Origin of the sequence: Cryobacterium sp. MP_M3 (assembly GCF_015752155.1) — a bacterium.
Taxonomy (GTDB): Bacteria; Actinomycetota; Actinomycetes; order Actinomycetales; family Microbacteriaceae; genus Cryobacterium.
Genome location: NZ_JADOVI010000005.1, coordinates 1 through 113,335 on the forward strand (window position 1 = coordinate 1; position 113,335 = coordinate 113,335).

Sequence of the window (113,335 nt, forward strand, 5' to 3'; positions counted from 1 at the left end):
GGCCCTGCTTGGTTCGGCCCTGCTTGGTTCGGCCCTGCTTGGTTCGGCCCTGCTTGGTTCGGCCCTGCTTGGTTCGGCCCTGCTTGGTTCGGCCCTGCTTGGTTCGGCCCGGCTTGATTCCGGTTCCTCATCGCCCGGAGGGACGGGCAGGTCGATCGTGAAGGTGGCCCCGCGCCCCGGCGCGGACGCGACCGAGACCGTTCCGCCGTGGGCTTCGGCGCGGACGCGACCGAGACCGTTCCGCCGTGGGCTTCGGCGATGGCCCGCACGATCGCGAGTCCGAGGCCCGAGCCGGTCGAGCCTCGGCCGGTCGCCCCACGCCGGAACCGCTCGAAGATGTGCTCCTGCGCGTCGGCGCTGATCCCGGGCCCGTCGTCTCGCACCCAGAACCGCAGTCGCGGGTTGCCGGTCGAGTCCCGACCGGTGGCGCTCCCGATCTCGATCGTCCCGTTCGCGCTGCCGTGGCAGACGGCGTTCGCGGCGAGCTGCAGGAGAGCCTGGGTGAGTCTGCCGGCGTCGACCGGGACCACGATGTCCGCCGTCTCGGTCGTCACCCACCGGTGGCGGGACAGCGCGGCCGCCTTCGTGCGCACGAGCTCGGTGAGCACCGCGATGTCGACCGGCGCGCGGGTGACGCCGAGCTGTCGCTGGACCTCCGCGAGGGCCGAGATGTCGCGCACGAGACCGTTCATCCGGTCGAGCTCGTCGATCGCGAGGGCGCGGGTCGCGGCCACATCGGCCGGATCGTCCTCGTCCATCAGTTCGAGGTGCCCGCGAACGATCGTGATCGGGGTCTTGAGCTCGTGTCCGACGTCGTCGAGCAGCCGTCGCTGGCCGGTCAGGGCGCCGTCGAGACGATCGAGCATGTCGTTGACGGTGCGGGTGAGTTCAGAGACGTCGTCCCGGCCGACCACGGGGATGCGCTCGCTCACGTCCGAGGCGGTGATCCGCGCTGCGGCCTCCCGCAGCGCCCGGATGGGCCTCAGCAGACGGCCGGAGACCAGCCAGCCGACCAGACCCAGCACAACCAGGGCGGCGAGGGTGACCCTGAGAGACGTGAGGAGAGCATCCGTCACCGGCCGGAGCGCGGCGTCGAGGTCGAACGCGGCGACGAAGACGCCGGCAGCCGGGTCACCGGTGACGTTGACGGGTGCGGCCACGTAGCGCACCATGCGACCAGCGGTGTTGACGTTGCCGAGCACGACCTTCCCGGTGGCGGTCTCACCGACGACGCGGGCGACGAACGCCCGGTTCTCCTCCAGACGGAAGTCGACGTCGCCGCCGGGTGCGAGGGCTGCGGCGCCATCGACGATGGCCAGGGTGGCCTCATTCGTTCCGGGCCGGATTTGCTGGACGACAGCCTCGAGCACGGCGTTCAGGGTCGTGGCCTTCGAGTCCGTGGCGATGAAGCGTGCGTCGTTGACCGCTCCGACCAAAGCGGTGTCGATGCTGTCGAGAGTACTGTCGCGCTGCACGAAATAGGCGGTCGTGCCGGCGGCGACCATGCCGGCTGCGGCGACCAGCAGGATCGAGGCGAGGATGCGCACTCGCACCGAGACCGCCGGGAACCACGGGGTGCGGCGCGGGGACCGTTCGGCGGGCATGCCTCATTATGGGCGCGGCCCGCTGGTCCCGGATACCCGCCGCGCTTCGACCGACGCATTCCGCATCGAGCAGAAGACGGTGAGTCAGAACGGCGGGTCGTCGGGGAAGTCTGCCGCAGTGGATGTCGGAGGCCCGGCTGTAGGAGGCCCGGCTGTAGGCGGCCCGGTGGGGAGCACTGTCGGCAGTATGGTGGCGGGTTCGGTGATGAACTCCCGCCCGGTCGGGGAAGTCCAGGTGAGGATGCCGCCGGGTTTCTGGGCGACGGTCCACCGGGTCTGGGTCTTCAACGCATGGTTGGGTTTACACAAATGGGCGAGGTTGTCGTGCGCGGTCTCGCCGAGCAGACTCCAGTCATGGGAGTGGTCGATCTCCGCACTCCTCGCCGCCCTGTTGCACCCTGGAAAGCGGCAGGTCTCATCGCGCAGGCGGAGGAACCGGCGCATGGCCTTGGGCGTTTTGTACCGGTCCCTCCCGACGGAGAGGATCACCCCGGTCTCCGGGTGGGTGAGCAGCCGGGTGAAGCTCGGCGCCCTCGACGCCAGATCCCGCGCCGTGTCCGGATCGATCGGCCCATACCCTTCGAGATAGCCGGGTTCCTCACTGTGGCCGAGGAGTGTCAGCACCGGGACGGTCACCTGCACGGTGGCCTTGACCCCGGTGCCGACACCGGTCGGGGTGACCCCGTGGATCAACAGGTCACTGAGCACATCGGTGCGGATCTGCGTCAACGTGCGTTCCTCGCCCGGCCCTTGCAGGCTGGCGGCGAGGTCGGTGGCCCGGTGGAAGATCGCCTGCACCAGCTCCGCCCCCGTCGTCAGGTACAGGGTGGCCATTCCGTCGTACTCGGGGGTCACCCCGCTGGTGCGGTCCGTGATCGACCTCCCCCGGCGGGCTGTGATCGTCTCCGGGTGCAGGCGTTCCCGCAGCAGCCGGGCCTTGTGCTTGAGCTTGGCCACGGTGAGGTGCTCGGCCGAGGGCAGCAAGGCTTGTTCGAACGCGGCCAGCCCCTCGACGGGGATCGACCAGGACTGGCCCACGATCGTCTGCGCATGCCGGTAACTGATCCGCCCCTCCGCCAACGCCGCCCGGGTGGCGGGGAGGTCCTTCACCAACGCCTGGCTCTCGGCGAGCAGGGTCTCCGCGGTGCGCTCCGGGATCCGGAGTGTGGCGGCCAGTTCGCTGGAGAGCTCCCGCTGCGCGATCTCCTCCCGGCTCCACCGGGACTGCAGGCTCAACGGAATCGACGCGGCCTGCGCCTCGCTGAACCGGCGAGCCCGGTCGACAGCCTCGGCCCGCGCGGCGAAGCACCGGGCGATCGCCTTGTCGGCTGCCGCGACCGCGTCGAAGAGCAGTCCGAGCTCGTGTTGGGTGGTGCTCACCGGGGTGGCCATACGAGCACACTACGACCAGCCACCGACATTCACAGGGGCACAACCGGGCCTCACGAATGGGTGTGGATAAGCTGATCAAACCCGTTTTGTGAGGACAAGTCGGGGGCGATTTCGACAAGCTCAATCACCGGCGGACAAGCTCAATCACCGGCGGCGGTCGAGCCTGCCGAGACCCGGCGCCCTGGTGTCGACAGACCGATCAGGATGCCCTGCGGTAGCCGAGCGCGCGGCTCACGCCCTGCGCCGCCACCCGCACCGCCTGCTCCTGTTCGGGGCCCTGCCCCGGCGAGGTGTGCGTCACAATCGACACGGCCGCGACGACCTGGCCGGTGCGGTCCCGGATCGGCGCCGCCAGCGAGCTCGATCCAGCCGTCATCTCCTCCGACATCCGCACGATCCCCTCGCTGCGGATGCCGGCCAACCGGCGCCGCAGCTCTTCCGGCGCCGTCATCGTCTGCGGCAGGAACCGCTGCAACGGTTCGGCGAGGTAGTCCTGGATGACCGTGGCCGGCGCGTTCGCGAGGAGCACGAGACCGACCCCCGTGGCGTGCAGCGGGAGCCGGCCGCCCACGCGGGAGATCACCCGGACGGCCTGGTGCCCGGACAGTTTCTCCAGGTAGAGCGCGTCGCGGCCGTCGAGGATTGCGAGGTGCACATGCTCGCGGGTTGTCTCGTACAGGTCTTCGAGGTAGGGCAGGGCGATCGTGCGGAGGTTTCGCGCCGTCGGCGTCTGCACTCCAACCTCCCAGAGCCGCATGCCGAGCGAGTAACGGCCGTCTTCCTGGCGGGCGAGCCCACCCCAGGTCACCCATTCTGCGACGAGCCGATGCGCGGTCGAGAGAGGGATGCCCGAACGCTGGGCGATCGCGGTGAGGCTGAGCGCCGTCGCGGGCGGGGAGGTGAAGGCATCCAGGATCGCGAACAGCCGGGCGGCAACCGACCGGTCATCGACCGGGGACACTGACGCGCCCTCGGTCGCCTTGGCCCGCGCCGGCTTCCCTGACATCAGCACCACGCTACCCTCCCTCGGCCATTCCCCGCCGCAGGATTCCGGCCCCGTTCAGGAGGTTCCCATCCCGGCTTCCCTAAAATCGACCGGTGACTGAAACTTCCAGCCAGCCTCCTTTCCGCGAACAATCCCAGTGGGTCAGGAGCGTCGGGCTGATGATCTTCTTCAGCCGCTGGCTCCAGGCCCCCCTCTACATCGGCCTCATCGTCGCGCAGGTGATCTACGTCGTCGTCTTCATGGTCGAACTCGGCCACCTCGGCGAGGAGGTCCTGCACGGGTTCACCCACCCAGGGCCCGACGGCATCGTCATCGAGGAAGCCAAGATCATGCTCGGCGTGCTCGGGCTCATCGACGTGGTCATGATCGCGAACCTCCTGATCATGGTCATCATCGGCGGCTACGAGACCTTCGTCTCCAAGATCCGCATCGATGGCCACCCCGATCAGCCCGAGTGGCTCTCCCACGTCAACGCCAACGTGCTCAAGGTCAAGCTCGCCATGGCCATCGTCGGGATCTCCTCGATCCACCTGCTGAAGACCTTCATCGAGGTCGGCGACCTCGCCGCCCGAGGCTCCACGTCCACCGAGGGCCAGGAGAGCATCACCGGCGACGTCTACACCTGGGACGGAGTGCTCTGGCAGGTCGTCATCCACATGGTCTTCATCGTCTCGGCGATCGCCCTGGCTTGGATCGACCGGATCTCCCAGGCGGCCGGTCACGCCGCGCCTCCCGCGGCATCCGTCCCGCCGCTCGAACCCCAGCCACTCGTGAGCGTCCTCCCCGCACCGCGGCCGACCGGCACCGGCACCGCCGCGATCGAGGCCGGCCCTGTGGGGCATCTCCTCCAGCTGGGCCGGCTTCGCGATGCCGGGGTCGTCTCGGCGGCAGAGTTCGAGCTGAAGAAGACGGAGCTCCTCGCCCGGATCTGACCCGGACGACAGCCGGCCCGACGGGAACCCTCAACGCGCGGTTGACGGTTCCCGTTGGCGTCTGTCCGTGGTGTGACGTACACTCCAAGAATCGAACACGTGTTCGAAATGAAGGAGCCCGCATGCCACAGATCATCGATGCCCAGGTCGACGTCGAGCTGTCGGCCGACGGCGACCCGCAAGCGTTCATCTGGAACCGGTTCGAGCACACCATCATCGGCCAGCCGCAGGCGGTTTTCACCCGAACCCGCTGGTGGGAGAACGACGGCGTGCCCCTGCGCATCGATACCGAGCTGTGGCGGGTGGACGCGTCACGCGGGGACGAGGAACAGCACCGCTACGATCTGCGACGCGATGTCGACGGATCGTGGGTGCTCGCCCTCGACTGGGGATGAGCTTCCCGCACCTGCACGTCGCCAGCGCGTACTCCACCCACTACGGGGTCACGATGCCGGAGGCGCTGGCCGAGCAGACGAAGGCACAAGACGGCACCTTCCTTGCGGTGACCGACCGTGACGGCCTGTACGGCGCGGTCAAACACGTGCGTGCCTGCGTGGACGCCGGCGTGCGGCCCGGACTCGGCGCCGACCTCGCGGTACACGACGACGACGACCATCTCTCCCTCGGGCGGGTGGTCGTGCTCGCACACGGCAACACGAACGGGCGCGGGTACGCGGCGCTCTGCCGTGCCGTATCCGCCGCGCACCGCACCGTCTCCCAGGGGTTCGGATCGCTGCCCAGCATCGCCCGGTCCGAACTCGCCGGGCTGGCCGGCCTCCGCTCGCTCACCGTGCTGCTCGGCCCGGCCTCCGACGTGGGCACCGCCACCGGGCACCGGGACAATGAGGATGCCCGCGCCCGCCTCACCGCGTGGCTGCGCGCCATGCCGGCCGACTCCGTGTCACTCGAGGTCGTCTGCCACCTCTCGGAGCCGGGCACCCCGGGCAGCGTGACACCGGCCACCCGGATGCTCGCCCTCGCCGAGCATGCGGGGGTGCCGGCCGTGCTCACCAATGCTGTGCGCTACGGCACCCCCGAGGAGGCCGTCACCGCCGATCTCGCCGACGCAGCGCGAACTCTCACCCCGCTCGCCGAACTGGAGCAGCCGCAGACGAACGGGCAGGCGTGGCTGAAACCGGTGCGGGCGATGCGGCAGGTCGCGCGAATGGTCGTCGACGCGGGACTGCACGACGCCGGCGCCCTCGACCTTCTCTTCCGCGACACCGAGCGACTGGCCGACCGGTGTGCCCTCGACCCGGAGGCCGACATCGGTCTCGGCCGGCCTCGGATGCCGGAGGCGAGGATCATCGGGGTCAGCGGCGACCCGGTCGCCGAACTCTGGAAGCGGGCACGGGCCGGCATCGACGATCTCTACCCGAGGCCGGAGGCCGGGGCGCGCCGCGGAGCCGCCTCGGCGGAGGACGCTCACGCCCGGCTCGCGCATGAGATGAAGACGGTCGAGCACCTCGGCTTCGCGGGCTATTTCCTCACGGTGGCCCGCGTGGCGGACATCATCAGGGAGATGGGCATCCGCATCCAGGCGCGCGGCTCAGGGGTCGGCTCGGTGCTCAACTATGCGCTCCGAACGTCGTCGGTGGAGCCGCTCTCCAACGGCCTGCTCTGGGAACGCTTCCTCTCCCCCGAACGGCAGACCCTGCCCGACATCGACATCGACGTCGAATCGGCGCGCCGCCACGACATCTACCGCAAGCTGTTCGACGCCTTCGGCGGCGACCGGGTCTCGCTGATGTCGATGACGAACGCCTATCGCGGCCGCGGCGCCGTGCGCGACGCGGGCCTGGCCCTCGGGATGAACCACGAGCAGGTCGCGTCGATCGCGAAACAGATGTGGCGCTTCAACGCCAGGGATTTCCGGCGTGCACTGGAAGAGAAACCCGAGCTCGAGCCGCTCGCCGCCGAAGTGCGCGAGTCCCAGCAACTCGACCAGCTGGTCGACCTGACCGCGAAGCTGGACCGGCTCCCCCGGCACATCTCCGTGCACCCCTGTGGGGTGATCCTCTCCGACGCGACCCTGCTCGACCGCACCCCGGTGCAGGCATCCGGAATGGGGCTGCCGATGTCCCAGTTCGACAAACACGACATGGACCCGATGGGCCTGATCAAGCTGGATATCCTCGGCGTGCGGATGCAGTCGGCCATGGCACACGCCGTCGAGGAACACCACCGGCTCTCCGGCGAGAGCCTCGACCTGGACCGGATCCCGCTCGACGACCCGGCCACCTTCGAACTGATCCGGTCGACCCGCACGCTCGGCATCTTCCAGATCGAGTCGCCCGGCCAGATGGAACTGGTCGGCAAGCTGCAGCCCGAGGTCTTCAACGACCTGACGGTCGAGATCTCCCTGTTCAGGCCCGGCCCGATGCAGAACAACATGCCCCTGAAATATCTCCAGGCCCGGCACGGTGAGGTCATGCCCGACTACCTCCACCCGCGACTGGAACCGATCCTCCGGGAGACGAAGGGGGTCGTCATCTTCCACGAGCAGGTGATGCGACTCTTCGACGAGCTCACCGGTTGCGGTCTCGGCCGGGCGGATGTCTTCCGCCGCCACCTGGGCAAACCCGATCAGCTCCCCCGGATCGAAGAGTACGTGCGGGAAATGGCGGGTGAGCGCGGATTCCCGCCCGCGGTCATCGACCAGGTCTGGACGGTGTTGGCCGGATTCGGCAGCTTCGGGTTCGCCAAGGCGCACGGCGCCGCGTTCGCGCTGCCGACCTACCAGTCGGCCTGGCTGAAGACCCACCATCCCGCCGTGTTCCTGGCCGGACTGCTCACCCATGCTCCCGGCATGTGGCCCAAGGACCTCATCGTGGCCGAGGCCCGGCTGCTCGGCGTGCCGGTCCTCGGTCTCGATGTGCAGCGGAGCACGCTCGACTACCGGGTCGAGGAGCTCGGCGACGAGCGCCGCGGGATCCGTCTGGCCCTGCCCGAGCTCGCCGGCGGCACCGCGGCCGAACGGGCCCGAATCGTGCGCCACCAGCCGTTCTCCTCGCTGCAGGATTTCCGCGATCGGGTGCGGCCGCGGCGAAAGACCTTCGAGGCGCTCGCCCGGGTCGGGGCGCTCGACAGTTTCATCGGGTATGACCGTGCCCGCCGGCACGAGCTCCTCGCCCATGTGCAGTCCCTCCGCGGCACCGCCGTCACCATCAACGACGACCAGCTGGCGTTCGAAGTCGAGTTGCCGGTGCAGGGTTTCGAGGGTGCCCGCTTCGACGCGGTGACCTCCCTGGAACTGCGCGGGCGCAGCCAGACCGACCTGGAGCTGCGGGACCTCCACCTCGCGGTGTCCGGGCACCAGATGACGCGGTTCTACCCGCTCTTCGCCGAGCTGGGAGTCACCCCGGCCTCCGAGCTCGCCGACCTGCCGGGCGGCACCGAGGTGCTCATCGCCGGGGTGCGCCGCGCCACGAACACCCCACCGATGCGCAACGGCCGACGGGTCGTCTTCGTCAGCCTCGACGACGGCACCGGGCCGGTGTCCAATGTCGTATTCTTCCATGACGCGCAGGAACGGATCGGCGGCCCGGTCTTCCAGACCCGCCATATCCTCGTGCGGGGTCGCACCCGCCGGTCGGGGGCGAAAGGGGTGTCCATCACCGGGGAGAACCTGTGGGATCTCACCGACGTCGCCCGAAAAGTCGACCAGCGGCGGAAGGCCGAGGCCGCGGCACGGCACACGGACCGAACCATGGAACTCGCGGCCGAACTGGCCGCCATCCCGGTCGACAACGTGCACCACCTGTGGCCGCTTCGCGCCTAGTCCGGCCGCGGATTCCGGTGGATGCCGCACCCACCCCGTTCTCGGTCGCGCGGCCTACACTGGCGGCCATGACCGACCAACAGCCCTATCAAGTTCTGCGGGAATACGACGACTTCGAACTCCGCCACTATCCCGATTACGTGCTCGTGCAGGTGGAGGTCACCGGCGGTTTCTCCGGCGCGGGCAACGCCGCTTTCGGTCCCCTCTTCCGCTACATCAGCGGCAAGAACCAGTCGGCCACCCGCATCGCGATGACTGCCCCGGTGCTCCAGGAGACCACGGCCGACGACGCGCACACCGTCAGTTTCGTTCTTCCCGAGGGGATGCCGGTCTCGGCGGTTCCCGTGCCGCAGGATGCCAGGGTGACCACCAGGGTGGTGCCGGCGCACAGGGCCGCGGCGCGCCGGTTCGGCGGCGGGTGGAGCGAGGCCCGTTTCAGGGAGAACGGCGACACCCTCCTGGCGGCCGTGCGGCGGGCTGATCTTGAGCCGGTCGGTGGCGTCTACTTCGCCCGGTTCGACCCACCCTGGAAACCCGGATTCCTCAAGCACAACGAGGCCCTCGTCCCCGTGGCATGACGAAAGCCCCGGTCCTGGCCATTTCGCCAGTTCCGGGGCTTCCGCTGTCATTCTTCCGGAGGGAGGGCTGCCTAGCCCTTGACCTGGCTGGAGGTTTCAACCTTCAGCCACGGGCCGGCCGGCACGCTGGCCCGGTCGACGAAACGCCAGCTGACATGGTCGTTGTCACCGTCGAGATCGGCGAAGCCGAGGCATCCGTTCAGCGCGGGTGACACGTCGGCGCCGGCACCCTGGCTGCTGTCGCCACTGAACTGGGTGTTGGCCGGACGTGCGTCGTTGCTACCGAAGACGTAGTTGGCGTCGTGGTAGAGCGAACCGCTCGAGGGTCCGGCGTCTTGGACCTGGCCGTAGCAGGTCTTGCCGTTGGGCCCGGTGAGCTGCACCCAGTGGTTCTTCATGTAGGAGTAGTTCGAGTCGGCACAGTGGTTCGTCCCGGTGGCGGCGTTATCCGCTGCGGCCCACGGGATCGTCTGGCAACGCTGCTTGAACGCGGTGGCGTCGTTGACGTCATCGAAGGGCAGGTCAAGGTAGAACGGGTTCTCCTTGGGGGTCATGCCGCTGGGGAAGAAGCCGTTCGCAGCCGTGCGAGCCTCGGTGCCGCAACCGCCGCCCGTTGTGACGCCGTCGCAGCCGCCGAAGCTGGCGAACCAGTTGCCGTCGTAGGTCGAGATCATCTGGCTGCCGTCGGGGAGGGACGCGTCGAAGATCTCGCCTACCCAGAACGAGGTCGAGACGATATTGGTGTGCAGCGGCGAGGTGCCCGTCGCCGCGGGAGCGGGGGCCGGCGCTGGGGCGGGAGCCGGCGCTGGGGCCGGTGCCGGAGCGGGCGCCGGTGCGGGTACGGGCGCCGGAGCCGGTACGGGCACGGGCGTCGACTTGTGGCCGTTCCCACGCCGGGATGTGGTGCCGGCAACGTTGCCGGTCGCGGAGGCCGCGCTCACCGAGGGCGACGAGGAGGAGCCTGAACCGTGGCGGTTGTGCTCACCGGCCCACGCCGCCGTCGATCCGACGGCGATACAGACGGCTGCCGTCGCGGCTGCGACGACTCCGATGGCTTTGCGGCGCTTCTGACGCTTGCGCGCCGAGACAAAATCGGCGCGCTGATTGAACTGCTTCATGGATCTTAAACCTTTCGTGTGACCGTAACGCGCCGATCACAAATCCATCCACAGAACCTACGACACGCATTTTGCAATGGGTTGACTGTAACCCATTTGGGGGGCAAACTCTAACCTGATCAAAAATCAGCATCGATCGGTGAGCTGCACCCGAGAGCGCCGCCGGCGCGCCGATGGCACGCCACAGAGCGAGGTGAAGGTAAGGAACCCTCAGCTCGGCGGCTACCCTAACACGGGCACCTGAGCAGGCAGGCTAGCGGGGCCCGGTGCCCACCTTGATCACGGCGTTCGGTGAGGCCTCATCGAACGCGTCACCGCCGTATTTCGCGTTGGCGACCGACATGACGGCCGGCCACATTCGGTGGCGCGCCGTCGCGGCCTGGCCGCTGTCGAAGTACACCAGCCGCTGGTTGGTCTCCCCCGTGAGGCTGACCACGGCGACGACGGTGGCGACCTTGGTGCTGGCGCCGCTCATCCAGGTGTCCTTGTTCCCGTCCGTCGTTCCGGTCTTGCCGATCATCGGCACCCGCGGTGAGGTGTCACGGTAGGACTGCTGAGCCGTGCCGTTCGTCATCACCCGCCGCATCGCGTAGGCCATCCCCGCGGTCACCGCCGGGTCGACCGCCTGCGTGCACTGTGATTTCGGTGCGGGCAGTTCCGTCCCGTCCGCGGCGACGATGCGGTCGATCACGACCGGGGTGCAGGCAACGCCCTTGTTGGCGATTCCGGCGAACGCCACTGCCATGCTCAACGGGGCGATCTCATTCGTCCCGATCACCGACGCCGCGTTCTGCAGCAGCGGATCACCGTCGGCGCGATGCATTCCGAAGGCCTCGGCGGTCTGACGGATGCCGCACAGGTCGAGTTTCTTCGCCATCCCGATGTAGCCGGTGTTGATCGAGCCGATCGTGGCCTCGAGTGCGCTGTAGTTGGCGCCGCTTTCGTTCGCGTCGTTCTTGGGGTTCCATTTGTCGCGGTCGTAATTCTGCGGGCCGAGACAGCTGTCTTTGAAGGTGCCCCAGTTCGCCTTCCGCCGCGAGTCGACCCGTTCGTTGAGGGAATGCCCTTCCCGCAGCCATTCCGCCAGGGTGAACACCTTGTAGGTCGAGCCCGGCTGGAATCCGCTCGATCCGCCGTCGACGTAGTCGGTGTTGTAATTGATCCCGGTGAAGTTGGCTCCCGTGGCCTGCACCGCCGGGTCCTGGCTGTAGTCCTTGTTCTGAGCCATCGCCAGCACCCGCCCGGTGCCCACCTGCACGCTCGAGATGACGCTTCCCACATCCCAGCCCGGGTAGGTCATCGGCACGTTTGCGCGGATGGCATTCTCGGCGGCAGCCTGCAGGTCGAGGTCGATGGTGGTGTACACGTTGTAGCCGCCGCGCCGGAAGTTGACGAGCCGGGTCGCCTCGTCGACGCCGAAGCTCGGATCGTTGCGCAGCACGTGGGTCACGTAGTCGCAGAAGAAGGCGCTTCCGCCCGCGGTCTGGCAGCCGGTGCTCGGCTCGGCGATCGACGGTTCGACGGGGGCGACGATGGCGGCCTCGAACTCGGCCCTGGTGATCTTGCGGTAGGTGAGCATGTCCCGCAGGATGTAGTCACGGCGGGTCCGGTTGGCCTGGTAGCCGTTGGCTGCCCCGTTGGTCTCACTCTGCGGGTCGTCCAGCTGGAACTTCACGGGATTGTTGACAATGGCCACGAGGCTGGCCGCCTGCGGCAGGGTCAGGTTCGCCGCCGTGGTGTGGAAGTAGTAGTTGGCCGCGGCCTCGATGCCGTAGACGGTGCCTCCGAACCCGGCGATGTTCAGGTACTGGCGGAGGATGTCGTTCTTGGAGTATTTCTTCTCGATCCCGATCGCCAGCCGCATCTCCTTGAGCTTGCGGTCGGGACTGGTCTCGGTGGCGGCGAGGTAGCACGTGTGCTGCGCGGCCATGTCGGAGAGCACCTCGCACTTCTGCACGAGCACGTTCTTCACGTACTGCTGGGTGATCGACGATCCTCCCTGAGTCGCCCCGCCGGCGAATGTGCTCACGGCCGCCCGGATGGTGCCCTGGAGGTCGACGCCGCCGTGCTCGTAGAACCGGGGGTCCTCGCTGGCGATCGCGGCATCCTTCACGTAGGGGCTGATCGCGTCCAGCCCGACCTCGATGCGATTCTGGTCGTAGAAGGACGCCAGCAGGTACGGTGTGCCATCGTTCTGCACCGCGTAGATGTTGCTCTTCTGGGACAGCGGTTCGATCGAGAGGAACTCCGGCAGGTTCTCGAAGACGTTGATGGTGTCGGTGGCGGCGATGCTCGACAGCGCGACCACCGGGGTGACCGCGACGGCCACCAGCAACCCCCCCGCCGAGCTCATCGCGAGAATCCCGAGCAACCCGCCGAACACGCCGGACACGGTCCGCCGCTCGGCGAATCCCGAGTTGCGCATCATGTCACCCCCGACCGGTCCCGTTCGATCCATTCACCATAGAACCCCACGCGGCCCTTCCTGAGGAGGGGCTTGCCGCGACGCGCCGAATATGGCATACCCGGGTGGCGCTACCGGGCCCGCATCCGGTTGCCCCGCGGATTGTGCTCGAGCTCGGCCAGCCCGAGCGCCTCCATCAGGGGCGGCACGTACATCCCGAACCGGCCGCGGAGACCCTTTTTCAGGCCGTACCAGCCTCCGACCGGGTTCGTTTCGGAACGCGCCCACGCCTCCACCGTGCCCTCGGCGGCAGGCTTCTGCTCGTCGGCGCTGCCGAGGGCGACCCAGTCCCCTGCGGCCCGCAGCATCGCCTGGAGGTCCTCCAGGCACCGCAGCCGATACGCCAGCGTGGTCGTTCCGACGACGCAGACCAGGCTCGGCGGGTCCGCGCTCTCGTCCCGATGCATCCGATACTCGGACGTGCCCGGCGGGGTGCGCAGCAGCCAGGGATCATCCCTGGTTCCGCTGCCGACGATGGCTTCGGTCATGGTGCCTCCCGTTTCGTGCCGGGCACCATTATCGCGCACCCGTGTCCGGTCCGCCAGAGCCGGTCACGGCAAGAAAGAAGGGGCCCGCCAGCGGATGCTGACGGACCCCTTCTTTCGCGCCGGATGGTCCCCGGCACGGGTTGGAACGACCGGTTAGACCGCGGCCGCCGGCTTCGGTACGGCCGGGACTGCGGCGCGGATGGCCCAGCCGAACAGGGCCAGGAGGATGCCGACGCCCATCGCGAAGACCGAGACGCCGAAGGCGACGATCGACGTGAACAGCGATGCACGCAGAAGCGAGGCGGTCATAACGGTGGGGCGGGTGGGGTCGTCCTGGGCGAGCTCGGCGTAGGTCTTGCCGCCGCTGGCCTTCATGGCGTGGTGGTTGATGATCGTCGCCTGGGCGTAGGCAGCCAGGGGGTTGTCGACGGTCGCACCGGCGAGGAAGGAGGCGTCCTCGGCGACGGTGATCTTCTCTTCGCTCAGTTGGCTGCTGACCGTGCCCCAGACGAGGCCGCCGACGAGGAGCATGACGATCCCGCCGATGATGCCGAGGAGCCCGATCAGCCTGACCAGGCCTGCTTTGCCGGATGTCAGGGTGACGGAAGACGATTCCGGGAGTATTGCGGTGCTCATCTGCTGGCCTTTCGTCGCGCCACGCGGTCGTGACACTGTCGTGACTCCAGCCTGACACTTTGTAAGCGTTTACACAGGCGATTCACACCAAGTACCCCACGACTGGGGGTATGGAAAGAGCGCGGCATCCGTGCTATGCCACGCTCTGTCCGCGAATTACTGTGGAACCGGTCTCAGAAGACGGTGAGTCCCCGCGCCCGGAACTGGTCCCGCACACGTTCCTGCAGTTCATTGTCGGGCGGGTGCACTCCGTGCAGCGGGTAGGGCAGGTTGAGCCTGTCCCACTTGTCCTCGCCCATCTGGTGGAACGGCAGCACCTCGACCCGTTCGACGTTCGGCCACCGCGCCACGATCTCGGCGACGGCGTCGACGTTGTCGACGGCGTCCGTGAGTCCCGGCACGAGCACGAAACGCACCCAGACCGGGATCTTCCGCTCGGCAAGACGGTCACCGAACGCGACAGTCGGAGCGAGCTCACGACCGGTCACTTCCTTGTACGTCTCCGGGAGACCCGACTTGACGTCGAGCAGCACCAGGTCGAGGTTGTCCAGCAGCGTGTCGGACGCGCTCTTGCCCAGGAACCCGGAGGTGTCCAGGGTGGTGTGCACGCCCAGCTTGTGGCATTCCTCGAAGATGCGCGCCACGAACGCGGGCTGCATGAGCGGCTCACCACCGGAGATGGTCAGCCCACCCCCGGTGGCGTCGAAGACGCCCTTGTAACGCTTGACCCGCGTCACGAGGTCATCGAGCGTCGTCAGCAACCCGTCGCGCATCTTCCAGGTGTCGGGGTTGTGGCAGTACTGGCAACGCAGCAGGCACCCAGAGAGGAAGAGCGTCATGCGCGTGCCTGGACCGTCGACGGCGGTGACCAGTTCCCACGAGTGGACACTGGCCACCGAGCCGTTGTGGATCGCCTCCATCTCGAGATGATGGAGTTCAGCCAGTTCGGCTTGTTCACTGCTGACGGATGAACCGTCCACCAGGTCGATGGCGGCGCCGGCGCTGGGCAGGCCGAGGTTTACTGCGGGCATTGTCTCGTCCTACTCAGCGTCGCCGCTTGTTGTTATCGGTGAATATTAGTGCGAGTGGAACGTGCGGCTGATGACATCCATCTGCTGCTCGCGGGTGAGGCGCACGAAGTTGACCGCGTAGCCGGAGACGCGAATCGTCAGCTGCGGGTAGTTCTCCGGGTGCAGCATGGCGTCTTCAAGGGTGTCCTTGTTCAGCACGTTGACGTTGATGTGGTACCCGGTCGCCGACGTGAACGCGTCGATGAGGCCGACCAGACTGGTGATCTGCTCTTCCTTGGTGTGGCCGAGGCCACTGGGAACCACGGTGTTGGTCAGCGAGATGCCGTCCTGCGCTTCGCTGTACGGGAGCTTGGCGACGCTGAGTGCCGATGCGAGCATCCCGTGGGTGTCGCGGCCGTTCATCGGGTTGGCACCCGGTGCGAACGGCTCACCCTTGCGGCGGCCATCCGGCGTGTTGCCGGTCGCCTTGCCGTAGACCACGTTGGAGGTGATCGTCAGGATCGACTGGGTGTGGATCGCGCCCCGGTAGGTGGGGTGCTTGCGGATCATTGTCATGAACCGCTCCATCACGTCGACGGCCATGGAGTCGACGCGGTCGTCGTCGTTACCGAACTGGGGGAACTCGCCCTCGATCGTGTAGTCGACGACGAGACCGGTCTCGTCACGAACCGGGCGCACCTTGGCGTACTTGATGGCCGACAGGGAGTCGGCGACCACGCTCAGGCCGGCGATGCCGCAGGCCATCGTGCGGATGATCTCCTTGTCGTGCAGCGCCATTTCGAGACGCTCATACGCGTACTTGTCGTGCATGTAGTGGATGCAGTTCAAGGCGGTGACGTAGGTCTCGGCGAGCCACTCGAGGGTCTCGAGGTAGGCCGGGAACACGGTGTCATAGGAGAGGATCTCCTCGGTGTTCGGTGCGGTTGCCGGGGCGACCTGCTTGCCGGAGACCTCGTCCTTGCCGCCGTTGATCGAGTACAGGAGCGCCTTGACGGCGTTGACCCTGGCCCCGAAGAACTGCATCTGCTTGCCGACGCGCATGGGCGAGACACAGCAGGCGATCGCGGCGTCGTCACCCATCTCGGCGCGGATGATCTCATCCGACTCGAACTGGATCGCCGAGGTGTCGATCGAGACCTGGGCGCAGAAGCGCTTGAAGCCCTCGGGGAGAGCGTCGCTCCACAGCACGGTGAGGTTCGGCTCCGGGGCGGCGCCGATGTTGTACAGCGTCTGGAGGAAGCGGAAGGTCGTCTTGGTGACCAGCGCGCGGCCGTCCTCGCCGATGCCGGCGAGGGACTCGGTGACCCAGGTCGGGTCGCCGGCGAAGATCTCGTCGTATTCGGGGGTGCGCAGGAAGCGCACGATGCGGAGCTTGATGACGAGGTCGTCGATGAGCTCCTGGGCGCCGGACTCGGTCAGGAGGCCGGCGGCGATGTCGCGTTCCATGTACGTGTCGAGGAACGCCGCGTTACGGCCGAACGACATTGCCGCGCCGTTCTGCTCCTTCACCGCGCCGAGGTAGGCGAAGTAGAGCCACTGCACGGCTTCCTGGGCCGTGACGGCGGGCTTGGAGATGTCGGAGCCGTAGCTGGCCGCCATCTGGACGAGTTCCTTGAGCGCACGGATCTGCTCGGAGTTCTCCTCGCGGGCGCGGATGATGTCCTCGGTCGAGGGCTCCATATCGAGCTCGGCGCGGTCGTTCTTCTTGCCGGCGATGAGCGCATCGACACCGTAGAGGGCAACGCGACGGTAGTCGCCGATGATCCGGCCACGGCCGTAGGCGTCTGGAAGCCCCGTGATCAGGTGGCTGTTGCGCGCACGGCGAACCCCGGGAGGGTAGACGTCGAACACGGCCGTGTTGTGGGTCTTGCGGTAGTCGGTGAAGATCTTCTCGAGCTCGGGAGACACGGGGTAGCCGTAGGTCTCGAGCGAGGTCGCAACCATTCGCCAGCCGCCGAACGGCATGATCGCGCGCTTGAGCGGGGCATCCGTCTGCAGGCCGACGATGACCTCGTTGGGCTGGTCGATGTAGCCGGGCTTGTGGGCTGTAATGGATGACGGGGTGGTCGCGTCAACGTCGTAGACGCCCTTGCGTCGTTCCTCGGGGAACATGGCGGACAGCTTGGCCCAGACCCCGGTCGTGCGAGCCGTCGGGCCCGCCAGGAAGGTGGCGTCGCCGAGGTAGGGCGTGTAATTGCGCTGGATGAAATCGCGAAGATCGATCGAATCCTGCCAGGGGCCGGACACGAAGTCCGGACGCTCGGCCTGCGTCGCGTCTTTGTCGCTGCGAACACCTTCTGTGATGGTCATGTAGATTGCACTCCTCGTGGGATCGAGTCTCCCCCGCCGCAGAAGTGTGTCTCCCACAGTCGGGCCTGGAGAGCAGGAACACGAGGATTGCGGCTAATGCGACGATGCATCGTGACTTGCCCTCTTCTGCCAACACTACTCCGGTCGGCGGGGCCATAACACGAATCGGGCCCGCCGTTTCGCGCCCGCGCCCTTAAGGGGAGGCGGCCCGTTCGCGGCCCGATTCACCGGGGCATCCGGATGCCCGGAAAAGCGATTTCGCCGCGGATCCAAAGGCCTGTCCAGAGGCCAGAATGACCGTTGAGCGCCTCAGCCGGAAGAATTTTCACAGTTTTTTTCCGGGGTTGAGCAGCGAGTCGGGGTCGAAGGCGGCCTTCACCCGGCGCTGAAGGTCGCGGAGGATGGGTCCGAGTTCGTCGTCGAGGTGGGCCTGCTTGAGCATTCCGATGCCATGCTCGCCCGACGCGGAGCCGCCGAGGGAGATCGCGAGCCGGATCACCCGGGCGAAGGCCTCGTGCGCTGCCTCGACCTCGGCCGGGTTCGCCGCGTCGAAGCCGATCATCGGGTGGAGGTTTCCGTCGCCGAGGTGCCCGCCGGTGCCGATGGGGATCGACAGTTCGCGGGAGATCTCGGCGAGCCCGGTCAGCAGGGCCTGCAGCTGGGACCGCGGCACGGTGATGTCCTCGTTGAGGCTGGACCCGCGCGCGGCCTGCAGTGCCGGCTGCAGCAGCCGGCGCGCCGTCATCAGCTGGTCCAGCTGCGCGGGATCGTGGGCGACGAGCACCTCGATGGCACCCTCGCCGCGGAGGATGGCGGCGTACTCCTCGACGTCGTCGTGGGCCTGGCCGGCCTGGTCCGACTGCACGAGCAGCAGTGCGGCAGCATCGGCCGGAAGCTTCGACTCCGGGTCGAAGGCGTTGATCGCGGTGATCGACGGGCCGTCGAGGTACTCGAGGATGCTGGGGCGCCGGTTGGACGCGACGATCAGCGCGGCCGCCGCGAGGGCGGCCTCCGTTCCGGCGAACGTCGCCGAGACCCCGGACGCGGGGGCCGGGGCAGGCAGCAGCCCGACCGTGATCTCGGTGATGATGCCGAGCGTGCCCTCCGAGCCGACGAGGAGCGCGGTCAGGTCGTAGCCGGCGACGCCCTTGATGGTGCGCTGGCCCGTGCGCACGACGGAGCCGTCGGCGAGCACGACGGTGAGCTGGCGCACGAAGTTCCCCGTGACGCCGTACTTGACGCAGAGCATCCCGCCGGCGTTGGTGGCGACGTTGCCGCCGACGGTCGAGCCCTTCCACGAGCCGGGATCCGGCGGGTAGAACAGTCCGACCGCGGCGGCGGCCCTGGCCAGGGCGTAGGTGCGCACGCCGGCCTGCACGGTGGCGGTCTGGTCTTCGGCGTCCACGGAAACGATCTTGTTCAGGCGGGTAGTGCTCAGCACGATGGAACCCTCGATCGCGTTTGCGCCCCCAGCCAGGCCGGTGCGCGCACCCTGCGGCACGATCGGGATGCGGTGGGCGGCGGCAAAGGCGACGACGGCGGCGACCTGCTCGGTGTTCACCGGCAGGGCGACCGCGAACGGGACACCGGCCGCGGTGCTGTCGGACTGGTCCCGGAGGTAGGCCCCGGTCTTCTCACCGGTGATCAGCTGGCCGGCTGGCAGAACCTCGGCCAGTGCTTCGAGGAGGGTGGGCTTGGGTGCTGTCGTGGTCACGGATGCCTCTGCGGTAGGAGTGTGTGCGGCCGGAGGTGGCGGCAGGCGATCACATCTGGTGAGGCGAGCGGGAACGCGCGGGCGAAGGGCTCGGACTCTGCGGAGGGCATGTCTCGGATGGCTGCGAGGGCAAGTCTATAAGAGAGTTTTTGTCGGGGTTCGGCTCGATGCCGGCATCAGGTCGGCACCCAATCTCCTCCGGGATTGTATTTATTGATGCATTTATGGTTAGGCTTGAGACATGAGTGCGCCCCGATCCCCCCGAAACGGCACCGCCGGTCCGTCCGCGGTGGAGCGGGTCTACGCCCATGTGGCCGAGGCGATCATCACCGGCGCGGTCGGCGCAAGTTCGCTGCTCACGGAAGGCGACGTCGCCGAGACCCTCGGCATCAGCCGCACCCCCGTGCGGGAAGCCTTCCTCGCCCTCGAGGCACACGGACTCCTCACTCTCTTCCCCAAGAAGGGCGCGGTCGTCACGGCCCTCGATGACGCCGAAACCGCCGAGCTGCTCCAGGTGCGCATCATGTTCGAGACGACCGCGGTGTCGCTGCACAGCGCCCGCCCGGGCGCCGACCGCGCCGTGGACGACGACCTGGCCGCCCTGATCCGGGAACAGGAAGAGGCCGCCCGGGCCGGTGACCTGCTCGCCTTCGCCCGCGCCGACCACCGCTTCCACGCCCGGGTCGTCGACGAGTCCCACAACCGTGTCATGGACGACTTCTACACCCAGCTCGGGCCGCGGCTCAAGCGGCTCCTGCACCGCGTGGCGACCCGCGACCCGGGCAGTCTCGAGCGCTTCATCACCGAGCACCGGGCCCTCGCCGGCTACCTCAGCGCCGGCGACGCCCCCGGTTACGAGGCCGCCCTCCGCCGTCATGTGCGGCACGGCTTCCCGGCGCCGCTCGAGTCCTGATCCCGGTGCCTGCGCGCCCGACTTTCGATCCAGAAAGATTCATGAACTTCCGCCGTACCGTCCCCGCCTGGCAACTCGCCGCACCCGCCCTCTTCGTGATGGCCTGGGGTGGCAATCACTTCACCCCGCTGCTGCACATGTACGAGTCGCTCGGCCACTATTCGGCCTTGATGGCCGATCTCTTCCTCGGCTTCTACGTCGTCGGGCTCATCCCCGGACTGCTGGTGGCCGGCGCCCTCTCCGACCGGTACGGACGCAAGCCCCTGTCCGTCGCCGGCGTCGCCATAGGCATCGCAGCCAGCATCCTGCTCGGTGCCGGCTTCTCCAGTGAGATCATGCTTTCCGTCGGCCGGTTCCTGGCCGGCCTGAGCGTGGGCGTGGCGATGTCGGTCGGGACCGCCTGGCTCAAGGAGCTCTCCAGCGCGCCGTTCGACCGCCAGGCCGACCGCACGGCCGGCGCCCGGCGTCCCGCCCTCACCCTGACGGTCGGGTTCGGCCTCGGCGCCGGAGTCGCCGGTGCCCTCGCCCAGTGGGGCCCGATGCCCACCCTCTCCCCTTACCTGGTCCACATCCTGCTCAGCCTGCTCGTGCTGCCCCGGCTACTCCGCGCCCCGGAGACGGTGCCGCGGTTCCGGTCGCACCGGCCGTTCTGGCAGGACCTCGCGGTGCCGCTGGCCGGCCACCGCCGGTTCCTGCGAGTCATCGCACCCTCGGCCCCCTGGGTCTTCGGCGCCGCGGCGATCGCCTACGCGATCATGCCCAAGCTCGTCGAGGACCAGCTGGGATCGCTCAATCTGGCGTTCGCGACCCTGCTCACCGTCGTGACTCTCGGCACCGGGGCGCTCGTGCAGCCCCTCGTCGCCCGGATCAACCAGGTCACCAGGGGGCGCGCCCTCGTGGTGGGGATGAGCGTCATGCTGCTCGGCCTGCTGCTCTCGATCGCCACCGCCATCGTGCTCTCGCCCGTGCTCGCGCTGATCACGGCGATCACCCTCGGCGCGTCCTACGGCATCTGCGTGGTGGCCGGTCTGGTCGAGATCCAGCGGATCTCGACCCCGGCCGACCTCGCCGGCATCACCGGGGTCTACTACAGCCTCACCTACGTCGGCTTCCTGTTGCCGGTGCTGTTCGCCTGGCTGAACTCGGTGGCCAGTTACGCCGTGCTGATGAGCGTGCTCGCCGCAGTCTGCGCCGGCTGCCTCGCGGCGGTGGCGTACGGCATCCGGCGAGTCTGATCGACCGATCGCACGACCCGACGAATGCCGCCGCTGGCGTACGCTGGCGACATGACTGAGTACGGTCGCGGCACCCCTCTCCCGGATTACCTCAACCGATGGGTCGCAACACAGCGCTGGTTCGCGAGCAAGGGGCACGTCCCGGTTCTCCGCAGCATCGCCCGGTGGTCCCTGCCCGCGGCCGAGCCGGGCGTGAACATCAGTACGCACCTCGTCATCGATGCGACACTCGGGGAGGATTCGCTCTACCAGCTGCCGCTCACGGAACGCACCGATCCGCTGCCGAACGGGGAGCGCGCCCTGGTCGCCAGGGTGGACGGACCCGACGGGAAAGCCCGATTCCTCTATGACGCACCGTATGACCCCGCGTACGCGACCGCGATCCTGCGGATCATCCTGGGCAAGGGTTCCTCACTCGGTTCGGAGGACGCGGGCGGCAGCGCGCGGGGAGAACTGCTGCTCGAGGCGATGGACGCTCCTCTCTATACAGTGGCGGCCAGCCGCGTGCTGACCGGGGAGCAGTCGAACACCTCGATCATCTTCGACACCCGGGGCGCGGACGGCACGCCGGCCCGCCCCGTCATCTGCAAGGTCTTCCGCGCCCTTCACCATGGCCAGAACCCGGACATCTCCGTGCAGGCGGCCCTGGCCAGGGCCGGCTCCCGGTTCGTGCCCGAACCGATCGGCTACGTCGAAGGCGAGTGGGACGACCCCGACCGAAAGGACGGACGGGCCAGGGGCCACCTAGCCTTCGCCCAGGAGTTCCTGCCCGGCGTCGAGGACGCCTGGCGTGCCGCGCTGGCTTCAGCCTCGGCCGAGGAGGACTTCACCCGGGAGGCCCACGACCTCGGCGTGGCGACGGCTGCCGTGCATGCCGACCTGGCCACGGTGATGCCGACCCGCGAGGCCACCCCCGACGTGATCGAGGCCGAGCTGGCGGGCATCCGGGACCGGTACCGCATCGCCGTGGCCGAGATTCCCGCGCTTGCCGGGTATCGCGCCGCGATCGAGACCATCTTCAGCCGGGCACGGACGGCGCCGTGGCCGCGACTGCAGCGCATCCACGGCGACTATCACCTGGGCCAGGTGCTCAATGTGCCCGGCGGACGAGGCTGGGTGCTGGTCGATTTCGAAGGCGAGCCGCTCCGCCCGCTGGAGGAGCGCAACCGGCCGGATGTCCCGCTCCGGGACGTCGCCGGCATGCTCCGGTCCTTCTCCTACGCGGCAGGCACCATCGAACTGGCGCATCCGGAACGTCAGGCGCAGGCGGTACTGGCCTGGGCCGATGCCTGCAGGGAGGCGTTCCTCGCCGGCTATGCCGAACGGTCCGGCCTCGACCTCAGCGCCCAGGGTGCCCTGCTGAGCGCGTTCGAACTCGACAAGGCCCTCTACGAGGCCGTCTACGAGACCCGAAACCGGCCGAGCTGGCTGCCGATCCCCCTCGCGGCGATCAAGCGCCTCGTCGACCTCGTCCCTGCCCCGGGCCACCCCTGACCCTGCCCGCCTTCCCCGCCCGCCCCAGCACTTACGCGAGTGAGGCGGAGGCGGATGCGGTGGGTGGGGCCGGTCAGCGCTTCAACTCGGGGAACTGGTCGTCCCGCCACTCGTCGGCCAGTCGCGTGCGGGTCGCGGCCGCGTCATCCTCGCGCATCCGGAGTTCCACCCGGCGAATCTTGCCCGAGCTGGTCTTGGGCAGTTCGAAGAACTCGACCCGGCGCACGCGCATATAAGGAGGTAGCCCGTTGCGGGCATGGCGCAGCACCTCGAGGGCGGTTTCGCCGTTGGACTCCCAGCCGGCGGCAAGCGCGATGTACGCCTTCGCGATGTTGAGGCGGGTGTCGTCCGGCGCCGGTACGACCGCGGCCTCCGCGACGGCCGGATGCTCGAGAAGCACGCTCTCAACCTCGAACGGCGACACCTTGTAGTCGGAGGACTTGAAGATGTCGTCGGTGCGCCCGATGAAGGTGATGTACCCGTCGCTGTCGCGGCTGGCGACGTCGCCGGTGTGGAAGTAGCCGTCGCGCACGGCCTCGGCCGTGCGCTCGGGGTCGCCGTGGTAGCCGGCCATCAGGTTCACGGCGGTCTCGGAGAGGTCGAGGCAGATCTCCCCCTCGTCGGCCAATTCGCCCGTGATCGGGTCGACCAGGCTGATCCTGACCCCGGGCAGCGGGAGCCCCATCGAGCCTGCCTTGAGGCGGGACCCCGGCCCGTTTCCGACGATCGCGGTGGTCTCGGTCTGGCCGTACCCGTCTCGGATCGTCAGCCCCCAGGCCCGCTGGATCTGGCTGATCACCTCGGGGTTCAACGGCTCACCGGCCGAGAGGATCTCTCGCAGCCCTTCAGGCTTGACGCCCAGCTCGGACTGGATCAGCATCCGCCACACCGTCGGCGGTGCACAGAAGGTCGTGACGCGGGCGCGGTGCAACTGGTCGGCGAGGGCGCGCGGGTCGAACCGGGCGTAGTTGTAGACGAACACGGTCGCCTCGGCGATCCACGGGGCGAAGAAGCTGCTCCACGCGTGCTTTCCCCAGCCGGGCGAGCTGATCGCCAGGTGCACGTCGTCGGGACGCACGCCGATCCAGAACATCGTGGTGAGGTGCCCCACCGGGTAGGACGTCTGGGTGTGCACGACCATCTTCGGCTTGCTGGTGGTGCCCGAGGTGAAGTAGATCAGCGACGCATCGTCGGATGCCACGGTGACCGTGGTCTTCGCCGGTGTGACAAGGTCGGCGTCGGCGTAGTGCGCCCACCCGGCCACGGCCTCACCCACGCAGATGCGCGAGTGGTCGCCAACGACGTGGGCGAACTTGGCCGCATCACTCGCGTTCGCGATCACATGATCGACTCCCCCGCGCCGCACCCGGTCGGCCAGGTCACCGGCGGCCAGAACGGTGGAGGTCGGCAGGATGACGGCTCCGGCCTTCATGATGCCGAGCATCAGTTCCCAGAGCTCGACCTGGTTGCCGAGCATGAGCATGACGTGGTCGCCCGGCTTCACGCCCTGCTGGATCAGCCAGAGCGCGACCTGGTCGGAGCGGGTGGACATCTCTGCGAAGGTGACCTTCAGTTCGCGGCCGTCCTCCTCCACGATCCAGAGGGCGGTCTTGTCGTTACCCTCCGCGATGACGTCGAACCAATCGGTCGCCCAGTTGAAGGAGGGCCCGACCTCGGGCCAGGCGAATTCGGCCGATGCACGCTCATGCCCTTCGCGCAGGCGCAGGAGCTGGTCCCGCGCGTCTCGGAAGCTGCTGGTGCTCGTAGGGTTGGTCACGGATTCCATTTTCCTCAACAGTGAATGCCCGGAACTGCATGAATCGACGTCTCCACGCCGTCCGCGCCGTGTGGGCGACGCTCCACTCACTCTAGGACTCCGGCCCGGTCCCTCTCCGGTGGCACTGACCGTCGACCTCAGGCGAAGTCGCTGCTCCGGGATCCCGCCCTGAGGTCGGACGCGCGTATCGCGCCGGGCCGGTCGGGCATCCGCCCGTAACCGTCCCGCAGAACGTGCTGCATGGTGCCGCCGATGCCGACGAGGGCAAGTGCACCGAGAATGATGAGAATGAGCATGGCCTGCCTCCAGATCAGGAACGAATCGATTGGTCTGAGCCTCCTCGCTAAGGCGGGCCGGTCACATCGGGCGGATGTCGTAACTCGGCGGATCACGGCGCCGGCAGCCTAAGGCGGCGGCCGACCCTCGCCGGGCTGAGAGAAAAGCCGGCTTTTGCGGCCCGAAAGGCTGCACACCTCTCAGCTCGGCGAAGGACGGGGCGGCAGGGCGGCTATCGCCAGGTGGCGGCGGTGCGAGAGGTACGCGGCTTCGGTGCGGGTGACGGCGCCGGTCTTCCGGAGGATGTTCGACACGTGCACGCTCGCAGTCTTCACGCTGATGAACAGGCGCTCAGCGATCTGGCGGTTGCTCAGACCCTGGGCGAGCAGGTCCAGCACCTGGCGCTCTCGCTCCGTCAGCAGGGCCGCGGTCTGGGCCTCTGCCGAGAGGTCGCTCGCCCCAGGCCTGGCCGGGCCGATGCGCCGCAGGAGCCGGGCGGCCTGGTCCGCCACGAGTCCGAGGCCGATCCGTTCGGCGTCGCCGCGGGCCGTCTCGGCCCACCCGCGCGCGCTCGACCGGTCACCGCCGGTGGCGAACGCCTCGGCCAGGCGGAAGGCCGCGTACGGCGCCAGCTGGGCGTCCGCCTCCGGGACGGCGGATGCCGCAACCGCCGCCTTCCACGCCTCCGGATCCGTTCCCGTTCGGCCGGGGCCGCTCAGTTCCGCGTCGAAGACGGCCAGAAGGGCCGGCGCCGTCGGCCAGGGCGACGCCGCGGCCAGCGCGGCGCGCAGCTTCTCTTCGAGACGGTCGAGGATTCGGCCCGGACCGCCGCCGGTCCGGGCCGGCCCGGCACCAGGCTCGGCGCCCACGCCGGCGTCCTGCCCGGACTCGCGTTCGATCGGCGAGCCGCCGGCGCGTGCGGCCGCGATCACCCGGGCACCGATGGCCAGCAACGGCAGATCGTATGCCGGGAACGACCGGTGCTCCGGTTCGAAAAGCACGCTCACCTCGCGCCATGCCTCCTGGAGGTCGCCCTGCGCCAACGCGATCTCCGCCGCGACCGCGGCGAGCCCGAGCCGGGATTGGGCGTCGATGCGCACCTGCAGGTTGAGCGCGCCACGCCAGCCGCGGAGCATCCGCTCGGCGCCTGGCGCGTCGCCGGCGCGGAGGTTGGAGTGCAGTTTGAGCCGCTGGAGATGCGCGCGATAGCCGATCGGCGGGTCGAGCTCGAGGGCGCGGTCGAGGAGTTCGTCGGCGCGCTGGGTCTGGCCGAGCGCGGCAAGCGGCCCAATCAGGTTCGACAGCAGCATGGCGCCCGACGTTCGCTCGACCCCGCGCTGCCTCGCCCGCTCCACTCCCTCCTCGGCGACGCGCACCGCGTCGTCGAACCGGCCGAGCAGATGCAGGGCGTCGGACTGGTTCACCCAGAACCGCAGCCGGGCCGAGTCGTTGTCCCCGGCCAGCTCCCCGGCCAGCTCCAGGTCGGCCAGGCCTGCCTCGATGGCTCCCGCGCACAACCGGGAGAATCCGCGAATGTTCGCCGCAACAGACATCCGCGGCCCGGAGCCGACCTCGGCCGCCTGCGCGTAGGCATCGTTGGCGGTTCCGACGGCCTCGTCGAACCGGGCTTCGAGCATCAGCCTGGCCGCCAATTCGCCGAGGACATTGGCGCGAAGCACGCTGGGCGGCTGATCGGCGAGCACGTCCAGGGCCTCCCGGAGGAGGGCGACGGAGCCGATCTGACCGATGTTCGCGAGATACGAGGCCTTGTTCCGGAGCATCCGGGCATAACGCTCGGGGTCAGCGGAGCTCGAACCGGCGATGGCTTCGTCGATCAGGGCGATGGCGCGCTCGCTCTCGCCGGCGTTGCGCAGGATGTAGGAGGTTTCGGCGAGCAGGTCGACCCGGCTGCGCCCGGCCAGTTCCTCGGCATCCGGGATCTGGTCCCAGAGTTCGATCGCCCGCTCCCCCATCCGTGCTGCCGAGGCGAAGGCGTAGGAGCGGTGAGCCTGCACCATCGCGGTGACGGAGGAAGCGAACGCCTTCCGCAGGTTGTGCGCGGCCATCCAGTGATAGGAGACGGCGGTGGCGTCGGGGCTCGCCTCGCTGCGACCGGATTCGAGGGCCTCGGCGTAGCGGGTGTGGAACCGCACCCACTCTCCGGGCAGGAGCTGGTCGTGGACGGCCTCGCGCACGAGCGCGTGACGGAAGGCGTACGCGGTGCCGAGCGCGACGAGCACACCGGCGTTGACGGCTTCCCCGGCGGCCGCGTCGATGTCCTCCGCGCTGTCGTCGCAGACGAGCGCGAGCAGCTCGTGTTCGACCCGCACCCCGCCGGCCGCGAGCAGCCGCATGATGCGCTTGGTGTTCTCGTTGAGCAGTTCGTACCGGGCGAGCAGGATGCCCCGAAGGGTCTCCGGCACGCTCTCCGCGCCGGAGAAGATCTCACAGCCGATCAGCTCCTCGACGAAGAACGGGACACCGTCCGTGCGCTCGTGCACGAGGCCGATCTCCCGCTCGTCGGGCGACGCACCGAGGATGCCCATGGCCATCTGGCGCACCTGGGCGCGGGTCAGCCTGGCCAGTTCGCGCCGTTCGGCGCGCCGGTTGCGGTCGAGTTCGGGCAGCCAGGCCCGGAGCGGTCTTCCCCGGCCCAGCTCGTCGCTGCGGAATGTCAGCACGAAGAGGATGCGGTCCCGCTCGATCACCCGGATGAGGTATCTCAGCAGCCCGAGGGTGCCCTGGTCGGCCCAGTGCAGGTCTTCGATGACGAACACGAGCGGATGCACCCTGGCCGCGGCCTCGAGGGTGCCGGCGACGGCGTCATAGACACTGTTGGCGCTGACGCTGTTGGCGCTGAGCCGGCTGGACGCGCCGGCTTCGGGCGGGGCAACGGCGTAACGCGGGAGACCGAGTTCGGGCAGGAGCAGGAGCAGGAACAGCGTCTCCCCTGCCTGGCCCGCAGCCTCCAGGAACGCCTGTTCGCCGATCCCGGCGGCCAGTTCCCGCAGCGCGGCGACGACGGGAGTGTACGGCGGGGCGTCGCTGTCGAGGTCGATCGATTGCCCGCGCAGCACCAGCGGACGGTCCGGCCGGCCCGGCCCGGCCACAGGTTCGGGTTCGGGTTCGGGACGAAGCTCGTCCAGGAATTCCTGGACGAGCCGGGTCTTCCCGATTCCGGCCTCGCCGCCGAACGCCACCGTGCGCGTGCGGCCGGCCTGAACGTCGGCGAAGGCACCGCGAAGCGCCTCGAGGTCGGCCTCGCGGCCGACGAGCGCCGTGCTCTGCTCGGTGTGCATGCGTCCATCGTGCCACTGCCCGGCGACGCCGGCACCGATGGCGCCTGCGGCCGGTGCGGCCGGCCGGACCGGCCGGGTCACCGTGAGTCGGGTCACCGAGAGGAGTGGACCTGCGGATGCCAGGCGATCCGCAGCCGGTCGATGATCCGCTGCGCCAGGGTCGCCCTGGCCGTCCCTCGCGCACGCTCCTCGTCCAGGCGTTCGAGCGCCACCCGCCGACGCTCCAGGTCTCGGTGGAGCCGTTCCTCGTCGGCGCGGTAGAGCCGGTAGAAGGCGTATTCACTCATCTGCACTATGTCCTCTTTCCTTGTTTCCTGTTCTTCACAGTGCGCTCTAAGGCGATGGCCGGGCATCGGACGGATGCCCTATTTCCGCGGGCCTATGCTGGCGGACAACGGAGGGAACGGCGATGAGCCAGGAACGCACGGTTCGGCCAGGGAAACCGCGCCGCGCCTCAGGTCCCGGAGCCGCAGCCCACGGTGCCCCGTGGCTCCGGCTCTCGATCGCCGCGGGCGTGCTCGCCGTCGCCGGCAGCGTGGTCGGGCTGGGCGTCGGCGGGTTCTACGCGAACCTGACTCCGGCCTTCCTGCCCCAGGCCCTGGCCCAGGACGTCGCCAACCTCGCCCTGGCGGCCCCGGCCCTGCTGGTCTGCGCGCTCCTCGCGCTGCGGGGGTCGCTCCGCGCCCGCCTGGTCTGGCTGGGCGTGCTGGCGTTCACGGTCTACAACTACGTCATCTACACCTTCTCGATCCCGTTCGGCCCGTTGTTCCCGCTCTGGGTGGCCGTGCTGGGCCTCAGCCTCTTCTCACTGATCGGCGGGGTCGCGAGCACGGATGCCGGGGCCGTCGCCGCCCGGTTCGAGAGCCGGCCGGCGATCCTCGCCACGGCGTGGTCCCTCATCGTCGTCGGCGCCCTGTTCGGCCTGCTCTGGCTGTCGGAAGACGTTCCGGCCCTGCTGTCGGGCACCACACCGCGGAGCGTGCTGGACCTGGGCATTCCGACGAACCCGGTGCACATCCTCGACCTGGCCTTCTTCCTGCCCGCGGTCGTCGGCACCGGCATCCTTTTGCTCCGGCGCCGGGCGCAGGCCTACCCGGTGGCGCCGGCGTTCCTCGTGTTCCTGATCCTCACGGGGGTGCCGATCATGGTCACCCCGGTCGTGCAGTCGGTGCGCGGCGAGACGGCGGCCTGGACGGTGCTGGCGCCGATCGGAGTGCTCACCGTGCTCATGCTGGTGCTGCTCACCTGGCTGCTCCGCACCGTGGGATCCCCCGACCGGGCCGGGGCGCATGGCCGGTCGGGAGAGCCCGCAGGCTAGGCCGGGCTTCCGGCGATGTTGACCATCCAGCTCACACCGAACTTGTCCAGGCACATCCCGAAGCTGTCACCCCACGGGGCCTTGTTGAGCGGCATGGTCACGGTGCCGCCGGCCGAGAGCCCGTCCCAGAACCGGCGCAGCTCGGTCTCGTCCGCGGAGTCGCCGCTCAGGGAGACCGCGTAATTGGTGCCCGGCGTGTACTCCATGCTGTTGGGCGTGTCCGCGCCCATCAGCACCAGGCCGCCGTCCGTTTCCAGCATGGCGTGCATGGTCTTGTCCTGCTCAGCCGGGTCCTGGCTGACCTGGAACTCGGCGAACGTGCTGCGGGTCAGGGCGCCGCCGAAGACCGACTGGTAGAACTCCATGGCTTCCTTGGCCGTGTCGCGAAAACTCAGGTACGGGTTGAGACGTGTGGTCATGAGCTGCTCTCCTCGATCGATGGATTCCTGCCTCGATTATCGACCAGCCGGCGCGGATACACGAGAGCAGATCAGCTACGCCCCTGCGTCGGCACGATCGCGGTCGCCGAGCTTCATCGCCTTGATCAGCGACGCGAAACGCGCGTTTCCGGGCAGGTCGTCGATCAGTACGGACACCCCGTCCGCGCCGGCCAGCGGAATCCGCCAGTTCGGGTACTCGTTCATCGTTCCCGGCTGATTCTGGGTGCGCCGCTCACCGACCGCGTCGACCAGCGCCACGCCGAGCAGCGAGGACGGCGTCAGCGCCGTGAACGCGTACAGTGCCTCGACGGTCTCCTGGATCCCGACGGGCGTCCCGGACTCCGGCAGCAGCCCGCGCTCTCGCACGAGGGCGAGCACCGCCTCCTGCTCCACCGCGTCGGCGGCCCGCTCTTCGTCGACCGGGCGACCGAGCAGGCCCAGGGATTCGCGCAGGGCCACGTGGTCTCCGGCGAGGTAGCCGGCGGTCGGCGGCAGGTCGTGGGTGTTCACGCTGGTCAGGCACTGCTGCCGGTAGTGCTCGGGGGCGAACGGCACCCCGTTGTCACGCTCGAACCAGAGGATGGAGGTTCCGAAGATGCAGCGCTCGGCCAGGTACTCCCGCACCCAGCCCTCGAAGACACCGAGGTCCTCGCCGATCACGATCGCCCCGGCGCGCTGGGCCTCGAGCGCCAGGATGCCGATGAGGGCCTCATGGTCGTAGTGCACGTAGGTGCCGTCTCCCGGACCGGCGCCTTCCGGGATCCACCAGAGCCGGAAGAGACCCAGGATGTGGTCGACGCGCACCCCGCCGGCGTGACGGAGCACGCTGCGGAGCATGTCCCGATACGCCGCGTAGCCCGAGTCGGCGAGCCGGCCCGGGTGCCACGGCGGCTGGGACCAGTTCTGGCCGATCTGGTTGAACATGTCCGGCGGCGCACCGACGGTCATCCCCTGGGCGAGCACGTCGTGCAGGGTCCACGCATCCGAGCCGTGGCGCTGCACCCCGACCGCGAGGTCGTGCACGACTCCGATGCCCATGCCGGCATCCGTCGCCGCCCGCTGGGCGGTCTCCAGCTGGTGGTCGCACACCCACTGCAGCCAGCAGTGGAAGGTCACCCGGCCGGCAAGCTCGTCCCGGTGCAGTGCGGCGAAGGGGCCGCGCGGCCCGGTCGGTTCCTGCAGCCACTCCGGCGAGTCCGCCGGGAAGCGTTCGGTCAACGCGCACCACAGCGCGAAGTCCTCGAGCCCCTGGCCCTGCTCCCGGCGGAAGACCTCGAACTGGTGCTCCCTGGCCGGGCTGCGCCGAACCTGGTGGATGAGTTCGAGGGCGGTGAGCTTGGCCTCGTACGAGGAGTCCCGGTCCAACCGTTCGGTGTCGAGGTTCGCCGGCTGCATCGCGGCCGCCAGAGTCTCGACGACGGTGCGGGACCCGGCGGGCAGGTAGGCGTACTCGGGGATGTCCTCGACCCGGATGTACAGCGGGTGGAAGAACCGCCGGCTGGACGGCAGGTACGGCGACGGCTCCACGGGCGGGGCCGGCTCCGAGGCGTGCAGCGGGTTGACCAGCACGAAACCGGCGCCGTACCGGGCTCCGGAGATCGCGGCCAGGTCGGCCAGGTCGGCGAAGTCGCCGATTCCCCAGGACCGTGAGGACCGCACGGAATACAGCTGGGCCATCAGGCCCCAGCTCTGCTGCCCGGCGAGGGCCTGGGTGGTCTGCAAGCGCTCGGGGGTGACCACGAGCGTGCTCCTGGCCGCCTCACCGCCCGCCTCGGCGAGCATGGTGTGCCAGCCGAGCGGCAGGTCGGCGGGCACGACGAAGGTGGCCCGGCTGACACTCCGGCCGTCCACGTTCCGGGGGTCGCTCCAGTCGCCGCGCTGCGGAACCGGATGCCGTGAACCGTCTTCGGCGAGGACCGACACCGTGACCGACTCTCCGGCGCCGGCGTGCACGGCGACGTCGAGTTCGCTGCCCTCGCGGGCGACGAGAGTGGGCTGCAGCAGCCGACGCCACGGTTCACTCTGTTTCTCGGCCAGCGACGACGCGAGCTCTTCCGGCGAACCGGCCGGGACGCCCAGGGCAGTGAGCACGCCGCGCAGAGTCTCGGCCTGCACGGTTCGTTCCACACCGTCCCAGCCGCGGATCGAGGTGTCCACCCCGTGTGCCCGTGCCAGGTCCAGCAACGCTGCCGTCGGTTCGTCGGTCTGGCCGTGCTTCATGGCCGCACTCGTTTCATGGCCCCACTCTATGGCCTGTGCCCGAGGCCGCCCGCCGTTCAGGCGAGGACGGTGGCGCGTACCGCCCAGGCACGGGCCGACAGGGGAATCGAGCCGTCCGGCTGCAGGGGCAGGCGCGCGCGGAGGATCTCGCGCAGGTAGGCCCGCCGCCGCTCGTCCAGCGACATCAGGTAGGCGGGAGCCGCGCCCTGCCCGCCCAGGAACGGCTCCCAATAGTCGTCGAAGCCCTGGAACGGGGTGGGGATGTCGATGGCCCTGACCTCGGGGTCGGCCAGGCCTGCCTCGGTGAACAGGTCGTGCAGGGCCTCGGGCCGGCACGACGGGAACCGGGCGCCTTCGTGCAGGCGCGCCGCGTCGGGGTCGAGCAGGGCTGCGGCGTCCCAGAAATACCGGATGAGCTCCATCTTCCCGGCGTAGTCCCAGACATAGGCGCCGATGGTGCCTCCTTCCACGGTCACCCGGGCCATCTCGGCCAACGCCGCCCGCTGATCCGCGATGAAGTTGAGGACCAGTCCGGACACGGCCACGTCGACCGCCTGGCCGGGAAGCGGGATGGCCTCGGCGCCGCCCTGGTAGAGCCGTGCCCGGCCGCCCAGATTCTCCCGCGCCGCCGCAAGGAATCCGGCCGAGGGTTCCACCCCCGTCACCTCGGACGGGGAGCACCGGTCGAGGATCTCCTGGCACAACACCCCGGTGCCGCAGCCCACGTCGAGCCAGCGCCGACCGGGCGCGATCCCGAGCCAGTCGACGAACTCCGCGGCGACCAGACGGCTCCACCGCCCGATGTACCGTTCGTACGGGCTTCCCTGCTCCCAGCGCTCGAGCGCCGGTTCCGAATCCATGGTCGCCTCTCTCCACGCCTGCGTCTGTGACTCTCGCTGCCGGGACCTCGAGCCTGATCCGCCGGGCCGGACATCCGCCACCGATTGCTCACAAACTACAACCCGTCCGGGCGAATGCGACAGGGACTCCTACGCTGGAAGCATGGAAGCTCGAATGCCCACGATGACGCAACCGATCCTCACTGTCACGATCAACCCGGCCCTGGACGTCAGCACGTCCACCGAACGAGTGATCAGCGATCACAAGATGCGGTGCGGCGCGTCCCGCCTCGACCCCGGCGGCGGCGGGGTCAACGTGGCCAGGGTGGTGCAGCGGCTGGGCGGCCAGGCACTCGCGATCTACACCGCCGGCGGGGCCACCGGGCAGGCGTACCGGCATCTCATCGAGGCCGAGCGCATCCCGACCCTGGTGGTGCCGATCCAGGGCAGCACCAGGGAGAGTTTCACGGTCGACGAGTCAACCACCGGGAAGCAGTTCCGGTTCGTGCTGCAGGGCCCCGAGCTGAGCGAGCCGGAGTGGCGGGCCTGTCTCGCGCTCATCGCGGACTCGATGCCGGCGGGCGGCTATGTGGTTGCCAGCGGCAGCCTGCCCCCGGGGGTGCCGGACGACTTCTACGCCCGGGTCGCCCGCCTGGCCCGTGCGCGGGGTGCGCGCTGCATCGTCGACGCCTCGGGGCCGGCACTCGCGGCCGCGCTGGCCGAGGGCGTGTTCCTGGTCAAGCCGAGCGGGCGCGAGCTTGCGGCGCATGTCGGCGCGGTCCTCGACAGCGAGCAGAGTCAGGTCGACGCGGTCGCCTCCCTCGTCGCCGACGGTTCGGCGGAGTTCGTGGCCCTCACCCTCGGCGGCGCCGGCGCCGTGCTCGCCTCGGCGAGCGGGGTCATCCGCCTGCCGGTGCCGAAGGTCGACGTGGTGAGCACGGTCGGCGCCGGCGACAGTTTCCTGGGCGCGTTCGTGCTGCGGATGGCGCAGGGCCAGGACACGGATGCGGCGTTCCGCGCGGCCGTGGCCGCGGGAAGCGCGACGGCCATGACGCCGGCGACGGAGTTGTGCCACCGGCACGACGTCGAACGGCTGGAGGCCCTGCTGGCGGCCGTACCGGTCTGACCCGGGGCAGGTCGGCTGCCGGGGCCGCCCAGGTCAGTGATCCGGGCGGGCCCGGCTCGGCTGCACCCGAGGCGGCTCCCCCGGCATCTTTGGGAAGTCCGGCGGGAACGGCAGCTCGCCGAGGCCCGCCTCCCGGTCCCGGTCCCACCAGCCGAGCAGCAGGTCGATCGTTCCGGGATGATCGTGCATCCGCGCCCAGGGGTCGCCGGTGCTGCGCAGCCGATCCGGCACGGTGGCGACGGTGTGGTCCCGGGGATCGGCGTTGCCCAGCTCATCCCAGTCGAGCGGGCAGGACACAGGCGCGTGGGCGAGCGGCCGCGGGCTGTAGGCGCCGGCCATCGTGCGGTCCCGGTTCGCCTGGTTGAAGTCGACGAACACCCGCTCGCCCCGCTCCTCCTTCCACCAGTTCGTCGTGACCTGGCGCGGCATCCGGCGTTCCAGTTCCCGTGCGGCCGCGATCACGGCGTGCCGCACGTCCAGGAACTCATGGGTCGGGGTGATCGGCGCGAAGACGTGCAGGCCGCGGTTCCCGGATGTCTTCACGAAGGCGGTGAGGCCGGCCTCCCCGAGCACCGACCGCAGTTCGACCGCGGCCGTGACGGCATCGCCGAACCCGGTGCCCGGCTGCGGGTCGAGGTCGATCCGCAGCTCGTCGGGGTTGTCGGGCAGCCCGGCGCGCGAGGCCCACGGGTGGAACACGACCGTGTTCATCTGCACCGCCCAGACCGCTGCGGCGGGTTCGTCGAGGACCAGTTGCGGATGCGACCGTCCGCTCGGGAAGACGACCGTCACCGAGCGCACGAAGTCGGGCGCACCCCGCGGCGGGTTCTTCGAGTAGTACTGGTCGCCCTCGACGCCGTCCGGGAACCGCTGCAGGGTCACCGGCCGGTCGCCGTTGGCACGGATGAAGGCGGTGCCGACATCGATGATGTAGCGGGCAAGGTCCAGCTTGGTGGTCCCGGTCTCCCGCCAGAGGATCCGGCCGGGGCTGGAGAGGCGCACCTCGCGGTCGCCCTGCGGTCCGGGGACGGTCAGGAGCACGGCATCGGTTCCCATGCGGACAACCTAGCGGGATTTGCGCCGCCCGCTACCAGCCTGTTCGATCCCGGCAATCAGCAGGTCAGTACCAGTTGACGCTCTCGGAGTGCGCCCACGCCCCGCAGGGGTTTCCGTACCGGGCTGCGATGTAGCCCAGTCCCCAGTCGATCTGGGTCGCGGCGTTCGTGCGCCAGTCGCTGCCGGCCGACGCCATCTTGCTGCCGGGAAGGGACTGCGGGATGCCGTAGGCCCCGCTGCCGGCGTTGTAGGCGTCGGCTCGCCAACTGGATTCCCGGTTCCACAGCGACACCAGGCAGCTGAATTCGCCCTGGCTCCACCCGCGTGCGGACACGGCCGAGGAGGCGTAGGCACGTGCCGCTGCCGGATCGACGACAACGCCGGGTGACGGCGCGGTACCCGAGCCCCCGGTTCCGGTCCCCGCGCTTCCGGGCCCCCCGCCCTGGCCGGCCGCGGCCTGCGCCGCGGCTGCTGCCCGTGCCGCTTCCGCCTGCTGCTTCTTGTAGGCCTCGTCCGCGGCGACCCCGGCCAGATAGGAGCGTTCAGTTTCCGCCGTGGAGTTCTTGAGGCTGGCGAGCTGGGCGACGAGCACGTCGGCCGTCGCGGTCTGCACGGCCAGCTGCTCATCGGCGGCGCGCTGGGCGGTCACCGCCGCGGAAGCCCGGGTCTGCGCGACCCTGGCCAGTCGGTCCCGCTCGGCGGCGGCCGCCGCCGCGGCCTTCGAGGCGCTCTGGACCACGTTGGCCTGCGTCAGGGCCCGCTGCTGGATGCCGGCGGCCGTCTCGCCGAGGCGTGTCGTCACGCCCAGCTGGTAGAGCAGGTCGGCCCCGCCGTCGGCAGACAGGAGCAGCCGGGTGACGACGCCGCCCGATCCGGCCCGGTAGAGCTGCGCCCCGATCCGGCCGAGCTGATCGTCTGCCGCGGACGCTTTGTCCGAGGCGACGGCCAGTCGGGCGGAGAGCGCGGCGGCGCGCGCGGCGGCCGTGCCCGAGTCGGCCTGGGCCGTGGCGGCCGCCTCGTTGGCGACGATGGCCGCATCGCCGAGGCTCGCGGCCGTGGCCTCCAGACCGGACAACAGGGCGGTGATCCGCTCGACCGCGGCCTGGGTCGTTGCCGTGGTGCTCCGGGCCGCCTCGACATCCGCCCAGCTCGGGTAGGTCTCGTCGGCCCGGGCCGGAGCCGACAGGGACAGGGCGCAGAGGGCGACGAGGGCGGCCACGCAGAGCGGTGTCGTGCGCACGCGTCTCCCCCGGGTTCTCGTCGAGCGGTTGCTGTCGAGTCTAGTTCGGCGCCGGTGCGGCCCACGGCTGCCCCGGCGCCGAAGCGGTGGCCGGCCCGCTCTGGGGCCGGCCACCGTCGCTCACACGACGAGCGCCAGGCGCCGGTCGACCCGGAGGCCGTCGCCATCGACGGAGACGGTGACCACTCCCCCGGACACCAGGTCGCCCGCGACCAGCAGGTCTGCGACGCGGTCGTCGAGCTCACGCTGGATGACCCGGCGCAGCGGCCTCGCCCCGTATTCCGGCTGGTAGCCGTGGGTCGCGATCCAGTCGACGGCCTCGTCGGTGACCGTGATGCCGATCCCCTGGTTGTGGAGCCGGGCCTCGGTCTGGCCGAGGAGCAGCCGCACGATCCGGTGCAGCTGCGGCTGGTCGAGCTTGCGGAACAGCACGATCTCGTCGATCCGGTTGAGGAACTCCGGCCGCATGGCCTCGCGGAGCTTGCCCATCACCCGGTCACGGAGCGCCTTCTCCGAGCCGAAGCCGTTGCCGGCCCCGTCCGTCTCGGTGGTGAAGCCCAGGGCCCCGCTGCGGCTGGCCAGGATCTCGGAGCCGAGGTTCGAGGTCATGATCACGACCGTGTTGCGGAAGTCCACCGTTCGACCCTGGCCATCGGTGAGGTGCCCGTCGTCGAGCACCTGCAGCAGCAGGTTGAACACGTCGGGGTGCGCTTTCTCGATCTCATCGAGGAGCACGACCGAGTACGGGTTCCGCCGCACGCGTTCGGTCAGCTGCCCTGCCTCGTCGTAGCCGACGTAGCCGGGAGGAGCGCCGACGAGCCTGCTCACCGTGTGCCGCTCGCTGAACTCGCTCATGTCGAACCGCAGCATGGCGTTCTCGTCGCCGAAGAGCGACTCCGCGAGGGCCTTGGCGAGCTCGGTCTTGCCGACGCCGGTGGGCCCGAGGAACAGGAAGCTTCCGACGGGCCGGCCTGCGTCGCCCAGGCCGGTGCGGTTGCGTCGCACGGACTTCGCGATCACTGTCACCGCGTCATCCTGCCCGACGACCCGCAGGTGCAAGTCGTCTTCGAGCCGGGCCAGGCGTTCGCGGTCGCCGGCGGTGAGCCAGCTGGCCGGGATGCCCGTCGCCCGGGCGATGATCTCGGCGATCTCGGGCTCGCCGACGACGGCGTCACTCTGCGGCGGCACGGATGCCCGGCCGGTGTCGGCCGTTTCGATCCGCTCCTGCAGGGTGTCGGCCTCATCACGCAGCCTCGATGCCTCCTCATACTGTTCGGCGGCCACCGCGTCGGTCTTGGCGGACTCGAGGGCCGCCAGCCGCTCCCGCAGCCCGGCCAGGTCAGGCCGGGAACCGAGCTTCAGGCGCAGCCGGGCGCCGGCCTGGTCGATCAGGTCGATGGCCTTGTCCGGCAGGAACCGGTCGGGGATGTAGCGCGCCGACAGTTCGACGGCGCTCCGGATAGCCTCGGCCGTGTACCGCACGCCGTGGTGCTCCTCGTACCGGTCCTGCAAACCCGTGAGGATCTGCACGGCGTCGTCGATGCTCGGCTCGCCGACCCGAACGGGCTGGAACCGGCGTTCGAGCGCCGGGTCCTTCTCGACCGTGCGGTATTCCTTGAGGGTCGTCGCTCCCACCACGTGCAATTCGCCGCGGGCCAGGCGCGGCTTGAGGATGTTGCCGGCATCCATCGCCCCGTCGCCGGCCCCTCCCGCTCCGACCACGGTGTGCAGCTCGTCGATGAAGACGATGAGCTGGTCGGTGCGCGCGCTGATTTCGTCCATCGTCTTGGTCAGTCGTTCCTCGAAGTCGCCGCGGTACCGGGTGCCGGCGAGCATGGCGGGCAGGTCGAGCGCGATCACGCGCTTCTGCCGCAGCTGCTCCGGGACCTTCCCATCGACGATGGCCTGGGCCAGCCCCTCGACGATCGCGGTCTTGCCGACCCCGGCCTCGCCGATCAGCACGGGGTTGTTCTTGGTGCGGCGGGACAGGATCTCGATGGTCTGGTCGATCTCATCGGCCCGGCCGATGACCGGGTCCAGCTTGCCGTCGCGGGCACGCTGGGTGAGGTCGGTGCCGTAGAGCTCAAGCATCGGGGTCTCGGATTCCGCGGCCGCTTCGGTTCGCTCACCGGCCTGCTGGCCGTCCTCCGCCGCGCGGGCACCGGACTGCAGGGACTCCTGGGTGACTCCGGCTGCGGCCAGCACCTGGCCGGCCGGGGAATCCTGATTCACCACGAACGCGAAGAAGAGGTGTTCGGGGTCGATGTAGGTCGAGCCGAAGGCGCGGGCGACCTGGTGCGCATCCAGCAGCGCGCGCTGCGCCGACGGGGTCAGCGAAGGGTCGGCGTCGGGGCGCAACTCGGACTTCTCCGGGAGGCGCTGCTCGGCGGCCTTGGCGATGGCGCCCGGATTCGACCCGGCTCGCCGGATCGCCCCGGCGGCAGGCTCCTCCACCGCCAGGACCCGGAGGATGTGCAGCACATCGACGTCGGAGTGGCCGTGGTCGATGGCGTACCGGGCAGCCTGGGCGAGCACCTCGTGGGTGCGGCGGCTGAGCAGCCGGGTGATGTCGATGGGACGCGCCGACTGGACGGCGCGCTGGCCCTGCAGGTAGCGGGCGATGAACTCGTCGAACGAACCGCCGTCTGACCCTGCGGGACCAAGGAATGTAGGCATGTGACCTCCTGATGGTGAAACTTGAGTGTCCTTGACTCAACTTAACGTGGGCATCCTGATTTCATTCCCGGGGTTTCCCGTGAGTCAGCCGTGACGCCCGGATCGGGCCAGGCCGCCGGAGAATGTGGTGGACTGGGCAGACCTGCTCGAGACCGGAGACCTGCCCACGATGAAGCTCACCGACATCACCCCGCCCGCGCGGAGCTTTTCGCGCTGGCTCACCGAGGAGGAGATCGGCCAGGTCCTCGCCAGCGACCGAGGCTGGCGACTCGCCCCCGATGGCAGCGTCATCGCCGGCAAGCTGCGCAAGACGACCATCGCCGCATCGCTGACCGACCTCGGCGCGGCGGCCCTGGCCAACCGATGGACGAGCCGGGCCGCCGCGCCGGGCAGCGACGGCAGCGGCCCGACCCACATCATGTGGGGCGTGTTCAATGCGCGCACCGATGCCGACATCGCCGCCGCCATCGCCGGGCGGTCCTGAGTGATGACCGCACGGTCCTCCGACCGCGGACAGGCCCCAACCGCCCTCCCCCGCACATTCGGACGCTGGTTGCTGGGCGCGTTCCTGCTCCTGGCCGGGATCAGCCACCTGAGCTGGAACCGGGAGGCGTTCCTGGCCCAGGTGCCGCAGTGGCTGCCGTTGGGCGGAGACTTCGTCGTGATCGCGTCCGGCCTGGTCGAGATCGCCCTGGGCACCGCCCTGCTCGCCCTGCCCCGATGGCGCGTGCCGGTGGGCTGGGTCGTCGCCGCGTTCTTCCTGGCCGTCTTCCCCGGCAACATCTCCCAGTTCGTCACGGGCACCGACTCGTTCGGGCTCAACTCCGACCTCAGCCGGGGCATCCGGCTGGCCTTCCAGCCCCTGCTGGTGCTCTGGGCCCTGTGGTCCACCGGTGCCTGGCAGGCCTGGCGGTCGGCCCGGTCGGCCCGGCGCCGCTGAACCGGGCTCCCAGTCCCTTGTCAGGATCCCGGATACCCCATGGGGTATCCTGAACGGGACAGCTGAACGAGAGGGAACATCGAATGTGCCGAGCAGTGACGTGTAAGAAGTGCGGAAAGACAACCTGGGCCGGGTGCGGACAGCACGTCGACCAGGTGATGCGGGGGGTTCCGGGCGCGCAACGCTGCCGCGGGCACGAGAACGAACCGTCCCCCAAGGGATTCTTCGCCCGGCTGTTCTCCGGCAGCTGAGCCGACCGCGGCGCCCGCCCGCGGCGCCCGCCCGACGGAGCGCCGAGCCGGAATCAGTAGTCGCTGGCCGGCGACCCGGACTTCTCGGCATGCTTGAGCCTGAGCACGGCCAGGTCGATGCTCACGAACACCTCGGTGCGGGCGGCCCGCCGATCCTCGTAGTCCGGGTCGCGGTCGTCGATGGCGAGCCGCACCAGCTTCGCTGACACCGCGGCCCTGATCTCGTCGCTCGCGGCCCGCTGGGCCCGCTCGACGATGCGGGCAACGTGCCGGTCGTCCTCGGCGACCGCCCGCAAGGCGATCGACAGCCGTTCGTGCACCCGACGCCGGAGCCGGAGCTGGCTGATGTCCGCGTGCTGGTCCTCGGTGAGATCGGTGGTCCACCGGGACCTGGTCAGTGCCTTCCGGAGGCGGCGCACCCGCCGGGCGTAGGAGTCGTTCTGGCGGATGAGCACGTCCAGTTCGTTCCGGGCGGCGTCCGCATACGTTTCGGGATCGTAGTCGGCGTGCTCTCTGAGCGCGCCGATGATGATCTCGTTCTTGACGGCCATCCGCACGGCCGACAGCGCGATGAAGAGGCCTTCGTCGACCATCGTGCTGACCTTTGACACGTCACTTCCTCACCCGATGCACTGAGCCTACCGGGAGGCACGCCGGCTCTCCACAGGGCTGGCGCGCCTCCAGGCTCACCCTGCCGCGGAGACCGGGGACGACAACGGGGTGATGTAGGAGTACCCGGTGCTGGTGTTCTTGGTCATCGACAGCACGAGTTCCATATGCGGCTCGAGGGCGGTGACCTTGTCGAGCGGCGAACCCACGATGAGCTGGAACCCCAGGCCCTTCCAGGCGGCCACCGCCCGGCCGGCGAACTCTGAGTCGGACTTGACGAACCCCTCGTCGAGGAAGACCGGCGCGAAGCGCGGCCGGGTGCGGCTCTCGTCGCCGAGCTGGAACCGGAGGGCCGCGCCGACGACGAATGCGACCAGCTCCTGGGACTCGCCGCCGCTCTTGCCGCCGAGGGAGGAGTACGTGCTGACTTCGTCCCCGTCGGGGGTGATCCTGACCGCGGTGATCTCCACGTGCTTGCGCACGTCCAGCAGCAGGTCCCGCGGTGACTCGGTGCGGGTGCCACCCTCCGGCCGGCGAATCCGGCCCATGAACGCCTGCAACCGGGCGAACCGGCTCTCCGTTTGTTCGTCACTGAAGTCCTCGGTGGACCCGGAGGAGAGCAGCTTGAGCTCCGTGCGGAACGCCGCCTGGTCGTCGCGGTGGAGCCGGCGCAGGGAGATCCGCAGGCGGTCCCTGCCCGCGCCGAACGGCAGGGTGGTGAGGATCTCATTGATCGGCTGCAACCGGTCCTCGATCTCCTCGATGGCGGTGCTGAAGGCACCGATCAGCGGCACGAGGTCCTGGCCGCTCCAGGCCGAGAGCCGCCGCTTCCATTCCTGGCGCCGCTCGTGCAGGCCCAGCGTGTAGACGGCATCGAGGATGTCCCGGTAACTCGTGTACGAATCGAGCGACACGCCGATGTTCGGGTCGGGCCAGCGGGCCTGGAAGTTCTCGAAGATGCGCAGCAGGGAGTCCCGTGCGCTCGCGGCGTTGCCCCGGTCCTGAACGGACTGTTCGGTGAGTCGTTCGCGCAGCCGCTTCACCCCGTTCTCGAACGCGGCGAGGTCGCCCTCGTCTCCGACGGCGGCGAACTGGGCATCGAGGTGGGCGGAATGCTCCTCCGTGAGGGTGACGGATGCCGTGGCCGCCATCCGGTCCAACCGCACGCTCACGGCATCCTGCCGGTCGACGATCTCGGTCTGTTCGGCTCGGAGCAGCGCGGCCCGGGCGTCGGCGGAGTGCTTCTGTTTCTGGGCGGCGTCGAGTTCGGCGCCAAGGCGCTCCTCCTCGTGGCCGAGGGCGCGGAGCACGTCGCTGTCGGCCAGCACCCGTTCCGACTCGGCTTCCTTGTCCCGGATCCGGGATTCCGCGGCGGCGACGTCGATGGCCGGCCAGGCGGTGTCGAGCACGAACCGGTGGGCGCTGCGGAGGTCCTGGTGCGCGGCCAGGCGGGCGGCCAGGGCGGAGGCCTCCGCAGCGAACGCGTCCGCGATCCCGGTCAGCCGGTTCAGCTCGGCGGCGATCTCGTCGAGCCGGGCTCGGCTGGAGAAACCGATGATCGACTTCTGGTCGGCGTTCCAGCCGTGGGCCCCGCGCGTGCCGTTCCGGTTCTGGCCGCTCATCGTCACCCGCGGCCCGTCGCCGGCGAGGTCGGCAGGAGTGGCGACGCAGAGGGCGTCGAGGTTCGACGCCCGCGCCCGGTCCTGTACCCAGCCGCTGAACGGGGAGTCCTTGAAGACGAGCTTGCCGGAGACGAAACGCGGGTCGCCGGCCACGTCGCGGTGCTCCCGGAGCTTCACTCCTTCGAAGTGGATCCGCACCGGGATCCGGAGAGGGTCGATGGCTTCGCCGAGGGCCCGGAGGCGCGTCTCGTCGACGAGCATGACCCGCACGACGGAGGCCAGGGTCACCTCGGCGGCCTGGCGCCACGCCTCCTCGCCCGGCGCGACGTCGATGAGCTCGGCCACGAAGGGCAGCTCGGCGGCCGGGATCCCGGCTGCCTCGGCGATCATCAGCCGCGCGTTGTGCAGGTGCTGCGGAACCAGGCTCTGCCGCCCGGTCAGGAAGTCCCGTTCCTGTTTCACAGCGCGGATCTGCTCCTCGACCGGATAGGACCGGCGCTGGAGGGCCAGGCGTTCCGCGTCGAGGTCCTTCTCCGCCGCGTCGAACCGGGCCAGGAAGTGCCGGGCGGCACCCTGCGCCAGGCTGAAGTCGTGCGGGCTGTCGATCGGGGCGGCCAGGGCCCGGCTGCGCTCGACGAACCGCGCCCGTTCCGCTGCCACGTCGTCGCGCTTGTCCCGGAGCAGGCCGAGCTCGCTCTGCAGGCTGGCGAGGACGTCGCCGCCGTTCTCCCGCTGCTGGTGCTGGATGCCGGCGATCCTGGCCTTGAGGAGCGTCTCGGCGTCGCGCGCCTGGGTCAGCGCCACCTGGTTCTCGCGCCGCTCGGCCCCGTTGGCGTCGGCGGCTCCCTCGAGCAGGCCCCGTTCGGTCTGCAGTTGCCAGAGCACGAAGGGCGTGTCGCCGGTGCGGTGCACCCCGAACCTGTCGACGAGGTCGGCCTTCTCGGTCGACGTCTCGTAGATCTGGTGCAGGCTGGGCAGACGTTCCAGCACGCGGGCTTTCTGGGCCTCGGTGACCATGGCCCCATACGAACGTTCGAGGTCCTCGAAGTGGTCGACCGCCTTGTCGGCCGCGGCGTAGGTCGCGGGTTCCTCGAGCACCATGGACTTGTAGAGACCGTCCACGGTCTTGACCTGCTGGCCGGCCTGGATCCGGGCGAGCAGGCGGAGCGCCTTCCCACCCTCGCCATTGGCGCCGATCCCGAGCCGGGTGTACAAGGTCTGGGCGAATGCCGCGTAGGTGTCGAAGACGGCCAGCTCGGGGAAGCGTGCCTTCATGGCCCGTTTGTCGAACCGGGACTCGGTGACCTCCGACAGCTCGCGCAGGTCGAACGCGCCGTCGGTGGTGGCCATCTTCATGGTGATGTCGGCGAACTTGTTTCCCCCGCGGGGCACGAAGTAGGCGCGCAGCACGGTGAAGCGGCGCTGGTTGTCGTCGATGAAGGTCATCGCCACCGCACCCCAGGTGGAGGCGTCCGCGCCGCGCAACACCTGGTCCTGCAGTTGGCCGGTCCCTGCCTCCCGGTTGGAGTCGGTCTTGCCGCGGAGGTAGGTCATCAGGTTGCGCTGGTCGACGCTGCGCGCCCGGCCCGAGCCGGCATCGTTGGACGCCCCGTTGAAGGGGGTGTCCGAGGGCATCATCAGCGCGAGGTACGCGTCGAGCAGGCTGCTCTTGCCGGTGCCGGACGCACCGGAGACGAGGGTGGACTCCCGGGCGAAGGCGACCTCGTGGTGGCCGTGGAAGCCACCCCAGTTGACCATCTGGAAGGACTCGGCGCGCCACTGGGTGGTGCCCTCGGTGAGTCCGTCCACGTAGAACAGAGGGGAATCGCTCATCGGCTGGCCTCCAGGTTGGACTCGGTGATCTCGTCGAGGGTGACCGGCAGATCAGGCAGGGTGACGCCGTCGGACAGGGCGTCGTCGGGCAGGGCGGCGGCGTCCGGCACGCCGGGCTCGTCACCGTTCTGCACGGCCAGCCACTGCAGCAGTTCGCCCAGCCGCTCAACAGGCAGGAGCACCTCGATCACCGCGGAGATGCGGAACCGGTCGGAATCGCTCGTCTTGAGCAGCACCCGGGCCTTGACGAGGCTCTCCACCGCGGCGGCGGCCCTGCGGGCGTCGCCGGAGCGGTCTGTGGCGTGCTCGGGCCGGAAGTGGGCCACGTTGTCGACCAGGTTGTCACGGTCGACGATCACGATCTCGTGGCCGTTGGCCCGCTCGCTGCGGAACCGCTGCCGCAGCAGCACGAGCAGGATGGTCTCCTCCCGGGTGTAGGAGACGTCGTGCAGGAGGGTCGGGAACCGATCGCCGCCCTCGGCCACGGCCTGCCTCTTGAACGCCACCTCGTAGTGCCGGTCCACGTGCAGGTCGAGGAAGACGTCATTGAGGCGCGACTTGAGCAGGCCCTCCGACTGCAGGAGGGTGCGCCACTCCGCAGGCTGGAGGGCCGCGGAGATGTACCGGTGCTTGAGCAGCAGCACAAGGGTTCGGCGCTGGTCGAGGGTGAGCCCGCCCTCGTCGCCCTCGAACAGGGAGAAGCTGTGCGCGTCGCCCTCCTGCCGCGGCTCTTCTTCGGCGGCGCGGTCGTCGGTCCAGGCGTCAGTCATCATCGGGTCCATAGTTCAGGGCGGACAGCGCCGCCGTTTCGTCATCGTTCAGGATGATGCGGGGCACCTCGAAGCGGCGGCTGGAGCCGTCGGGACGCACGGTTTCGAGCGTCTCGACGGTGCCTGCCCGGTGCACGGCGTCGACCTGGGTGGCGATCTGCAGCATCCCGAGGATCTCAACCGGGCGGCGCATACTCGCGGCGAGCTCGTTGAAGGCGTCGCCGACGGATGCCGCCCCGCCCCGGCCGAAGGCGCTCACCAGGGCGTCGCGCATCTCGCCGAGGCGCGGTCCGCCTTGCTGGCGCAGCTCGTCGAGACTCGGCGGCGCCGGCGCGTCGTCGGTGACGTCCTCGAGCGCGGGCGGGGGGCGGTGCAGGGCGGGGTCGTAGAAGCGTTCCCGGAGGTGCTCGACCTCGAGCGTGCCCGGCATGAGTTCGGCGGTGACCGTGCTGCGTGGTCCGGCGGTCAGCATCCAGGTCGCGAGTTCCCTGTTGATGTCGCGGAGGAGGCGTTCCAGTTCGCGGTCCTTCACGACGTCGTGGTTGACGATGTGTTCCCGCAGCGTGGTGGTGAGCCCGTTCCGCTGGGTCAGCACGTCGTCGATGCCCTTGCGGATCAGGCCGACGGTTCCCATCAGCCCGCGACGCTCGGCGGCGCTGAGTTCGAGGGCGAACGGGTGCAGCAGGATGGTTTCGAGGTCGTTCTTCAGGTCGGCGAGGAGCGAGTCGTTGCGCAGGAGGGTGAAGGCCCCCTCGAAGGCGCGACCCTCCGGGGTCGACGACATCAGCGCATCCGTCTTCGACAGGTACTCGTCGAGCACCTCGCCGATCGGGCGATCCTCGTTGCGGAAGTCGTTGACGATCTGCCGGTGCATCCCGGCGACGGATTCCTCGACGCGTTTGAAGTCGCTCGGCAGCGCCGTGATCAGGTCGACGAGGTTCGCGTAGCCCTCGTGCATCGCCTCGTTCGACACGGCGGCGATCTCGCCGCCTGCGGCGAGCCGGTCACGCTCGCCCTGTTTCTCGGCGATCTCCTGGTCCAGGCGACGGATGCGTTCCGCCCGGTCGGGGTTGGCCTGCGTGGCACGGTGGCGCACGGTGTCGACGATGGTGGTCAGGCGGGACTCGCTGATCAGAGCGCGGTCACGTGACAGGCCCTCGACCAGGAGCAGGGCCTCGAGGGCGTGCGAGGTGAGCGAATACTGCTCCTCGTCGCCCTCCCCCGACTCCCGGTAGAGCCACTGGTCGTTCATCCATTGCACGCAGAGGGCGCGGCCGTTCCTGCCCGGCACCTCGCTCTCGATCGAGCGGAGGTCGGCGAGGTAGGCGTCGACCTGGGCGTGCAGTCGCTCGGCCGGAACGCTGCGGCGGTCCCTGCTGAAGGACGACTTGAACACGGCGAGCACGAACGGGGCCCACTTGCGGTCCAGCAGGCGAAGGGTGGGTTTGTCGAACGCTTCGCGTACCCGCGCCAATTCACCCGCAATTTCACTCATCCTGCCACCGATTATCCCATCACCGGCTGCCGGCCGGAGGACCGCCGGTAGCGTGGAGGAATGAGCAGCTCAGCCCTGACCCCCAGCTACATCGAACCCGGCCAGGCTTTCGACCGGGACACCAACTACATCGAGGACCGGATCACCCGGGGCACCCTGGGCGACTGGCCGGTGGAGCCCGGCCGGTATCGGCTGGTGGCGGCCAGGGCCTGCCCCTGGGCCAACCGGACGACGATCGTGCGCCGCCTGCTCGGACTCGAAGGGGTGATCTCGCTCGGCCTCCCCGGCCCCACCCACGACAAGAACAGCTGGACCTTCGACCTCGACCCCGGCGGGATCGATCCGGTCCTCGGGATCGAGAGGCTGCAGCAGGCGTTCTTCACGCGTTTTCCCGACTACCCGCGCGGGATCACCGTGCCGGCGATCGTCGACGTTCCCACCGGAATGGTCGTCACCAACGACTATCCGCAGATCACCCTCGACCTCGAGACGGAGTGGGTGGAGCACCACCGGGCCGGCGCCCCCGCCCTGTACCCGGAGGCGCGACGGGCCGAGATCGACGAGGTGGCCCTGGTCATCTTCCACGATGTGAACAACGGCGTCTACAAGTGCGGTTTCGCCGGCAGCCAGAAGGCCTACGAGCGGGCCTACCACGCGCTGTTCGCCCGCCTGGACTGGCTGGAGGAACGCCTGGCCGGGCAGCGCTACCTCGTCGGCGACACGATCACCGAGGCGGACGTCCGCCTGTTCACCACCCTCGTCCGCTTCGACGCCGTCTACCACGGTCACTTCAAATGCAACCGCAACAAGCTCAGCGAGATGCCCGTGCTGTGGGCGTATGCGCGGGACCTGTTCCAGACCCCCGGGTTCGGCGACACCGTCGATTTCGAGCAGATCAAGCAGCACTACTACCTCACCCACCGCGACATCAATCCGAGCGGGATCGTGCCCCAGGGGCCGGATGCCCGCGGCTGGCTCGAACCGTCCGGGCGCGAGGCGCTTGGCGGTCGCCCGTTCGGCGCCGGCACAGCTCGGGGCCCGCCCGTGGACGCCGAGCGGGTGCCCGCTCTCTAGTCACGACCCCGTCATGCCCGGTCGGGGCCGACGCCGGGCGTCACAGTCGTCTGGCCTGCCGGCCCGGTCGGTATTCTGGGGGCATGAAGATGCCCGCGCTCGCCGCCCTCACCCTGCTGGGAGCGCTGGCCCTGACCGGCTGCGCCGCCGGAACGACCAGCCCGGCCGTCGGCCCGGCCCCCACGAGCACGGGATCGGCATCCGCCGCGCCGGGCGGCTCCTGCGCCGGGGTGAACGTCGTGGTGGACTTCGGCCCGCTCGACGAAGCCACCATCACCGACTGCGCGGCCACCGGCGACGCGGCGACCGTCCCGGCGAGCCAGCTTGTCGCGGCCGCCGGGGCCACAACCGAGGGCACCGCGCAGTACGGCGACCAGGTGGTCTGCCGGGTCAACGGTCGCCCCGCCGCCGACGAGACGATCACGGTCGACGGCGCGGCGCCGTTCACCGAATCGTGCCAGGGCATGCCCGCGGCCGCGGCGTACTGGGCGCTCTGGATCAAGCCGTCCGCCGACGCGGACTGGGAATACGCGCAGGAGGGTCTCGGCTCCCTGCAGCTGAAGCCCGGCCAGTCCGTCGGCCTCGTCTTCACGACCGGCACCGAAACGCCCACACCCGGCAGCTAGTGTTCCGTTTCCGGCCGGCTCCCCTGCGCGCCGCGGCGTTCCTCGCCGTGGGCTTCGTGCTGTTGCGGGCGGGCTACCGGGTTCTCTTCGCCGGGGCGTCCGGTCCCGGCCTCCTGCTGCTGGACCTGCCGAGGATTCCGCTGGCCGGGCCGTTCAGCCAGATCGCCCTGCTCGGGCCGGTCACCGCCGGCGGCCTGGCCAATGCCGCCCTGAGCGCCCTGCCGGTCGCGGCGTTGATCCTCGTCTTCGGGGTACTCAACGCCGTGCTGGACGTGAGCCGGCTCTTCGCCCGCGGTGCCGGGCGCGGCCCGCTGCGCACGGTCTCCCGTGCCCTGGTGATCGCCTGGGCGACGTTCCCGGCCCTGCTCGATTCGGTCATGCGCGTGCGGGTGGCCGGCCGGCTGCGCGGCGGCGAGCGGTCGATCCCGGCCCTGCTCGTTCCCGTCTTCGAACAGACGATCGAGCGGGCCCTCGCCCTCGCCGCCTCGATGGAGACCCGCGGCTTCGCCGCCGCGCACGTCGTCGACGGGGCCTGCGAGAGGCCGGTCGTGATGACGGATGCCGCGCTCGGCTTCGACGACCCGCAGGCGGACGAGCCCGAACGCGGGCCCGACGGCCAGGACGACTGGCACCTCGCCGACCTGAACCTCGAGTTCGCGCCGGGCACACTCACCGTGATCGCCGGGGCGACCGGGTCGGGCAAGAGCAGCCTGCTGCACAGCCTGAGCGGCCTGTTCCAGCACTTCTTCGAGGGCCGCCAGGCAGGCCGGATCACCGTGGGCGGCGCCAACCGCGCCGGGACTCCCCCGCGCGACACCGCCGGTTTCGTCGGGGTGGTCAGCCAGAACGTGCGGCTCTCCTTCGTGGCCGAAAACGTGCGGGACGAAATCGGCTTCGCCCTGGCCGTGCGCGGCGTGGCCGCCGTCATCGTCGACCAGCGGGTGCGGGAGATCGCCGGCCGGCTGGGCATCGGGCATCTGCTGGGCCGGCCGGTGCACGCACTGTCGGCGGGAGAGGCAAGCCTGGTGGCCATCGGCGCCGCCCTGGCCTCCCGGCCGATCCTGCTCCTGGTCGACGAGCCGCTGGCCGACCTGGACGCCCCGGCCCGGGTGCGCGTCTGCGGGCTGCTCGAGCGTCTCGCCCACGAGTCGGGGGTCTGCGTCGTCGTCGCCGAACACAACACTCGCGAGTGGACGGGCGCGGCGGATGCCTGGCTCGAGTTGCGCGGCACCCGGGCGCACCGGCTCGAGGCCGGTGAGGTCCCCGGCACCGCGCCGGCCGCCGGTCCGGCCGGCCTCGCGCCGGCGATCCCCGCCGAGCGGAAGCACGCAGCACCGGGGGCGCCGCTCGCGAGCATCCGTCACCTGAGCGTGCGCCGCGGGTCCGATCTGGTGGTCGACGACGTGTCGCTCGAGATCGCGTCCGGCGACGTCATCGCCCTCGAAGGCCCCAACGGTGCCGGCAAGTCCAGCCTGCTCGCGGCGCTGGCCCTGCCCGTTGCGCGCGGGACCGTGTTCGTCGCCGGGCGGGACGTGGCGGCGCTCCGCCCCGGGGACCGCCGGGCTGCGGTGGCGCTGGTGCCGGAGCACGCCGACGACCTGCTCTTCTCGACCACGGTCGCCGAGGAGTGCCGCCGGGCCGACCGGGCCGTGCGCCGCACCGAAGCCGCCGGCGATGCGCAGCCCACCGCGGCCCGGTTCGCGGGACTGCTCGGTCTCGACCTCGCCTCCGCCCGGCATCTCCTGCGCCGGCACCCGCGCGATCTGTCGGCCGGCGAACGGCTCTGCCTCGTCATCGCGATCCAGCTCGCGGCGGCGCCGTCGGTGCTGCTGGTCGACGAACCGACCCGCGGGCTCGACCCGGGGGCCCGGGCGCTCGTGGGCGCCGCACTGCTCCGTGCCGGGCGCACCGCCTCAGCCGTGGTGTTCGCCACCCACGACCGGGACTTCGCTCGCACCCTCGCCACGCGCACGATCTCGATGCAGGCCGGCCGCGTCGCGAACGGGCCGCTGGTGGGGGCACCGTGATCGGCGCGGGCGGGCGCTGGACGTCCGGGATCCTGGTCGGCGGCAGCATCCTCGCCGCCGCGGGCTTCGCCTGGCCCCTCTTCGCCGCCGCCGTGCCCCGGGACGCCCAAGCGGCCGTGCCGATCGTGGCGTTCGCGCTGGTCCCGGCGCTGGTCGTGGCGCTCGCCCTGACGCTCGACCGGGAGATGTACACCGCGAAGACCGTCGCCCTGCTCGGCGTGCTGTCGGCGGTCGGCGCCGCGGTGCGCATCGCCGGCACCGGGGTGGGCGGGGTGGAGGCCGTGTTCGTCCTGCTGGTACTGGCCGGCCGGGCCTACGGCGCCCGGTTCGGCTTCCTGCTCGGGCTGCTGACCATCGCGGTGTCCTCGATGCTCTGGGGCGGCTTCGGCCCGTGGACACCGTTCCAGATGTTCGCCTGCGGCTGGGTCGGCGCCGGCGCGGGCCTGCTGCCGCGCGTCGGCCGCACCGGTACGGGGGCGGGCCCGGGGAGCCGGCTGGAGGCACGGCTCGAGATCGCGCTGCTGGCCGGCTACGGCATCGTCGCGTCCTACCTGTTCGGCCTGGTGATGAACCTCTGGTTCTGGCCGTTCGCGGTGGGCGGCGGCACCGGGATCTCCTACGCCGCGGATGCCCCGCTGGGCGACAACGTCGCCTCCTTCACCCTGTACACGCTGGTGACCTCGACCCTGACCTGGGACACCGTGCGCGCCGTCACCACGGTCGCGGGGATCGTGCTGGTGGGCCCGGCCGCGCTGTCCGCGCTGCGCCGGGCCCGGTTGTCCGGCACTAGACCGAGAAGTACTTCGCCTCGGGGTGGTGGAACACGAACGCATCCGTCGACTGCTCCGGGTGCAGCTGCAGCTCCTCGGACAGGACCACGCCCATCCGCTCGGGCCTGAGCAGCTCGACCACCTTGCGGCGGTCCTCCATCTCCGGGCAGGCCGGGTAGCCGAGCGAGAAGCGGGCGCCACGGTATTCGAGCTTGAACATGCCCGCCACATCCTTCGGGTCCTCCGCACCGAGGCCGAGTTCGTCCCGCACCCTGGCGTGCCAGTATTCGGCGAGGGCCTCGGTGAGCTGCATGGTCAGGCCGTTGAGCTCCATGTAGTCGCGGTACTTGTTCTCGGCGAACAGTTTCGCGGTGACCGTGTCGACGTTCGCCCCGGCGGTGACGAGCTGGAGGGCGACGACATCCGTCTGCCCCGACTCCCGGGGGCGCACGAAGTCGGCCAGGCACAGGTGCCGGTCGCGGCGCTGCCGCGGGAAGGAGAAGCGGAGCCGCTCGGTGCCGACGACTCCGCCGGAGCCTCCGTCGGGCGCGAGAAGCCCCGGCACGCCGAGCACACCGGACCGGTCGTCGCCGTGGTGCAGGATGACGAGGTCGTTTCCCTCGCTGTAGGCAGGGAAGTATCCGCAGGCGACCGAGGCGTCGAGGATTCCCTCGGCGAGGATCCGGTCGAGCCAGTAGCGCAGCCGCGGCCGGCCCTCGGTGTCGACGAGTTCCTGGTAGCTCGCGCCGTCCTCGGCGCGGCTGGGCTTGAGGCCCCACTGCCCCATGAAGGTCGCCCGCTCGTCGAGGAACGCGGAGTATTCGGCCAGGGCGATGCCCTTGACGATCCGGGTGCCCCAGAACGGCGGTGCGGGCACCGGGTTGTCCGCTGCCACGTCGGAGCGGACGGGCATCGCGTCGGGCTCGGTCACGGTGAGCAGGTTGCGTTTGTGGATGCGCTTCTTCAAGGGCGGCAGGCCCACGGATGCCGGGTCCGCGCCGCGCGCGATGGCCACCAGCGGCTCCATCAGGGCCAGGCCCTCGAAGGCGTCCCGCGCATACCGGACCTGCCCCTCGAACAGCCCGGCCAGGTCCTCCTCGACGTAGGCCCGGGTGAGGGCCGCCCCGCCGAGGATCACCGGCCACTTCTTCGCCAGCCCGCGCGCGTTCAGCTCGAGCAGGTTCTCCTTCATCACCACGGTCGACTTCACCAGCAGGCCGCTCATCCCGATCACGTCGGCGTTGTGCTCCTCGGCCGCGGCGATGATCTCGTTGATCGTCTTCTTGATCCCGATGTTGATCACGTCGTAGCCGTTGTTGGTGAGGATGATGTCGACGAGGTTCTTGCCGATGTCGTGCACATCGCCGCGCACGGTGGCCAGCACCATGGTGCCCTTTCCGGCCGCCGTCGACTTCTCCATGTGCGGCTCGAGCAGGGCGACCGCGGCCTTCATCACCTCGGCCGACTGCAGCACGAACGGCAGTTGCATCTCGCCGCTGCCGAACCGGGCGCCGACGACCTGCATCCCGGCGAGCAGGTGCACGTTGACGATGTCGAGGGCGCTCATCCCGCCGGCGCGGGCGAGGTCGAGGTCGGCCTCGAGGCCCTTGGCCTCCCCGTCGATGATGCGGCGCTCGAGCCGTTCGCCCACCGGCAGGGCGGCGAGTTCGGCGGCGCGTTCGTCCTTCAGCGCGGCGGAGTCGACCCCAGCGAACAGGTCGAGCAGGGCGGCGAGCGGGTCGTAAACGAGGTTGCCCTCGGCGTCGTATTCCCGGCGGTCCCAGACGAGATCGAGCGCCACCTTGCGCCGGTCATCCGGCACGGAGGCCAGGGGCACGATCTTGGCCGAGTTGACGATGGCGGAGTCGAGCCCGGCCTCGGTCGCCTCGTGCAGGAACACCGAGTTGAGCACAGAGCGGGCGGCGGGGTTCAGGCCGAACGACACGTTGGAGACCCCGAGGGTGGTGTGGATGCCGGGGTACCTGGCCTTGATCTGCCGGATGGCGTCGATCGTCTCGATCCCGTCCCGGCGGGTCTCCTCCTGGCCGGTGGCGATCGGAAAGGTGAGGGCGTCGACGATGATGTCCTCGACCCGCATGCCCCAGTCGGTCACGAGGGTGTCCACCAGCCGGGAGGCGATGCGCACCTTGTGCTCCGCGGTGCGAGCCTGGCCCTCCTCGTCGATGGTGAGGGCGATCACCGCGGCGCCGTGTTCCTTGACCAGCGGCATGATCCGGCCGAAACGCGATGCCGGGCCCTCGCCGTCCTCGAAGTTGACCGAGTTGACGACCGGGCGGCCGCCGATGAGTTCCATCCCGGCCTGCAGCACCGCGGGCTCGGTCGAGTCGACCACCAGCGGGAGGGTGGAGGCGCTGGCGAGCCGGGAGACGACCTGGCGGATGTCCGCGACCCCGTCGCGGCCGACGTAGTCGATGCACACGTCGAGCAGGTGGGCGCCCTCGCGCACCTGGGCGCGGGCGATGTCGACGCAGTCGTCCCACCGTTCCTCGAGCATGGCGTCCCGGAAGGCCCGCGACCCGTTGGCGTTGGTGCGCTCCCCGATCGCCAGGAAGGCGCTGTCCTGGTCGAAGCTCACGTGCTGGTACAGGCTGGCGACGCCGGGGTCTTCCTCGATCGTGCGCGGCGTGATGGGGGTGCCGCGCAGCCGGTCGACGACGGCCTTCATGTGGGCGGGGGTGGTGCCACAGCATCCGCCGACCAGGGCCAGGCCGAATTCCTTGACGAATTGCTCGTGCGCGGTGGCCAGCTGGTCGGGCGTGAGCGGGTAGCTGGCGCCGGTGGCGGTCAGCATGGGCAGTCCGGCGTTGGGCATGCACATCACCGGCACGTGCGAGTACCGGGAAAGGTGGCGGAGGTGTTCGCTCATCTCGGTCGGCCCGGTCGCGCAGTTGAGGCCGATCGCGTCGATGCCGAGCGGTTCCAGCGCGGTGAGGGCCGCCCCGATCTCGCTGCCCATCAGCATGGTGCCGGTGGTCTCGACGGTCACTTCGACGAAGATCGGCAGCCGGATGCCGGACTCGGCGATCGCCTGCTTACACCCGTTCACGGCGGACTTGGTCTGCAGCAGGTCCTGGGAGGTCTCGATCAGGAAGGCGTCGGCGCCGCCGCGGATCAGGCCGATGGCCTGCTCGGCGAACGTCGCCTTGAGGTGGGCGTAGGTGGTGTGGCCGAGGCTCGGCAGCTTGGTGCCCGGGCCCATCGAGCCGAGCACCCAGCGCATCCGGCCGTCGCGCGCCTCGTAGTCGTCCACGCTCTTACGGGCGATGGCCGCGCCGAGGCGGGCGAGCTCCTCGATCCGGTGCTCGATGTTGTAGTCGGAGAGGTTCGACCAGTTGGCGCCGAAGGTGTTGCTCTCCACCGCGTCGATGCCGGTGTCGAGGTAGGCCCCGTGGATCGCCTCGATCATGTCGGGGCGGCTCACGTTGAGGATCTCGTTGCAGCCTTCGAGCTGCTGGTAGTCCTCCAGGGTCGGGTTGTGCTCCTGCAGCATCGTGCCCATGGCACCGTCGGCGATGACGACCCGGTGCTTCAGCGCGTCGAGCAGCGCCTGCGCCCGTTCAGGCCGCACGGCGGCCGTGAAAGTGCTGTGCCGCTCGCCGGCCTGGTCACGAGGTTGCGTCATCGGCCCAGCTTAACCGGGCCGGGCCCGGCCGGTCCCCTCATTACGCCGGGCGTCCGGGCCGGCGTCCGGTCAGTACCAGCCGGCCGACTCCGAATGGTCCCAGGCGCCGCACGGGGTGCCGTAGCGGCCGGCGATGTAGCCCAGGCCCCAGGTGATCTGGGTGGCCGGGTTGGTCTGCCAGTCGGCGCCGGCCGACGCCATCTTGCTGCCGGGCAGCGCCTGGGGGATGCCGGTGGCCCCACTCGACGAGTTGTAGGCGTTCACGTTCCAACCGGACTCCCGCGCCCAGAGGCTGACGAGGCAGCCGAACTGGTCGCCGCCCCAGCCGTACTGGGCCATCATCAGGTCGCGGGCGATGGCCTGGGCGCCGCTCGGGTCGGTCGGCGCGGACGGGCGGGACGGGGCGGACGGCGCCGCCGACGCCGCGTTCGCGGCCTCCGCGGCTGCGGCCGCCGCGGCCGCCGCCTGGGCCTCGGCAGCCGCCTGAGCTGCAGCGGCAGCGGCAGCCGCTGCAGCCGCTGCCTGCTCGGCGGCGATCCGGTCGGCCTCCGCCGTCGACGCCTGAACGGTCGCCGATTCGGCCTTCGTCAGATCGACGAGCTCGAAGACCCGCTCGGGGGCCAGCAGCGTGAAGTGCGTGAGGGAGGCGACGGAGGCGGCGAGGGCGCTGGCATCCGTCTTCCCCGCGGCCGCGGCCATCACGACGACCGCTTCGTTCAGCGCTCCCCTGGCCTTCGCCGCGGCATGGGCGGGGACGACGCTGTCGTAGGCGACCAGCTGGTCAGGGTGCACACCGGTGCTCTCGGCGAGGTCGCGCGTGGCCTTGATGCGCAGGTCCTGCGCCGCCGCGACGGATTGCATGACGAATCCCGTCCCGACGACGGCGGTGACGAGGAGGAACGCGCCGGCCGCGAGGATGCGCTTCCGATCCTGGCGGCGATGCGCGTCCCGGCGACGGCTGAGACCGTCTCCGGGGGTATTGATGGACGGGAAGGACGACATTTTCTTGATCCGGGGCATGACTTTCACAGTGCGAATCGCTCGTGCACAGGCGCCAACGGTTCTGGTTCGATGAGCTCAGGCGGGGTCCCGCCCGGGCGAAGCTGCAAGAATGCCCTCGCTTACTGGAAGAATCCTCATTTTCCACTGGCAAAGTACTGGCAGGCGGGGGTGTCTGCCGGCGGCGTGGTCACCCCGGGAACACCGCTCTCATGGTGCAATGGTGGTGATGTCACTCCGCACCGCACCCCCGCACCGGTTCGTCTATTCCCCCGACGGCATGCAGCTCGCGACCTACGAATTCGGCGACCCTGCGGCCCCCACAGTGGTCGTTGTGCACGGTTTCGCGTCGAGCGCCGTGGCTAACTGGCATCTGACCGGCTGGACCCGAGACCTGACCCGGGCCGGGTTCCACGTGGTCGCGATCGACCAGCGCGGCCACGGGGCCAGCGACAAACCGCATTCCGCGGCCGCCTACACGATGGAGATCCTCGTCACAGATGTCCAGCGGGTTCTCGACGCCTATCTGCTCGATGAGGTGGACTACGTCGGCTATTCGCTCGGGGCGCGGGTCGGCTGGCAGGCCGCCCGCGAGCTGGAAGGACGCGTCCGGCGCACGGTGCTCGGAGGCATTCCCGACGGCGATCCGCTGCGTCGTTTCCAGATAAAGGATGCCCGGGCGCACATCGAGCACGGCACCGAGGTCGACGACCGGCTCACCGGCGCCTACCTGACCATGGCCCGCGCAGTGCCCGGCAACGACCTGAGGGCGCTCGTCGCCCTGGTCGAGGGGATGCGCGGAGGCTCGCAACCGGGGGCGGAGAACGCCCCGGCCCAACCGCTCCTGTTCGCAACGGGAAGCGAAGACCGCATCCTCGAGGCGTCGCGGGCGCTCGCCCTCGCCGCCCCGGATGCGGCCTTCTTCGAGATCCCGGGCCGGAACCACTTCAACGCACCGACGGCGCGGGCGTTCCGGGAGGCCGCGATCGGATTCCTCAGCGGCCCCGGAGCACCCGCGTCATCTCGCTGATGCCGCGCGGCTGAGTCAGTACCAGCCGACGGACTCCGACTTGTCCCAGGCTGCGCACGGGGTGCCGTAGCTGCCCGAGATGTAGCCCAGGCCCCAGGTGATCTGGGTGGCCGGGTTGGTCTGCCAGTCGGCGCCGGCCGACGCCATCTTGCTGCCGGGCAGCGCCTGAGGGATGCCCGCGGCCCCGCTCGAGGCGTTGTACGAGTTGACGTTCCAGCCGGATTCCTTGTTCCAGAGGCTGACGAGGCAGCCGAACTGGTCGTCGCCCCAGCCGTACTTGGACATCATCAGGTCACGGGCGATGGCCTGGGCACCGCTCGGGTCGGTCGGTGCGGACGGGCGGGACGAGGAGCTGGTCGACACCACGGTGGCCTTCGCGGCCTTCGCGGCCTTCGCGGCCTTCGCGGCCTCTGCCTCGGCAGCGGCGGTCGCGGCCTGTTCGGCGGCCACGCGGTCCACCTCCGCGGTGGCGGCCTGCACGGCGGCGGTCTGGGCCTTGGTCTCGTCGACGAGGTCGTAGACCCGGTCGGGAGCCAGGAGCGTGTAGTGGGTGAGCGACGCAACCGAGACGGTCAGCGCCGCGGCATCCGACTTGCCCTGGGCCGCCATGATCACGGTGTTGGCTCCGTCCAGGGTGCCCTTGGCGGCCTGGGCGGCCTGGGCATGGGCGATGCCGGCGTAGGCGCCCAGCTGCTCGTGATGGCGCCCGGTGCTTGCGGCGAGTTCAGCCGTGGCGTCGACGCGGTCGTTCGACGCGGCCGACGCGGACTGGATCACGGCGCCGGTTCCGATCGTCGCCCCGACGGCGACGATGGCGCCGGCCAGGAGGAAGCGGCTGCGGCGCTGACGCGGCTTCCGCGGGCGGGTCGAGCCTTCATCGGAGGTACGGGTGGACGTGGGGGAATCAAGCGAGGAAGAAATAGGCAATCCCTTTTCAACACGAATCGCCCGGGCCCCCGCGCGTCATCAGGCAGGTGCGGAGCGATTCTTGTCCGGCAGCCGCGGGCAGGGGTGCGCGCGGGCGAAGTTCCCAGTCTGCAACATGTTTCTGGACGAAACCTCACTTGTTGCTGGCAATGTCATGGCAACGGGAATCTCCCTCCCGCGCGGGCATGCCGGCTCAGCCGGCGGCGGCGGCCGGACTGACGAGCACGGAGCGACGGTCCAGGTGGATGCCGGCGACCATGCATCGCACGGACCCGCCCGCAAGCTCGATGGTGGGTACGGACAGCGGGACGACCTCGCAGCTGCGTTCGATGATCCGCCGTTGCGGGGCTGTCAGACTGGCCAGCGCCCGCTCGGACAGGGCCAGGATCCGGCCGGTCTTCCCGTGCAGCTCGATCGCGTTGCCGGCGAAATTGCGGATCTGCTCCGGGTCCAAGTCGATCACCTCACGGTCCTGCGCGGAGAGGCGCTCGACGACCTGGGCGCGACGGGCGGGCGACGTGATCAGGCCCAGTCCGACCAGGGCGAAATCGGTGGCCACGCACATCATGACGTTGGTGTGATAGATCGCGGTGCCCGTCTCGTCGACCGCGTCGAAGGCCATCGGCTCGTAGCCGAAGTTGGTGCAGAACCGCTCGAGCGCGATCGGATCCGCCCGCCTCGACCGGGCCACATAGGCGATCCGGGCGCCGTGGTCGAGCACCATCGCCCCGGTGCCTTCCAGGAAGACGTCGTCGAGTTCCAGCCCCGAGTAGTCGACGACGTCCTGCACCCGGTAGCTCTGCTTGAGCATCTCGACGATGTCGCCGCGGCGTTCCGTGCGCCGGTTGGGCGTGTGCATCGGGTACAGCGCCACGTGTCCCCCGGCGTGGGTCGAGATCCAGTTGTTGGGAAAGACGCTGTCGGGACGTCCGGGGCCGTCGTCGTCGAAGAGGTGCACCGTGACCCCGTGGGAGTCGAGCACGGCGGCAGCCTCGGACACCTCCGCGTGCGCGGCGGCGGCGACGGCATCCGCGTCATCACCGACGGCGTGCGTCTGGAACACGTTGTCGAGCGCCGTCTCCGGATTAGGCGTGAAGAACCGGGGTCTGATCAGGAGAACGGCCGACGGGGCCTGGACCGACATCGGTCAGACGAGCGCGGGCGAGCCCGCGGTGACCAGGCCGAACAGGTCCTTGGGGTCGTCAGGGTCGGCGACGAGGTCGATGTCCGTATAGAAGGTGGTGCGGTCGACGGCATCCTGCAGGAAACGGAGCGCGGAGAAGTCCTCGATGGCGAAGCCGACCGAATCGAAGACGGTGATCTGGCGGTCGTCCCGACGCCCGACGGCCTGGCCGGCGAGCACCTGCCAGATCTCGGTGACCGGGAAGTCGGGATCCATCTGCTGGATCTCCCCCTCGATCCGGGTCTGCGCCGTGAACTCCACGAACACGTCGCCGCGGAGCAGGATGGCGGCGTCGAGCTCGGTCTTGCCGGGGCAGTCGCCGCCGATCGCGTTGATGTGCACGCCGGGCTCGACCATTTCGTCGGTGAGCACGGTGGCGTTGGCCTTGTCCGCGGTGCAGGTGGTGATGATGTCGGCGCCGAGGACGGCATCCGCCGCGCTCGTCGCGACGACGATCTCGAAGCCGAGCGGGGCCAGGTTGCGCAGGAACTTGTCGAGCGCCGCCGGGTCGGTGTCCCAGACCCGGAGCCGGTTCAGACCGAGCACCCCGCGGAAGGCCAGGGCCTGGAATTCGGACTGGGTGCCGGTGCCGAGCATCGCCATGGTGTGCGAGGCGGGACGGGCCAGCGCCCGGGCGACCATGGCCGAAGTCGCGGCCGTGCGCAGCGCGGTGAGCACGGTCATCTCCGACCAGAAGGTGGGGTAGCCGCTCTGCACGTCGGCGAGCACGCCGAAGGCCGTGACGGTCTGCAGGCCACGCGACGGGTTCGAGGGGTGGCCGTTGACGTACTTGAACCCGTAGGTTTCGCCGTCGCTGGTGGGCATCAGCTCGATCACGCCGAGCGGCGAGTGGCTGGCCACCCGGGGGGCCTTGTCGAAGGAGGGCCAGCGCCGGAAGTCACGCTCGATGTACTCCACCATGTCGGTGAGGATGCGCTCGACCCCGGTCTCGGCCGCCCAGCGGTTGATGTTTCCCACGTCTACAAATCGCACCATGTGCGGCTCCTCTCGATCAGGTTCCCACAGTAGGAGTGATCGATATGTGCCCACCATTCGCTTTGCGCGCCAATCTGACCAAACAATCGGTCAATCTGCTCGGTTCAGGCGTACACTTTGCCTAATGTCTCCTCTCGACGACCTCGACCGACGCCTCCTGGCCGCGCTGCGCGTGAACGGGCGTGAACCCGTGGCGAGTCTGGCCCGCGACCTCGGGGTGACCCGGTCGACGATCAACAGCCGGCTCAAACGCCTGACCGACTCGGGGACGATCGTCGGCTTCGGCGTGCGAATCCGCGAGGACCGCGACCCGGACGCGATCCGCGCGATCACGCTGATCGAGGTGGAGGGCCGGGCGACCGACCGGGTGATCCATTCCCTGCGCGGCTTCCCGGAGGTGGAAGCCCTGCATTCCACCAACGGCGGCTGGGACCTGGTCGCCGAACTGCGCACCGAGAGCCTCGCCGACTTCGACCGGTTGCTCGGCCAGGTGCGCTCCATCGAGGGCGTCGTCAACAGCGAGACGAGCCTGCTGCTCAGCTCCGTCGCCCACGACGATCTTCCCCCGGCCGAACCTCGCAGACCCCGGCCCTGAACGGGCTCCCCGGCGAATCCGAAGCTGCCCGCCCCTAGGCTGAAGCAACCATGCGACTCTTCCTGATCCGCCACGGCCAGACTCCCGGCAATGTCCTCGGCCAACTCGACACCGCCCACCCCGGACCCGGCCTGACCGAGCTCGGCAGCCGCCAGGCCGCGGTGCTCCCGGATGTCCTCCGCCATGAGCCGATCGACGCCATCTTCGCGTCGACGCTGGTGCGCACCCAGCTCACCGCCCGGCCGCTGGCGGAGGACCGGCGGCTCGAGATCCAGGTCTCCCCCGGCTTGCACGAGATCGAAGCCGGTTCCCTCGAGGGGCGGAGCGACCGGGCATCCATTCACTCCTACCTCGAAACAGCCTTCGCCTGGGGTGCGGGCGACCTCGGCACCGCGATGCCGGGCGGCCCCGACGGCCATGCCTTCTTCGCCCGCTTCAACGCCGACATCGAAGCGGCCACCGTTGGCGCCGAGGCGGTGGCCGTCTTCAGCCACGGCGCCGCCATCCGGGTCTGGACCGCGGCCCGCGCCCTCAATGTGACCTCGGTCTTCACCGGGACGACCGAACTGGTCAACGCGGGCATGGTCGAGCTGACCGGGTCGACCCAGGACGGCTGGACGCTCGTCTCCTGGGCCGGGCTCCGGGCGGCCGATAGGAACCTGCGCTGACCCCCGTGTTAGGGTCGGCTCCTATCTAAGGAGTGCTGTGCTCACAGCTTCGTCTTCCCCTGTGACAGCAGGCACCTCGCGTTTTCGGTCTTCGCTCGTGCGCACCCTGGCCCTGACGGCGTCGCTGGCGATCGCCGTTCTCGCCCTCACCTTCGGCCCCGCCGGTGCCAACGCGTTCGCCGCTCAGGACTTCGCCCAGTGCAACAGCGTTGACAACACTCCAGGTTTGGGGGTCACCTGCGATGTCACCGTGACCAATAACCTGAATCTGGATACGGGAGCGGAGAGCTCCACCGTCACGACCAGGGAATGCCACGGCGCCGCCAACACGGAGCCCACCTGCACGACGTCGACGAAAGACTTCGACACCACAACGAAGTCGGTCAGCCAGTGCAACTACGCCGTGAACGGCGGTGGCGCCAGCCTGATCTGCAACGTCACGGTGATCAACAACATCACGGGACAGGCTACGAAGGCTGGTGCGACGGTCAACCAGTGCAACGGGTCGGCTACCGGTGGCGGCACGGCTCTGGACTGTACTCCGTTCCCCGCGACGACGACCAACGCGACGATCACCCAGTGCAACGATTCAGCGATCGGCGGCGGCGGCTCCACCGGCGTGAACTGCAGGGTGTTGCCCTCCTACCAGAGCGCCGAACTCCCCGTGGCTATCAACCAGTGCAACAACTCCGCCAACCAGGGCGGGTCCGTCGTCACCTGCACGGCATCACTGACGAACAACATCACCACTGCCGCCGCGATCACGACCCCGACCCCCGTGGCGACCACCCCGGTGAAGAACGTCCTGCACGACTCGAAGACCGACGGGTTCGGCCTGGCCGCCGGCCACGATGCCGGCAACCTCGGCGGAACGGCGTTCCTGGGCGCCGGTGTCCTCATCCTGCTGGCCGCCGGCCTGGTGGCCGCGGCCGCCGCCACTCGCAAGGCTGACGCCCGTCGCTAACAGGAGACTGCTGGTCGGGGCCGCCGCCCTGGTCTGCGCGATCGCCGGCGGCCTGATCGTGGTCGGTGTCGCCGGTGGTTCGGATGCCGGCCCGCCGGCCTCCCTCCGCCGCACCCCCGCTCCGGCCGAGACCACGGCGCCGTCCTCGGCGGCTCCGACCACGGCGCCGGAGCCGGTCGCGAACGCGGTCATCGCGGCCTCCGCGCCGCTGCGCCTCCGGGTCCCGGCCATCTCGCTCGATGGCGCGGTGACGGAGTACACCCAGCAGATGATCGACGATCGGGACGGCTTCGATCCCCCCGATCTGTCGACCATTTCGTGGGACACCACCATTGCGGGCGGACTGGCCGGAACGGACTCGGCCAACACGGTCTACCTCTACGGGCATTCCTGGGTCGATTCGGCGGTCTTCAACGGCCTCAAGGAGATGAAGGTCGGGAACCTGGCAGCGGTCGACACGGCACACGGCACCCTGTGCTACCAGACCCAGAAAACGCTCACCCTCGACAAGGCGGAGTACAAGAGCAACGACGAACTGACGAATGCGATCCCGAACCGCCTGGTCCTGGTCAGCTGCTATCGACCCGTCGGCTACGATCCGAACTCAGCCACGGTGAAGAACATCGTCGTGGTGCTGCAACTGGACCAGAACGCCACCAACGCCGGCTGCTGACCGACACCGGCTGCTGAGCGCCGGCGTCACTCCGCCCTGGCCCGCGGCACCCTCGGACGCACGAGCGCGTGGCTGTCCCTGAGCAGCTGCTCGACCAGCGCGTCCTCGACCTGACCGCCGAGCACGATCGTGATCCAGTGCTTCTTGTTCAGGTGGTAGCCCGGGGTGATCTGCCCGGGGAATTCCTCTCGCAGGGCACGGCTCTCCTCCGGGTCGCACTTGAGCGACACCGTCAGCGGCTCCCCTGCCAGGGCGGAGAGGGCGAAGATCTTGCCGTTGCCGCTGGTCTTGAACACGCTCGTCTCCTCCCCGAACGGAAACGTCTCCACCGCCTGGGGCAGGCTCAGGCAGAAGTCGACGAGGGCATCCGGGGTCATGGCTTCGAGACTAGACCGTCACCGCATTCATGGCGCCGGCCGTCAACTCCACCGAGCGCAACCGGTCTGCGATGTCGCGGGAGGCATGCGCGATGATGAGCTCGTCGGCCTGGGTGGCCGCGGCGAAGTCCTCGAGGAAGTCCCGCACCACGTCGGGCGTGCCGACGGCGGAGTACCGCATCATGTTCGCGATCTGGCGTCCCTCGTTCGTGGTGAGGAAGGCGTCGATCTGCGCGTCGGTGTAGTCGGGCGCGGCCGGACCGCGGGCGATCATGCCGCGCACCCTGGCGCGCCGGGTCGTCTCGAACTGGAGCGTCGCATCCGCCTGGTCGTCGGCGGCGATCACGTTGACGCCGACGATCACGTGCGGGGCGGAAAGCTGGCGCGACGGGACGAAGTCGCGCCGGTAGGTGGCGACGGCGTCGAAGAGGGAGTCGGGCGCGAAATGCGACGCGAACGCGTAGGGCAGGCCGAGCCTGGCCGCGAGCTGCGCTCCGAAGAGCGAGGACCCGAGGATGTAGAGGGGCACGTCGGTGCCGGCGCCGGGCACGGCCCGCACTCCGGGGACAACGGACTCGTCGCGCAGGTAGGCCTGCAGTTCGACCACGTCCTGCGGGAACTGGTCGGATGCCCGCGCGTCGCGGCGCATGGCCCGCGCCGTGGTCTGGTCGCTTCCGGGCGCGCGGCCGAGGCCGAGGTCGATCCGGCCGGGGTAGAGCTCCGCGAGGGTGCCGAACTGTTCGGCGATCGACAGCGGCGAGTGATTGGGCAGCATGACGCCGCCGGCGCCGAGCCGGATCGTGGAGGTGTGCGCGGCGACGTGCCCGATCAGGATGCCCGTTGCCGACGAGGCGATCGTCGGCATGTTGTGGTGCTCGGCGTACCAGACCCGGCTGTAGCCGTGCTTCTCGGCCGCCTGGGCGAGTGCGACGCTGGCCGCGAAGCTCTCCCTCGGGGTCTGCCCGGGGGCGATGGGGGCAAGGTCGAGAATGGAAAGCGGAATCGTCATGCCTGGGACAACGGGATCCGCCCTCGAATCGTTACCCAGACAACGAAACCCGGTTCCACACCGAGGACCGGCGCTCCAGGGATCGGCGGCGGGCACCCGCCGGGTCAGGCAGACCTGCGCAGCCTGCCCACACCCGGCAGGAAGCGGCCCACCCGCGCCCCATAGCCGGCGTAGTCCGGATGCTCGGCCAGCAGCATCCGTTCCTCCCACCGCGCCTTGCCGGCCAGCAGCATCACCAGCGCAAGCCAGGCGGCGAGGTGCCAGGCCGATGCGCCGAACAGGGCGAGCCCCAGCCCGCCGGTCATCAGCCCGGTGTAGATCGGGCTGCGCACGAGGCCGTACACGCCGGTGGTGACCAGCGGGGCGTGCTCCCGCGGGATCGGGCTGGCCGTCAACGCAGGCCCCAGGCCGGCCACGCCGAGCACCGCGAGGCTCACCCCGCCCGCGCAGAGCACGATCGCCGCGACCATGGCGCCCAGGTTTACGGGCCACAGCACCCCGTGCGGGAGGAGGGCCAGCGCGGCGAGCAGCACGAACTGCGCGGAGACCAGGCCGAAGGCGAGCGCACGTTTCATGGCTCGAGGCTACGCCCGTGCCCGATCGTCAGGCGGCCGTGATCCCGAAGTTCTTCAGCTTGCGGTACAACGACGAGCGGGCGATGCCCAATGCCTCCGCTGCGTGCACGCGGTTGCCGTCAGCATCCTGAAGCGCGTTGACGATCAGGTCCCGTTCGGCTGCCTCCAGGGCCGACAACGCGCGTGACGCCCCGCTGTGACAGTAGCCGGGCAGGTCCTCCGCCTGGATCTCCCCGACGGGACGCTTCATCAGCGCGGATTCCAATGCTTCCTCGAGCTGGCGAATGTTGCGGGGCCAGGTGTACCGGGAAACAACCCTCAGGGCTGCCGGGCTGAGCGTCACCCCTCGGTGGCCGGTCATGTTCGCGAGGACACGCGTGACGATCAGCGGCACATCGTCGAGGCGGTGACGCAACGGGGCGACCGTCACCGCCGCGTCGAAATGGTCCAGCAACCCCGTGAACGGGAGCCGTGAATCCAGGTCGGCACCGGACAACGTCGCCGCGACCGAGACAGGTCCGGTTTGCTCCGCCAGGATGACGAGGAACGCGCTCAGAGCGGCGACGCCGTCGACATCCAGCTGGTCGATGTTGGTGAAGATATGGAGAGTCGGGGCGCTCGTGAGTTCCAGCGCGTGTTCCTCCTCGGCCAGCCCGCGCTGAATCACGTCCGCGGCGGAGATCACCCGGGTCTGACCCTCGGGGACCACCCGACGGTACAGATCGACGACGAGCGACAGCTTCCCGCACCCGGATTCGCCCATCACCAGCAATGCCCTCCGCTGGTGAAGGGCATCCACGATCTCCTTGGAGGTGCGCTTCCCCAGCAGGGAGCGACCATCGCCGAAGATTGAGGCGGCGGACGGCTCGTCGGCGAGTCCGATGACGGGGTCGGCGGCCGACGAAGCAGCGGGGAGGTCGACAGGGACCGGAATCCGTCCGGCGGCCCGCGCTGCCTCCGACACGATGTCGACGCCCATGACTATTCCCGCAACCTCCTTGCCGACGACGACCAGGTTGCCCCGGATAGCTACCACCTTGCCCGTGGACAACTGGATCCGGTCGACCGGCTGCCCCTGGCCGGTCATCAGATACCGGCCGTGTTCGTGAATTGTCCATTGCTCGGCCGGCTCGAACAGGTTCTGGGCCACCGCATTTCCCATCACTATGCTGCCGCCGATCGCCATCACGGCGCCCCGCGAACGGGAATCGAGCTTGACGTACGCCTCGAACAAGGCCTGCTGCCGCTGGCTGCGATCGACCAGGAGATTGCGTTCGATCTCGTGGGCCGCCGACCTGACCAGAGAGTTCATTAACGGGCTCGAATGCTCGCTCAAACACGTGATGTCGAGGACACCCTCGATCCGCCCGGAGAGAGGGTCCCGGATGGGGCTCCCGGCGCAGGCGAACGGCTGCAGGTGCTCGTGGAAATGCTCGGGCCCGACGATGTACAACGACTGGCCCGATTCCAGCACGGTGCCGATTCCGTTCGTACCGACCGATGCCTCGGCGTAGTTGAACCCGGGAGCGAGGGAGACCTTGTCCAGCAGGGTGCCGATTGTCCTGTCCGTTTCGGACCGGCTGAGAATCCTGGCCCGGGAGTCGGTCAGCACAATGCTCAACGGCATCTCCGACATATCGTCACTCAGCCTCGTGATCACCGGTCTGGCACAGCGCACCAGCCGGCCGGTCAGATCGAGGTCCTCATGGAAGACGGCCTGGGTGGTCGCCGCGTTGACTCCGGCCGCAAACGAGCGCTGCCATGAGGCACTCACAACGCTGGCGACGACGTCGGCATCCGCAACGGATTCCGATCGCCCGAACTGGATGAACTTCGACCGCGCGGCCGCAATCTTTGATCGCCGAACGGCGGTTTCCGGCATATCTACTCCTTTGTGGACTGTGCAAGCATGCCTCGGCGACCGGGCAGAGCGCTAGGCGACCGGTGTCCCAATGTGGGACACACAGATCATTCGCGGCTCGTGCACGCTGGGATTCGTGGCCCCCGGACGGGCCGCCGGTCATTCCAACACCAACGCAAAGGAGCGCTCATGGAACGTCTGATCAACATCGACAATGGCGGCACACTCACCGACATCGTGGTCGGAAGCGGAACGGACTTCACTTTCACCAAGACCCTGACCACCCCCGTGGACCTGTCGCAATGCCTCTTCGACGGCATGACGAAGGCGTCGGAGTCGTTGTTCGGCGAATCCGACCTCGCCGGCCTGCTGCAGTCGACCCGCCACATCCGCTATTCATCGACCCAGGGCACCAACGCGCTGGTCGAGCGCAAAGGTCCACTGCTCGGTCTCATCACCGACGATCCAGGCCTGGTCGATTCCCTCCGTGGATCGGAGCGATCTGCGGGACTCTTCGACGACCTGATCGGCAACCGGGTCGCCATCCTTGCGTCTGACGGCTCCCCGGCCGAACTCGCCGGGACTCTGGTGGCGGAAATCAACCGGTTGACCACGGCAGGTGCCCAGCGCCTGGTGGTCGCCGCCGGCAGCGTCGAGCGCGAACACCTGTACAAGCGCACCATGCTCAAGAACTTCCCCCGGCACCTCCTGGGCTCGGTTCCGATCCTGTTCTCCCGGGACTTCGCAGCAGACACCACCCGGACCAGGCAGATCTGGTCGGGAATCATCAACTCTTTCCTGCACCCGACGGTGGAACGATTCCTGTACAGCGCGGAACACCGCCTGCGTGCGTACAAGGTGAAGAATCCCCTGCTGATCTACCGCAATGACGGTGCGTCATCCCGGGTCTCAAAATCGGTGGCGTTGAAGACCTACTCGTCGGGGCCACGCGGTGGCCTCGAAGGCACCCGGGCGCTCGCCGAGGCCTACGGGCTGGAACACGTCCTGATGATCGACGTCGGCGGCACCACGACCGACGTCGGCATGGTCACCGATTCCACGATCTCGGTCGACCGACGCGGGTCGGTCCAGGGCGTTGACATCTCCTACGAGATGAGCAACGTGCACTCCACCGGTGTGGGCGGAAGCTCGATCATCGCCGTTCGGGACGGCGAGATCACGGTCGGCCCCGAGAGCGTGGGTGCCGCACCGGGACCGGCCTGCTTCGGGTTCGGCGGCACGCAGGCCACGATCACCGACGTCAACCTGTTGCTGGGCGTTCTCGACCCGGCGACCTACCTGAACGGCGAGATGGCCCTGGACGCCGAACGGTCCCGCGCCGTGATCACCAGGACGGTGGCAGAGCCGCTCGGGATCAGCCTCGACGAGGCGCTGATCAGGATGGAACGCACTTACTCCGACCGGTTGTCGGGCGCCTTCGCCGCCCTGGTCGGCACCACCGGCGAGACCACGATCGCGGCGTTCGGTGGCGGCGGGCCGATGAGCGCGTGCAGCGCGGCACGGAGCGCGGGAGTGAGCACTGTGCTCGTCCCGCGCCTGGCGGCCGTGTTCTCTGCCTACGGCATCAGCTTCTCCGACATCGCCCAGTCGTACGAGACCGACGTCACCGGGTTCACCCCGGCCAGCCTCGAATTGGCCCGGCGGACGATGGAGGCGGATGCCGCGCGGGACATGTTCCAGGAGGGACACGAGTTGAGCGAGTGCGAACTCGAGTGGAGCACCATCGCCGAGGACGGGAGCGAGATCCTGTCGCTCAAGGCCGTCTTCCGCCTGCCGCATCCCATTCTTGAGGGTGGCACCCCCGCCCGCCAGGTCGCCGCTGTGTCGAGCGGCACGCGTCAGGTGCGGTCAACCGCCACCGAGGTCGACACCGTGTCGGTGTATCAACTCGACGAGCAGAAGCCGGGTGCCACGGCATCCGGACCGGCCATCGTCGAGGGGCCGTTCTTCACGGCCCGGGTGCCCGCCGGCTGGAGCCTGACCGTCTCCACTGCCGGTGACCTCCTCCTGACGGATGCCGCATGATCGCGGCATCCGTCGCGCGGCTTCCTCAACCCACTGTGTCTCCCCAGGAAGGTAACTAGACAATGCGCGTTCCCATGACGGAATACCTGTTCATCGATCTCGACACCGAACGCTGGATCTGCCGAGTCTGTGCCCACGACTTCGGCGACGCCCGCGGCAACTACAAGGAGGGGACGCTGGTCCACGACCGCGACCCCCGGGAAATCCACCCACCGGTCATCGACCCGGAGAAGTATGAGTTCACGTTCTCCCCTGACCCGGCCTACTGCCGCATCCTGGAGTTCTACTGCCCGACCTGCGGAACGCAGATCGAAGCCGAATACCTGCCACCGGGGCATCCGCCGACGGTCGACATGCTGTGGGACATCGACTCGCTTCGGGAGAAGTGGGAAGCCCGCGGCGACGACCCGGAGGAAGTAGTCAACTACGGCCCCGGCGAGAACGCCGTCACCGACCTCAGCGCCCGCTTCGACTCCGTCGGCGGTCACTCGCACAGCACGCACCGAGAAGGAGAGCACTGACCATGAAACGGATCTCTGTCGATATCGGCGGCACATTCAGTGATTGTTTCTTCGTCTGGGATGACGTCTACATCGAGTCGAAGGCGCTGACCACGCACCACAACCTGGCCTTGGGCTTCAACGAGGCCCTCGACCGTGCCTGCGACCGGGCCGGCATCACCCGGGAGACGGCCCTCCGCGAGGTCGACTCCGTGCGCTACGCCACGACCCTGGGCACCAACGCCCTGATCGAGGGCAAGGGCCCACGGGTCGCGGCGATCGTGACCCACGGTTTCGAGGACACCATCCCCCTGTCCAGAGGCCGCGGCTACGGAGAAGGCCTCGACGGTGTGAAGCAGGGCGACATGCCCGATGCCCAACGGCCGGACCCCCTGGTGCCGCGCCGGCTGATCCGTTCCGTCAAGGAACGCATCGATTCAGTCGGTGAGGTGCTCGTGCCGCTGATGTACGAGGACGTGCGCACGCAGGTACGGGAGCTGGTCGACCACGGGGCCGAGGCGATCGTCATCGCCCTGACGAACGCGACCGAGAACTCGGTCCACGAGGACCGCATCCTCGAGATCATCCTCGAGGAATACCCCGCTCACGAACTCGGTTCGATTCCCGTGCTCCTGAGCAGCCAGGTGTCAGGGCGCAAGGGCGAGTATGTGCGCGCCATGGCCACGATCGTGGACGCATTCCTGCACGAGACGATGTTCCACGCCCTCAATCAGCTCTCCAACAACCTGCGCGATTCGGGCTACGAGAAGCCGATGCTGGTCATCCACAACTCGGGCGGCATGGCCCAGCCCAACTCGACGGATGCCCTGCAGACGATCCATTCCGGACCGATCGCCGGGGTTGGCGCAGCCCAGCATCTCTCCGAGTCGACCGGCCTGGGCGATGTCGTGTCGATGGACATGGGTGGCACGTCCTTCGACATCGGCCTGGTCCCCGAGGGAGGTGTGCGGCACTACGACTTCCAGCCGACGATCGGGCGCTGGATGGTGTCGGCGCCGATGATCCACCTCAACACCCTCGGAGCCGGCGGCGGGTCCATCGCCGCGTACAACCGGATCCACCACGCCATCCAGATCGGGCCGGAATCGGCAGGCTCGGACCCGGGCCCCGCGTGCTACGACCGCGGCGGGCTGCGCCCGACGGTCACCGACGCCGACCTGGTCCTGGGTTACCTGGACCCGGACAACTACGCCAACGGCCACATCAAACTCAACAGGAAACGGTCGCTCTACGTCATCGATGAGACTCTTTCCGACGAACTCGATCTGGACGCGGTCGAGGTCGCCAAGGTGATCAAGAAGACCGTCGACGAGCAGATGGCGATCGGGATCGAGAAGGAGCTGCGATCCCGCGGCGGCCTGATCGAGGACTACACGATGCTGGCTTACGGCGGCAACGGCCCACTCCACGCCTGCGGCATCGCGGCGAGCGCGGGAATCAGTCGCATCCTGTTCCCGCCGTTCGCCTCGGTCTTCTCGGCTCTCGGCGCGGGCAACATGCGGCCGCTGCACATCCACGAGCGCAGCGCCTATGTCGTGCTCTACGAACCGCTCAAGCGCAGCCTCTACAACAAGTACGAGGCGATGAACGGCTACATCGCCGAACTCGAGGACAAAGGCGCGGAAGACCTGGTGCGCCAGGGGTACGACCGGTCCTCGGTGCGCTTCCGCCTGGAGATGGACATGCGCTACGGCAACCAGCTCGTCACCACCGCGGTCGCCTTCGACATCAATCGCGTCGATGGTGTGGCGGACGTCCTGCACCTCATCAAGACCTTCTCTGAGATCTTCGGCGAGCGCTACGGCGAGGGCACCCAGGCGCCGGAGGCAGGCATCCGCGTACAGACCATCCGGGTGGCCTCCTACATCGAAGGCGAAGTGATCGAGTTCGAATCGATCCACGCGGGCGGCGAGAAGACCAGGCCCGCCCCGGTCTCCCACCGGGCGGTTCACTTCACCAGCATCAACGGGGCGGTGGACACCCCCGTCTTCAACGCCGACGCCCTCAAGCACGAATACGTCATCCACGGGCCCGCGATCGTCACGACCGAGAACACCACCTACCTGGTCGAACCGGGCTGGCGGCTCGAACCAACAGTGCAGGGGGCCGTATGGCTGCTCAGCGACTGACCGTCTCCCCCACGATTCCCCCTGCACGCGCAAGCAAAGGAGCTTGAGAACAATGACACTGACCACCAATGAGTTCGTGCCCACCGGCGCGGGCGACGATGACGCCCAGCTGCTCACCGACCAGGAGCAGCAGTGGGTCGACAAGTTCATGGATGAGACGACCCTCTTCCTGGGCCCCGACCCGGCGATCATGCGCCACCACCAGATCATGCCGCGCTCCGAGTACGAGGAGGAATGCATCGGCCAGGGCATCGACCCGCTCGAAATCGACCGCATCCGGAAGCGCCTCGCCGGCGCCCTGGATGAGGCCTTCGAAATGTGCGAGAGCATGGGCGCCGCCCCCGGCGCGAAGTGGGCCGACCTTTCCTGTGCCGTCTACACCGCCGAGGGCGACGTGACCTATCTGTCCAACCGCGGTGTGATCGCGTTCTCCGCGGTGCTGCACCACCCGATCCGGTACATCATGAAGAATTGGAAGGACGAGCCCACTGTCGGCATCAATGAGGGCGACGGGTTCTTCCACAATGATTCGCGCTTCGGCATGGTTCACAACACCGACCAGTCGATGCTCGTGCCCGTGATCCGCGGCGGCCACATCATCGCCTGGGTGGGGGCGACCATCCACGAGGGCGAGAATGGGGCCTGCGAGCCCGGCGGCATGCCCTCAGGCTCGGAGACTCCCTTCGACGACGGACTCCGGGCATCACCGATCAAGATCGTCGAGAAGGGGCACCTGCGTCGCGACCTGCTCACCTTCCTGCAGCATTCCACCCGGGACCCGAAGCTCATGCTGGCCGACATCAAGGTGAAGATGGGGGCCGTGCGCCGCATCATGGACACCGTGGACCGGCTGATCGACGAGGTGGGCCAGGAGACCTTCGTCGCCTCCCTCCGGGTGACCGTGGAAGACGTCGAAACCGAAGTTCGCCGCCGGATCGGCGAGCTCCCGGACGGCACGGTCACGTTCAACCAGTTCGTGGACTCCACCCTGAAGGAGAACATCCTGATCAAGTTCGCCTGCAAGATCACGATCAAGGGCGAGCGGATGATCGTCGACCTCACCGGCACGGGTCCCGAGATCCTCAATCGGGCCATCAACTCGCCGCTGGCTTCGACGAAGTCATTCATGGCCCAGGCCATCCTGTCCTACTGGTGGCCCGACCTCCCGCGCAGCACCGGCGCTCTCTCGCCCATCGAGGTCATCACCGAGGAGCACAGTTGGGCGGATGCGGGCTACGACGCTCCGGTCGGCCAGTCCCTCCAGGCATCCTTCCGCGGTTTCTCCGCTCTGCAGACTGCTTTCGCGAAGATGCAGTTCTCGGCACCGCAGAAGTACTCCAACGTCGTCGCGCCCTGGTTCAACCAGATCAACGATTTCCTCTGGGGCGGCACGACGCAGAACGGCGAACAGGTCGGTAACCTCTGCGCCGACCTCAACGGCATGGGCGGCGGGGCCAAGGCGTTCAGGGACGGGGAGGACGCCGTCGCCCCGCTGTTCTGTGCCATGGCGGATATCGGCGAGCAGGAGGTCATGGAGGAGGAGGTCCCGTTCCTGCAGCTGGTCAGCAAGAGGCTGGTCCGCGACAACCAGGGGTTCGGCAAGTTCCGTGGCGGAATGGGCTACGAGATGATCGTCGCTTCCCGCGGTACCCCGAGCTGGGGTTTCATGACCGTGACGTCCGGATCGAAGTTCTCCTCCGTGCCGGGCATGTTCGGCGGTTACGGCTGCCCGGTGTACCCGCTGGCCATGGTCAAGGGCATCAACATCTACGACATCATCCGAAAGGACCCGTCCCAGTTCAACCTGTCAATGGAACGCGTCATGAACGAACAGCCGTTCGAGGGCGGCGACTACCAGTCCGCTCACATGGGACTGCAATTCGATGTGGCTAAGGAGGGCGAGCTCTACATGATCGCCCAGGGTGCCGGGGGCGGCTACGGAGACGTGCTGGAGCGCGACCCGGAACTGGTGGTCACCGACCTGGAGCTGGACCGGATCTCGGCCCACACGGCCCGGACGATGTACGGCGTCGTCTGGGAACCGGAAACCTATGTGGTGCACGGGCAGGCCACGATCGAACTCCGAGCGCAGATGCGCCGGGACCGGATCAGCCGCGGCAAGCCGTACAAGGAGTTCGTCGCGGAATTCGTCAGCGACGAACCGCCGGCGGACCTGCTCTACTTCGGTTCCTGGGGACAGGACGACGACGAGGAACTGCTGGCGACGCACTGGGGCGGGCTGGAGCCGGAGCGGGTCAAGGGCAAGCTCGAAGACCTGCCGCTGATCATGATCCCCGACCGCCGGGTCTTGAAGATCAACCGCCTCGAAGCCCGCGTCCGCGAACTCGAGGAGAAATACGGAGAAACGGTCGAGCACAAGTCCTGACCCCGCACCCTGATCCCGTCGCTGCGGAGCCTTCCCTCTCAGAGGAGGCTCCGCAGCGACGTGCTTCCTTCCAGATCGGAGACACCATGACACCATCATTCGCCGCCGCCATCGCTGAACCGCCAACGGGTCGTCGCCGGGCTGTCCTGCTCGACAGCCATGACTACGCCCAGGCCGTCTTCCTGCAGGGCAAGCCCGTGCCCTGGCACGAGCCGATGGCCTACGCCAATTTCGTCGGCCAGGCCCAGGGCGTTCTCGCGTCAGATCTGGTCCTTCTGAGCCTTGACCGGTTCTACGCGCACCGAGTGGAGTCGACCGGCGATCTGCGACAGGCGATGGGCGCCCGGACTCGAACGGGATATGCCCTGCGGACTCTGCTCGCCGACGCCGACGCCACCAGGCTGGCCGTCGAACTCGCCACAGTCTTCACCCGGACCCAGCGCCATCCCGTTGTGTTGCAGATTCCGTCGCCGATGCAATGGCTCGTTCGAACCCACTTCTCCGCTTCGACGGACCCCGCCGAGCTCGACGCGGACGATGCCGAGAACGCCTCGATGTATGTCGCCGACTGGCTCCGTGGCTTCGCCGACCTGAACCTGGCAGCCGTCCTGCTGGACGACCGGACGGTAACGGGCGGGACTCCCCCGGTGACCGTGCCGGTGGCTACCTATTCGCCCGTGGCCAATGTGACCGACCACTACCGGTGGACGCTGGCACAACGCAGCGAAGATCAGATCGAGGTCCACGGCACCGGCCGCCTCGGTTCGGTGGTTCCTCCCGGCTTCTGGCTCGACGATGACGGCGCATTGCCGGACGGCGACTTCCTCCTCGGCGAAATCCCGCCGACGGCCGTTCCGGAATTCGTCCTCGCCCGGATCGCCGGACTGAAGTGACACCCCGGGGATTCGGTCACTGCGGTCGATGGCACTGTCACCCTTGACCGCCCGGGCGAACCGTCACACACTGACACGACCGGCACGGGCCGGCCTGAAAGGACAGACCGATGGACAACGAACGCTCCTTCCTGGTCGTGGTCGGCGTCGATGGATCCCCGGAGTCGATCGCCGCCCTGCGCTGGGCCGTCGACGAGGCGCGACTCCGCCACGGCCGGGTGCGTCCGATCACGTCCTGGTCCTACCCGCCGCGCACTGCGGACGTCGAAGGTGAGTACATCGACGACCGGTCAGAGCGCGGCGCCGAGCGGATCCAGGCCGTCGCGCTGGACGCCGTCCCGTTCGAAGGAGTCGACGTCACCGGGCACATAGTCCAGGGACCCCCGGCGTCGGTTCTGCTCGACGCCGCCAACGGCGCCGACCTGCTGGTCGTCGGGTCGCGCGGGCTCGGCGGGTTCAGCGGGCTGCTCCTCGGCTCGGTCTCCAACCAGCTGGTCCACCACGCCCCGTGCCCGGTGCTGGTCATCCGGTCGTAGCGGTGCTGTCGGTGTAGACCGGACCCCCTGCTGACGGCCGAACCGGAACAGCAGCGGGCCGCCCGGTCGCGCCCCTATACTCCGAATATGTCCCGAACTCCAACAATTCGAACCCGCTGATGCTGCGAATCGGAATCCTCGGTGCTGCGGGCATCGCACCGGCCGCGATCATCCGGCCGGCGAGGCGGCGCACGGATGCCGTCATCGCCGCGGTCGCGTCACGGCGGGCCACCGCCGCCGCGGCATTCGCCCTCGAGCACGGCATCGACCGGTCCTACGGCGACTACCAGGCGCTCCTGGCCGACCCGTCGATCGACCTCGTCTACGTGGCACTGCCGCCGTCGGAGCACGCCGAGTGGTCGATCGCCGCGATGGAGGCCGGCAAGGACGTCCTGTGCGAGAAACCATTCGCGCTCAACAGCGCCCAGGCGCTGCGGATGCGCGCTGCCGCCGCCGCAACCGGGCGGCGGCTGATCGAGGCGTTCCACGATCGCTACCATCCCCTCAGTCTCGAACTCGACCTGATCAAGGCGTCCGGCCGGCTCGGTGAGATCGTCTCGCTGCAGGCCGACTTCTCGGGCAGCAACCCGTTCGACCCACTCTCCATCCGGCATGACCCAGCCCTCGGCGGGGGCTCCTTGATGGACCTGGGCTGCTACCCCGTGCACTGGGTGCGCGCCCTGATCGGCGAGGAACCGACCGTCACCGACGCGTTCGCGACCCTCAACCCGCTCGGCGCAGACCTGAGCATGGACGCCCGCCTCCTGTTTCCGTCCGGGGTCACCGCCCGGGTGACGTCGAGCATGATCGAGGGCACACCGCTCAACACCTCCCTCGACATCATCGGCACGAGAGGCACCGTGCACGTCGACAACCTGGTCTTCCCGTCGACGGGCCACAGCATCCGTGAGGAGATCGACGGCATCACCCGCTCGCTCACCGTGCGCGGCGCCGAGACCTACGATCACCAGCTCGACGCCATCATCCGCGGGCTGGCCGGCGGAGAACCGCTCCCCACCGAGGGCGACGACCCGGTCGGCAACATGACGGTGATCGACGCCATCTACGCCGCAGCCGGACTGGACCGGAGCAATACTCAGCACCGTTCCGCCTAACTGGCCGGTTCCCACGACCGATAGTGGGGACAACGGCGCCGACGACCGACGGCACGGCACGGAGACGTGCATCCGCTTTTCACCCGAGGACACGAGGAACACCGAGTGAGCGCTTCACCTTCCCGCCGGTTCCGCCCGCTCGCGATCGCCATCGGCGCCTCGGTCCTGCTGGCGCTCGGCGCCGGCACGGCCGCCGTGCTGCCGGCCGCTGCACTCACCCCACCCGCCGGCGTCGCAGTGACGTGGACGAACACGAATGTCTGGACCACCGGCTTCCAGTCCGCGGTCGACCTCCGCAACTCCTCGACCACGAAACTCAGCCCGTGGCAGGTCTCCTTCACCTACGCGCACAAGGTCAACACCCTGTGGAACGGCGTCCTCGCCCCCGCACCGAGCGGATTCTCCGTCAAGGCCCCCTCCTGGGCGACCACCCTCGCTGCCGGCGCGACCACCTCGTTCGGCCTGACCTCCACCAAGGTGGGGACCGCCGCGCTGTACCCCACCGCGTGCACGGTGATCGGTCTGCCGGTCGGCGCGGCCTCGATTCCGTGTTCCATCAACGGCGCCCCGGTCAACACGGCCACGCCGACCGCCACGCCAACGGCCACGCCGGTCCCCACCGCGACACCCACAGCAACCCCGACGCCCACGCCAACCCCAACCCCAACCCCGACCCCGGTTCCCTCGCCGGCCGCAGGCAGCATCCTCGTCGCCCCCTATGTCGACATGGGATCGTGGCCGACGGCCGACCTGTCCTCATTCGCGTCCTCTGCCGGGGTCAGCGCGGTCACGGCCGCGTTCATCGTGGCCGACCGCGCCAGCGCCTGCAGCCCGACCTGGGCCGGCTACACGGCGTACTCTGTCGGGGGCACCGGGGACTTCCTGCCGAACGTCACCGCTTTCCAGGCCGGCGGCGGGAAGGTCATCGCCTCCTTCGGCGGAGCGATCAACGACGAACTCGCCCGGGTCTGCACGAACCCGGCCACGCTGCTCGCCGCGTACACGAAGGTCGTCACCCGGTTCAACCTCGACCGGGTCGACTTCGACATCGAGGGTGCCGACGTGTCGGATGCCGTGTCGAACCAGCGTCGTGCCACCGCAGTCGCCGCACTCCAGGCCCAGCGTTCCGCCGCAGGCCGTCCCCTGCAGGTGTCCCTGACCCTGCCGGTCATGTCAACCGGGTTGGTGCCGACGGGCCTTCGCACCGTCACGGAATTCGCCGCCGCCGGCGTGAAGCTCTCTGCCGTCAACGTGATGGCGATGGACTACGGCGATGGCACGAGCGCGATGGGAACGGCAGCGATCTCCGCGGCGAAGGCCACCGCCACCCAGATCGGCACCATCCCGGCCTACGCGGCCCTCACCGCGGCGCAGCGCCTGGCCCTGGTCGGCATCACACCGATGATCGGCAAGGACGACCTCGGCGAGGTCTTCACGCTCGCCGATGCCACCTCGGTCGGCACGTTCGCGAAGGCCAACGGCCTCGGCGTGCTCAGCTGGTGGGAGATGACCCGGGACCAGCCGTGCACCGGCACCATCCCGGCCTACCTCTGCTCCGGCGTGAGCAGCCCGCGCTGGGCCTATGCCAAGGCGTTCGTCGCCGCAACGAAGTAGCGCCGGTCCGGGCCGATCCGGATCAGCCGGGCGAGCCGCCGGCGATCTCGTAGGACCACAGCTCGCTGCTGACCCCGACGGGGCGGGCGGCAGGTTCGCCGTCCTGGGGTGTCTCGCTCCGGTGCCCGTGGCCGAAGGCCGGCGAATTCAGCCAGGCCTGGAACGAGTCGTCATCGGCCCAGCGGGTGACGACCAGCCACGTCTTGCGGTCGTCGGTGGGCTTCAGCAGCTCGAAGCCCTCGAAGCCGGGGCGGTCGTCGACGGCTCCGGCGCGAGCGGCGAACCGGCGGGCCAGCTCGTCGCCGCCGTCATCGGGAACGGTGATCGCGTTGATTTTGATGATCGTCATCGGGGCTTCCTTCGGTCGTGGCTTCAGAGTCTCCCCCATGCTGGCACGACCGGCTGTGCCGAAGCTGCGACGCCCACCGGGGCAGGTTGAGAGAATGAACGGATGAGTGACGCCGCCGAATTCGTGGACGCGACGCTGCAGCGCGAGGGCGACCCCGACCGGGCCCTCGCCGAACGGGCTCGACTGGGCAGCGAACTGCGCTTCTACGGTGCCTCGGTCGGCGCGGTGCGCGGCACGATCCGGGATGCCCTCCGCCGATACCCGGGTCTGACCCACGACGAGATCACCGCGCTGAGCTCGGAACTGTGGCTGGTGCCCGTGTTCGAACGCCGTCTCGCGGCCATCGTGCTTCTGCAGTCGCGGGTGCGGATGCTGCGCAACTCGGACCTGACCCGGATCGAAGGTTTCGTGCGCGCCGGCGGCCTGCCGGTCCTGGCCGACCTGCTGGCCGGGGGCGTGGTCGTCCCGCTGCTGGAGCAGCTTGACCCGACCGGCCGGGCCCGGGCGGAGATCGTGCTCGACCGATGGGCGCACGACGACAGCGTGTGGCTTCGGCGCGCCGCCCTCCTGGCTCGCGAGCAGGCACGACGCGCGCGGGCAGGGACCGAACAAGCGGGCTGAGGCGGCTGGGCCGGTACCTCCCCGTCGCCTCCCGGTGCGATGCCGGCTGCCGTCGCCGACTGAGGTCAGAGCAGCGGCAGCACCTGGTCGCGCACCTGTTTGCGCAGGATCTTGCCGAGCATCGACCGCGGCATGTCATCGATCTGCACGATCCTCCGCGGGATCTTGTACGCCGCGAGGTGCTCGCGGCAGTGGGCCCGCTGCGCTTCCTCGTCCAGGGTCGTCCCCGGCTTCAACTCGACGGCCGCGACGACCATTTCCCCGCCCCGCTCCAGCGGCTTGCCGAAGACGGCGGCGTCGACGACATCCGCATGCAGGCGCAGCACGGCCTCGACCTCGGAGGGCGACACGTTGAACCCCCCGGTGATGACCAGTTCCTTGGCCCGGTCCACGATCGTGGTGAAGCCGTCTTCATCCACGGTGACGATGTCGCCGGTGCGCAGCCAGCCGCCCGGCAGAAGCGTCCTCGCGGTCTCCTCCGGGTTGTTCCAGTAACCCTGGAACACCTGCGGCCCCTGCAGCAGCAGCTCCCCGGGCTGGCCCTGCGGCACCAGGGCGGTCGGGTCGTCGAGGTCGACGACCTTCATCAGGGTCGAGGGGAAGGGCACGCCGATCGTGCCGGGGCGGCGGCTGGGATGGAACGGATTGCCCAGCGCCACCGGGGAGGACTCGGTCATGCCGTAGCCCTCGACGAGCAGACCGCCGGACACCGACTCCCACAGCTCGACGACATGCTCCGGCAGGTTCATCGCGCCCGAGATGCAGTACTTGCAGGAGCGCAGCGAGATCCCGCGTTCCTTCGCGGCGAGCGCGGTGCGCTCATAGATCGGCGGCACCGCGCAGTACACCGTCGCGGGCGACTTCTTCATGGCGTCGAGGATGAGATCGGGGTCGAACTTGGGGAACAGCACGAGCAGGCCCTGCTTGCGGATGCCGTAGGTCAGGTACAGCGTCATGCCGAACGCGTGGAACATCGGCAGGATCGCGTAGAAGATCTCCTTGCGGTACTCGGCCCCGTGCATCCACGCCTCTCCCTGCAAGGCGTTCGCGTACAGGTTGAAATGGGTGAGCTTGGCCCCCTTGGGGCGCCCGGTGGTGCCCGAGGTGTACTGGATCGCCGCGAGGTCGTCGACCGAGGGGCGCGGATGCTCCGGGTCGAGGTGCCCGTGCGCCAACAGGTCCTTCCACGGTGTCGTTCCCGGCGCGGCGCCGGTGAGCGCCTCCCGGGACTCGCGCAGGCTCTTCACCGGCAGGTACAGGGCGAGCCGTTTGACCGCGGGGAACGCGCTGAGCAGGTTGACCGAGACCACATGGTCGATCTCGATGTCGGCCGGGAACGCGCGAACGGATGCCGCCACCTTGTCCCAGGCGATCACGATGCGGGCCTGGTGGTCCTCGAACTGGTGCCGGAGCTCCCTGGACGTGTAGAGCGGGTTGTGTTCGACCACGACCGCACCCAGTCGCAGCACCGCGTAGAACGCCACGACGTGCTGGGGGCAGTTCGGCAGGATGAGGGCGACCCTGTCCCCTGCCCGCACTCCCAGGTGCCGCAGCCCCTCCGCTGCACGGTCGACCTGGTCGCCGAGTTCGGCGTAGCTGGTGCGGCGGCCGAAGAACTCCAGCGCCGGATGATCGCCGGCCTCCGCGACCGACCGCTCGAACATCGCCACCAGCGATTCCGTGGGCAACTCGATCTCGGCCGGAACGCCCGGCTGGTAGTTCTTCACCCAGGGCTGTTGCTCAGTGTTCGCCATGGACCCATCGTTCACCATGCGGCTGCCTCACGCGAATCCCTAGCCAAAGGGCGGCGATGGTTCCCGCAGACCTATTCCCCGGCCTGACCGGCGGATGCGCCTGCCCCGGGCCCCCGCGCATCCGCTGATTTGCCCGGAGAGTGTAGCCGATGAACCGGGCGCCCACCCGGACGCGATACCGTTGGTAGTATGACGCCCCCTGATACCACCACGCCGCGTGAGGCAGACACTGCCCCCGTAGCGAAGACTTTCTCCGACCTCGGGCTCAATGATGCAATGCTCAAGGCACTCAAAGACGTCGGATACGAAACCCCCTCGGCCATCCAGGCCGCCACCATTCCCCCGCTCCTCGCCGGGCGCGACGTGGTCGGCCTCGCCCAGACCGGAACCGGCAAGACGGCCGCCTTCGCGCTGCCGATCCTGTCCCGCCTCGACCTGGCCCAGAAGGCCCCGCAGGCACTCGTCCTCTCCCCGACCCGTGAGCTCGCCCTGCAGGTCTGCGAGGCATTCGAGAAGTATGCCGCCCACATGCGTGGCGTGCACGTTCTGCCCGTCTACGGCGGACAGGGCTACGGCGTGCAGCTCTCCGCGCTGCGCCGCGGCGTGCACATCGTCGTCGGCACCCCCGGCCGCATCATGGACCACCTCGAAAAGGGCACGCTCGACCTGTCCCAGCTGAAATACCTGGTGCTCGACGAAGCCGACGAGATGCTCAAGATGGGCTTCGCCGAGGACGTCGAGACGATCCTCGCCGACACCCCCGCCGACAAGCAGGTCGCCCTGTTCTCGGCGACCATGCCGGCGCAGATCAGGCGCATCTCGAAGAAGTACCTGAACGACCCCGAAGAGATCACGATCAAGAACAAGACCACGACCTCCGCGAACACCACGCAGCGGTACCTGATGGTCTCCTACCCGCAGAAGGTCGACGCGCTCACCCGCATCCTCGAGGTCGAGAACTTCGAGGGCATGATCGTCTTCACCCGCACCAAGAACGAGACCGAGCTGCTCGCCGAGAAGCTTCGCGCACGCGGCTACTCCGCAGCGGCGATCAACGGCGACGTGGCCCAGGTGCAGCGCGAGCGCACCGTCAACCAGCTCAAGTCGGGCAAGCTGGACATCCTGGTCGCGACGGATGTCGCCGCGCGCGGCCTCGACGTCGACCGGATCAGCCACGTCGTCAACTACGACATCCCGATCGACACCGAGTCGTATGTGCACCGCATCGGCCGCACCGGCCGCGCCGGCCGCAGCGGCGCCGCGATCAGCTTCGTCACGCCGCGCGAGCGTCACCTGCTCAACGCGATCGAGCGGGCGACCCGTCAGCCGCTGACGCAGATGCAGCTGCCGAGCTTCGAAGACGTCAACGTCACGCGCCTGGCGCGGTTCGACGACGCCATCACCGAGGCCCTCGGCCAGTCCGAACGGATCAGCGCCTTCCGCGACATCATCGGTCACTACGTCGAGCACCACGACGTTCCCGAAGCGGATGTCGCGGCAGCCCTGGCAGTCGTCGCCCAGGGCGAGACTCCCCTGCTGCTCACCCAGGCGGATGCCCGCGCCCAGCGGCCCGAGCGCGCCGACCGCGGCGACCGTGCCGAGCGTGCCCGCGCCGACGCCGGTCGCGGCGACCGCCGTGACGACCGCCGTGACGACCGCGGAGAACGCGGCGAGCGAGTCGAACGAGTGGAACGACGCCCGCGCGACAACAACCGGGCGATGGCCTCGTACCGCATCGAGGTCGGCAAGCGCCACAAGGTGGAGCCCCGCCAGATCGTCGGCGCCCTCGCCAACGAGGGGGGCCTGAGCCGCGAGGACTTCGGTCACATCCAGATCAACCCGGAGTACTCGCTCGTCGAGTTGCCCGCCGACATGCCCGGCGATGTGCTGGGCCGTCTGGAGAACACTCGCATCAGCGGCAAGCTGATCGAGATCCGCGCCGATGGCGGCGGACCGGTCCGTCGCGAGGGACGCACCGAGCGCCCGCCGCGCCAGCCACGCCGCGACTAACCCTGTTCGGCGGACGCTTCACCTCCGGGTGGAGCGTTCGCCTGTTTAACGGGGGTGCCAGGCCGGGGCCGGACGGAATGCCGGCTAGCCGGCCGGGGCGACGGACGCGGCGATCGCCTTCGCGCTGCGTTCCAGGAACGACACGATCTCCGCGGAGGGCATCTCGGTATTGAGCGCGCTCTCGACGAGGACCTCCTCGACGAAGGCGACCCAGGAACGCATGGCGATCCGGAGCATGTCGGAATCCGGGAAGCCGAGTTCCAGCAGGACGTCGATGACCCGCTGCGCCTGCAGGGCCCGGGCCTGGTCGACGACGTCCCGTACCTCGGTGTCACCGCTCGCGACGCCGCGCACGAGGGAGTAGAACGTTCCCCGGTGATCGCGCACGAAGCGCACGATCCGCTCGAGGGTATCCCGCAGCCGATCGTCGGGCGGGAGATCGGCGGACGGCTGCGTCGCACGGAGCATGCTGTCCCTGGCGGTGCGCACGACCTCTCGGTGCAGCCCCTTCTTCGAGACGAAGTAGTGGAAGAGCAAACCGCGCGACACCCCCGCCTCGGCGGACAGATACTCCATCGTGAGCGATTCCAGCGGGTGGTCGGCCAGCGAGGCCACTCCGATCGACACGAGCTGGGCGCGCCGCTGTTCAGGGCTGAGCCGGGTGCGTCGATCCGCTTGCATGAGTCGAGCCTACCGGCCCGCGTGAACGGTGCCACGGCCGGGCGTGCACGTGCCGCCGTGTCGGTATCCGCGCACGCCCCCGGCCCCGATGGAGGACAATTACCCCCATTCGCGTGACAGATCGCCCTGATCCATGCAACTCTTATTAGCATCTTCGTCAATAACGACGAGGCGGCCACCCTGGCCTGGATCAAGGAGGATCTATGACCATTTCCCAGCTCACCGGCTCGTATCCCGGCCGAATCGTGCTGGCCGCGGTTCCCGTGGCAGTCGCGTCCACCCTGCTGCTGGCGGGGGTCGCCCAGGGCGCGGTGCCCGTGTCATTCGCGGTCTCCGGAAGCCAGTTCCAGATCAGCGCCTCGCAACTCGACGGCACCGGCTTCTCCCAGTACGCGGGGGTCACCGACGACACGGCCGGCGACCCGCACCAGGTCGCCATCGCCAACATCACCTCCGCGAGCCTGGCCGACCTGTGCCAGTCCGTGGTGACCGACACCCCGCTCGGCAAGGTCGGCATGCTCATCACGGCGGGCGGCGGCGGCAAGCCGGCGACCGCGACCGACCTGCAGATCGGCATGACCGACCTCAAGGGAGACTCGACCTTCGGCAACATCCGCATCGGCGTGGACGCGTCGACGGTCAATACAGCTCCCAAGGGATCGGCTGGCGATTTCGCCCAGGATGCCGACACCATCAAGATCGCGGGCCTGCAACAGACCGCGTTGAGCACCCAGGCCTCGGTGTTCACCCTGACCGGCATGCACCTTGAACTCACAGACGGGTCCAAGAGATGCTTCTGACCAGGACTGCCCGCCGTGACGTGGCCGAGCGCGTGACGTCCTCACCGTGGGCGGCCTTCCGAGCCTGGCGCCGTGGCAGGCCGTTCGCGGGAGGCGTGCTCACCTCGCTGGCGGGGGTGGAGATGTTCTTCTCCGGCCAGCTCGACGTGGGCAAGATCCACGTGCAGGTCGGCATCGAGGGCCTGCAGGCGACGATCATCCCGCTCCTGCTCGTGCTGCTCGGCATCCTCGCGGTGACGATGCCGGTGCACCGCATCTTCTACGGCGTCATCGCACTGTCGGTGTCGGTCTACTCCCTGATCGGCGTCAACCTCGGCGGGTTCTTCATCGGCATGCTCCTCGGCGCCATCGGCGGGGTGCTGACGGTGGCGTGGCTGCCGAAGCCGCGCGCACCGGTCGAGCCGGGCGCCGAATCGCAGGTGTCCGAGGCCGAGTCCGGGCACTCGCCGGCGGACCCGCGCCCGCTCATGCGGCGCCGCCGGTGACCGCCGGAACGGGCCGCGCCCGCGCGCCCGGCACCGGGCTGCTCGCCGTCGTCTTCCTCGTCTCGCTGTTCGGGATCGGGGCGGCACGGGCCCCCGCTTCGTCCGGTTTCTGCCTTCCTCCGCTGACGGAGTGCAGTTCCCCTGCTCCCCCGCCGCCGGCACCACAGGAACCGACGCCGGCGCCGAGTCCGCTCGGCGACGTGCCCGGAGGCCTCGGCGCGGTTCCGGGCACGTCGCCGCCCGGCCCCCCGGCGCCGGCGGCCGTGGAGGATGCCGACGCCCCCACCTTCACCCTGCCGGCCGCCCAGCTCGGAGGATCGTCGATCTCCTTCTCCGGGATCACCGCCGTGACCGTGGTGACCGTTCCGCTCGCCGACGGCAGCCGCACCCCGGTGCTCAAACTCGAGGCCGACGACATCGTCATCGACGACTTCCTTCTCGACGTGCGGAAGGCGACCGGCCCGTCCCTGGTCACGAATTCCGGGCGGATGGAGCTGCGCGGCAACGTGAAGGTCTACCTGGACTCCGTCACCGGGACCCTGCTCGACGGCGCGGCGTTCACGCTCGGCGCGGCCACCCCTCCCCCGGGCGACGAGTTGCCGCCATCGCTGCTCAAGGTGCACCTCGGGCTCGTCGGAGTGACCGCGAATTCGATCACCCTGACGCCGTCCCACCAGGAGATCCACTGATCCGCACCGCTGCGCCGGCGCCGCGCAGCGCCCTAAAATGGCAGGTGATGACTACCACAGCGACTCGACCGCCCCTGAACAAGGACACCCGGCTCTGCATCTCCCTGGCCGCGCGACCGAGCAATTTCGGCACCCGCTTCCACAACTATCTGTATGAGCAGCTCGGGCTGGACTTCATCTACAAGGCATTCACCACCACCGACCTGGCCGGCGCCATCGGGGGTGTGCGGGCGCTGGGCATCCGCGGATGCTCGGTGTCCATGCCGTTCAAGGAGGACGTGATCGCCCTCGTCGACGAACTCGACGCCTCCGCCACGGCGATCCAGTCGGTGAACACGATCGTGAACGACGACGGTTTCCTGAGGGCGTACAACACGGATTACATTGCCGCCGCCGCGTTGCTGCAGAGCAACGCGCTCGACCCGGCCACTTCGTTCCTACTGCGCGGCAGCGGCGGCATGGCCAAGGCCGTCGCCGCGGCCCTGCGCGATTCCGGCTTCGCGGACGGCACCATCGTCGCGCGAAACGAGCGGAGCGGCCGGGCGCTGGCCGACGAACTCGGCTACCGCTGGCTGGCGGAGCCGGGCGCCATGACGGCGCCGCTGCTCGTGAACGTGACCCCGATCGGCATGGCCGGTGGCAGCCAGGCTTCCGAGTCGGCCTTCACCGGCGCGGCGGTGGCAGCCGCAGACACCGTGTTCGATGTGGTGGCGCTTCCGGCTGAGACTCCCCTGATCCTGGCCGCGCGGGCCGCCGGCAAGACTGTGATCACCGGGGCCGAAGTCATCGCCCTGCAGGCCGCCGAACAGTTCGAGCGTTACACCGGCGTGCGACCCACGACAGAGCAGGTACTGGCCGCATCTGCGTTCGCTCGCGCATAGGAGCGCCGCTGCCGGCTAGGGCTGCACCGCGCGGCACGGGACGTAGACGAGCGTCCGCGGCTCGGCCACCCCCGGGCCGTCGAGGTACTCCTCCCACGGTGGGCCCGCAGCCTCCCAGCCGTTGTCGGCCAGCCACTGCGTTGCCGCCGCGTGGGCGGCGGGAACGCCGTCGTATGACCCCTGGTGCAGCACCCGGGCCGCCGGGCCGCCGGGGATGGACGCGGGCATCACCCGCCTCGCCGGGGCCACCGGCCCGCTGCACGGGAACCCCGCCTCCACCTCCATGCCGTCCTCCGTCGGAACGAAGCAGCCGAACGGCATGCCAGCCGGGGTGAGATGTTGCGCGGCGATCACTTCCAGCACCTCGGCGTAGGCCCGCCCGAGGAAGGCGGGGATCTCCTCCTCCGGAATCACCGCGCGCACGACAGCAGTCGGCTGCTCCGCCACCTCGACCCGTTCCACCTGATAGTCCATGCGGTTCATGGTGCCCGGCTTGTACCCCGAGGTCCAGCCCCCGAGGGGCTATTCCGCGCGCGGGGGAAGACGGCGGCCCGTGATCAACAGCCAGAAGATCAGCGCCACCTCGCCCACGAAGAGGAATTGGCCGAAGACGGCGGTGAAGCCGGTCACGAACACGGTTCCGGCCGCATCCGCCAGATAGCCCATTCCGGCCACCGAGAGCAGGATCCCGAAGATCCGCGCCATGAACCCCGACCGGTAGGCCAGGTAGCCGACCAGGAGCAGGTGGATACCGAAGAGGCCGAGACCGGTCACCCAGATCGTGGTGAAAGCGTCGATCGAGTCCAGGGCAGCGACCGGGTGGTCCAGAAGCGAGTACGCGGTCACGAGCCGGCCGATGGCAACCATGAAGACGGCGGCGAAAACCACCCGCGTCCAGGCGGCCACCGCAGACACGACCGGGTTCACCGGCCGGAACAGCGCGTACAGCGCGCCGGCCACGATGAGGTCGAGAATCGTCACGACGAACAGGCTCGCGATGCCGGCGAGGAACAGCGGCGCCGACTCGGCGATGTCCCGGGCCGTTCGTTCCGCATCCCCCGGGGTCACGAGCGGAACGATGGCGCCGAAGTTGCCGAAGCCCGCCAGCAACGCCATCAGGGCCAGGGCGATTCCCGCGATCAGGCTCGCCGTGCGGGGCTGCCAGGCCCTGAACTTCAGCGTTCCCGGACGATGCATTCCGGCGGTTTCGCCGGCCTGTCGGACTGTGGTCATGATCTCCCCTTACGTCGGAAACTTATGATGTAAGTAAGCTACTCCTACAGCGTAAGTGTGTCAATCGACTCAACCCCGGCTGGACACGACTTGGAGTCCGTGCGTCAGATATTGCTGTGCGGCATGCCTTATCCACAACATCCCTGTTTGAGATAAGGTGATGTCATGACCACTGCAACGGCCGACCGCACCCCCCGCGCCGACTCCCAGCGCAACCGCGCGGCCATCCTCGACGCGGCCCTGTCCTGCCTGGCGGCGAACCCTCGGGCGAGCATGGCCGAGATCGCCCAGGCCGCCGGAGTCGGGCGGGTGACCCTCTACGGCCACTTCTCGTCTCGCACGGAACTCATCGAGGCCGCCGCCGCACGGACCATGCATCGCGCCGAAGCCCGGCTCGCCCCGCTGGACCTGACCGGCGATCCCCGGGAGGCGCTGGAGCTGCTCGTCACCTCCTCCTGGCGGATCGTCGACGACTCCCGCGGGATCATCGCCGCCGCGGAGGCAGAACTGGGCACCGACCGCGTTCGCGAACACCATGACGAATCCATGCACCGGGTTCAGCGCCTGATCGAGCGAGGCCAGGCCGCGGGCCTGTTCCGCACCGACCAGCCCGTCGAATGGCTCACCGCGTGCTACTTCGCCGTCGTCCACGGGGCGGCCTCCGAGATCCGGGCCGGGCGCCTGAACGAGGCCCAGGCGGCCGCCCTCCTTCCCGCCACCATCCTGGCCCTCGTCTCCGAACCGACTGAGCGGATGCCGCGTCCCGACTAAACCCGCCCGATCCCCGGCCCGCCCCTCTGACCGCCCTCGTGCCGACCCCTGGCCGATCTCAGCGGCGATGTGACGGCAGAGGCAGAATGGGGACATGAAAGCCGAGATCCTCTACATCCTCGACTGCCCGAACTCGGCCGCCGCCGGGGTCGCACTCCGGGACGCGCTGAACGAGACCGGGCACTCCGACGTCGTCATCGATTTTCACCTGCTGACTTCCAGCGAGGAGGCCGCGCGGGTTCCGTTTGCCGGGTCGCCGACGATTCTGCTGGACGGAGTCGATGCATTCCCGCCGGGTGCGCAGGTCACCGATCTGGCCTGCCGGGTCTATCAGACCGAGCAGGGACCGGCCGGAGTACCCTCGGCCAACGACCTCATCGCCGTGATCCGCGAACGATCGGGCACCGAGCGCTGACACTGCCGTTCAGGTCCGCGTCACCCGGCGGACACCTCGGGCGACTTATCTGGTCTGCGGGTTGGGCACCGGCCCCCCCCACAAGGAGGACACGATGAAGTACACGAAAATCGGTGTGACCACGGCAGTGGGCCTGGGACTGGGCCTGGCCGTTCTCACCGCAGCCACGCTTCCCGCGGCCGCAACCCCTGACTCGAGCGATGCCGGTGTGGCATCGAACTCGGCCTTCGGCATCCAGAACAATGTTCTCGCCGCCGGGCTCGAACAGAGCCCCGTGGCCTACGGCCAGTTGCCGCTGACCAACCCGCACGGAGGAATCTCGCACTACGGGTACAACACCTCCAACGGCGGTCCGCTGACCCAGGATGCGAAAGAGGCGTTCAAGACCGAGCCGGACAAGAACGTCTACCTCACCCTCGGCGGAAAGCACTACCTGTTCCAGGGTCACGAGGGCGGACCTCAGGGATACGTCACCCGGGTCAACCTTGACGAAAAGGACCTCGCCAAGCGGGTCACCCTGATTGCCGACACCCGGTCCGACGGGGCCGCCGTCCCCACCTTCGACGGCATCACCTGGGATCCGTTCACCCACCAGCTCCTCCTGGCCGCCGAGGCCGCAGCACCGAAGGGTGGCGTCTTCGGCATCACCCTCGACGACAACGGCGACCCGGTCGACGGAAAGATCGTTCCCCTCCCGGCGCTCGGTTCCGGCGGCTATGAGGGCATCCAGAACGACTCCGCCGGAAACGTCTGGCTGGTCGAGGACATCGGCGGCGCCAAGAAGTCCGGCGGCAAGGTGCCCAACAGCTATGTCTACCGATTCACTCCGACGAAGGCCGGCGACCTGTCCACCGGCACCCTGCAGTCCCTGCAGGTGAGCCGCGCCGACGGCTCCCCGGTCACGGCGAAGCAGCTGGCCGACAACCCGTCCGACCAGTTCGTCACCGACCTGCACAGCTACGGCGCGTCGTTCAAGACGAAGTGGGTCACGGTCACTCCCGGCGCCGACAACGGCGCGACCGCCGCCGCAGCGGCCGCCGGTGCCACCCCGTTCAAGCGTCCCGAGAACGGCGTCTTCCGCCCGGGTACCTCATTCGGTGAGTTCTACTTCACCGAGACCGGTGACACCGACAAGAACAGCACCCTTCCCGGCGCATTCGGCGGTGTGTTCCGCCTGAGCCAGTCCTCCCCCACGGCGCAGACCGGCACGTTGTCCCCCGCGTTCCTCGGAGACCTGGAGCACACGGGCCTGGACAACATCCAGTTCGCCACCAAGGACAAGCTTCTGGTGGTCGAGGATGCCGGTGACTCGCTCCACGCCCAGCGCGACGCCCTTGACTCCGGCTACCTGATCGACCTCGCCAAGAAGGGTAAGAAGGCTCCTGAGGCCGTGCGTTGGCTGGCCGAGGGCCGCGATGCATCCGCGACCTACGACCACACCACCAGCCCCGGTTACAACGACGGTGACAACGAGATCACGGGCATCCACGTCTCCAACGGTGACCCGACGGCCGCCGGAATTCTCGGCGCCCAGCTCCCGCAGCTGATGACCGGCGAATGGCGCACGTTCTGGACCCAGCAGCACGGCGACAACGTGACCTGGGAACTGCACACCGCCGCCGCCGCCGAGTCGCACGGCGACGAACGGCACGACGGCAAGAACGACCGGGACTAGGCGCCGCAAAGGCCCCTTCCCACGATAAGGACGATGCCCCGGTTGCCGCCAGCGACCGGGGCATCGCTCTGCGCCGGGCCACTGAGAGCTTTCACAGCAACCGACGACCACGGCATCGATTGCGCCGCGAGCTCCTTCGGCACACGTAGGCTCTGGTCCATCCGGTGCGCCAGCCTCCTCCCGCCCGATCACCGGACAGTCCCTGTCCCGCCGGGGGCTGCGCACGCGCCGACAACCGAAAGGTGAACGCGTTGGTTCACTCCAGCATTCCGAGTCCGTCCATCAGCTCCTTCGACATCGGCCCCCTGCGCGTCCACATCTATGCGCTCTGTATCCTGACCGGCATCGTCATCGCGACCTGGCTGTCGTCGAAGCGGCTGAGCTCACGCGGCGGCAAGCCGGGCATGGTGCTGGACATCGCCATGTGGACCGTCCCGATCGGCATCGTCGGCGGCCGTTTGTATCATGTTGTGACGCATCCGACCGATTACTTCTTCCCCGGCGCCGACCTGTGGAAGGTGCTGTTCGTCTGGGAGGGCGGTCTGGCGATCTTCGGTTCGATCCTTTTCGGCAGCATCGGGGCCTACATCGGATGTCGCCGGGCCGGCATCCGCTTCCTCTCCTTCGCCGACGCGCTCGCCCCGGGTCTCCTCCTGGCCCAGGCCTTCGGTCGTTTCGGCAACTTCTTCAACCACGAGCTGTACGGCGCTCCGACGACTCTCCCCTGGGGACTCGAGATCGAACCGACCAACGCCGCATTCCCCGCGGGACTGCCCGCCGGAACCCTCTTCCAGCCGTTGTTCCTCTACGAGATGATCTGGAACACGCTCGGTGTGCTCCTGCTCCTCTTCGTGCTCGAGCGCCGGTTCAACCTGCGATGGGGCAAGGCGCTCGGCTTCTACCTGCTCTGGTACGGCACCGGTCGGGCGTTCCTCGAGTCGCTGCGATTGGACCCGACGGAGTTCTACTTCCTCGGGCTCAAGATCAACACGGACATCGCGCTCCTGGTGGCCGTGGCCGGAATCGTGCTCATCATCAGCCAGGCCAGACGACATCCAGGCCCGGAAACCTCGATCTACCTGACGCCGCAGGCGTCCGTCGTGGCGGGTGCCCCGTCGGCTGAGGCCTGAGCGCTCGGACGAGAATGAGCGGGCCGATGAAGCGGCCACTCGTCAGTTCGATGACGGCACGAGGGCGACACGGGTGCCGATCGCGGCGGCGAAGGCGCTAGAAGAGAGTGTCACCGATGTAACCGCCAGGCGAACACCCCGGCGCGATGGCGAACACGGCGGATCCGATCGGGGTCGTCCACTGGTTGAGCAGGTCGAGTGTGTCGAGGCGCTGCTGGAGGGGGAACGAATTGCCGGTCCACGTCGGACTGGAACGAAAAGAAGGCCGGAGTTGGAAATGCCCTCCCCGGCAGGCACCTCGTCGTAGTTGTAGCCGCGCCGGACGATCCGCTCCGCCCTGTTCTCCGACCGGGCACGTCGCAGGTGGGAGTACTCGGGGATGATCGGGAACCCGAGCGGTGTCGTCGCCGTGAAATCCGGTTCGTCTCGTTCTTTCGTGCCGGTCAGCGGCGCCCCCGTGGCCAGTGTCCGCCCGAGAGCGGATTCGCGGCCGGCGCGGTCGAGCCTGTCCCATTTGTCGAGGTCCATGCTGATCCGGCGGAGCACGAAGCCCGTGCCTCCGGCCAGCCAGCCCGGATTCTCGGCGGTCGCCCAGACCAGCTGCTCGAAATCGACCGTGCCGGGGACCGGGTTCACGGTGCCATCGACCTGGCCGAACAGGTTGCGCATCGTCGTTCCCGGCTTCTCGGAGCCCGGTGCTCGCCGGAACCCCGTCTGAACCCAGTGGACCGTGGCAAAGGAACGCAGGTCCTTGAGGAGCATCCGGGTCGCGTGCGCGATCGTCACCGGATCGTCGGCGGCGACCTGGATCAGGAGATCCCCGCCGCTCCATGCCGGGTCGAGCCGGTCGACGCCGAAGGCCGGCAGGGGCCGCAGCCAGCCGGGCGCCTCCCCCGCCGCGCGTGAGACCAGGCCGGGTCCGAAGCCGAAGGTGATGGTCAGGCGCGCGGGGGTGACCGCGAGTTCGGGCTCGGAGTCGGCCAGTGCGCCCTCGCCCTGGGTGAGGCGGGCCGCGTCCCCGGTCAGGATGCGCATCATCCGTTTGAGCGCCGCGCGGTCGACGGTGTCGCGCAGGTTCAGCGCGACCAGGCTGGCGTGGCCCTGGGGCGGTGTCTCGATGCCTGCCTGGTGGATGCCGAAGAAGGGCACGGTCTCCGTGCCGTTGAGCGGCGCAACAACGGATGCTGGCGGTGACGCTCCGGCCTTGCCGGCGAGATCGATGCCGATGGCTCCGGCCGCTCCGATTCCCGCGGCGGCACCGCCCAGGAGGAGGTGTCGTCTGCTGAGTCCCCGAGCCGTCGATGGCTGCTGGCCTATGGTCATTTCTTCGTCGTGTCCATGGTCTTCGCGCCCGAGTACGTCTCGTTGGCGCCGGAGTAGTCCTTGGCCGCCGCGGCGAACTCGTGGGTGGAGCCGTCCGAGAGTGTCAGGATGACGGTGATCTCGTCGCCGGCTTTGATCGGTCCCGTCAACGCCATCAGCATGATGTGATTGCCGCCGGGAGCGAGTTCGAGGGTGCCGCCGGCCGGCACGACGAATCCGTCCTCCTTCTTCCGCATGACCATGTCCCCCGTGTCGCTGGGGACGGTCTCGTGCAACTCGAGCATGCCCGCCGCCGGGGACTCGGCCGATACGACGGTCACGTCCTCCGTGCCCGAGTTTTCGAGGATGCCGAAGGCGCCGGACATCCCAGTGTCGGCGGCCTTCACCCAGGCATCCGCGACGCTCAGCGTGTCTGAGGCCGCAGTCGGTGTCGGGGTCGCCGTGCCCGCGCCGGTGCCGGCACAGCCGGTGAGGGCGAGGATCAGGACGACGGTGCCGACGGTGAGCCGACCGGTGATTGTGCTGGTCTTCATGGGGAGTTCTCCTTGGTGGCGCGGTGGTGTTGGTGTCGGTTCGGCGGTCCCGCGGCGCGGGCCCGGAGGAGATTCAGGGGTGGCGTCGGCTCGTTCGTCGCCGAACCAGAAACGAGACGAGCGCGAAGAGGGCGATTCCGGTCGAGGCGCCGATGATCCCGACGACGATGGTGGGGATTCCGCCGTCGACAGCGGGGGCCCCGGCCGAGTCGACCGCAGCCGGTTTCGCGGTCGCGGTCGTCGGCGCGGTGGAGTCCGTCGGTGCGACCGCTCCGACCGAGAAGGCGAAGGCCCCGGAGACGGGATGCCCGTCCGCCGAGACGACCCGCCAGCGCACCTGGTAGGCACCGTCGGGGGCTCCCGGCTTGAGCGCCTGGGTGGCCTCGATCCCGTCGAGCCGCACCTTCCCGTCGGTCCAGTCGGTGCCGTGGCCGTCGGCAACGAGGACGACTGCACCGATGCTCAGCACGTCCTCGGTGAAACGCAGGGTCACCTCCGTCGGCGCAGCCATGACCTGCTGCCCGTCGGCGGGAGTCGTCGACAGGATCTGGTCGTGGGCACTCGCGGCCACCGTGGAGTTCGCGACGAGGAAGAGTGCGAGGGCGACGGTCGCGAGGGCACCGCCTGCCCAGCGGGATCGTGTGGGGTCGGACATGGTGAGCCTCCGGGGTCAGCGGCGCGAGCAGTCTCGCAACCGGTCATGGGGGTTCGGGGCACCGATTGCGCGGGCCGGCCCGACCGTTCGACGGGAGGGACGGGCAGACGGCTCGGCTGCGGCGTCGACGACTGTCGCGGCGGCGCAGGTGCGGGGTGGTCCGAAAAGAGGTCAGAAGGCGATGCGTGGCGCCGGAGGGCCACGGCGGGTGAGGCTTGACCGCAAGAGGTCGAACGGAGTCGGCACGAAGTCATCGGCCGCGACGACGGGAGCCCGCGGGACGCGAACGGCTACGGGCACGAGGTCGCCGCCCCAGCGGAGCACCACGGCGAGGCCCGATGCTGCGAGGTCGACGAGGAACCAGAAGGCTTTCTCGCCCTGGTGGAGGGCGAGGATCGTCAGCACCGCGGCGGCGCCGTGGGCGGCCCACATCCACGCGTCGACACCCGCTGCCCCGGCGGCAGCCATACCCATGGAGTCGACCGCGGCCACGGCGCCGGGTGTCATCGTCACGGGAGCGTGGTGGCCGGACCCGGTCATGACGAGCGACGTTGCGCCGCCGGCCCCGAGTCCGAACAGCACATGGAAGACGATCTGACTGAATGCCACGGAGAACGTCGTCCGCAGCACGGAGAGGGTTTTCCCCGCCAATGCGACGCAGGCCATGCCGGAGAACGCCAGGGCGAGGGCCAGGCTCACCGGCCCCGGGGCCGCGCCGCCGGCCACGACGTGGGAGAAGGCCGCGACGAACACGGCGGAAGACGCCGTGAGCCAGCCCCGGACGAACCTCCCCCACCGTGACGACATCTGATCTCCCGAACGATGATTCTTCTCCGACTGGAGAATGTCCTGCTCAGACAACCCTAGCGAGTCGGGGTTCCGGAGGCTATCTGCCGGCGGAGTTCGGGAAGAGCGGCCGACAGGTCGTGCAGACTTCACCGTCGGCACCCGCCGTCTCGGAACGATCCCGGCCGGCCACGGCGCGGTATTCGCCCGCGAGCCGCTCGAGCAGCGCCCAAACGAGCAGGGCGATCGCGGCGACCGCCACGACCGGGCGAACGAATTCGGCCAGCAACGGCACGGCCGTGCGCAGATCGGTCGAGAGATAGAGCGAGATCACACCGAGCACGGGCCAGCGCAGATCGCACATCGTCGCAGCCGCGCCGATCGGGGCGTGGAAATACCCGGCGACGATGAGGCCGACCAGGCCCGACCCCGCGGCGACGACAACGTAGCCCCACCACGAACCGGGGAACGTGACCGATCCACCGGCGAATCCCACGGTGCCCGAGGCGACCACCAGCGCACCGACCACGAAGGCGGAGACGCCGCCCGCGATCATCCGTCGCGTGGCGGGCCACGTTCGCAGTTCTGTGAGCGCGCCGGGAATGTTCATGCGCTGACTGACTCCCTGTCCGGCTCGGCCGCGGCGAGGCCGCAGGAACTCTCCCGAGTGAGGCGCGCGTGCAACGCCCAGCCGAGCAGGACGATGGATGCCCCGGCGAGGTACGGCTGCACCGGCTCGAAGAATTGCAGCGCCCCGCTTGCCCCGAGGGAGAGGAGCACGATCTTGTTGCAGACGGGGCAGCCGACCGCGAAGAAAGTGATCATCCAGCCCGCCAGGCCGAGGCGCCCCTCCGAGCGGCTGGGCGCCGCCCCGTCCGGATAGGCGACGTAGGTGGCCGACACGAGCCCGGCGAGGATCGCGCTCACGGCGAGCACCGGCCAGGACCAGGCCGTCGGGGCAACCTCGCGGGCGAAGAAAGGCGTGTCAATGAGGTCGGTGGGAATCGCGATCACCAGGCAGGTGCCGACCGCAGCGGCCACGGCGACCCACCAGCGGCGAGCGGGCCACCGGCGAAGGGACCCGCCCGCGATCAGGAAGGAACCTGCCAGCCGTGATGCCGGCGACCGCCCAGGGTCGACGGCGGCAGTTCGTTTACTCTGCATCGCTGGCCTCATCACAGGTTGGACGGGAAAACCGGAAAAGAATCGATACCCTAAGGGGTATTTCTATACCGTACGGGGTATTCTGTTGAGGGTCAACCTCGACCGGGCGCCCCTCCCGTCGACACCACATCATCAGCACAGGAGCACCGAATGGGATCGTCACCAGAGTCTGCGCCGCCCCCTGCGGGCCCCTCCGCATCCCGTCGCGACGAGCCGACCACTGCCGCCCCTGCACCGACGAGGCCCGACGGCCTGCGCAAGACCGTCAACCGGCTCAAGCGCGCCCAGGGACAGTTGGCCGCAGTCATCGCCGCCGTCGAATCCGGAGCGGACTGCCGTGCCGTCGTCACCCAGCTCGCTGCGGTGTCCAGCGCAATCGACCGCGCGGGCTTCACGATCATCTCCACCGCGATGAAGGAATGCCTCACCGACACGGGCACGGACACAGGCACGAACACGGATGGAGCCACGAAGCCACTCCGGGTCGAGGAGCTCGAGAAGTTGTTCCTGGCCCTGTCCTAGACCAGGTGCGCAGGATGCCCGGCTAGCCGATCAGCGCCTGCACGGCCACATAGACGGCGACGCCGAGCACCAGGACAGCGAAGCCCCGCTTGAGGACCGTGTCGGACAGGCCTCGACCGAGTCGGCCCGCCACCAGGGACGCGGCCATGGCAGATGCGGCGAACGCGCCCGTGACGGCCCAGTCGATCTGGACGTCGCCGAGGTGGGCGGCGAATCCGGCGACGGAGTTGATGACGATGACGACCAACGAGGTGCCGACCGTCAGTCCCATCGGCAGGCCGAGGACCAACGTGAGCGCCGGCACGATGAGGAATCCCCCGCCGACGCCGAGCAGTCCGGTCAGAAACCCGACAACGGCACCCGTGGCCAGTGCCCTGGGCAGGCAGCTGCGCCAGTTGACGCCTCCACCTGGAAGGGCGCAGGGCCCCCCGGCCGACCTGGTCGGCAGGAACATCCTCACGCCGGCGATGACCATGATCAAGGCGAATGCGCCGAGGAGCACCCGCTGGTCGAGCATCCGGTTCACCATTGTGCCCAGGTAGGCGGTGGTCACACCGGCCGCGCCGACGATGACGGCGAGACGCCAGTTCACGCCGCGCCGGAGCCGCGGGAGCACCGCTACGGCGGATGCCGCGCTCACCACGATCAGGGACGTCGGGATGGCCTCCGACAGCGGCAAGCCGACGCCATAGACGAGGGCGGGGACAGCGAGAATAGACCCACCCCCGCCGACCAGGCCCAGCAGCGCCCCGATGATCAAGCCCAGGACGAGGGCCGTGATGATCACGGAAGCTGGGGCAGAATCATCGGGAGGCCCTCGGCCGCCCACTCGAGCATGCCTCCCGTCATCGTGTGCGCGTCGAATCCTGCCTCGGCCAGGTGTCCCGCGGCGGCGGCGCTTCGACGCCCGCTCCGGCAGACGACAATGACGGGCCGGGTCGATTCCACGGCTGCGTGGCTGTCGGGGATCAGTCCCAGCGGGATGTGGCGAGCGCCGGGAATCATCCCGTCGACCAGTTCCTCGGTTTCCCGGACGTCGATGATCTGGGCGTCGCCGAGCCGGGTGGATACCTGCTGGGGAGTGAGTTCCATCATGAATGCCTTTCCAATATGGGGTGGGTGCGGTACCTCCACCACAGGACCCCGGTGAGCCAGGCCAGCGCAAAGACGCCGATCAGGATCGATCCCAGGGAGTTGAGGTCGATGGCCGCGATGAGGCCGGGGGTTCCCCCGCCGACGCCCAGGTCGGTGAGCATGGACATCAGGCCCATCCCCCCGACGAAGAAGGCGACGAACACGGACACCCCGGTCACGATGAGGTTGTAGTAGACCTTGCGCAGCGGGTCAGTGGAAGCCCAGCGGTAGACGTGGTTCATCAGGATGCCGTCCGCGCTGTCGAACAACGCCATTCCGGCCATGAAGACGACGGGGAGCACCATCGCGGCATACCAGGGCAGGTTCGGCGTGAGCACCCCAGCGAAAACGAACAAGCTGATCGACGCGGCCGTGTCCAGCCCGAGGCCGAAGAGCACCCCGACCGGGAACATCTTCCAGGGAGCGTCGACGAGCCGGGACATCGGCCGGAGGATCTTGTTGATCAGGCCGCGGTTGTCCAGGTGGCGGTCCAGGTCGCTCTGCACGAAACGGCCCGTGCGGATGTCGCGGAGCACCTGTCGCAGGCCCTGCAGGGAGGACAGGTTGAGCGCTCCCATCAGGATGAGGAAGAGCCCGGACACCGCGGCGCCCCAGACCCCGGTGATCTGGCGGAGGGCGGACCCTTCATCGGCGAGGCCGTCCGCGAACGCGGTGATGCCGAGGACTAGCAGCACCACGGACGCGAGTACGACCGTGGAGTGGCCGAGGGCGAACCAGAATCCCACGGACACCGGCCGGCGCCCTGCTGCGACCAGCCGGCGGGTGGTGTTGTCGATGGCGACGATGTGGTCGGCGTCGAAGGCGTGCCGGACTCCGAGCAGGTAGGCGCTGACGGCCAGGCCGAGCAGTACCGCGGGGTTGCCGCCTGACCGGGCCAGGTCAGGCAGGACGAAGGCGAACAGCGCCCCCCAACCGATCAGGTGGAGGGCGCCCACGGCCGCACCCATGCCGAGAAGGCTTCGCTTCTCTGCCGAGTGGAATGCCGTTCGGAGCACCGACACGGTGCTAGACGGCTTGCTCGGCCATCGGCAGTCCGGCCGCTTCGGCATCGCCGAAGGACGCGTCGACGTGCACGACGTCCCGGCCTGCGCGCTGCAGGAGGCTCGCGGCGACCCCGGCACGGTAACCGGACCCGCAGTGGACCCAGATCGTGCCGGCCGGGATTTCATCCATCCGGGAGAGGAGCTCGTGGAGCGGCACGTTCATCGCGCCGAGCAGGCGGGAGTCGGCGAACTCGTCGGTGCGTCGCGTGTCCAGCAGAACGTCGCCGGCGGCACGGTCGCGCAGCAGTTCTGTCCAGCCCACGCGCGGGTACGAGGCGACCGGGGCATCCGGGGCCAGGGCGTGCGGCTCGGTGCCGATGGCGGCGTCCGGCGAGTCGATGCCGATCCGGGACAGGTCGCGGATCGCGTCCTCGACGTCCGCGTGCGCGCCGACGAGGGTGAGCTGCTCGTTCCAGGGCAGCACCCAGCCGAGGTAGGTAGTGAAGTTGGAACCGTTGCCGTATTCAAAGCTCACGGCACCCTGCAGGTGGTTGCTGGAGAATGCGACCCGGTTGCGCAGGTCGACGACCCATTCGCCGCCGGCCAGCCTCCGGGTCAGTTCGGCGGCATCCAGCGACTCGGGCACCTGGAGGTTCGCCGGACCCGGACCCTGAGTGTTGGCCGGGGCCATGTGGGCATAGTACGACGGGTAGGCGGTGAGGTTGGCGATCAGGTCGGCGACGAAGTGCTCCTCGTCGGCGTCGGTCAGGGCGTGGTTGGCCGTGAGCTGCTCGCCGATGGTCGATGAGCCGGCTCCGGTGGCGGGGCCGCTGGAGCAGAACGAGCCGAAACCGTGCGTCGGGAAGAGCGCGGCGTCGTGTTCTGCTTCGTCGACGAGCTTGCGCACGGACGCGTACTGGTCGTGGGTGAGCCCGACCGTGTCCGTGGCGGCGACCAGGTCGGTGCGGCCGACAGATCCGAATAGCAGGCTTCCACCGGAGAACACGGCCTCGGTGGTGCCATCGCTGACGATGTACGAGAGATGGGTGTGCGTGTGGCCCGGGGTGGCGACGACGGTGACGCTGAGGTTGCCGACCTGGATGACCTGGCCGTCCGTGACCGGCTCCCGGTCGAATTTCACCGGGTCGGCGGCGTTGACCAGATACTGTGCGCCGTGCGCCCTGGCGAGCTCGTAACCCCCGGTCACGTAGTCGTTGTGCAGGTGGGTCTCTGCGACGTGGGTGATCACGACCCCGGTTTCGCGGGCGACGGCGTCCACCCGGTCGGTGTCGCGCTGCGGGTCGATGACCAGCGCGACGGCACCGTCGTGCACCAGGTAGCTGCGGTCTCCCAGTTGCGGGGTTTCGATAACGATGACATCCATGGTTCGAAGTCCTCCAGGTCTCAATGCGGATCGGTTCCACCGTTCACAACATACCCCCGGGGGTATCGATTGGCAAGTCGAACACACCCACCCAGCCCTCGTCCTCGCTCCTGCGGTAATACCCCGCCGGGTATTTGCACTAATACCCCATAGGGTATATTCTGGCCGCATGGCTACCATTGACATCACCGAAAAGACGTTCGACGAGACCATCACCGACAACAGCATCGTGCTCGTGGATTTCTGGGCCGGCTGGTGCGGCCCTTGCCGCATGTTCGCGCCGACCTTCACTGCAGCCTCGGAGAAGCACCCGGAAATCGTGTTCGCCAAGGTCGACACCGAGGCCGAACAGGGTCTGGCCGCCGCGGCCGGCATCCGTTCCATTCCAACCCTGATGGCGTTCCGCGACAAGGTCCTCGTGTTCTCCCAGCCCGGAGCGCTCAACGCCGCCTCCCTGGACGAGGTGATCGCCGGGGTCCAGAATCTGGACATGGCGGCCGTGCACGCCAGCGTCGCCGCCCAGCAAGCCTCCGCCTGACTCGTCGGCCGTCACGCAGCATCGTGAGCCTCCCCGCAGCCCCCAGGACGCGCCGTGATGCCGCGCGCCGCCCGGCCGAGCTGGGCCTGAAGCAGAACCTCGCCCAGTTCCTCCTGCTCGTCGCCGTGAACGCGCTCGTCGGCGGCACGCTCGGCCAGGAGCGCACGGTGTTGCCGCTCCTGGCCGATCAGGTCTTCCACCTGGACCGCTACACGAGCGCCCTGACCTACATCATCGCCTTCGGCCTGGCGAAGGCGGGCACCAACTACTTCGCCGGCACCCTATCCGACCGCTACGGTCGCAGACCCGTGCTCGTCGCCGGCTGGCTGATCGCCATCCCTGTACCTCTGCTGCTGATCTTCGGGCCCTCCTGGGAGTGGATCGTTGCGGCCAACCTCGTGCTCGGGATCAGCCAGGGCCTGACCTGGTCCACCACCGTGATGATGAAGATGGACCTCGTCGGTCCGCAGCGGCGCGGATTGGCGATGGGCTTCAACGAGGCCGCCGGATACCTCGGCGTCGCCGGCACCGCAGTGGCCACCGGATACATTGCCTCCACGTCGGGGCTTCGCCCCGGCCCGTTTCTCCTCGGCGCCGCCTTCATCGCCCTGGGCCTCGGACTATCCGTCGCCTTCGTTCGGGAGACCCACCACCATGCCAGGGCCGAGGCGGCATCCCACATCTCGCCGCACGCCGACACCGGTGCCTCGCTCAGCAACCGCCAGGTGTTCACGCTCACGAGTTTCCGGGACCGGTCCCTGTCCTCGGTGAGCCAGGCCGGTCTGGTCAACAACCTCAACGACGGTCTGGCCTGGGGCCTGTTCCCCATCCTCTTCGCGGCGGCCGGCCTGAGCATCGAACGCATCGGCATCCTCGCCGCCGTCTACCCTGCGGTCTGGGGCGCCGGCCAGCTCATCACCGGCGGTCTCTCCGACCGGATCGGCCGCAAATGGCTGATCGTGGGAGGGATGCTCGTCCAGGCCGTCGCGCTGGGCCTGACCGGTGTCGGCAGCGGTTTCGGTATCTGGCTGACCGCCGCGGTGTTGCTCGGGGCCGGCACCGCCATGGTCTACCCCACCCTGCTGGCGGCCATCGGGGATGTCGCCCACCCCGAATGGCGCGCTCGCTCCGTGGGCATCTACCGACTGTGGCGTGACGGCGGGTTCGCCATCGGCGCCGTGCTCTCCGGGCTGCTCGCCGACGCGTTCGGCATTCCCAGCGCGATCCTGGTGGTCGCCGCGCTCACCGCGGCGTCCGGAGCCGTGGTCGCCGTGCGTATGCGCGGGAGCGACTACGTTGAGATCCAGCATCTGCCGACGTGAACGGGCAGATCGAACTGTCACATCAAGACGCCGCACCATCACAGGTGCCGGCGAGAATACGCCCGCGGCCGCGCTGCTGGATGCCGCGGTCGGCGCCGACCTGGTGATCGTGGGGTCAAGAGGCCACGGCGGCTTCGCGGGCCTGCTCCTCGGGTCGGTGTCCACCCACGTCGCGCACCACGCCCCCTGCCCGGTGCTGATCGTTCGCCCGCTTCGCCCCTAGCCCGCAGGGGCCGCCGTAGCAGGCAGCCGGATGGAGATGGTGGTTCCCTCCCCGGGCGCCGACGTCGCCTCGATTGTGCCGCCGTGGCTTGCCACGATCTCACGCACCAGGGCCAGGCCGATCCCTGAGCCGGCGACCTGCTCCGCCGCGCGGCCCCGCCACAGCCGGTCGAAAATGTGCGGGAGTTCATCCGGCGGAATGCCCGGACCGCTGTCGGCGACCCGGAGCAACGCCAGGCCGTGCTCGACCGCGACCGTCAGGACTACTCTGTCCCCCGGTCGGCAGTACCGGGCGCTATTGGCCAGCAGGTTGCCGACGGCCTGGTGCAGGCGGTCGGCATCCGCCCGCACGAACGCGGGCCCACTCGGGTCGACGGTCAGATTCAGGTCCGCCGCCCGCAGCTGCGGCTCCCGGAGGGCGGATTCGTCACGGGCGATCTGCGCGAGGTCGACGGTGGCAAGCCGCATGGACAACCCGGCGGTCTCCACCGCCGACAGCTCGGCCAGGTCGGCCACCACCCTTCCCAGACGGAGCGATTGGTCGTGCAGGCCGGCGAGGCCTTCCACCGTGGGCTGCACCAATCCATCGCGCAGTTCCTCCAGCCCCGCCTGCAGCGCCGCCAGCGGGGTGCGCAATTCGTGGGCCACATCGGCTGTCAAATTCCGCCGATCACGATCAGACCGCACCACCGCATCCGCCATTCCGTTGAACGCGACGGCCAGCTCGCCGAGCTCGCCCGGCCCAGGGCCGGTGGCACGCGACTCCCGGTCCCCCGCGGTGAAGGAGCGTGCCGCATCGGTCATCCTCCGGATCGGCCGGACGAGCAGCCGAGTCACCAGCCAGCTCGCACCGAGTGCCACGATGAGCGCGACGACCGCGGCCATCGCGATCCACGACCAGGCGACGTCGACCACCCGGGTTCCGGCCATGGCGCCGAAGTTCACCCGGACCGTGCCGACCTGGCCGCCATCGCTGAGGATCGGCGCGGTGACGACGTTCTGACTCATTCCGGCCCCCTGGCCCATTCCCTGACCGTTGGGGCTTCCGCCGCCGGAACCACTGGTCTGGACCATATTGCCGTCCAGGTCGAGAACGGCGAGCCGGGCCGACGCGGCGTCGGCGATCGCGATGGCCCGGCTCAGATCGGCCCGGTCCCAGCCGCCGTCCCTCCGGTAGGCGTCGGCGGCGGCTGCTGCTGCGGCTGTTGCGATCTGCTCGCGGTCGGCCTGCTGGGCCACCTGCACTCCCCGATCCACACCGATCACGGCCGCCCCGGTGAGCACGAGCACCGATGAGACGGCGACCAGGACAAAGGCGAGCAGGAGCCGCCGCCCGAGCGGCCCCAGTCCGAGGCCGACGGAGGTCATGGTGCCTCGTCCTGGCGAAGCCCGAGCCGGTAGCCGACGCCGAGCACGGTCTCCACCACGTCGGCTCCCGAGGCGCCGAGCTTGCGCCGGAGATTCTTGATGTGGGAGTCGATTGTGCGCTCGTAGCCCGCGTACTCGTAGCCGCGCACCCGGTTGACGAGTTCGTACCGCGAGTACACTCGCCCGGGCGCGGCGGCGACCGCTGCCAGGAGGCCCCATTCGGTAGGAGTCAGGTCGAGCAGGGCGCCGTCCAGCCAGGCCTTGTGCGACCCCTCGTCGATGCGAAGGCGGCTGTTCCCGTAGCTGACCGGTCCGGCCTCGCCGGGCAGGCCGCTGTAGCGGTGCATCACGGCCTGCACGCGGAGCACCACCTCGGCGGGACTGAAGGGTTTGGTCACGTAGTCGTCCGCGCCCAGCTCGAGCCCGTGAATCCGGTCCTCCGTGGTGCTGCGGGCGGTCAGGACGATCACCGGCAGGTTACCCATTCCGTGGATCTCCCGCAGAATGTCCGTGCCGTCGATGTCGGGAAGGCCGAGGTCGAGGATCACCAGGTCGGCCGAGGGAAGCAGACGCAGCGCCTCCGCGCCCGACGCGGTCGTGAGCACGGAAAACCCGGCCCGTTCCAGGTAGCGGCGGAGCACGTCCCGGATGTCGCGCTCATCCTCGACGACCAGCACTGTTGGCATGACTTCACCCTATCCGTCAGGTCAGGCACGGATGCCGTGGCATCGGATCTCCACGCGATCTCCACACGCCCGGCAGATCCCCTGCACGCCACGGAGGGATCTTGTAGGGAGCAACAACCACAAGCCCAAGGAGCACACCATGCGTAAGAGAATCATTGTCAGCACGGCGATCGCCAGCGGAGTCGTCATCACCGCCCTCATCGCCACGCCGAGCATTGCGGCCATGAACCGGGGCGGAGACGCCCAGGACCCCGGCCAGGCAGTGACCAGCAGCCAGCCGTACGCCCACTCCGATGACATGCCCGGCCAGGCCGGCAACATGCACCGCGGCATGGGGGACAGCGCCGGTACCGGCATGGGCATGGGCACCGGCATGGGCGACGGTGTCGCCGACGGTACCGGCCCCGAAAACGGTTCCGGCATGCGGGGCGATCACGAACCCGGCCAGGGAATGGGAACCGGCATCGCCGACGTCGCCGGCGGCACAGTGACGGACGGGCAGAAGGCCACGCTCACCGCGATGGCCGCGGAGGAGAAGCTGGCCCACGACCTGTACGTCGCTTTCGCCGAGAAGTACGACGCCACCGTCTTCAGCCGGGTAGCGCAGTCGGAGACCAAGCACCTCGAGGCCGTTCGCACGCTCCTCGAGCGCTACGACATCACCGACCCGACCGTCGGACTGGAAGCAGGAAAATTCCCGGCCGATGCCACCCAGAAGCTCTACGACACGCTCCTCACCCAGGGCTCGGTCAGCCTGGACGCCGCGAGGGAGGCCGCCCGCACCGTCGAGACGACCGACATCGCCGACCTGACGGCAGCCTCCAACGGGGTCACCGCTCCTGACGTGCTCACGGTGTACGAACACCTGCTCACCGCCTCGCAGCACCACCTGACCGCCTTCGGCGGCTAAACGGGAACAGAACCGGTGAGGGGCGTCCACGACCGTGGACGCCCCTCACCCCTGTCCTCGAGGATCGGTTCGACCGCGCTACGGGGTGGTGACGATGGCGAGGCCGGTCGAGCCGGCCGCCGCCGACATGGCACCGGCATCCGTCACATGGGCGTAGCCCAATTCTCCCAGCCGGGCGGCGGCCGCGGCCGACCGGTTGCCCGAGTGGCAATAGACGACGTAGTTGCCGGACGTCGGGAGCGCCCCGATCCGGCTGTCGAAGTCGGGCGACTGCACGTCGATGTTGACGGCGCCGTCGAGGTGGCCGGCCGCGTACTCCCCCGGGGTGCGCACGTCGATCACGACGGCATCGGCGGGCAGGGCTTCCGGCGCGGCGGACGAACATGCGGTCAGGCCGAACAGGGCGGTGAGGACAAGGGCCAGGGTTGTGATCACTGTTTTCATTCTCCCATGCTATACCCCCTAGGGTATATTGGGACTAAAGTCCTAATACCCCCTGAGGTATTGAGAGTAGGTTCGAGTCAACAGCACGGCAACTGGGATTGTGGGGTTTGAGATGTCACGAGTCGTCATCCTGGGCGCGGGGGTCTCCGGGCACACCGCGGCACTGTTCCTCAAGCGACGCCTGGGCAGGGACCACGAGATCGTCGTGGTGTCGCCCAACTCGCAGTGGAACTGGATCCCCTCGAATATCTGGGTCGGTGTCGGCAAGATGAGCCCCGACCGGGTGGTCTTCCCACTCGCCCCGATCTACCGGCGCAAGAAGATCGATTTCCGCCAGGCCAGGGCCGTCGCACTGCGCCCGGAAGGCGACGCCGACAACCCCCAGGGCGCCGTGGACGTGGTCTACACCGATCCGAAGCGAGTCGGCCGGACCGAGCGCATCCGCTACGACTACCTGATCAACGCCACCGGACCCAAGCTGAATTTCGCGGCAACCCCCGGGCTCGGCCCGGATGCCGGCAACACCGTCTCGGTCTGCACGCCCAGCCATGCCGTCGATGCCGCCGAGCACCTGGCCGCCGTCATCGACAAGCTGAAAGCGGGCGAGCCCCAGACCCTGGTGATCGGGGTGGGCCACGGCACCTGCACCTGCGAGGGCGCAGCCTTCGAGTACGCGTTCAACGTCGAGCACGAGCTCCGTGCCGCGGGAGTCCGGGACCGGGCCGAGGTCATCTACCTGACCAATGAACACGAACTGGGCGACTTCGGCGTGGGCGGAATGACCTTCAGCCAGGCCGGCCGCCGGATCACGAGCGAGGCCTGGATGGAATCGCTCTTCCGCGAGCGGAAGATGAAGGCGATCACGCAGGCCGCAGTGACCGAGATCGAACCCGGGCTGATCCACTACCGGCAAATCGACGGCAGCGCGAACACCCAGCGCTTCGACTTCGCCATGCTCCTGCCGCCGTTCCGGGGCGTCGGCCTCGAGGTGTTCGACCGCGGCGGAGCCGAGATCACCGACACGGTCTTCGCCCCCAACGGCTTCATCCGGGTCGACGCGAACTACCAGGCCAAGCCCTTCGAAGAGTGGACGGCAGCGGACTGGCCGAAGACCTACCAGAACCCGAGCTATCGCAATGTGTTCGGAATAGGGATCGCCTTCGCTCCGCCGCACGCGATCTCCCGGCCGTACGCCACCCCCGATGGGATTGCCATCGCGCCGGCTCCCCCACGCACGGGGATGCCTTCCGGCTCGATGGGGAAGGTCGTCGCGATGACCATCGCCGACATGATCCTCCGCGGTGCTGCCGAGCCGACCCACACCGCGTCGATGGGCGAGATGGCGGCCGCCTGCATCGCGTCGACGGGCACCGGGATGCGCTCCGGGACTGCCGCGGCCATGTCGATGTCGCCGATCGTGCCCGACTATTCCCGCTACCCGGATACCTCCGGCCGGGATCCGAAGGAAACGACAGGGAACATCGGCCTGGCGGCGCACTGGGTGAAACGGATGCTGCACACGATGTTCATCTACAAGGCCAAGGCGTATCCGCTCTGGTATCTCATCCCCGAATAGCCCGAACCAGACGACTCGATCCAACGGAGAACAGCATGGACGACACCCAACGCCGAATCGACGCGGCACCGCTGCCCGTGGCCCGCGAATTGCGGCGCCGGCGCAATCTCATCCTGCAGTTCCTGCGCTTCGTGCGCCTGAACTGGACGATGTACCGACTCGCCAGACACCACCACTAGGAAGCGAAGGCCGTGCCGAGGCCCGGCAGCTGGCGCTACGGATACCGGGCGATCAGCCGCTCCACGGCATCCACGCCGCCGGCCAGGTAGCCGGCCCAGCGCGCGCCGGTGCGCCCGGGGGCATCGATCTGGGCCGTCCAGCGATCGCGCAGTTCGCGCAGCACCTCACGGGCGGCCGCGTCGTCCCCGGGGGCGGGAGGCAGGCGACGGATTGCCCGCCGCGCCTCGGCCAGGACAGCAGCCTCCCCCTCGTGATACTTCACCGCGGGCACCGGGCCGGACCCCCGGGATAACGAGCAGAGCGACTGACCATCGGTGGCGGCGGCCAGTCGTTCGAGCGCCACGGTCTCGCGAGCCGAGATGTCCGCGGCGAGCACCTCCCGGCGGCCCATTACCTCGTCACCTCGGTTCCGGCCGCCGGCACGGGCCGCTTGCGCAGGAGGCTAGTCGCAGGTGCAACGCTGCTCGGGCGGAACATCGGCCATGACGCTGGCGACGTGTTCGCCGCATCCGGCCCAGGTGATCTTGCCACAACGGTTACAACGGACTGCACTGCACATGGGGCGCTCCTTCATTGGTCCAACGGAGATTCCAGCATACCCCCCAGGGTATCGCAGGCGCAAGTGAATCGAGAGGTCCGGGGTGAATCCAGTACCCCCTAGGGGTATAGTGGGAGCAAGCCGTCCATGGTGCTCTCCGCTGGTGTCTTCGTCCACCGCGGAACGAAAGGAACCGTGAATCTCATGTCGACAGTGACCACCACCCTCCGGGTGTCAGGAATGACCTGCGCGCACTGCGTGAACAGCGTGACCGCTGAAGTAGGTCGGATCAACGGGGCTGGAGCAGTTGATGTGCACCTCGTCCCCGGTGGCGTCTCTGTGGTCACCGTCTCCAGCGCCGCCCCCCTCGACGACGCCGCCGTGGCTGCCGCCATCGACGAGGCAGGCTACGAACTGGTCCCGGCGAACTCATGAGCGGGGAGCAGGTCGACCTTCTCGTCGGCGGAATGACCTGCGCCTCCTGCGCGGCCCGGATCGAGAAGAAGCTCAACCGGATGCCCGGGGTCGAGGCCTCGGTGAACTACGCCACCGAGAAGGCCAGTATCTTCCTCCCCGACGGCACGACCCTCGAGCAGGCCATCGCCGTGATCGAAGAGACCGGCTACACCGCCGAACGGCCCAGGCCGCCCGAGGCCACGGCACCCGACGCGCCCACCGAGCAGGACCGTGAGGTCGCGAGCCTGCGCCAGCGGCTGATCCTGTCCGCCGTGCTCGCCTCGCCCGTGCTGCTGCTCTCGATGATCCCCCCGCTGCAATTCATCAACTGGCAGTGGCTGGCCCTCACCCTGGCCGCGCCCGTCGCCGTCTGGGGCGCCTGGCCCTTCCACCGCGCCGCCTGGGCCAACCTGCGCCACGGCGCAGCGACCATGGACACCCTGATCAGCATCGGCGTGCTCGCCGCCCTCGGCTGGTCACTGTTCGCCCTGTTCTTCGGCACGGCCGGGATGCCCGGCATGACCATGAACTTCAGCCTCACCGCCAACCCGGAGGGCGGCGCCTCCGAGATCTACCTGGAGGTCGCCTCCGCCGTCACCGTGTTCATCCTGGCCGGGCGTTACTTCGAGGCCCGCGCCAAGAAGCGGTCCGGCGCCGCCCTGAAGGCGCTGCTCGAACTCGGAGCGAAGGAGACGACCCTCCTCCGCGACGGCATCGAGACCACCGTGCCGACCGCGTCCCTCGTTGTCGGCGACCTGTTCGTTGTGCGTCCGGGCGAGAAGATCGCCACGGACGGCACGGTCACCGAGGGCAACTCGGCGATCGACGCGAGCATGCTCACCGGCGAGTCCGTTCCGGTCGAGGTCGGCCCCGGTGCTGCCGTCGTCGGCGCCACCCTCAACTCGGGTGGGCGCCTGGTGATCCGGGCCACCCGGATCGGCGCGGACACGCAGCTCGCCCAGCTCGGCCGCTTGGTCGAGCAAGCGCAGACCGGCAAGGCCGAGGTGCAGCGCCTCGCCGACCGGGTGTCCGCCGTGTTCGTGCCCATCGTGATCGGGCTGGCGCTGGCCACGCTGGTCGTCTGGCTCCTCCTGGGTGCCGGGCCCGTCGTGGCGTTCACCGCGGCCGTGGCCACCCTGATCATCGCCTGCCCGTGCGCGCTCGGCCTGGCGACGCCGACCGCGTTGCTGGTCGGCACGGGGCGCGGCGCCCAGCTGGGCATCCTGATCAAGGGCCCGCAGGTGCTCGAATCCACCCGCCGGGTCGACACCATCGTGCTCGACAAGACCGGCACCGTCACCACCGGTCGGATGACCCTCGTCGCGACCGCCCCCGCCGCCGGCATCACCGAGGCCGAGCTCCTCGGTCTCGCCGGCGCGGCGGAGACGGGGTCCGAGCATCCGATCGCGAAGGCGATCGTCTCCGGGGCCCGGGACCTGGCCGGCGACCTGCCGACGCCGGAGTCGTTCGCCTCGACCGACGGGCTCGGTGTGCAGGCCCTCATCGACGGCCGGGTCGTGCTCGTCGGCCGCCCGCGCTGGCTGGCCGACCAGTGGGCAATCACGCTCCCGTCCGACCTCCAGGCGGCGCTCTGCTCCTTCGAGGGCCAGGGTCGCACCGTGGTCGCCGTGGCCTGGGACGGTCAGGCGAAGGGCCTGATCGCCGTGTCGGACACGGTCAAGGCCACCAGCGCGGCCGCGATCGCCGAGTTCCGTCGGCTCGGCCTGCGTCCGGTGCTGCTCACCGGTGACAATGAGATCGTCGCCGCGGCGGTTGCCGCGGAGGTCGGCATCACCGAGGTGCGGGCCGGCGTCCTCCCCGCCGAGAAAGCCGAGATCATCCGGCAGCTGCAAGGCGAAGGGCGCGTCGTCGCCATGGTCGGCGACGGCGTGAACGATGCCGTCGCGCTGGCCACCGCCGACCTCGGCATCGCGATGGGATCCGGGACGGATGTCGCGATCGAGGCCAGCGACCTGACCCTGGTGCGCAGCGACCTGGTCGCGGCCGCGGATGCGATCCGGCTCTCCCGGCGCACCCTTGCCACGATCAAGGCCAACCTGTTCTGGGCGTTCGCGTACAACGTGGCCGCGATCCCGCTGGCGATGCTCGGCCTGCTCAACCCGCTGATCGCGGGCGGTGCGATGGCGCTGTCGTCGGTCTTCGTGGTGAGCAACAGTCTCCGGCTGCGCCGATTCCGCGGGCTCACCCTGGCGGCGACGCCGGCGCCCGCCGGCTCCCGGTCGGCTCAGACCGCCCGGGTCGGCTGACCTCGCCGGGTGCTGTCAGGGCAAGAAATCCGGGGCATGGACCGGCCGCGAACGCGTCTCCTGCCGATGACGACCTAACATGGGTCAGATGGAAATGCAGAAGGCCCCTGCGACGGCGGCCCAGCCGGGAGCGAAACGCGTCTCCTATCGATGGCCGTTGATCAGCGGGCTCGTCACACTCGGACTCGCCCTGGCCCTCGGCACCCTCATCTCGCTGCGCGAGAACGGGATGCCACTGTCCATCGACACCGAGTGGATGACGGAGTTGATCGAGAATCGCGCGCCGGTATGGGACTTCCTGGCCCTCGTGATGGACTCCCTCGGCGGGGGGCTGGTCGCCATCCTGGTCCTGCCCGTCCTGATATCCGCCGCGCTGCTGCTGGCCAGACGCCCCTGGGCCGCCGGCTACTTCCTCACGGCCTCGCTGCTGACCGGCGGGCTCGTGCAACTGCTCAAGTCCATCTTCGGCCGGGCCCGCCCGGAGAACGTCTTGACGAACCTGGATTTCGGCTCATTCCCGTCCGGGCATGTGGCCAATGCGGCGACCATGGCCGTGGTCCTGGCACTCCTCTTCCCGCGGGTCTGGGTCTGGGTGGCCGGGTCCGTGTACACGGTCCTGATGATGATGAGCCGCACCTACCTGGGCGCGCACTGGCTCACCGATACCGTCGGCGCACTGTTCCTCGGGATCGGCGTCGCGGTCGTGCTCTGGGCGCCGCTTGCGGCGAGGCTCGACGGCGAGCACACCCTCGCCGGCAGCCGGCCGGCCCGCGTCTCCCCTGCTCTCCGGAGGTTGCACGCACGGCTCATCGTCGAAGCCAGGCTCCTCGAACCGGCCACTCGGCGGCGACTCCAGCTGGTCGGGTCCGGTCTGGCCGGCCTCGGCGCGCTGTGCTTCACGGCCATCCTCCTCTCCGTGCTCGGCCGGAACGGTCTCACTGCCATCGACGCCCCCGTGCAGGAGTGGCTGGCGGCCGGCCGTTCCCCGACCCTGACAGCGGTCATGATCGGGCTGGCCATCGTCTTCGGGCCGATCGCGCTGCCGATCATCCTCCTGGTCGTGACGCTCACCTGGGGCATCGTCGCCCGGCACGCCTGGCGGCCGCTCGTGCTGGCGACGGCCATGCTGACCGGGGTCGTGCTGGCGCAGATCATCGGGCACTCGGTCAACCGGCACCGGCCACCGACCGAGCTCATGCTCTTCGGCCCCGACCCCTCGTTCTCCTTCCCGTCCGGCCATGTCCTCGGCGCGTCGGACTTCGTCCTGCTCACGGCCTATCTCGTGCTGTCACGCCGGTGGAGCACTCGCGGCGCCGTCGTCGGGTTCGGCGTCGCCGCGGTCTGCATCATTGCCGCTGCCGTCAGCCGGGTCTACCTCGGCTATCACTGGGCAACGGATGCGCTGGCATCCGTCTCGCTGTCCCTGCTGATCCTGGGCTGTGTGATCGCTTTCGACACCTGGCGCGCCTCGCCGGTCAGGGAGACGGCCGTGGAGACGGCCGACTCCGTCAGGTGAGCCGGGCGCGCCAGGCCCGGGCGAAGCAGTACACCCCGTAGGCGAGCAGCCCCACTCCGATCACGCCTAGGATGAGCCCGCCTGCCGGCAGGGCTGCCAGGCTCATCAGTGCACCGTCGAGCCCGGTCGACTTGCTCGGGTCCAGGGTGAACGCCGCCACCAGGATGAGCACCGCCACCACGATCAGCGCGACCCCTTTGGCGATGTAGCCGGCAATGCCCAGGGCGATGATCGCCCGGCCGGGTGTTCCACCGGGCACCGCGAGGTCGGCCGTGAACTTTTTGAGCGCACCCTTGCGCACGAAGTAGACACCGATTCCCAGCACCACAAGGCCACCGATCACAAGCACCACCACCCCGCCCGGAGCCTTCATCAGGGCGGCGCTGGCATCGCGGGTGCTGGTGGCCGATGACGTTGTGCCCCCGGAGGCGAAGGTCGCCGCGGTCCCCGCGAGCAGGAGATACACGGCGGCCTTGCTGACCTCGACGACCCGATGCGACCATTTGCGCTTCGGGTCGGCACCCTGCATCAGGAATGCGCCGAGGAGCAGCCACAGCCCGAGGGCGAGCAAGCCCACCACCACGGTCCAGAGCACGAATACCCCGCCGGGGCTGGCCGCGAGCTGACCGAGTGCGCCGGATTGATCGGCCGTTCCGCCCCCACCGCCGACCGCGACGGCGATGGCGATGCCGGCAATGAGGATGTGAAGGAGGCCGTTGACGGCGAAGCCGAGGCGCGCCAGCATCTGCAACGTGGTACTTCCTTTGGCCGCGCGGGCGACCTGGGCTGCGGGATCACTGTTCACGGCCCCAGTTTAGGTCCGCCGACCCGATTCGTGGCAGGAATCCGGTCGGCGGGCCCGGCAGGCCGAGAAGTCGGCCTGCCGGGCCCGACCATTACTTGAGGATGCGAATGAGCTTCTTGTTGGCGAACTCCGCGATGCCGAAGCGTCCCAGTTCGCGGCCGAACCCGGACCGCTTCACTCCACCGAACGGAAGCTCCGGGCTGTCCAGAAGCGAACCGTTGATGAAGACCATCCCGGCGTCGATCAGGTCGGCCACCCGCAGAGCCTGCTCGGGGTCCGTGGTGAACAGGTAGGACCCGAGGCCGTAGGGGATGTCGTTGGCCACTTCCACCGCCTCCGCCTCGTTCTGCACGCGGTAGATCGCGGCAACCGGGCCGAAGAATTCCTCCCGGTAGGCGTCGCTCTCCGGGGAGACATCGGTGAGCACCGTGGGCGAGAAGAAGGCGCCCTTCCGGCTCCCCCGGGCGTGGACGGTCGCGCCCTGGGCCTCGGCGCGCTGGATCTGTTCCTCGAGGCCCTCGGCGGCGCCCAGGGAGGAGAGCGGGCCGAGCGTGGTCTCCGGCGACGTGGGGTCAGCCGGCACATTGCCGGTGATCTTCGCCGTGAAGCTCTCCACAAAGGCGTCGAACAGGTCGTCGATCACGATGAAGCGCTTCGCTGCGTTGCACGACTGGCCGGAGTTGTCGATGCGCGCCGCGACGGCCGCGTCGACGGCTTCGTCGAGGTTGTCGGTGCTGAGCACGATGAACGGGTCGGAACCGCCCAGTTCGAGCACCACCTTCTTGAGG

100 protein-coding genes and 2 pseudogenes (1 of these 102 cut by a window edge) are annotated in these 113,335 nt (G+C 69.1%); 48 read left to right on the plus strand and 54 right to left on the minus strand.

The genetic code is table 11. The annotated features are described in order from the left end of the window. The 3 genes from IWX89_RS07450 to IWX89_RS07460 all read right to left on the minus strand — a co-directional run. The coding region (locus IWX89_RS07450; RefSeq protein ID WP_196902937.1) for a cell wall metabolism sensor histidine kinase WalK at window positions 1-1,604 on the minus strand (1,604 nt) is incomplete at its 3' end. Window positions 1,605-1,688: 84 nt separating this feature from the next. Next, complete coding sequence (locus tag IWX89_RS07455; protein ID WP_196902938.1) at window positions 1,689-2,996, minus strand: HNH endonuclease signature motif containing protein; 1,308 nt, start codon at window positions 2,994-2,996, stop codon at window positions 1,689-1,691. A 199-nt stretch (window positions 2,997-3,195) separates the two neighbouring features. Next, complete coding sequence (locus IWX89_RS07460; RefSeq protein WP_196902939.1) at window positions 3,196-4,002, minus strand: IclR family transcriptional regulator; 807 nt, start codon at window positions 4,000-4,002, stop codon at window positions 3,196-3,198. Between the two features lie 92 nt (window positions 4,003-4,094). Here IWX89_RS07460 and IWX89_RS07465 point away from each other — a divergent pair, with 92 nt between their 5' ends. The 4 genes from IWX89_RS07465 to IWX89_RS07480 all read left to right on the plus strand — a co-directional run bounded on the left by IWX89_RS07465 (window position 4,095) and on the right by IWX89_RS07480 (window position 9,293). Continuing rightward, window positions 4,095-4,934 (plus strand): TIGR00645 family protein, encoded by an 840-nt coding sequence (locus IWX89_RS07465; protein ID WP_307836463.1) that lies wholly within the window; start codon window positions 4,095-4,097, stop codon window positions 4,932-4,934. A 122-nt stretch (window positions 4,935-5,056) separates the two neighbouring features. Further along, window positions 5,057-5,329: a hypothetical protein gene (locus IWX89_RS07470; protein ID WP_196902940.1), complete on the plus strand. Its 273-nt coding sequence runs from the start codon at window positions 5,057-5,059 to the stop codon at window positions 5,327-5,329. After that, window positions 5,326-8,715, plus strand: coding sequence for a DNA polymerase III subunit alpha (locus IWX89_RS07475; RefSeq protein WP_196902941.1), 3,390 nt, complete (start codon window positions 5,326-5,328; stop codon window positions 8,713-8,715). The genes IWX89_RS07470 and IWX89_RS07475 overlap by 4 nt, the downstream gene beginning before the upstream one ends. Before the next feature lie 68 nt (window positions 8,716-8,783). Then, entirely contained in the window at window positions 8,784-9,293 is a 510-nt protein-coding gene (locus IWX89_RS07480; RefSeq protein WP_196902942.1) for a heme-binding protein, read from the plus strand. 71 nt (window positions 9,294-9,364) lie between these two features. On the opposite strand, the gene IWX89_RS07485 is transcribed toward IWX89_RS07480, so the two are convergent. From IWX89_RS07485 to IWX89_RS07515, 7 genes are all read right to left on the minus strand, one after another. Then, window positions 9,365-10,411: a hypothetical protein gene (locus IWX89_RS07485; RefSeq protein WP_196902943.1), complete on the minus strand. Its 1,047-nt coding sequence runs from the start codon at window positions 10,409-10,411 to the stop codon at window positions 9,365-9,367. Window positions 10,412-10,664: 253 nt separating this feature from the next. Then, window positions 10,665-12,839: a transglycosylase domain-containing protein gene (locus IWX89_RS07490; protein ID WP_196902944.1), complete on the minus strand. Its 2,175-nt coding sequence runs from the start codon at window positions 12,837-12,839 to the stop codon at window positions 10,665-10,667. A 107-nt stretch (window positions 12,840-12,946) separates the two neighbouring features. Continuing rightward, window positions 12,947-13,363 carry a DUF6855 family protein gene (locus IWX89_RS07495; RefSeq protein WP_196902945.1) on the minus strand — a complete coding sequence of 139 codons (417 nt, stop codon included), beginning with the start codon at window positions 13,361-13,363 and terminating at the stop codon, window positions 12,947-12,949. Window positions 13,364-13,516: 153 nt separating this feature from the next. After that, complete coding sequence (locus tag IWX89_RS07500) at window positions 13,517-13,999, minus strand: aromatic ring-opening dioxygenase LigA (RefSeq protein WP_196902946.1); 483 nt, start codon at window positions 13,997-13,999, stop codon at window positions 13,517-13,519. 173 nt (window positions 14,000-14,172) lie between these two features. Continuing rightward, complete coding sequence (gene pflA, locus IWX89_RS07505) at window positions 14,173-15,030, minus strand: pyruvate formate-lyase-activating protein (protein WP_196902947.1); 858 nt, start codon at window positions 15,028-15,030, stop codon at window positions 14,173-14,175. A 45-nt stretch (window positions 15,031-15,075) separates the two neighbouring features. Next, window positions 15,076-17,340, minus strand: a complete 2,265-nt coding sequence (pflB, locus tag IWX89_RS07510; protein WP_196902948.1) for a formate C-acetyltransferase — start codon at window positions 17,338-17,340, stop codon at window positions 15,076-15,078. A 325-nt stretch (window positions 17,341-17,665) separates the two neighbouring features. Beyond that, window positions 17,666-19,054 carry an FAD-binding oxidoreductase gene (locus IWX89_RS07515; RefSeq protein WP_196902949.1) on the minus strand — a complete coding sequence of 463 codons (1,389 nt, stop codon included), beginning with the start codon at window positions 19,052-19,054 and terminating at the stop codon, window positions 17,666-17,668. A gap of 241 nt (window positions 19,055-19,295) precedes the next feature. Here IWX89_RS07515 and IWX89_RS07520 point away from each other — a divergent pair, with 241 nt between their 5' ends. The 3 genes from IWX89_RS07520 to IWX89_RS07530 are packed head-to-tail and all read left to right on the plus strand — an operon-like array spanning window position 19,296 to window position 22,696. Further along, complete coding sequence (locus IWX89_RS07520; protein ID WP_196902950.1) at window positions 19,296-19,967, plus strand: GntR family transcriptional regulator; 672 nt, start codon at window positions 19,296-19,298, stop codon at window positions 19,965-19,967. Window positions 19,968-20,008: 41 nt separating this feature from the next. Continuing rightward, window positions 20,009-21,202, plus strand: coding sequence for an MFS transporter (locus IWX89_RS07525; RefSeq protein WP_196902951.1), 1,194 nt, complete (start codon window positions 20,009-20,011; stop codon window positions 21,200-21,202). A 51-nt stretch (window positions 21,203-21,253) separates the two neighbouring features. After that, window positions 21,254-22,696: a phosphotransferase gene (locus tag IWX89_RS07530; protein ID WP_196902952.1), complete on the plus strand. Its 1,443-nt coding sequence runs from the start codon at window positions 21,254-21,256 to the stop codon at window positions 22,694-22,696. Between the two features lie 73 nt (window positions 22,697-22,769). On the opposite strand, the gene IWX89_RS07535 is transcribed toward IWX89_RS07530, so the two are convergent. The 4 genes from IWX89_RS07535 to IWX89_RS07550 all read right to left on the minus strand — a co-directional run bounded on the left by IWX89_RS07535 (window position 22,770) and on the right by IWX89_RS07550 (window position 28,335). Beyond that, window positions 22,770-24,482 (minus strand): AMP-binding protein, encoded by a 1,713-nt coding sequence (locus tag IWX89_RS07535; RefSeq protein WP_196902953.1) that lies wholly within the window; start codon window positions 24,480-24,482, stop codon window positions 22,770-22,772. A 128-nt stretch (window positions 24,483-24,610) separates the two neighbouring features. Further along, window positions 24,611-24,769: a hypothetical protein gene (locus tag IWX89_RS07540; RefSeq protein WP_196902954.1), complete on the minus strand. Its 159-nt coding sequence runs from the start codon at window positions 24,767-24,769 to the stop codon at window positions 24,611-24,613. A 180-nt stretch (window positions 24,770-24,949) separates the two neighbouring features. Next, window positions 24,950-28,144, minus strand: coding sequence for a helix-turn-helix transcriptional regulator (locus IWX89_RS18860; RefSeq protein WP_196902955.1), 3,195 nt, complete (start codon window positions 28,142-28,144; stop codon window positions 24,950-24,952). Beyond that, a complete protein-coding gene (locus tag IWX89_RS07550; protein WP_196902956.1) occupies window positions 28,141-28,335 on the minus strand; it encodes a hypothetical protein in 195 nt (64 codons plus the stop codon). Before IWX89_RS07550 ends, IWX89_RS18860 begins: the two co-directional genes overlap by 4 nt. Before the next feature lie 122 nt (window positions 28,336-28,457). Between IWX89_RS07550 and IWX89_RS07555 the strand changes: the two genes are divergently transcribed. Then, window positions 28,458-29,366 (plus strand): hypothetical protein, encoded by a 909-nt coding sequence (locus IWX89_RS07555; protein ID WP_196902957.1) that lies wholly within the window; start codon window positions 28,458-28,460, stop codon window positions 29,364-29,366. Here IWX89_RS07555 and IWX89_RS07560 read toward each other — a convergent pair. From IWX89_RS07560 to IWX89_RS07570, 3 genes are all read right to left on the minus strand, one after another. Further along, a complete protein-coding gene (locus IWX89_RS07560; protein ID WP_196902958.1) occupies window positions 29,363-29,785 on the minus strand; it encodes a VOC family protein in 423 nt (140 codons plus the stop codon). The genes IWX89_RS07555 and IWX89_RS07560 overlap by 4 nt on opposite strands. Window positions 29,786-29,860: 75 nt before the next feature. Then, window positions 29,861-32,026 carry a 4-alpha-glucanotransferase gene (gene malQ, locus IWX89_RS07565; protein WP_196902959.1) on the minus strand — a complete coding sequence of 722 codons (2,166 nt, stop codon included), beginning with the start codon at window positions 32,024-32,026 and terminating at the stop codon, window positions 29,861-29,863. 56 nt (window positions 32,027-32,082) lie between these two features. Further along, a complete protein-coding gene (locus IWX89_RS07570; protein WP_196902960.1) occupies window positions 32,083-32,886 on the minus strand; it encodes a class I SAM-dependent methyltransferase in 804 nt (267 codons plus the stop codon). Window positions 32,887-33,049: 163 nt separating this feature from the next. Here IWX89_RS07570 and IWX89_RS07575 point away from each other — a divergent pair, with 163 nt between their 5' ends. After that, entirely contained in the window at window positions 33,050-33,991 is a 942-nt protein-coding gene (locus tag IWX89_RS07575; protein ID WP_231383038.1) for a 1-phosphofructokinase family hexose kinase, read from the plus strand. A gap of 33 nt (window positions 33,992-34,024) precedes the next feature. Here the strand turns inward: IWX89_RS07575 and ligD are convergent, their stop codons facing one another. The 3 genes from ligD to IWX89_RS07590 all read right to left on the minus strand — a co-directional run bounded on the left by ligD (window position 34,025) and on the right by IWX89_RS07590 (window position 38,963). Further along, window positions 34,025-35,047: a non-homologous end-joining DNA ligase gene (ligD, locus tag IWX89_RS07580; RefSeq protein WP_196902962.1), complete on the minus strand. Its 1,023-nt coding sequence runs from the start codon at window positions 35,045-35,047 to the stop codon at window positions 34,025-34,027. A gap of 64 nt (window positions 35,048-35,111) precedes the next feature. Beyond that, window positions 35,112-36,287 carry a hypothetical protein gene (locus tag IWX89_RS07585; RefSeq protein WP_196902963.1) on the minus strand — a complete coding sequence of 392 codons (1,176 nt, stop codon included), beginning with the start codon at window positions 36,285-36,287 and terminating at the stop codon, window positions 35,112-35,114. Window positions 36,288-36,407: 120 nt separating this feature from the next. Then, a complete protein-coding gene (locus IWX89_RS07590) occupies window positions 36,408-38,963 on the minus strand; it encodes an ATP-dependent Clp protease ATP-binding subunit (protein ID WP_196902964.1) in 2,556 nt (851 codons plus the stop codon). Window positions 38,964-39,090: 127 nt separating this feature from the next. On the opposite strand from IWX89_RS07590, the gene IWX89_RS07595 reads away from it, so the two are divergent. Beyond that, window positions 39,091-39,447, plus strand: a complete 357-nt coding sequence (locus IWX89_RS07595) for a hypothetical protein (RefSeq protein WP_196902965.1) — start codon at window positions 39,091-39,093, stop codon at window positions 39,445-39,447. 3 nt (window positions 39,448-39,450) lie between these two features. After that, entirely contained in the window at window positions 39,451-39,903 is a 453-nt protein-coding gene (locus IWX89_RS07600) for a hypothetical protein (protein ID WP_196902966.1), read from the plus strand. Between the two features lie 304 nt (window positions 39,904-40,207). Here IWX89_RS07600 and IWX89_RS07605 read toward each other — a convergent pair whose 3' ends face one another. From IWX89_RS07605 to IWX89_RS07620, 4 genes are all read right to left on the minus strand, one after another. Next, on the minus strand, window positions 40,208-40,765 hold the full coding sequence (locus tag IWX89_RS07605) for a hypothetical protein (protein WP_196902967.1): 558 nt from the start codon (window positions 40,763-40,765) through the stop codon (window positions 40,208-40,210). A 75-nt stretch (window positions 40,766-40,840) separates the two neighbouring features. After that, window positions 40,841-44,218 carry an ATP-binding protein gene (locus IWX89_RS18865; protein ID WP_196902968.1) on the minus strand — a complete coding sequence of 1,126 codons (3,378 nt, stop codon included), beginning with the start codon at window positions 44,216-44,218 and terminating at the stop codon, window positions 40,841-40,843. After that, window positions 44,215-44,988 (minus strand): DUF4194 domain-containing protein, encoded by a 774-nt coding sequence (locus IWX89_RS07615; protein ID WP_196902969.1) that lies wholly within the window; start codon window positions 44,986-44,988, stop codon window positions 44,215-44,217. Before IWX89_RS07615 ends, IWX89_RS18865 begins: the two co-directional genes overlap by 4 nt. Then, on the minus strand, window positions 44,981-46,483 hold the full coding sequence (locus IWX89_RS07620; protein WP_196902970.1) for a DUF3375 domain-containing protein: 1,503 nt from the start codon (window positions 46,481-46,483) through the stop codon (window positions 44,981-44,983). Before IWX89_RS07620 ends, IWX89_RS07615 begins: the two co-directional genes overlap by 8 nt. 60 nt (window positions 46,484-46,543) lie before the next feature. Between IWX89_RS07620 and IWX89_RS07625 the strand changes: the two genes are divergently transcribed. From IWX89_RS07625 to IWX89_RS07640, 4 genes are all read left to right on the plus strand, one after another. Further along, window positions 46,544-47,557 carry a glutathione S-transferase family protein gene (locus IWX89_RS07625; RefSeq protein WP_196902971.1) on the plus strand — a complete coding sequence of 338 codons (1,014 nt, stop codon included), beginning with the start codon at window positions 46,544-46,546 and terminating at the stop codon, window positions 47,555-47,557. An 83-nt stretch (window positions 47,558-47,640) separates the two neighbouring features. Next, window positions 47,641-48,183, plus strand: coding sequence for a hypothetical protein (locus IWX89_RS07630; protein ID WP_196902972.1), 543 nt, complete (start codon window positions 47,641-47,643; stop codon window positions 48,181-48,183). Continuing rightward, on the plus strand, window positions 48,183-50,210 hold the full coding sequence (locus IWX89_RS07635; protein WP_196902973.1) for an ATP-binding cassette domain-containing protein: 2,028 nt from the start codon (window positions 48,183-48,185) through the stop codon (window positions 50,208-50,210). The genes IWX89_RS07630 and IWX89_RS07635 overlap by 1 nt, the downstream gene beginning before the upstream one ends. Beyond that, window positions 50,207-51,109, plus strand: coding sequence for an ECF transporter S component (locus IWX89_RS07640; protein WP_196902974.1), 903 nt, complete (start codon window positions 50,207-50,209; stop codon window positions 51,107-51,109). Before IWX89_RS07635 ends, IWX89_RS07640 begins: the two co-directional genes overlap by 4 nt. Here the strand turns inward: IWX89_RS07640 and metH are convergent. Beyond that, entirely contained in the window at window positions 50,997-54,623 is a 3,627-nt protein-coding gene (gene metH / locus IWX89_RS07645) for a methionine synthase (RefSeq protein ID WP_196902975.1), read from the minus strand. The two genes, IWX89_RS07640 and metH, sit on opposite strands and share 113 nt — an antisense overlap. 69 nt (window positions 54,624-54,692) lie before the next feature. Beyond that, window positions 54,693-55,643 (minus strand): lytic transglycosylase domain-containing protein, encoded by a 951-nt coding sequence (locus IWX89_RS07650; RefSeq protein WP_231383039.1) that lies wholly within the window; start codon window positions 55,641-55,643, stop codon window positions 54,693-54,695. A 208-nt stretch (window positions 55,644-55,851) separates the two neighbouring features. Here IWX89_RS07650 and IWX89_RS07655 point away from each other — a divergent pair, with 208 nt between their 5' ends. Continuing rightward, window positions 55,852-56,652 (plus strand): alpha/beta fold hydrolase, encoded by an 801-nt coding sequence (locus IWX89_RS07655; RefSeq protein ID WP_196902976.1) that lies wholly within the window; start codon window positions 55,852-55,854, stop codon window positions 56,650-56,652. Between the two features lie 15 nt (window positions 56,653-56,667). Here IWX89_RS07655 and IWX89_RS07660 read toward each other — a convergent pair whose 3' ends face one another. From IWX89_RS07660 to IWX89_RS07670, 3 genes are all read right to left on the minus strand, one after another. Continuing rightward, window positions 56,668-57,579 (minus strand): lytic transglycosylase domain-containing protein, encoded by a 912-nt coding sequence (locus tag IWX89_RS07660; protein ID WP_196902977.1) that lies wholly within the window; start codon window positions 57,577-57,579, stop codon window positions 56,668-56,670. Between the two features lie 193 nt (window positions 57,580-57,772). Beyond that, entirely contained in the window at window positions 57,773-58,723 is a 951-nt protein-coding gene (ctlX, locus tag IWX89_RS07665; protein WP_196902978.1) for a citrulline utilization hydrolase CtlX, read from the minus strand. Window positions 58,724-58,726: 3 nt separating this feature from the next. Next, entirely contained in the window at window positions 58,727-59,758 is a 1,032-nt protein-coding gene (locus IWX89_RS07670; RefSeq protein WP_196902979.1) for an ornithine cyclodeaminase, read from the minus strand. Window positions 59,759-59,882: 124 nt separating this feature from the next. On the opposite strand from IWX89_RS07670, the gene IWX89_RS07675 reads away from it, so the two are divergent. The 4 genes from IWX89_RS07675 to IWX89_RS18775 all read left to right on the plus strand — a co-directional run bounded on the left by IWX89_RS07675 (window position 59,883) and on the right by IWX89_RS18775 (window position 62,658). Further along, on the plus strand, window positions 59,883-60,353 hold the full coding sequence (locus IWX89_RS07675; RefSeq protein ID WP_196902980.1) for an Lrp/AsnC family transcriptional regulator: 471 nt from the start codon (window positions 59,883-59,885) through the stop codon (window positions 60,351-60,353). A gap of 50 nt (window positions 60,354-60,403) precedes the next feature. Further along, window positions 60,404-61,021, plus strand: a complete 618-nt coding sequence (locus tag IWX89_RS07680; RefSeq protein ID WP_196902981.1) for a histidine phosphatase family protein — start codon at window positions 60,404-60,406, stop codon at window positions 61,019-61,021. Window positions 61,022-61,082: 61 nt separating this feature from the next. Then, a complete protein-coding gene (locus tag IWX89_RS07685; protein ID WP_196902982.1) occupies window positions 61,083-61,985 on the plus strand; it encodes a hypothetical protein in 903 nt (300 codons plus the stop codon). Between the two features lie 58 nt (window positions 61,986-62,043). Next, window positions 62,044-62,658: a class F sortase gene (locus IWX89_RS18775; RefSeq protein WP_196902983.1), complete on the plus strand. Its 615-nt coding sequence runs from the start codon at window positions 62,044-62,046 to the stop codon at window positions 62,656-62,658. A 26-nt stretch (window positions 62,659-62,684) separates the two neighbouring features. Here IWX89_RS18775 and IWX89_RS07695 read toward each other — a convergent pair whose 3' ends face one another. The 4 genes from IWX89_RS07695 to IWX89_RS07710 form a co-directional block, all read right to left on the minus strand. Continuing rightward, entirely contained in the window at window positions 62,685-63,035 is a 351-nt protein-coding gene (locus tag IWX89_RS07695; protein WP_196902984.1) for an MmcQ/YjbR family DNA-binding protein, read from the minus strand. A 10-nt stretch (window positions 63,036-63,045) separates the two neighbouring features. Next, complete coding sequence (locus IWX89_RS07700) at window positions 63,046-64,044, minus strand: LLM class flavin-dependent oxidoreductase (RefSeq protein ID WP_196902985.1); 999 nt, start codon at window positions 64,042-64,044, stop codon at window positions 63,046-63,048. A gap of 104 nt (window positions 64,045-64,148) precedes the next feature. Beyond that, complete coding sequence (locus IWX89_RS07705; RefSeq protein ID WP_196902986.1) at window positions 64,149-64,619, minus strand: isoprenylcysteine carboxylmethyltransferase family protein; 471 nt, start codon at window positions 64,617-64,619, stop codon at window positions 64,149-64,151. A 28-nt stretch (window positions 64,620-64,647) separates the two neighbouring features. Next, window positions 64,648-66,501 (minus strand): sigma-54-dependent Fis family transcriptional regulator, encoded by a 1,854-nt coding sequence (locus IWX89_RS07710; protein WP_196902987.1) that lies wholly within the window; start codon window positions 66,499-66,501, stop codon window positions 64,648-64,650. Between the two features lie 168 nt (window positions 66,502-66,669). Between IWX89_RS07710 and IWX89_RS07715 the strand changes: the two genes are divergently transcribed. The 8 genes from IWX89_RS07715 (at window position 66,670) to IWX89_RS07750 (ending at window position 77,720) form a co-directional block, all read left to right on the plus strand. Next, complete coding sequence (locus IWX89_RS07715; RefSeq protein ID WP_196902988.1) at window positions 66,670-68,526, plus strand: hydantoinase/oxoprolinase family protein; 1,857 nt, start codon at window positions 66,670-66,672, stop codon at window positions 68,524-68,526. 62 nt (window positions 68,527-68,588) lie between these two features. Next, window positions 68,589-69,047 (plus strand): acetone carboxylase subunit gamma, encoded by a 459-nt coding sequence (locus tag IWX89_RS07720; RefSeq protein ID WP_196902989.1) that lies wholly within the window; start codon window positions 68,589-68,591, stop codon window positions 69,045-69,047. Window positions 69,048-69,049: 2 nt separating this feature from the next. Then, window positions 69,050-71,176 carry a hydantoinase/oxoprolinase family protein gene (locus tag IWX89_RS07725; RefSeq protein ID WP_196902990.1) on the plus strand — a complete coding sequence of 709 codons (2,127 nt, stop codon included), beginning with the start codon at window positions 69,050-69,052 and terminating at the stop codon, window positions 71,174-71,176. Window positions 71,177-71,228: 52 nt separating this feature from the next. After that, complete coding sequence (locus IWX89_RS07730; RefSeq protein ID WP_196902991.1) at window positions 71,229-73,562, plus strand: hydantoinase B/oxoprolinase family protein; 2,334 nt, start codon at window positions 71,229-71,231, stop codon at window positions 73,560-73,562. An 86-nt stretch (window positions 73,563-73,648) separates the two neighbouring features. Further along, the gene (locus IWX89_RS07735) at window positions 73,649-74,455 is read left to right on the plus strand and encodes a hypothetical protein (RefSeq protein WP_196902992.1); all 807 of its coding nucleotides are present in this window, start codon (window positions 73,649-73,651) and stop codon (window positions 74,453-74,455) included. Window positions 74,456-74,565: 110 nt separating this feature from the next. Further along, window positions 74,566-74,991: a universal stress protein gene (locus IWX89_RS07740; protein ID WP_196902993.1), complete on the plus strand. Its 426-nt coding sequence runs from the start codon at window positions 74,566-74,568 to the stop codon at window positions 74,989-74,991. 119 nt (window positions 74,992-75,110) lie between these two features. Further along, entirely contained in the window at window positions 75,111-76,106 is a 996-nt protein-coding gene (locus IWX89_RS07745) for a Gfo/Idh/MocA family protein (protein WP_196902994.1), read from the plus strand. Between the two features lie 105 nt (window positions 76,107-76,211). After that, the gene (locus IWX89_RS07750; RefSeq protein ID WP_196902995.1) at window positions 76,212-77,720 is read left to right on the plus strand and encodes a cellulose binding domain-containing protein; all 1,509 of its coding nucleotides are present in this window, start codon (window positions 76,212-76,214) and stop codon (window positions 77,718-77,720) included. A gap of 22 nt (window positions 77,721-77,742) precedes the next feature. Here the strand turns inward: IWX89_RS07750 and IWX89_RS07755 are convergent, their stop codons facing one another. Continuing rightward, window positions 77,743-78,069 carry an antibiotic biosynthesis monooxygenase gene (locus tag IWX89_RS07755; RefSeq protein ID WP_196902996.1) on the minus strand — a complete coding sequence of 109 codons (327 nt, stop codon included), beginning with the start codon at window positions 78,067-78,069 and terminating at the stop codon, window positions 77,743-77,745. Window positions 78,070-78,171: 102 nt separating this feature from the next. On the opposite strand from IWX89_RS07755, the gene IWX89_RS07760 reads away from it, so the two are divergent. Continuing rightward, window positions 78,172-78,690: a DNA alkylation repair protein gene (locus IWX89_RS07760; RefSeq protein WP_196902997.1), complete on the plus strand. Its 519-nt coding sequence runs from the start codon at window positions 78,172-78,174 to the stop codon at window positions 78,688-78,690. A 65-nt stretch (window positions 78,691-78,755) separates the two neighbouring features. Here the strand turns inward: IWX89_RS07760 and IWX89_RS07765 are convergent, their stop codons facing one another. Next, complete coding sequence (locus IWX89_RS07765) at window positions 78,756-80,444, minus strand: long-chain-fatty-acid--CoA ligase (RefSeq protein ID WP_196902998.1); 1,689 nt, start codon at window positions 80,442-80,444, stop codon at window positions 78,756-78,758. A gap of 189 nt (window positions 80,445-80,633) precedes the next feature. Here IWX89_RS07765 and IWX89_RS07770 point away from each other — a divergent pair, with 189 nt between their 5' ends. Continuing rightward, window positions 80,634-82,454, plus strand: a complete 1,821-nt coding sequence (locus tag IWX89_RS07770; protein ID WP_196902999.1) for a DEAD/DEAH box helicase — start codon at window positions 80,634-80,636, stop codon at window positions 82,452-82,454. A gap of 84 nt (window positions 82,455-82,538) precedes the next feature. Here IWX89_RS07770 and IWX89_RS07775 read toward each other — a convergent pair whose 3' ends face one another. Then, entirely contained in the window at window positions 82,539-83,135 is a 597-nt protein-coding gene (locus IWX89_RS07775) for a TetR/AcrR family transcriptional regulator (protein ID WP_196903000.1), read from the minus strand. A gap of 203 nt (window positions 83,136-83,338) precedes the next feature. On the opposite strand from IWX89_RS07775, the gene IWX89_RS07780 reads away from it, so the two are divergent. The 4 genes from IWX89_RS07780 to IWX89_RS07795 are packed head-to-tail and all read left to right on the plus strand — an operon-like array spanning window position 83,339 to window position 85,990. Next, complete coding sequence (locus IWX89_RS07780) at window positions 83,339-83,935, plus strand: DUF6230 family protein (RefSeq protein WP_196903001.1); 597 nt, start codon at window positions 83,339-83,341, stop codon at window positions 83,933-83,935. Continuing rightward, a complete protein-coding gene (locus IWX89_RS07785; protein ID WP_196903002.1) occupies window positions 83,926-84,420 on the plus strand; it encodes a DUF6114 domain-containing protein in 495 nt (164 codons plus the stop codon). The genes IWX89_RS07780 and IWX89_RS07785 overlap by 10 nt, the downstream gene beginning before the upstream one ends. Beyond that, a complete protein-coding gene (locus IWX89_RS07790) occupies window positions 84,417-85,109 on the plus strand; it encodes a hypothetical protein (RefSeq protein WP_307836464.1) in 693 nt (230 codons plus the stop codon). Before IWX89_RS07785 ends, IWX89_RS07790 begins: the two co-directional genes overlap by 4 nt. A gap of 47 nt (window positions 85,110-85,156) precedes the next feature. Then, a complete protein-coding gene (locus IWX89_RS07795) occupies window positions 85,157-85,990 on the plus strand; it encodes a shikimate 5-dehydrogenase (RefSeq protein ID WP_196903003.1) in 834 nt (277 codons plus the stop codon). 15 nt (window positions 85,991-86,005) lie between these two features. Here IWX89_RS07795 and IWX89_RS07800 read toward each other — a convergent pair whose 3' ends face one another. Continuing rightward, window positions 86,006-86,464 (minus strand): GyrI-like domain-containing protein, encoded by a 459-nt coding sequence (locus IWX89_RS07800; protein ID WP_196903004.1) that lies wholly within the window; start codon window positions 86,462-86,464, stop codon window positions 86,006-86,008. Between the two features lie 48 nt (window positions 86,465-86,512). Beyond that, a complete protein-coding gene (locus IWX89_RS07805) occupies window positions 86,513-87,223 on the minus strand; it encodes a DUF4386 domain-containing protein (RefSeq protein ID WP_196903005.1) in 711 nt (236 codons plus the stop codon). Between the two features lie 165 nt (window positions 87,224-87,388). Here IWX89_RS07805 and IWX89_RS07810 point away from each other — a divergent pair, with 165 nt between their 5' ends. From IWX89_RS07810 to lgt, 4 genes are all read left to right on the plus strand, one after another. Continuing rightward, window positions 87,389-87,994: a TetR/AcrR family transcriptional regulator gene (locus IWX89_RS07810; RefSeq protein ID WP_196903006.1), complete on the plus strand. Its 606-nt coding sequence runs from the start codon at window positions 87,389-87,391 to the stop codon at window positions 87,992-87,994. Window positions 87,995-88,088: 94 nt separating this feature from the next. Continuing rightward, entirely contained in the window at window positions 88,089-88,409 is a 321-nt protein-coding gene (locus IWX89_RS07815; RefSeq protein ID WP_196903007.1) for a thioredoxin family protein, read from the plus strand. Window positions 88,410-88,503: 94 nt separating this feature from the next. Next, complete coding sequence (locus IWX89_RS07820; RefSeq protein ID WP_196903008.1) at window positions 88,504-90,084, plus strand: alkaline phosphatase PhoX; 1,581 nt, start codon at window positions 88,504-88,506, stop codon at window positions 90,082-90,084. A gap of 242 nt (window positions 90,085-90,326) precedes the next feature. Next, window positions 90,327-91,214, plus strand: coding sequence for a prolipoprotein diacylglyceryl transferase (gene lgt, locus IWX89_RS07825; RefSeq protein ID WP_307836465.1), 888 nt, complete (start codon window positions 90,327-90,329; stop codon window positions 91,212-91,214). Between the two features lie 97 nt (window positions 91,215-91,311). Here the strand turns inward: lgt and IWX89_RS07830 are convergent. The 6 genes and pseudogenes from IWX89_RS07830 to IWX89_RS07855 all read right to left on the minus strand — a co-directional run bounded on the left by IWX89_RS07830 (window position 91,312) and on the right by IWX89_RS07855 (window position 95,675). Beyond that, window positions 91,312-92,537: pseudogene (locus tag IWX89_RS07830) on the minus strand (Dyp-type peroxidase). Next, complete coding sequence (locus IWX89_RS07835; protein ID WP_196903009.1) at window positions 92,534-93,070, minus strand: copper chaperone PCu(A)C; 537 nt, start codon at window positions 93,068-93,070, stop codon at window positions 92,534-92,536. The pseudogene IWX89_RS07830 and the gene IWX89_RS07835 overlap by 4 nt, the downstream one beginning before the upstream one ends. 73 nt (window positions 93,071-93,143) lie before the next feature. After that, the gene (locus IWX89_RS07840; protein ID WP_196903010.1) at window positions 93,144-93,725 is read right to left on the minus strand and encodes a copper resistance CopC family protein; all 582 of its coding nucleotides are present in this window, start codon (window positions 93,723-93,725) and stop codon (window positions 93,144-93,146) included. Between the two features lie 171 nt (window positions 93,726-93,896). Continuing rightward, on the minus strand, window positions 93,897-94,532 hold the full coding sequence (locus tag IWX89_RS07845) for a hypothetical protein (RefSeq protein ID WP_196903011.1): 636 nt from the start codon (window positions 94,530-94,532) through the stop codon (window positions 93,897-93,899). Between the two features lie 79 nt (window positions 94,533-94,611). Continuing rightward, window positions 94,612-95,121 (minus strand): hypothetical protein, encoded by a 510-nt coding sequence (locus IWX89_RS07850; protein WP_196903012.1) that lies wholly within the window; start codon window positions 95,119-95,121, stop codon window positions 94,612-94,614. After that, on the minus strand, window positions 95,118-95,675 hold the full coding sequence (locus IWX89_RS07855) for a hypothetical protein (protein ID WP_231383040.1): 558 nt from the start codon (window positions 95,673-95,675) through the stop codon (window positions 95,118-95,120). The genes IWX89_RS07850 and IWX89_RS07855 overlap by 4 nt, the downstream gene beginning before the upstream one ends. A gap of 150 nt (window positions 95,676-95,825) precedes the next feature. Between IWX89_RS07855 and IWX89_RS07860 the strand changes: the two genes are divergently transcribed. Further along, window positions 95,826-96,197, plus strand: coding sequence for a metal-sensitive transcriptional regulator (locus tag IWX89_RS07860; RefSeq protein ID WP_196903013.1), 372 nt, complete (start codon window positions 95,826-95,828; stop codon window positions 96,195-96,197). 22 nt (window positions 96,198-96,219) lie between these two features. Here the strand turns inward: IWX89_RS07860 and IWX89_RS07865 are convergent, their stop codons facing one another. From IWX89_RS07865 to IWX89_RS07880, 4 genes are read right to left on the minus strand one after another with little or no spacing between them, the layout of a single operon-like run. Further along, the gene (locus IWX89_RS07865) at window positions 96,220-96,984 is read right to left on the minus strand and encodes a sulfite exporter TauE/SafE family protein (protein WP_307836466.1); all 765 of its coding nucleotides are present in this window, start codon (window positions 96,982-96,984) and stop codon (window positions 96,220-96,222) included. Further along, complete coding sequence (locus tag IWX89_RS07870) at window positions 96,981-97,289, minus strand: rhodanese-like domain-containing protein (RefSeq protein ID WP_231383041.1); 309 nt, start codon at window positions 97,287-97,289, stop codon at window positions 96,981-96,983. Before IWX89_RS07870 ends, IWX89_RS07865 begins: the two co-directional genes overlap by 4 nt. Beyond that, window positions 97,289-98,299 (minus strand): HoxN/HupN/NixA family nickel/cobalt transporter, encoded by a 1,011-nt coding sequence (locus tag IWX89_RS07875; protein ID WP_196903015.1) that lies wholly within the window; start codon window positions 98,297-98,299, stop codon window positions 97,289-97,291. The genes IWX89_RS07870 and IWX89_RS07875 overlap by 1 nt, the downstream gene beginning before the upstream one ends. A 58-nt stretch (window positions 98,300-98,357) precedes the next feature. Further along, window positions 98,358-99,719, minus strand: coding sequence for a rhodanese-like domain-containing protein (locus IWX89_RS07880; RefSeq protein ID WP_196903016.1), 1,362 nt, complete (start codon window positions 99,717-99,719; stop codon window positions 98,358-98,360). A 169-nt stretch (window positions 99,720-99,888) separates the two neighbouring features. On the opposite strand from IWX89_RS07880, the gene trxA reads away from it, so the two are divergent. The 3 genes and pseudogenes from trxA to IWX89_RS07895 form a co-directional block, all read left to right on the plus strand. After that, window positions 99,889-100,257, plus strand: a complete 369-nt coding sequence (gene trxA / locus IWX89_RS07885; protein WP_134507300.1) for a thioredoxin — start codon at window positions 99,889-99,891, stop codon at window positions 100,255-100,257. 23 nt (window positions 100,258-100,280) lie between these two features. Further along, complete coding sequence (locus IWX89_RS07890) at window positions 100,281-101,579, plus strand: MFS transporter (protein WP_196903017.1); 1,299 nt, start codon at window positions 100,281-100,283, stop codon at window positions 101,577-101,579. Then, window positions 101,572-101,802, plus strand: a pseudogene (locus IWX89_RS07895) (universal stress protein); the annotation flags it as partial. The gene IWX89_RS07890 and the pseudogene IWX89_RS07895, both read left to right, overlap by 8 nt. Here IWX89_RS07895 and IWX89_RS07900 read toward each other — a convergent pair. Both IWX89_RS07900 and IWX89_RS07905 read right to left on the minus strand, forming a co-directional pair. Beyond that, window positions 101,799-103,169, minus strand: coding sequence for a HAMP domain-containing sensor histidine kinase (locus IWX89_RS07900; protein WP_196903018.1), 1,371 nt, complete (start codon window positions 103,167-103,169; stop codon window positions 101,799-101,801). The pseudogene IWX89_RS07895 and the gene IWX89_RS07900 sit on opposite strands and share 4 nt — an antisense overlap. Then, window positions 103,166-103,855, minus strand: a complete 690-nt coding sequence (locus IWX89_RS07905; RefSeq protein ID WP_196903019.1) for a response regulator transcription factor — start codon at window positions 103,853-103,855, stop codon at window positions 103,166-103,168. The genes IWX89_RS07900 and IWX89_RS07905 overlap by 4 nt, the downstream gene beginning before the upstream one ends. Before the next feature lie 139 nt (window positions 103,856-103,994). On the opposite strand from IWX89_RS07905, the gene IWX89_RS07910 reads away from it, so the two are divergent. After that, a complete protein-coding gene (locus IWX89_RS07910; RefSeq protein WP_196903020.1) occupies window positions 103,995-104,765 on the plus strand; it encodes a DUF2202 domain-containing protein in 771 nt (256 codons plus the stop codon). A 78-nt stretch (window positions 104,766-104,843) separates the two neighbouring features. On the opposite strand, the gene IWX89_RS07915 is transcribed toward IWX89_RS07910, so the two are convergent. Continuing rightward, window positions 104,844-105,209, minus strand: a complete 366-nt coding sequence (locus IWX89_RS07915) for a rhodanese-like domain-containing protein (protein WP_196903021.1) — start codon at window positions 105,207-105,209, stop codon at window positions 104,844-104,846. Window positions 105,210-105,321: 112 nt separating this feature from the next. Here IWX89_RS07915 and IWX89_RS07920 point away from each other — a divergent pair, with 112 nt between their 5' ends. After that, window positions 105,322-106,785 carry an NAD(P)/FAD-dependent oxidoreductase gene (locus tag IWX89_RS07920; RefSeq protein ID WP_196903022.1) on the plus strand — a complete coding sequence of 488 codons (1,464 nt, stop codon included), beginning with the start codon at window positions 105,322-105,324 and terminating at the stop codon, window positions 106,783-106,785. Between the two features lie 35 nt (window positions 106,786-106,820). Beyond that, window positions 106,821-106,964 (plus strand): hypothetical protein, encoded by a 144-nt coding sequence (locus IWX89_RS07925; protein ID WP_196903023.1) that lies wholly within the window; start codon window positions 106,821-106,823, stop codon window positions 106,962-106,964. Between the two features lie 35 nt (window positions 106,965-106,999). Here the strand turns inward: IWX89_RS07925 and IWX89_RS07930 are convergent, their stop codons facing one another. Beyond that, window positions 107,000-107,356 (minus strand): hypothetical protein, encoded by a 357-nt coding sequence (locus tag IWX89_RS07930; RefSeq protein ID WP_196903024.1) that lies wholly within the window; start codon window positions 107,354-107,356, stop codon window positions 107,000-107,002. A 351-nt stretch (window positions 107,357-107,707) separates the two neighbouring features. Between IWX89_RS07930 and IWX89_RS07935 the strand changes: the two genes are divergently transcribed. The 3 genes from IWX89_RS07935 (at window position 107,708) to IWX89_RS18440 (ending at window position 111,742) form a co-directional block, all read left to right on the plus strand. Then, a complete protein-coding gene (locus IWX89_RS07935) occupies window positions 107,708-107,938 on the plus strand; it encodes a cation transporter (protein ID WP_196903025.1) in 231 nt (76 codons plus the stop codon). Further along, entirely contained in the window at window positions 107,935-110,226 is a 2,292-nt protein-coding gene (locus tag IWX89_RS07940; protein ID WP_196903026.1) for a cation-translocating P-type ATPase, read from the plus strand. Before IWX89_RS07935 ends, IWX89_RS07940 begins: the two co-directional genes overlap by 4 nt. 88 nt (window positions 110,227-110,314) lie before the next feature. Then, the gene (locus tag IWX89_RS18440; protein ID WP_231383042.1) at window positions 110,315-111,742 is read left to right on the plus strand and encodes a phosphatase PAP2 family protein; all 1,428 of its coding nucleotides are present in this window, start codon (window positions 110,315-110,317) and stop codon (window positions 111,740-111,742) included. Here IWX89_RS18440 and IWX89_RS07950 read toward each other — a convergent pair. Next, window positions 111,735-112,547 (minus strand): DUF1206 domain-containing protein, encoded by an 813-nt coding sequence (locus IWX89_RS07950; protein WP_307836467.1) that lies wholly within the window; start codon window positions 112,545-112,547, stop codon window positions 111,735-111,737. The two genes, IWX89_RS18440 and IWX89_RS07950, sit on opposite strands and share 8 nt — an antisense overlap. 91 nt (window positions 112,548-112,638) lie before the next feature. Then, window positions 112,639-113,335, minus strand: partial view of an NAD-dependent succinate-semialdehyde dehydrogenase gene (locus tag IWX89_RS07955; protein ID WP_196903027.1) — the 3' portion only. The gene runs 677 nt beyond the window's last position; the window shows 697 of its 1,374 coding nt (coding positions 678-1,374); its start codon lies off the right edge, out of view; its stop codon occupies window positions 112,639-112,641.

Coding starts and splice junctions, on each gene's coding strand:
- IWX89_RS07455 (WP_196902938.1), bottom strand. CDS start 2,996: ATGGCCACCCCGGTGAGCACCACCCAACACGAGCTCGGACTGCTCTTC.
- IWX89_RS07460 (WP_196902939.1), bottom strand. CDS start 4,002: ATGTCAGGGAAGCCGGCGCGGGCCAAGGCGACCGAGGGCGCGTCAGTG.
- IWX89_RS07470 (WP_196902940.1), top strand. CDS start 5,057: ATGCCACAGATCATCGATGCCCAGGTCGACGTCGAGCTGTCGGCCGAC.
- IWX89_RS07475 (WP_196902941.1), top strand. CDS start 5,326: ATGAGCTTCCCGCACCTGCACGTCGCCAGCGCGTACTCCACCCACTAC.
- IWX89_RS07480 (WP_196902942.1), top strand. CDS start 8,784: ATGACCGACCAACAGCCCTATCAAGTTCTGCGGGAATACGACGACTTC.
- IWX89_RS07485 (WP_196902943.1), bottom strand. CDS start 10,411: ATGAAGCAGTTCAATCAGCGCGCCGATTTTGTCTCGGCGCGCAAGCGT.
- IWX89_RS07490 (WP_196902944.1), bottom strand. CDS start 12,839: ATGATGCGCAACTCGGGATTCGCCGAGCGGCGGACCGTGTCCGGCGTG.
- IWX89_RS07495 (WP_196902945.1), bottom strand. CDS start 13,363: ATGACCGAAGCCATCGTCGGCAGCGGAACCAGGGATGATCCCTGGCTG.
- IWX89_RS07500 (WP_196902946.1), bottom strand. CDS start 13,999: ATGAGCACCGCAATACTCCCGGAATCGTCTTCCGTCACCCTGACATCC.
- pflA (WP_196902947.1), bottom strand. CDS start 15,030: ATGCCCGCAGTAAACCTCGGCCTGCCCAGCGCCGGCGCCGCCATCGAC.
- pflB (WP_196902948.1), bottom strand. CDS start 17,340: ATGACCATCACAGAAGGTGTTCGCAGCGACAAAGACGCGACGCAGGCC.
- IWX89_RS07520 (WP_196902950.1), top strand. CDS start 19,296: ATGAGTGCGCCCCGATCCCCCCGAAACGGCACCGCCGGTCCGTCCGCG.
- IWX89_RS07525 (WP_196902951.1), top strand. CDS start 20,009: ATGAACTTCCGCCGTACCGTCCCCGCCTGGCAACTCGCCGCACCCGCC.
- IWX89_RS07530 (WP_196902952.1), top strand. CDS start 21,254: ATGACTGAGTACGGTCGCGGCACCCCTCTCCCGGATTACCTCAACCGA.
- IWX89_RS07535 (WP_196902953.1), bottom strand. CDS start 24,482: ATGGAATCCGTGACCAACCCTACGAGCACCAGCAGCTTCCGAGACGCG.
- IWX89_RS07540 (WP_196902954.1), bottom strand. CDS start 24,769: ATGCTCATTCTCATCATTCTCGGTGCACTTGCCCTCGTCGGCATCGGC.
- IWX89_RS07550 (WP_196902956.1), bottom strand. CDS start 28,335: ATGAGTGAATACGCCTTCTACCGGCTCTACCGCGCCGACGAGGAACGG.
- IWX89_RS07555 (WP_196902957.1), top strand. CDS start 28,458: ATGAGCCAGGAACGCACGGTTCGGCCAGGGAAACCGCGCCGCGCCTCA.
- IWX89_RS07560 (WP_196902958.1), bottom strand. CDS start 29,785: ATGACCACACGTCTCAACCCGTACCTGAGTTTTCGCGACACGGCCAAG.
- malQ (WP_196902959.1), bottom strand. CDS start 32,026: ATGAAGCACGGCCAGACCGACGAACCGACGGCAGCGTTGCTGGACCTG.
- IWX89_RS07570 (WP_196902960.1), bottom strand. CDS start 32,886: ATGGATTCGGAACCGGCGCTCGAGCGCTGGGAGCAGGGAAGCCCGTAC.
- IWX89_RS07575 (WP_231383038.1), top strand. CDS start 33,050: ATGACGCAACCGATCCTCACTGTCACGATCAACCCGGCCCTGGACGTC.
- ligD (WP_196902962.1), bottom strand. CDS start 35,047: ATGGGAACCGATGCCGTGCTCCTGACCGTCCCCGGACCGCAGGGCGAC.
- IWX89_RS07590 (WP_196902964.1), bottom strand. CDS start 38,963: ATGCCTACATTCCTTGGTCCCGCAGGGTCAGACGGCGGTTCGTTCGAC.
- IWX89_RS07600 (WP_196902966.1), top strand. CDS start 39,451: ATGACCGCACGGTCCTCCGACCGCGGACAGGCCCCAACCGCCCTCCCC.
- IWX89_RS18865 (WP_196902968.1), bottom strand. CDS start 44,218: ATGAGCGATTCCCCTCTGTTCTACGTGGACGGACTCACCGAGGGCACC.
- IWX89_RS07615 (WP_196902969.1), bottom strand. CDS start 44,988: ATGACTGACGCCTGGACCGACGACCGCGCCGCCGAAGAAGAGCCGCGG.
- IWX89_RS07620 (WP_196902970.1), bottom strand. CDS start 46,483: ATGAGTGAAATTGCGGGTGAATTGGCGCGGGTACGCGAAGCGTTCGAC.
- IWX89_RS07625 (WP_196902971.1), top strand. CDS start 46,544: ATGAGCAGCTCAGCCCTGACCCCCAGCTACATCGAACCCGGCCAGGCT.
- IWX89_RS07630 (WP_196902972.1), top strand. CDS start 47,641: ATGAAGATGCCCGCGCTCGCCGCCCTCACCCTGCTGGGAGCGCTGGCC.
- metH (WP_196902975.1), bottom strand. CDS start 54,623: ATGACGCAACCTCGTGACCAGGCCGGCGAGCGGCACAGCACTTTCACG.
- IWX89_RS07650 (WP_231383039.1), bottom strand. CDS start 55,643: ATGCCCCGGATCAAGAAAATGTCGTCCTTCCCGTCCATCAATACCCCC.
- IWX89_RS07655 (WP_196902976.1), top strand. CDS start 55,852: ATGTCACTCCGCACCGCACCCCCGCACCGGTTCGTCTATTCCCCCGAC.
- ctlX (WP_196902978.1), bottom strand. CDS start 58,723: ATGTCGGTCCAGGCCCCGTCGGCCGTTCTCCTGATCAGACCCCGGTTC.
- IWX89_RS07670 (WP_196902979.1), bottom strand. CDS start 59,758: ATGGTGCGATTTGTAGACGTGGGAAACATCAACCGCTGGGCGGCCGAG.
- IWX89_RS07675 (WP_196902980.1), top strand. CDS start 59,883: ATGTCTCCTCTCGACGACCTCGACCGACGCCTCCTGGCCGCGCTGCGC.
- IWX89_RS07680 (WP_196902981.1), top strand. CDS start 60,404: ATGCGACTCTTCCTGATCCGCCACGGCCAGACTCCCGGCAATGTCCTC.
- IWX89_RS07695 (WP_196902984.1), bottom strand. CDS start 63,035: ATGACCCCGGATGCCCTCGTCGACTTCTGCCTGAGCCTGCCCCAGGCG.
- IWX89_RS07700 (WP_196902985.1), bottom strand. CDS start 64,044: ATGACGATTCCGCTTTCCATTCTCGACCTTGCCCCCATCGCCCCCGGG.
- IWX89_RS07705 (WP_196902986.1), bottom strand. CDS start 64,619: ATGAAACGTGCGCTCGCCTTCGGCCTGGTCTCCGCGCAGTTCGTGCTG.
- IWX89_RS07710 (WP_196902987.1), bottom strand. CDS start 66,501: ATGCCGGAAACCGCCGTTCGGCGATCAAAGATTGCGGCCGCGCGGTCG.
- IWX89_RS07715 (WP_196902988.1), top strand. CDS start 66,670: ATGGAACGTCTGATCAACATCGACAATGGCGGCACACTCACCGACATC.
- IWX89_RS07720 (WP_196902989.1), top strand. CDS start 68,589: ATGCGCGTTCCCATGACGGAATACCTGTTCATCGATCTCGACACCGAA.
- IWX89_RS07725 (WP_196902990.1), top strand. CDS start 69,050: ATGAAACGGATCTCTGTCGATATCGGCGGCACATTCAGTGATTGTTTC.
- IWX89_RS07730 (WP_196902991.1), top strand. CDS start 71,229: ATGACACTGACCACCAATGAGTTCGTGCCCACCGGCGCGGGCGACGAT.
- IWX89_RS07735 (WP_196902992.1), top strand. CDS start 73,649: ATGACACCATCATTCGCCGCCGCCATCGCTGAACCGCCAACGGGTCGT.
- IWX89_RS07740 (WP_196902993.1), top strand. CDS start 74,566: ATGGACAACGAACGCTCCTTCCTGGTCGTGGTCGGCGTCGATGGATCC.
- IWX89_RS07745 (WP_196902994.1), top strand. CDS start 75,111: ATGCTGCGAATCGGAATCCTCGGTGCTGCGGGCATCGCACCGGCCGCG.
- IWX89_RS07755 (WP_196902996.1), bottom strand. CDS start 78,069: ATGACGATCATCAAAATCAACGCGATCACCGTTCCCGATGACGGCGGC.
- IWX89_RS07760 (WP_196902997.1), top strand. CDS start 78,172: ATGAGTGACGCCGCCGAATTCGTGGACGCGACGCTGCAGCGCGAGGGC.
- IWX89_RS07765 (WP_196902998.1), bottom strand. CDS start 80,444: ATGGCGAACACTGAGCAACAGCCCTGGGTGAAGAACTACCAGCCGGGC.
- IWX89_RS07770 (WP_196902999.1), top strand. CDS start 80,634: ATGACGCCCCCTGATACCACCACGCCGCGTGAGGCAGACACTGCCCCC.
- IWX89_RS07775 (WP_196903000.1), bottom strand. CDS start 83,135: ATGCAAGCGGATCGACGCACCCGGCTCAGCCCTGAACAGCGGCGCGCC.
- IWX89_RS07780 (WP_196903001.1), top strand. CDS start 83,339: ATGACCATTTCCCAGCTCACCGGCTCGTATCCCGGCCGAATCGTGCTG.
- IWX89_RS07785 (WP_196903002.1), top strand. CDS start 83,926: ATGCTTCTGACCAGGACTGCCCGCCGTGACGTGGCCGAGCGCGTGACG.
- IWX89_RS07795 (WP_196903003.1), top strand. CDS start 85,157: ATGACTACCACAGCGACTCGACCGCCCCTGAACAAGGACACCCGGCTC.
- IWX89_RS07800 (WP_196903004.1), bottom strand. CDS start 86,464: ATGGACTATCAGGTGGAACGGGTCGAGGTGGCGGAGCAGCCGACTGCT.
- IWX89_RS07805 (WP_196903005.1), bottom strand. CDS start 87,223: ATGACCACAGTCCGACAGGCCGGCGAAACCGCCGGAATGCATCGTCCG.
- IWX89_RS07810 (WP_196903006.1), top strand. CDS start 87,389: ATGACCACTGCAACGGCCGACCGCACCCCCCGCGCCGACTCCCAGCGC.
- IWX89_RS07815 (WP_196903007.1), top strand. CDS start 88,089: ATGAAAGCCGAGATCCTCTACATCCTCGACTGCCCGAACTCGGCCGCC.
- IWX89_RS07820 (WP_196903008.1), top strand. CDS start 88,504: ATGAAGTACACGAAAATCGGTGTGACCACGGCAGTGGGCCTGGGACTG.
- IWX89_RS07835 (WP_196903009.1), bottom strand. CDS start 93,070: ATGAAGACCAGCACAATCACCGGTCGGCTCACCGTCGGCACCGTCGTC.
- IWX89_RS07840 (WP_196903010.1), bottom strand. CDS start 93,725: ATGTCCGACCCCACACGATCCCGCTGGGCAGGCGGTGCCCTCGCGACC.
- IWX89_RS07845 (WP_196903011.1), bottom strand. CDS start 94,532: ATGTCGTCACGGTGGGGGAGGTTCGTCCGGGGCTGGCTCACGGCGTCT.
- IWX89_RS07850 (WP_196903012.1), bottom strand. CDS start 95,121: ATGAACATTCCCGGCGCGCTCACAGAACTGCGAACGTGGCCCGCCACG.
- IWX89_RS07855 (WP_231383040.1), bottom strand. CDS start 95,675: ATGCAGAGTAAACGAACTGCCGCCGTCGACCCTGGGCGGTCGCCGGCA.
- IWX89_RS07860 (WP_196903013.1), top strand. CDS start 95,826: ATGGGATCGTCACCAGAGTCTGCGCCGCCCCCTGCGGGCCCCTCCGCA.
- IWX89_RS07870 (WP_231383041.1), bottom strand. CDS start 97,289: ATGGAACTCACTCCCCAGCAGGTATCCACCCGGCTCGGCGACGCCCAG.
- IWX89_RS07875 (WP_196903015.1), bottom strand. CDS start 98,299: ATGGGTGCGGCCGTGGGCGCCCTCCACCTGATCGGTTGGGGGGCGCTG.
- IWX89_RS07880 (WP_196903016.1), bottom strand. CDS start 99,719: ATGGATGTCATCGTTATCGAAACCCCGCAACTGGGAGACCGCAGCTAC.
- trxA (WP_134507300.1), top strand. CDS start 99,889: ATGGCTACCATTGACATCACCGAAAAGACGTTCGACGAGACCATCACC.
- IWX89_RS07900 (WP_196903018.1), bottom strand. CDS start 103,169: ATGACCTCCGTCGGCCTCGGACTGGGGCCGCTCGGGCGGCGGCTCCTG.
- IWX89_RS07905 (WP_196903019.1), bottom strand. CDS start 103,855: ATGCCAACAGTGCTGGTCGTCGAGGATGAGCGCGACATCCGGGACGTG.
- IWX89_RS07910 (WP_196903020.1), top strand. CDS start 103,995: ATGCGTAAGAGAATCATTGTCAGCACGGCGATCGCCAGCGGAGTCGTC.
- IWX89_RS07915 (WP_196903021.1), bottom strand. CDS start 105,209: ATGAAAACAGTGATCACAACCCTGGCCCTTGTCCTCACCGCCCTGTTC.
- IWX89_RS07920 (WP_196903022.1), top strand. CDS start 105,322: ATGTCACGAGTCGTCATCCTGGGCGCGGGGGTCTCCGGGCACACCGCG.
- IWX89_RS07925 (WP_196903023.1), top strand. CDS start 106,821: ATGGACGACACCCAACGCCGAATCGACGCGGCACCGCTGCCCGTGGCC.
- IWX89_RS07930 (WP_196903024.1), bottom strand. CDS start 107,356: ATGGGCCGCCGGGAGGTGCTCGCCGCGGACATCTCGGCTCGCGAGACC.
- IWX89_RS07935 (WP_196903025.1), top strand. CDS start 107,708: ATGTCGACAGTGACCACCACCCTCCGGGTGTCAGGAATGACCTGCGCG.
- IWX89_RS07940 (WP_196903026.1), top strand. CDS start 107,935: ATGAGCGGGGAGCAGGTCGACCTTCTCGTCGGCGGAATGACCTGCGCC.
- IWX89_RS18440 (WP_231383042.1), top strand. CDS start 110,315: ATGGAAATGCAGAAGGCCCCTGCGACGGCGGCCCAGCCGGGAGCGAAA.